The 115,343-nt window shown below is 50.6% G+C and carries 87 protein-coding genes (2 of these 87 cut by a window edge); 48 read left to right on the top strand and 39 right to left on the bottom strand.

All coding sequences use genetic code 11. The features are described 5' to 3' along the window. Positions 1-570, top strand: partial view of a DUF4394 domain-containing protein gene (locus BLQ88_RS28900; RefSeq protein WP_090156496.1) — the 3' end only. It extends 1,029 nt beyond the left edge of the window; only the last 570 of its 1,599 coding nucleotides appear in the window; its start codon lies off the left edge, out of view; the stop codon is at positions 568-570. Between the two features lie 103 nt (positions 571-673). Here BLQ88_RS28900 and BLQ88_RS28895 read toward each other — a convergent pair whose 3' ends face one another. From BLQ88_RS28895 to BLQ88_RS28845, 10 genes are all read right to left on the bottom strand, one after another. Beyond that, entirely contained in the window at positions 674-1,522 is an 849-nt protein-coding gene (locus tag BLQ88_RS28895; RefSeq protein WP_090156495.1) for an alpha/beta hydrolase family protein, read from the bottom strand. Positions 1,523-1,764: 242 nt separating this feature from the next. Continuing rightward, complete coding sequence (locus BLQ88_RS28890; protein WP_090156494.1) at positions 1,765-2,595, bottom strand: MOSC domain-containing protein; 831 nt, start codon at positions 2,593-2,595, stop codon at positions 1,765-1,767. Next, positions 2,589-4,337, bottom strand: coding sequence for an FAD/NAD(P)-binding protein (locus BLQ88_RS28885; protein ID WP_090156493.1), 1,749 nt, complete (start codon positions 4,335-4,337; stop codon positions 2,589-2,591). The genes BLQ88_RS28890 and BLQ88_RS28885 overlap by 7 nt, the downstream gene beginning before the upstream one ends. Before the next feature lie 439 nt (positions 4,338-4,776). After that, a complete protein-coding gene (locus tag BLQ88_RS28875; protein ID WP_090156491.1) occupies positions 4,777-5,418 on the bottom strand; it encodes a hypothetical protein in 642 nt (213 codons plus the stop codon). Between the two features lie 63 nt (positions 5,419-5,481). Then, on the bottom strand, positions 5,482-7,818 hold the full coding sequence (locus BLQ88_RS28870; RefSeq protein WP_090156490.1) for a TonB-dependent receptor: 2,337 nt from the start codon (positions 7,816-7,818) through the stop codon (positions 5,482-5,484). Next, positions 7,815-8,759 carry a DUF4249 domain-containing protein gene (locus BLQ88_RS28865; RefSeq protein WP_176885149.1) on the bottom strand — a complete coding sequence of 315 codons (945 nt, stop codon included), beginning with the start codon at positions 8,757-8,759 and terminating at the stop codon, positions 7,815-7,817. Before BLQ88_RS28865 ends, BLQ88_RS28870 begins: the two co-directional genes overlap by 4 nt. 423 nt (positions 8,760-9,182) lie before the next feature. Next, a complete protein-coding gene (locus tag BLQ88_RS28860; RefSeq protein WP_090156488.1) occupies positions 9,183-10,964 on the bottom strand; it encodes a RagB/SusD family nutrient uptake outer membrane protein in 1,782 nt (593 codons plus the stop codon). Between the two features lie 19 nt (positions 10,965-10,983). Next, the gene (locus BLQ88_RS28855; protein ID WP_218132962.1) at positions 10,984-14,319 is read right to left on the bottom strand and encodes a TonB-dependent receptor; all 3,336 of its coding nucleotides are present in this window, start codon (positions 14,317-14,319) and stop codon (positions 10,984-10,986) included. 165 nt (positions 14,320-14,484) lie between these two features. Next, positions 14,485-15,639 (bottom strand): FecR family protein, encoded by a 1,155-nt coding sequence (locus BLQ88_RS28850; protein ID WP_090156486.1) that lies wholly within the window; start codon positions 15,637-15,639, stop codon positions 14,485-14,487. Positions 15,640-15,726: 87 nt separating this feature from the next. Beyond that, complete coding sequence (locus tag BLQ88_RS28845) at positions 15,727-16,314, bottom strand: RNA polymerase sigma factor (protein ID WP_090156485.1); 588 nt, start codon at positions 16,312-16,314, stop codon at positions 15,727-15,729. A 284-nt stretch (positions 16,315-16,598) separates the two neighbouring features. Between BLQ88_RS28845 and BLQ88_RS28840 the strand changes: the two genes are divergently transcribed. Beyond that, a complete protein-coding gene (locus BLQ88_RS28840) occupies positions 16,599-17,807 on the top strand; it encodes a PQQ-dependent sugar dehydrogenase (RefSeq protein WP_090156484.1) in 1,209 nt (402 codons plus the stop codon). A 62-nt stretch (positions 17,808-17,869) separates the two neighbouring features. Further along, on the top strand, positions 17,870-20,683 hold the full coding sequence (locus tag BLQ88_RS28835) for a glycoside hydrolase family 2 TIM barrel-domain containing protein (protein ID WP_090156483.1): 2,814 nt from the start codon (positions 17,870-17,872) through the stop codon (positions 20,681-20,683). A gap of 145 nt (positions 20,684-20,828) precedes the next feature. Here the strand turns inward: BLQ88_RS28835 and BLQ88_RS28830 are convergent, their stop codons facing one another. From BLQ88_RS28830 to BLQ88_RS28815, 4 genes are all read right to left on the bottom strand, one after another. Next, complete coding sequence (locus tag BLQ88_RS28830) at positions 20,829-22,547, bottom strand: PQQ-dependent sugar dehydrogenase (protein ID WP_176885148.1); 1,719 nt, start codon at positions 22,545-22,547, stop codon at positions 20,829-20,831. A gap of 21 nt (positions 22,548-22,568) precedes the next feature. Then, complete coding sequence (locus BLQ88_RS28825) at positions 22,569-23,582, bottom strand: beta-propeller domain-containing protein (protein WP_090156482.1); 1,014 nt, start codon at positions 23,580-23,582, stop codon at positions 22,569-22,571. A 123-nt stretch (positions 23,583-23,705) separates the two neighbouring features. Continuing rightward, positions 23,706-25,670, bottom strand: a complete 1,965-nt coding sequence (locus tag BLQ88_RS28820; RefSeq protein ID WP_090156481.1) for a glycoside hydrolase family 97 protein — start codon at positions 25,668-25,670, stop codon at positions 23,706-23,708. A gap of 130 nt (positions 25,671-25,800) precedes the next feature. Further along, on the bottom strand, positions 25,801-26,571 hold the full coding sequence (locus BLQ88_RS28815; RefSeq protein ID WP_090156480.1) for an SDR family oxidoreductase: 771 nt from the start codon (positions 26,569-26,571) through the stop codon (positions 25,801-25,803). A 202-nt stretch (positions 26,572-26,773) separates the two neighbouring features. On the opposite strand from BLQ88_RS28815, the gene BLQ88_RS28810 reads away from it, so the two are divergent. From BLQ88_RS28810 to BLQ88_RS28795, 4 genes are all read left to right on the top strand, one after another. Next, complete coding sequence (locus BLQ88_RS28810; protein WP_090156479.1) at positions 26,774-27,220, top strand: nuclear transport factor 2 family protein; 447 nt, start codon at positions 26,774-26,776, stop codon at positions 27,218-27,220. Between the two features lie 39 nt (positions 27,221-27,259). Next, positions 27,260-27,781 carry a methyltransferase domain-containing protein gene (locus tag BLQ88_RS28805; RefSeq protein ID WP_090156478.1) on the top strand — a complete coding sequence of 174 codons (522 nt, stop codon included), beginning with the start codon at positions 27,260-27,262 and terminating at the stop codon, positions 27,779-27,781. Positions 27,782-27,984: 203 nt separating this feature from the next. Then, positions 27,985-28,344 (top strand): hypothetical protein, encoded by a 360-nt coding sequence (locus BLQ88_RS28800; RefSeq protein ID WP_090156477.1) that lies wholly within the window; start codon positions 27,985-27,987, stop codon positions 28,342-28,344. Between the two features lie 17 nt (positions 28,345-28,361). After that, positions 28,362-28,916 carry a helix-turn-helix domain-containing protein gene (locus BLQ88_RS28795; protein ID WP_218132961.1) on the top strand — a complete coding sequence of 185 codons (555 nt, stop codon included), beginning with the start codon at positions 28,362-28,364 and terminating at the stop codon, positions 28,914-28,916. Here the strand turns inward: BLQ88_RS28795 and BLQ88_RS28790 are convergent. The 6 genes from BLQ88_RS28790 to BLQ88_RS28765 all read right to left on the bottom strand — a co-directional run bounded on the left by BLQ88_RS28790 (position 28,906) and on the right by BLQ88_RS28765 (position 33,419). Next, complete coding sequence (locus BLQ88_RS28790; protein ID WP_090156475.1) at positions 28,906-29,379, bottom strand: DoxX family protein; 474 nt, start codon at positions 29,377-29,379, stop codon at positions 28,906-28,908. The two genes, BLQ88_RS28795 and BLQ88_RS28790, sit on opposite strands and share 11 nt — an antisense overlap. Positions 29,380-29,443: 64 nt before the next feature. Next, positions 29,444-30,028, bottom strand: coding sequence for a Crp/Fnr family transcriptional regulator (locus tag BLQ88_RS28785; protein WP_310590157.1), 585 nt, complete (start codon positions 30,026-30,028; stop codon positions 29,444-29,446). A 160-nt stretch (positions 30,029-30,188) separates the two neighbouring features. After that, positions 30,189-30,581, bottom strand: a complete 393-nt coding sequence (locus tag BLQ88_RS28780) for a hypothetical protein (protein WP_090156474.1) — start codon at positions 30,579-30,581, stop codon at positions 30,189-30,191. Positions 30,582-30,638: 57 nt separating this feature from the next. Continuing rightward, a complete protein-coding gene (locus BLQ88_RS28775; RefSeq protein ID WP_090156473.1) occupies positions 30,639-31,472 on the bottom strand; it encodes a helix-turn-helix domain-containing protein in 834 nt (277 codons plus the stop codon). A gap of 104 nt (positions 31,473-31,576) precedes the next feature. After that, positions 31,577-32,767: an MFS transporter gene (locus BLQ88_RS28770; protein WP_090156472.1), complete on the bottom strand. Its 1,191-nt coding sequence runs from the start codon at positions 32,765-32,767 to the stop codon at positions 31,577-31,579. 88 nt (positions 32,768-32,855) lie between these two features. Then, complete coding sequence (locus BLQ88_RS28765) at positions 32,856-33,419, bottom strand: Crp/Fnr family transcriptional regulator (RefSeq protein WP_090156471.1); 564 nt, start codon at positions 33,417-33,419, stop codon at positions 32,856-32,858. A gap of 235 nt (positions 33,420-33,654) precedes the next feature. Here BLQ88_RS28765 and BLQ88_RS28760 point away from each other — a divergent pair, with 235 nt between their 5' ends. Further along, the gene (locus BLQ88_RS28760) at positions 33,655-34,683 is read left to right on the top strand and encodes an SDR family oxidoreductase (protein WP_090156470.1); all 1,029 of its coding nucleotides are present in this window, start codon (positions 33,655-33,657) and stop codon (positions 34,681-34,683) included. 74 nt (positions 34,684-34,757) lie between these two features. On the opposite strand, the gene BLQ88_RS28755 is transcribed toward BLQ88_RS28760, so the two are convergent. The 3 genes from BLQ88_RS28755 to BLQ88_RS28745 all read right to left on the bottom strand — a co-directional run bounded on the left by BLQ88_RS28755 (position 34,758) and on the right by BLQ88_RS28745 (position 36,944). Continuing rightward, on the bottom strand, positions 34,758-35,657 hold the full coding sequence (locus BLQ88_RS28755; RefSeq protein WP_090156469.1) for an NAD(P)-dependent oxidoreductase: 900 nt from the start codon (positions 35,655-35,657) through the stop codon (positions 34,758-34,760). Between the two features lie 163 nt (positions 35,658-35,820). After that, entirely contained in the window at positions 35,821-36,309 is a 489-nt protein-coding gene (locus tag BLQ88_RS28750) for a GNAT family N-acetyltransferase (protein ID WP_090156468.1), read from the bottom strand. Between the two features lie 56 nt (positions 36,310-36,365). Continuing rightward, positions 36,366-36,944 carry a Crp/Fnr family transcriptional regulator gene (locus tag BLQ88_RS28745; RefSeq protein ID WP_090156467.1) on the bottom strand — a complete coding sequence of 193 codons (579 nt, stop codon included), beginning with the start codon at positions 36,942-36,944 and terminating at the stop codon, positions 36,366-36,368. 173 nt (positions 36,945-37,117) lie between these two features. Here BLQ88_RS28745 and BLQ88_RS28740 point away from each other — a divergent pair, with 173 nt between their 5' ends. The 11 genes from BLQ88_RS28740 to BLQ88_RS28690 all read left to right on the top strand — a co-directional run bounded on the left by BLQ88_RS28740 (position 37,118) and on the right by BLQ88_RS28690 (position 51,140). Next, entirely contained in the window at positions 37,118-37,936 is an 819-nt protein-coding gene (locus BLQ88_RS28740) for an APH(3'') family aminoglycoside O-phosphotransferase (RefSeq protein ID WP_374754780.1), read from the top strand. 54 nt (positions 37,937-37,990) lie between these two features. After that, on the top strand, positions 37,991-38,380 hold the full coding sequence (locus BLQ88_RS28735) for a tautomerase family protein (RefSeq protein ID WP_090156466.1): 390 nt from the start codon (positions 37,991-37,993) through the stop codon (positions 38,378-38,380). A 56-nt stretch (positions 38,381-38,436) separates the two neighbouring features. Then, a complete protein-coding gene (locus BLQ88_RS28730; protein WP_090156465.1) occupies positions 38,437-39,021 on the top strand; it encodes a DUF3995 domain-containing protein in 585 nt (194 codons plus the stop codon). Positions 39,022-39,154: 133 nt separating this feature from the next. Continuing rightward, positions 39,155-40,711: a beta-N-acetylhexosaminidase gene (locus BLQ88_RS28725; protein ID WP_090156464.1), complete on the top strand. Its 1,557-nt coding sequence runs from the start codon at positions 39,155-39,157 to the stop codon at positions 40,709-40,711. A 186-nt stretch (positions 40,712-40,897) separates the two neighbouring features. Continuing rightward, positions 40,898-44,107, top strand: a complete 3,210-nt coding sequence (locus BLQ88_RS28720; RefSeq protein WP_090156463.1) for a SusC/RagA family TonB-linked outer membrane protein — start codon at positions 40,898-40,900, stop codon at positions 44,105-44,107. 25 nt (positions 44,108-44,132) lie between these two features. After that, a complete protein-coding gene (locus BLQ88_RS28715) occupies positions 44,133-45,905 on the top strand; it encodes a RagB/SusD family nutrient uptake outer membrane protein (RefSeq protein WP_090156462.1) in 1,773 nt (590 codons plus the stop codon). Positions 45,906-45,958: 53 nt separating this feature from the next. Then, positions 45,959-46,732, top strand: a complete 774-nt coding sequence (locus tag BLQ88_RS28710) for a phytanoyl-CoA dioxygenase family protein (protein ID WP_090156461.1) — start codon at positions 45,959-45,961, stop codon at positions 46,730-46,732. Then, the gene (locus tag BLQ88_RS28705) at positions 46,716-48,050 is read left to right on the top strand and encodes a sugar MFS transporter (protein WP_090156460.1); all 1,335 of its coding nucleotides are present in this window, start codon (positions 46,716-46,718) and stop codon (positions 48,048-48,050) included. The genes BLQ88_RS28710 and BLQ88_RS28705 overlap by 17 nt, the downstream gene beginning before the upstream one ends. 11 nt (positions 48,051-48,061) lie before the next feature. Continuing rightward, entirely contained in the window at positions 48,062-49,408 is a 1,347-nt protein-coding gene (locus BLQ88_RS28700; RefSeq protein ID WP_176885147.1) for a glucosidase family protein, read from the top strand. A 15-nt stretch (positions 49,409-49,423) separates the two neighbouring features. Beyond that, entirely contained in the window at positions 49,424-50,245 is an 822-nt protein-coding gene (locus tag BLQ88_RS28695; protein ID WP_090156459.1) for a sugar phosphate isomerase/epimerase family protein, read from the top strand. Beyond that, positions 50,238-51,140, top strand: coding sequence for an AraC family transcriptional regulator (locus BLQ88_RS28690; RefSeq protein ID WP_176885146.1), 903 nt, complete (start codon positions 50,238-50,240; stop codon positions 51,138-51,140). The genes BLQ88_RS28695 and BLQ88_RS28690 overlap by 8 nt, the downstream gene beginning before the upstream one ends. 69 nt (positions 51,141-51,209) lie before the next feature. Here the strand turns inward: BLQ88_RS28690 and BLQ88_RS28685 are convergent, their stop codons facing one another. Genes BLQ88_RS28685 through BLQ88_RS28665 form a run of 5 tightly spaced genes read right to left on the bottom strand, consistent with a single transcriptional unit; the run spans position 51,210 to position 62,944 of the window. Continuing rightward, the gene (locus BLQ88_RS28685) at positions 51,210-52,271 is read right to left on the bottom strand and encodes a DUF5013 domain-containing protein (RefSeq protein WP_176885145.1); all 1,062 of its coding nucleotides are present in this window, start codon (positions 52,269-52,271) and stop codon (positions 51,210-51,212) included. Positions 52,272-52,285: 14 nt separating this feature from the next. Then, positions 52,286-54,100 carry a RagB/SusD family nutrient uptake outer membrane protein gene (locus tag BLQ88_RS28680; RefSeq protein WP_090156456.1) on the bottom strand — a complete coding sequence of 605 codons (1,815 nt, stop codon included), beginning with the start codon at positions 54,098-54,100 and terminating at the stop codon, positions 52,286-52,288. A 5-nt stretch (positions 54,101-54,105) separates the two neighbouring features. Beyond that, complete coding sequence (locus BLQ88_RS28675; RefSeq protein ID WP_090156455.1) at positions 54,106-57,264, bottom strand: SusC/RagA family TonB-linked outer membrane protein; 3,159 nt, start codon at positions 57,262-57,264, stop codon at positions 54,106-54,108. A 26-nt stretch (positions 57,265-57,290) separates the two neighbouring features. Beyond that, a complete protein-coding gene (locus BLQ88_RS28670; protein WP_090156454.1) occupies positions 57,291-60,251 on the bottom strand; it encodes a LamG-like jellyroll fold domain-containing protein in 2,961 nt (986 codons plus the stop codon). 32 nt (positions 60,252-60,283) lie between these two features. After that, entirely contained in the window at positions 60,284-62,944 is a 2,661-nt protein-coding gene (locus BLQ88_RS28665; protein WP_090156453.1) for a glycoside hydrolase family 2 TIM barrel-domain containing protein, read from the bottom strand. 185 nt (positions 62,945-63,129) lie between these two features. Between BLQ88_RS28665 and BLQ88_RS28660 the strand changes: the two genes are divergently transcribed. The 6 genes from BLQ88_RS28660 to BLQ88_RS28635 all read left to right on the top strand — a co-directional run bounded on the left by BLQ88_RS28660 (position 63,130) and on the right by BLQ88_RS28635 (position 76,282). Next, entirely contained in the window at positions 63,130-67,197 is a 4,068-nt protein-coding gene (locus BLQ88_RS28660; protein WP_090156452.1) for a hybrid sensor histidine kinase/response regulator transcription factor, read from the top strand. Positions 67,198-67,310: 113 nt separating this feature from the next. Beyond that, positions 67,311-67,916 (top strand): RNA polymerase sigma factor, encoded by a 606-nt coding sequence (locus BLQ88_RS28655; RefSeq protein ID WP_176885144.1) that lies wholly within the window; start codon positions 67,311-67,313, stop codon positions 67,914-67,916. A gap of 59 nt (positions 67,917-67,975) precedes the next feature. Then, the gene (locus tag BLQ88_RS28650; RefSeq protein WP_090156450.1) at positions 67,976-69,016 is read left to right on the top strand and encodes a FecR family protein; all 1,041 of its coding nucleotides are present in this window, start codon (positions 67,976-67,978) and stop codon (positions 69,014-69,016) included. Between the two features lie 215 nt (positions 69,017-69,231). Continuing rightward, positions 69,232-72,648 (top strand): TonB-dependent receptor, encoded by a 3,417-nt coding sequence (locus BLQ88_RS28645; RefSeq protein ID WP_090156449.1) that lies wholly within the window; start codon positions 69,232-69,234, stop codon positions 72,646-72,648. A gap of 21 nt (positions 72,649-72,669) precedes the next feature. Beyond that, positions 72,670-74,169 (top strand): RagB/SusD family nutrient uptake outer membrane protein, encoded by a 1,500-nt coding sequence (locus BLQ88_RS28640; RefSeq protein WP_090156448.1) that lies wholly within the window; start codon positions 72,670-72,672, stop codon positions 74,167-74,169. 13 nt (positions 74,170-74,182) lie between these two features. Then, on the top strand, positions 74,183-76,282 hold the full coding sequence (locus BLQ88_RS28635; RefSeq protein WP_090156447.1) for a sulfatase-like hydrolase/transferase: 2,100 nt from the start codon (positions 74,183-74,185) through the stop codon (positions 76,280-76,282). A gap of 103 nt (positions 76,283-76,385) precedes the next feature. Here the strand turns inward: BLQ88_RS28635 and BLQ88_RS28630 are convergent, their stop codons facing one another. Beyond that, positions 76,386-80,711, bottom strand: coding sequence for an FG-GAP-like repeat-containing protein (locus tag BLQ88_RS28630; RefSeq protein WP_090156446.1), 4,326 nt, complete (start codon positions 80,709-80,711; stop codon positions 76,386-76,388). Positions 80,712-81,109: 398 nt separating this feature from the next. Here BLQ88_RS28630 and BLQ88_RS28620 point away from each other — a divergent pair, with 398 nt between their 5' ends. Beyond that, complete coding sequence (locus tag BLQ88_RS28620) at positions 81,110-81,580, top strand: CinA family protein (RefSeq protein WP_090156444.1); 471 nt, start codon at positions 81,110-81,112, stop codon at positions 81,578-81,580. Positions 81,581-81,592: 12 nt separating this feature from the next. Beyond that, positions 81,593-82,558 (top strand): TIGR03885 family FMN-dependent LLM class oxidoreductase, encoded by a 966-nt coding sequence (locus tag BLQ88_RS28615; protein WP_090156443.1) that lies wholly within the window; start codon positions 81,593-81,595, stop codon positions 82,556-82,558. A 279-nt stretch (positions 82,559-82,837) separates the two neighbouring features. On the opposite strand, the gene BLQ88_RS28610 is transcribed toward BLQ88_RS28615, so the two are convergent. Continuing rightward, on the bottom strand, positions 82,838-83,089 hold the full coding sequence (locus tag BLQ88_RS28610; RefSeq protein ID WP_090156442.1) for a hypothetical protein: 252 nt from the start codon (positions 83,087-83,089) through the stop codon (positions 82,838-82,840). Positions 83,090-83,307: 218 nt separating this feature from the next. Between BLQ88_RS28610 and BLQ88_RS28605 the strand changes: the two genes are divergently transcribed. Together BLQ88_RS28605 and BLQ88_RS28600 are read left to right on the top strand one after the other, a co-directional pair. Next, positions 83,308-84,384: a glycosyltransferase gene (locus BLQ88_RS28605; RefSeq protein WP_229212910.1), complete on the top strand. Its 1,077-nt coding sequence runs from the start codon at positions 83,308-83,310 to the stop codon at positions 84,382-84,384. Positions 84,385-84,406: 22 nt separating this feature from the next. Next, the gene (locus BLQ88_RS28600) at positions 84,407-85,573 is read left to right on the top strand and encodes an amine oxidase (protein WP_229212909.1); all 1,167 of its coding nucleotides are present in this window, start codon (positions 84,407-84,409) and stop codon (positions 85,571-85,573) included. Between the two features lie 44 nt (positions 85,574-85,617). Here BLQ88_RS28600 and BLQ88_RS28595 read toward each other — a convergent pair whose 3' ends face one another. Continuing rightward, on the bottom strand, positions 85,618-86,127 hold the full coding sequence (locus BLQ88_RS28595) for a DUF892 family protein (RefSeq protein ID WP_176885143.1): 510 nt from the start codon (positions 86,125-86,127) through the stop codon (positions 85,618-85,620). 89 nt (positions 86,128-86,216) lie between these two features. Then, the gene (locus tag BLQ88_RS28590; RefSeq protein WP_090156439.1) at positions 86,217-87,464 is read right to left on the bottom strand and encodes a sensor histidine kinase; all 1,248 of its coding nucleotides are present in this window, start codon (positions 87,462-87,464) and stop codon (positions 86,217-86,219) included. Positions 87,465-87,636: 172 nt separating this feature from the next. Here BLQ88_RS28590 and BLQ88_RS28585 point away from each other — a divergent pair, with 172 nt between their 5' ends. Continuing rightward, complete coding sequence (locus tag BLQ88_RS28585; protein WP_090156438.1) at positions 87,637-88,620, top strand: response regulator; 984 nt, start codon at positions 87,637-87,639, stop codon at positions 88,618-88,620. A 408-nt stretch (positions 88,621-89,028) separates the two neighbouring features. Here BLQ88_RS28585 and BLQ88_RS28580 read toward each other — a convergent pair whose 3' ends face one another. Beyond that, positions 89,029-89,436, bottom strand: coding sequence for an SPW repeat domain-containing protein (locus tag BLQ88_RS28580; protein ID WP_090156516.1), 408 nt, complete (start codon positions 89,434-89,436; stop codon positions 89,029-89,031). Between the two features lie 206 nt (positions 89,437-89,642). Between BLQ88_RS28580 and BLQ88_RS28575 the strand changes: the two genes are divergently transcribed. The 8 genes from BLQ88_RS28575 to BLQ88_RS28545 all read left to right on the top strand — a co-directional run bounded on the left by BLQ88_RS28575 (position 89,643) and on the right by BLQ88_RS28545 (position 99,520). Further along, on the top strand, positions 89,643-90,047 hold the full coding sequence (locus BLQ88_RS28575) for a DUF4345 domain-containing protein (RefSeq protein WP_090156437.1): 405 nt from the start codon (positions 89,643-89,645) through the stop codon (positions 90,045-90,047). Positions 90,048-90,113: 66 nt separating this feature from the next. Further along, the gene (locus tag BLQ88_RS28570; protein WP_176885141.1) at positions 90,114-90,665 is read left to right on the top strand and encodes a DUF4142 domain-containing protein; all 552 of its coding nucleotides are present in this window, start codon (positions 90,114-90,116) and stop codon (positions 90,663-90,665) included. A gap of 51 nt (positions 90,666-90,716) precedes the next feature. Next, a complete protein-coding gene (locus BLQ88_RS28565; RefSeq protein ID WP_090156435.1) occupies positions 90,717-91,679 on the top strand; it encodes a manganese catalase family protein in 963 nt (320 codons plus the stop codon). After that, positions 91,669-92,385, top strand: a complete 717-nt coding sequence (locus BLQ88_RS28560) for a DsbA family protein (protein ID WP_090156434.1) — start codon at positions 91,669-91,671, stop codon at positions 92,383-92,385. Before BLQ88_RS28565 ends, BLQ88_RS28560 begins: the two co-directional genes overlap by 11 nt. A 102-nt stretch (positions 92,386-92,487) precedes the next feature. Continuing rightward, the gene (locus BLQ88_RS37415; protein WP_262485719.1) at positions 92,488-92,610 is read left to right on the top strand and encodes a hypothetical protein; all 123 of its coding nucleotides are present in this window, start codon (positions 92,488-92,490) and stop codon (positions 92,608-92,610) included. Positions 92,611-92,771: 161 nt separating this feature from the next. After that, positions 92,772-93,803, top strand: coding sequence for a chemotaxis protein CheB (locus BLQ88_RS28555; protein WP_090156433.1), 1,032 nt, complete (start codon positions 92,772-92,774; stop codon positions 93,801-93,803). Positions 93,804-93,844: 41 nt separating this feature from the next. Beyond that, a complete protein-coding gene (locus BLQ88_RS28550) occupies positions 93,845-99,070 on the top strand; it encodes a PAS domain S-box protein (protein ID WP_090156432.1) in 5,226 nt (1,741 codons plus the stop codon). A 33-nt stretch (positions 99,071-99,103) separates the two neighbouring features. Next, positions 99,104-99,520, top strand: coding sequence for a response regulator (locus BLQ88_RS28545; RefSeq protein WP_090156431.1), 417 nt, complete (start codon positions 99,104-99,106; stop codon positions 99,518-99,520). 60 nt (positions 99,521-99,580) lie between these two features. Here the strand turns inward: BLQ88_RS28545 and BLQ88_RS28540 are convergent, their stop codons facing one another. Together BLQ88_RS28540 and BLQ88_RS28535 are read right to left on the bottom strand one after the other, a co-directional pair. Beyond that, a complete protein-coding gene (locus BLQ88_RS28540; protein WP_090156430.1) occupies positions 99,581-100,060 on the bottom strand; it encodes a hypothetical protein in 480 nt (159 codons plus the stop codon). 5 nt (positions 100,061-100,065) lie between these two features. Beyond that, positions 100,066-101,223: a zinc-dependent alcohol dehydrogenase gene (locus BLQ88_RS28535; protein ID WP_090156429.1), complete on the bottom strand. Its 1,158-nt coding sequence runs from the start codon at positions 101,221-101,223 to the stop codon at positions 100,066-100,068. A gap of 482 nt (positions 101,224-101,705) precedes the next feature. Between BLQ88_RS28535 and BLQ88_RS28530 the strand changes: the two genes are divergently transcribed. From BLQ88_RS28530 to BLQ88_RS28515, 4 genes are all read left to right on the top strand, one after another. Next, positions 101,706-102,035 carry a PadR family transcriptional regulator gene (locus BLQ88_RS28530; RefSeq protein WP_090156428.1) on the top strand — a complete coding sequence of 110 codons (330 nt, stop codon included), beginning with the start codon at positions 101,706-101,708 and terminating at the stop codon, positions 102,033-102,035. Position 102,036: 1 nt separating this feature from the next. Continuing rightward, positions 102,037-104,676 (top strand): ABC transporter permease, encoded by a 2,640-nt coding sequence (locus tag BLQ88_RS28525; protein WP_090156427.1) that lies wholly within the window; start codon positions 102,037-102,039, stop codon positions 104,674-104,676. 362 nt (positions 104,677-105,038) lie between these two features. Further along, on the top strand, positions 105,039-105,479 hold the full coding sequence (locus tag BLQ88_RS28520; RefSeq protein ID WP_090156426.1) for a GNAT family N-acetyltransferase: 441 nt from the start codon (positions 105,039-105,041) through the stop codon (positions 105,477-105,479). An 81-nt stretch (positions 105,480-105,560) separates the two neighbouring features. After that, positions 105,561-106,253: a hypothetical protein gene (locus BLQ88_RS28515; RefSeq protein WP_143016952.1), complete on the top strand. Its 693-nt coding sequence runs from the start codon at positions 105,561-105,563 to the stop codon at positions 106,251-106,253. 232 nt (positions 106,254-106,485) lie between these two features. Here the strand turns inward: BLQ88_RS28515 and BLQ88_RS28510 are convergent, their stop codons facing one another. Then, entirely contained in the window at positions 106,486-106,884 is a 399-nt protein-coding gene (locus tag BLQ88_RS28510; protein ID WP_090156424.1) for a VOC family protein, read from the bottom strand. Positions 106,885-107,281: 397 nt separating this feature from the next. Between BLQ88_RS28510 and BLQ88_RS28505 the strand changes: the two genes are divergently transcribed. The 4 genes from BLQ88_RS28505 to BLQ88_RS36885 all read left to right on the top strand — a co-directional run bounded on the left by BLQ88_RS28505 (position 107,282) and on the right by BLQ88_RS36885 (position 110,176). Next, positions 107,282-108,775: a M57 family metalloprotease gene (locus tag BLQ88_RS28505; protein WP_090156423.1), complete on the top strand. Its 1,494-nt coding sequence runs from the start codon at positions 107,282-107,284 to the stop codon at positions 108,773-108,775. A 138-nt stretch (positions 108,776-108,913) separates the two neighbouring features. Beyond that, a complete protein-coding gene (locus BLQ88_RS28500) occupies positions 108,914-109,348 on the top strand; it encodes a hypothetical protein (protein ID WP_090156422.1) in 435 nt (144 codons plus the stop codon). A gap of 221 nt (positions 109,349-109,569) precedes the next feature. Beyond that, on the top strand, positions 109,570-110,031 hold the full coding sequence (locus BLQ88_RS28495) for a glycosyltransferase family 2 protein (RefSeq protein WP_176885140.1): 462 nt from the start codon (positions 109,570-109,572) through the stop codon (positions 110,029-110,031). After that, positions 110,021-110,176, top strand: a complete 156-nt coding sequence (locus BLQ88_RS36885; protein ID WP_176885139.1) for a hypothetical protein — start codon at positions 110,021-110,023, stop codon at positions 110,174-110,176. The genes BLQ88_RS28495 and BLQ88_RS36885 overlap by 11 nt, the downstream gene beginning before the upstream one ends. Before the next feature lie 352 nt (positions 110,177-110,528). On the opposite strand, the gene BLQ88_RS37410 is transcribed toward BLQ88_RS36885, so the two are convergent. From BLQ88_RS37410 to BLQ88_RS28475, 3 genes are all read right to left on the bottom strand, one after another. After that, positions 110,529-110,660, bottom strand: coding sequence for a hypothetical protein (locus BLQ88_RS37410; RefSeq protein ID WP_262485718.1), 132 nt, complete (start codon positions 110,658-110,660; stop codon positions 110,529-110,531). Positions 110,661-111,777: 1,117 nt separating this feature from the next. Further along, entirely contained in the window at positions 111,778-113,142 is a 1,365-nt protein-coding gene (locus BLQ88_RS28480) for an agmatine deiminase family protein (RefSeq protein WP_090156418.1), read from the bottom strand. Between the two features lie 50 nt (positions 113,143-113,192). Then, positions 113,193-113,582 (bottom strand): hypothetical protein, encoded by a 390-nt coding sequence (locus tag BLQ88_RS28475; RefSeq protein WP_090156417.1) that lies wholly within the window; start codon positions 113,580-113,582, stop codon positions 113,193-113,195. 308 nt (positions 113,583-113,890) lie between these two features. Here BLQ88_RS28475 and BLQ88_RS28470 point away from each other — a divergent pair, with 308 nt between their 5' ends. Beyond that, positions 113,891-114,661: a LytR/AlgR family response regulator transcription factor gene (locus BLQ88_RS28470; RefSeq protein WP_229212908.1), complete on the top strand. Its 771-nt coding sequence runs from the start codon at positions 113,891-113,893 to the stop codon at positions 114,659-114,661. Then, on the top strand, positions 114,646-115,343 hold the 5' portion of the coding sequence (locus tag BLQ88_RS28465; protein ID WP_090156416.1) for a sensor histidine kinase. 2,257 nt of this gene lie beyond the right edge of the window; the window shows 698 of its 2,955 coding nt (coding positions 1-698); the start codon lies at positions 114,646-114,648; the stop codon falls past the right edge of the window. Before BLQ88_RS28470 ends, BLQ88_RS28465 begins: the two co-directional genes overlap by 16 nt.

Genomic DNA, 115,343 nt, shown 5'->3' with positions numbered 1-115,343 from the left:
GACAGCAAAATCTACCAGCTCGATCCTGCAACAGGCAAAGCAATCTTCGCCAGAGACTTACCTGTAAAGCTAAATCTTGCTGCCACGGGTGCATTCGGCTTTGACATCGAGCCATTCAGCCAGCGTGCACATGTGGTAACAGGCATTTTTCAACGGTTTTATGCACGTCCGGATATATCTGAATTTCAATCTCTGAATGCGTTCATATATAACGGAAGAATGCAGGGAATAGATGGTCTGGCATATAGCAACAACCAATCAAACCTACCCCGGCAGACTGCCTCGACGCTTTACGGAATCGACAGCCAGTCGCGCAACCTGTTCAAACTGGACACTGTGTACAACGAGTTAAATTTGGTGGGCCAGCTGGATCTGGCGTTCGACAAATTCAACGGCTTTGACATCGGCGGCATGGCTGAGCTGGGTTACGGCGCATTCAAAGTAAACGGAAGAACGCGCATTTACGAGATCCTTCTTGACGATGGAATCATAGCCAGGGACGTTTCTGAGCTGCCTTATGACATCCGTGCCTTCGCATTGGGGCGATATTTATACAACAACATTCCATAATACATAAATAGGAAAGGCCACTATAAACCACGAAAAGCGGGACAATGCGTTGAGTGCGCATTGTCCTTTTGCATTTGATTTAAATTCTCCCCGGAAATCCTTGTTATTTCTCGATAATGGCCAGCAGTACGGGCCAGAGTTCTTCGCGGTATTTCTTCCGGAAAATCCCCGTGTGCCCCACCTTACCCCGTGTATGTTCCCGAACGGAGAGTTTGAGGATCTGGTGTGGTGAATTCGGGAAGAATCCCATCATGAGCGGGACGGTTTTATCGTTGGCGATGAAATCGTCGCTCATGTACACGGCGGTAATGGGCCTGGTAAAGCGCACAAACTGACCGGCATCGAGCAACTCTGTGAGGCTCTCCCGGAAGTACGAGCGGTTGAGGCACCAGGTGCGCCATTCAAGCAGCATGTTGCGGGGCAGGTTTTCGCCCCACCCTATTTTACTCATCACGCCATAACCGTACACTTTCACCATCAACGGCCCTACAAAATACCATAGCGCCCAGATCAGCCAACGCCACGGCAGCGGGAAATACCGCCAGTAACCCAGCGCGGAATTAACCGATACCACTTTGGCAATGTGCTCGGCATGGTCCACAAACCCCACGAGCTGCGCGCCTACACTGTGCCCCAGCCAGATAATTTCCTTCAAACCTTTCTCATGCACGAGGTAATCCACCACGGCGTTCATATCCTTGGTGCCCCACTCGTGCATGTAGGCGTCCATCGTGCGCAGGTCGACAGGTGCGGAGCCGCCGATGCCGCGGTAATCGAACAGCAGCACATGGTAGCCCTGCCCGATGAGGAAGCCGGCAAAATGGATGTAAAATTCTTTCTTGACACCAGTAGCGGAGCTGATCACGATGGACCCCCTGCTTTCCCGATCGGGTGAGGCGTACAATGCGCTGAGCTGATAGCCATCGGACGCTGTGATTGTAAGTTTTTCCATGACAATGTTTTTTCTAAATCGAATAAAAAACGGGTCACGAAAATAGGCTGGCAGCCCGGAAACGGGCTAATACAAATGTTACAAGAAAGGATAAGGATGTTCCATCCGGTTAATTTTTCGGGCCGGTGCAACACTCAAAGACCGCAAAATCACCGAAGGCACTTGAACAACTCGCGACTTACACCTCAATCAGTCATCCGGGGTATTTGGTAGGGGCTGTCTGTATATGGGCTCATGCGGTACTAATATATCAATACCCTGTCCATTTCGCGAACAGTCCCTTCACGGGTTGCGATCACATTTTGTCCGAAACTGATTTTACTGCCTTGCCGCCGGAATGATGCGAGTGTTTTTAGCGGCTGCCGCCCCCTTTCCCCAGACCGCGGATTGATGTTGACCACCACGCAGCGTTCGCAGCCAGAAATCGATGCAAACTGCGCCTCACCGATGCAAAACCTGCCAAGCTGATCCTCTTCAAAGGGCGACAGGCCAGCAATGACAAAGTTTGGCCGGAAGCGTTCAATAGTGACTTTCTCTTCCAGGCGCGTATTCAGATCGTCAACTGATGACTGGGAAATTAGGTGATAGGGAAAATCATCTGCAAAGCTCAAAGCCCCCGGCGGATACGGGCTCACATCATAAGCCCTGTTTGAAACGTCAGGTTGCATACCGACCAGTTTCAGCTGGTGGTGGAGCTGATCGCTGAGCCATTGGTTGGCCTGTTCGCCAGGCGCGGATGCATTGACCGTATCATCCCAAACTTTCACTTGTAATTGCGGTCCAATCTCGGTTGAGAACGGTACCAGTATGGTGTTGCCGGACTCGTGGATCAGCGAAATTTGCAAACCATGTGTGGTCACGCTGGCCCGCAGAAGTGCCATGCCAGGAATTTCGCGCTGGGTCAGGCAATGGCCGCGCGCGTCGGTGATCATCCAATGCCGATCATATTGCAATCCTGACCAGCCTGCCCGGGCCACGGGCACTCGGGTTCCGGCCAGTGATTTTACGGGATAAATCCATAATTGAGACAAATACGCTGTCTGCAAGGCCGTCTCGTTTTTATTGGTCAGCATTTTGCTTGAAGTGGTGGGTGCCCGGCCTGTATTACTTCCGCAAGTTTCTCAACAATACATCGCGAAGCCTGTTCGCAAAAGTCGAGGCCGGAATAATCGGGATTATAGCCGCCGATGTAAGGTACGGCCATCATATAAATCCGCTGGTTTGGAATGCCAAATTCATTTACAATCTGGAAGTGGTCGTTGATGGTAATGCCGGAAACTTTAAGGAAATAATCGCCATTGTCGTTGCTGACGACGAGCTTGTCCCCCGCTCTGACCAGTTTTTCGGCCGCTTCCCGCGATTTGAAACGTAGCACAGCCTGGCTTACCGATTTTCTTTGCAACAAGCCGGAAAAAGGAAGGTCTTCCATCCACAAATGTGGTTGCCCCGAGCAATCCACGTAGGTTTGGTAGCGTTTCGCATGCTTCTTGCCATCACTTTCATCGGTGTAATGATAGCGGATACCGCCTTCTTTAAGTGGCTCCACGCGCCCCTCCCGGCCCACGGACACGATGTCGAGCCGGCCCGCGTCATGCAGGGCGAACAGCTCGTCGCACGAGGATTGCGGCACGAATGCGATCACGATAGAAACCAGCGGCATAAGCACATTTTTCAGCCGGAGCATGTCCTCGGCAGAAAGGTATTTGGCAGGGTAGTTCATCGTAAAGCTCAGCTCCGCCAGCATTTCTTTCCAGAAAATCGATTTGCGGCGGTCAATCGACTCGGCGGCTTCCTCGTACTCTTCCCGGAACAATTGGAAAGGCGGCTTATTCTCGCGCATGGACATCACCAGCTCGACGAACGATTCGACATTCAGGTTCTTGATCCGCTTATACAATGCCGGATCGCTCTTCTGAAACCGCTTTTTGAAATTATGGTCAAAAACGAAGTCGAGCGACAGAAAACCGCCGTTTTCACGCTTGTTAGCTTCGATTTCGGCCTCAGTCAGCAGCGAATCCTGCGAAAGCTCCGGCTGGCGCAGATGGAACCGGATCGCCGGCAGCAGCCCGCTGCGGGAATGCATCACGATCCTGAATTTCGCGCTTCCTTCCGCCGCAATAAAACGCAGCTTGTCATCATCCCATTCAAAGGAACCATTATGCCGCGCCAAGGTGCGAATCGCGTCGATGGCCGTCAGCGAAGAGCCTTTCACTGCCACTGCATGGTTTACCTTTAAGGCGAGTTTAGCAGGCGGGTAAGGCGACAAAAAGTAACCTTTCCGACTGCTTTCCCCAGCCTGGGGCCAGCGGTGGCCCGAACAAACGACGGCATAATCAAACGCCATCTTTTTGCCGGAATGCAGCGTGAGTTCGACCTTTTCATCCTCGTGGCAATCAGTAAGGTCAATGATCTCTGTGTTGAGATGGACTTTGATGGACTTTCCGCCAGAGGCGGCCTTTTCTACCAGCAGCTTAAACTGGTCTGCAAGGTATTGACCAAAAAGCAGCCTGGGCACCACATGGTACTGCGTAAAATTATCCCGGTCGATCAAGAACTGCTGTGGCAAACGACCCGCCATATCGTCCAGCCAGTGGCCGAGCGTCACCACCAGTGGCGGTATTTCGTTTCCTGAAACATTGGTGATGTGCTCTGGGGTCGCCCCTTGCGCGCTATACGGCATTCCCGCACCGACAATGCCTGTTTTTTCAAAAATTTCGATCACCAGCTCCTTTTCGAGCGTTAACAGGTGTTTCAACAAATAAAGGCAACTAGGGCCCGCGCCTATGATGGCGATCTTTTTGGTGTGTTTACGCATATGAGGCAACTTTTGCCACCCATTTTTGGGGATAACCCTTCCGCTATAAAGCCCGTGCCAGCCATTTCATTTGATTAGACCAAGGATTTTCATCGCCAGTAGGGATTTTCTAAATAAATACACGGATGAATATCTCTTCGATAGCGTAAAAGTCAATAGTGACCATTCCATAAAAGTGAAATCCTCCCGTGTTTTGGCCAATGCTCAAAAAGTCTCATATGACGGCTCTGGCCAAATTGTCAACGCCACCCTGACAATAAGAATGATAGTAGATTATGATAATATGGGTAACGATTTTCCAACTATTATCAAGCTGACAAAGCAGAATTAGAATCGTAGCGAAGTTATTGTCGCAAAACACTCAGAGGCCACTCGGGATGGGCTTTGAAATACTGTATCACTACCGAATCGTATACATCAAGGCGAAATACGATAGTTTTCAATTTATTGACATTGATACGCCTAGTCTGTATTTGAGGAGCTCACTTGCATCAATGAGCTTCGAATTGTTGTCGAGACGGGTATTAAACAGGGCCTCTAAGCCAATACGTCGGCTAAGCCGTAAGTGCAATCCAAACGCACCGGATAAGGCAAAGTTCTTAGAATTTACGGTCGTGTGCATACCATCGGTGTACTCCTTTCCCCATTGGAAATTATAGCCGGAGGAGAGTTGCACAAATGGTTTTAGTCTGAACCTGAGAAGGTAATAGCGGGAATAGATTTCAGGGAGCGCAGCGTATAGTTGATATTCTGGGAACACGTAGGTAGCTGTTGCCCCTGACTTATTCTTCTGGAACCGTTTCCCCATTGAAAATTGTAACCCAACGACTAAGCGATCCGCTACAAGGTAACCGATCTGGGGCGTGAGCGACCAAGTCCTTATTAATTGCTGAATATCATTAGCCGCAGATGCCGAGGCATTTAACGTTGCAACGATGTGCCCTTTATTCAGTACCGCAGAAGAAGTATTCTCTGAATTATTGGTTGGCTCACTCAATGCTGAATTTTCTTGTGCATGCGTATGGCTAATTGATGCAAGGATAAAAAGCCCGACAATAAGGTTGTCCCGTACTTGTTTCATAGAAATATCGTCTGAGATGAACAGTAAAAAGAGCAAATTTCTTCCAATTTGCTACAAATGCAGCTAAAATTTCAAAGTGTAGCTTATATAAGGCAGTATTGGGAGAAAAGAAACTTGCTTGATTGAAATTCCTGTCGGCTTGAAATCAGTATTACTACGCTGAATTTTAAGGTCAAGGTATAAAGGATTTTTTCTGTTATAAACATTGTATAGCCCAATCCCCAGCTCAGCATTGCGTTTGCGGGCAGTGGTTAAAGATTTGACAGCACCAATATCCAATCTATGGAAACCCGGCACCCTTCCGTTATTCCGATAGTCGTATATAAATTTGGGGTCAGAATTATTTTCCGTCAATGTGGCGGCCACAGGTAATGTAACAGCATGTCCTGTTTGATAAATAAACGCGCTATTGAGCGTCCATTTATTTCCAATCGCATAGCCGGCGGTAAGCGAAACGTTGTGCCGCCTGTCATACTTCATTGGAAACCACGTATTATCATTTATGCCTGTAAACTTTCGCTCAGATTTGGACAAGGTGTAAGAAAGCGACCCCTTAAACTTACCGATGTTTTTGGCGACCATAAACTCCAATCCTTTTCCCCTACCTATCCCATTTTTAATAACAATTGAATCCCAGGAATCGGCCAGCAAACCGGTGAAATTGGTACCATCGGGATAGTCAATCAGATTTTTCTGCCTTTTAACATATGCTTCGAGCGATAGTTCCCAGCCTGAGTGTGGAAAAATTTTATACAATCCTAGTGATAATTGCCTGGCCCTGGAAGGCACCACCTTATCCGTAGAAGGAACCCACGCATCATAACCGAATCCGAAGCCGTTGTTGGTCAGTTGGTGGAGGTATTGATTCATCACCGAGAAACCCGCTTTCAGTTTCCAGTTGTTCGAAAGGGAATAGCTTGATCCGAGCCGTGGCTCCGGATTATGGAATGTACGTCCGCTTACTTTATAAATACTATAACGTAAGCCGGGATTAAGCCGGATGCCCGAAATTACAGCGATATCTGCGTCAACATATAAATCCATCTGATACGCGGGAAGCCGACCTTCTTTGGAATTGTCGAACAATCCGTTGTAATTGCTTTTCGTTACAAACGGGCTAAATGAATGTCGTGTGCCATCGACACCAAACTTCAAGCCAATTCGATTCATCGGAAAATAGTCAAACTGGATTTTAGCTCCCCAATCGCTTACACCAGCATTGGTATGCCTATAAAAATTTACAGGTTGTTCATCTATATTTTTGTCTTGGAAATCATTCGTGAATTCGCTGGTGTACTTCGAATACAGGACAGCAAATCTTGCGAAAAGTTTTTGAGAGAATACTTTGCTGTACCGGAGTGTCGCCGTCGTATTTCCCCAATTGTTCCCGATGGCTGTTTCCGTTTCTTTACCATTACCGCTGGCACTCCATTCGGTATATTTGAATCGATCAAAGCCATTGTAAAGACTAATATACACTTGATCCGTTTTATTGATCTGGTAATTGAACTTCGCATTTAGGTCATAAAAGCGATACACACGCTCCTCTCCTGTGCCAGACCTGGGCTTCTTACGTAAACTGAATAGAGAAGTAAGCCCTAATGTCGAAACGCGACCTGATATGATAAAGGATGCTTTATTTTTAATGAGAGGCCCTTCCAGCGTAAGTTTTTGGTTTAGCAGTCCTATCCCGACTTCCCCACCGAATTTCTGATTGTTCCCATCTTTCATCGTAAGATCGATAACGGAGGCAAGCCTGCCCCCGTACCTGGCTGGAAATGCACCTTTGTACAGATCTACTGATTTTAAAGAAGTCGGGTTGAATACTGAGAAAAACCCGCCTAAATGCATGACATTGTATACAGGTACTTCATCCAGTAGAATCAAATTTTGATCCGGGGTTCCACCGCGAATGTATAGTCCCGCACTTCCTTCTGTACCGGTGGAAACACCAGGGGTATAACTTAAAGCTTTTAGGACATCAACTTCACCAAGTAATGCCGGCAACGCCTTAATTCTGTGAATAGGAATTGACAAACTCCCGATAGGTGCACTGAAATTCTTGTTTTCCCTGATGCTTATCTCATTGAGGTTATTTTGCTGATACAACTTTACTTCCAAAGGAAAACCAAGGTCGGAAATGCTGGTTATTTGAGTTGGGGAATAACCTACATAGCTTACTTTAAGATGATGCCCAGTAGAAGGAACTTCAATACTAAAGAAGCCATAAGCATTAGTTTGCACTCCCGTTCCCGCAATGCTATCGCTAACAGAAGCTCCGATAAGCAATTCGCCGCTTGCAGCATCACGAACCGTTCCACTTACAGTAATTTTTTGCGCAAAAGCCTGCGCAATGGAAATAAACAGCAAAATGAAAATATATGTAAACGGCTGGTTCATAGTAGCTCTATGGTTTTTTCACTGGACGAAAAAATAAGTCCGTAGCCATTTTTGACATTGGTTAGTGCTCGCTGTGGAGGAAGTATCAAGTGGTCTACACCTTCCGGTTGCTTGTTTTCTATTTTCGCATATTCAAAGTATTCTTTTGAAACCACACCAATACGCGCAGTCACTTTTAACGCCCGGTCAGTATAATTGTAGCCAGTTGCCGTTTCAACATAAAATTTCAGTGGTATCGCCGGTACTGGCAAGCATTGGCCGGACATTAGGAAGACGCGGCTTTGTGGAAAAAGATATGCTTTTATAACCGCATTGTATTTGGGCTTCTCCGGTTCCGTTCCCCAAGTATGGCAATCCTCTTCATTGGCGGGTATATTATCAGCCGAAGCATAAGGATAACTGGAAAGTGTATCGCTTTTGTAGTAATTCATCAACTTGATGCTATAATACTTACCAGACATCGCATTTTCATTTGCAAGATATAGCGTAACCAAATCTTGTGGAGTTTGATGGTTTATTCGAGGAACAACATCATGTGTCCGTATTGCAGTCACCTCAGATATTTCGGTGGGGACAGTCACAACAGCCGATTCCGCCGTAGGTAACGAAGGTGCTGACACCTTGACAAAGTAGCTGGCACCCGCCTGAATCACGCTATCGGATGTATAGTACCCAGGCTCCTTACCGGAATGCGAAAGTGTCAGGTATATTTTTCCGTTTTTATACAATACAACGGTGGCATTATTCACCGTAACATCGTTCGGAATATTTCCAACCGGATTAAATGTCTTCGTGACTTGTAATTTGAATGAGGAATTGGCTTGAAGTTTCCCCCACAGAACAAGTTTGTCGCCCGAGTATGGAACACTCATTTCCAAGTCTTGTTCTTTACAGCCGACTAAGAATGTTAGTGAGAGAAAAAGAAAGCGCCTGATGTTCATAGTCATATATATACTTAAAGTCAAATCATTTACACACTGATCTCTTCCACGTTGTTGCCACTTCTTGATCCAGAAAAAGGAGATATTGAAATAAAGCCTGCCTCATTTTTTCGTAAGTACCTGAAGTTGTAAAAATAAGATGATTTAAAATACACTAGACATTTAATTTGCTCTCGATTTGCTCACCAAAATTTTGCAAAATTTGAATGTATTGATATGCCGGCAACTACATCAAAGCCCTGCAAATGAAGCATTTGCAGGGCTTTGATTATTGTTATTCAATCTAGTTCATCCTACGGTACAAAAGTAGAATCTTTTGCTGGATGATTTGAAGAAATTGGCGGCGCTGTTTGAACGTCATTAAAGTCCGAATTGAACACAACGTCCTATTGTTTTGGTGTTGGGGATTTTAATTTAAGATAATTACCAGCCAGGATTCTGGATCAGATTTTTATTTCTGTCAATCTCCGATTGAGGCAACGGAAAAAAGTAGTAAGCTTTTTTGAAAATACGGGTTTCAAAAACCTTTCTCTGATAAAATTCCGGATCATTCACACTTTTTCCCCCGTCCACATTCATACCATAGAACGGACCGGCGTCAGTCCGCTCAGCAATTTTCCAGCGACGTGTATCAAAGTACCGATGGTATTCGAAGGCAAGTTCAACCTGGCGCTCATTTCGGATCTCTTCTCTCATTTGAGACTGCGTTAGTCCGGTGGCCAGCTTGGGAATGCCCGCTCTTTCCCTGATCAGATTTAGATATTTTGCAATGTCAGGGTTTGAGGGCTCGATTTCATTCAATGCTTCCGCATAATTGAGATAAAACTCCCCCAACCTGAACATAACCAAAGGGCGGCGGGAATAGCGGTTGATACGCGGATTGGAATTGGGATCCACATTCTTGCGAACCAGATAGCCCGTAGCCGAATGATCGTAGGAGCCAGCCTTGCCGGTATTACCGGTATTGAACATCTCCACCACTTTGATACCATCAGATGTGTTCATCCATTGACTACCATTGTAAACCACCGATACATAGAATCTTGGCTCCCGCTTTGTCCACATGTTGTATGTACCTGCTTTGGTGTATTTTTCATCTGCCGTTGAAAAGCCGTCTTCAACATATCCAGATCCCGCTTCTTTAATATTTTTACCGTTAGCCATATGGTAGGCATCTACCATATTTTGCGTCACCCCGATACCGCTCCATCCTCCTCCAAAACGCGGAGCCGCATGTCGTTCCCAATCCTGAAGGCCGTTGTCAACTCTGGCAAATATGATTTCACTGTTCCAAGGTGTAAGCAAGACATTTTGACAAGATAAATAAGGATCAACAACCCCGGACTCATTATTTTGCTTGAAGAGCGTAAAACGATTCAGGTCTATAATCGCCCGTGAAGCATCAGCAGCCAGCTTCCATTTTGTTGCATCATACTGCTGACTTATCAACTGCTTGCCATCAATATTCTTCATGCCGGCCAGTTCGGCGTTACCATTATACAACGGGCTGGCAGCGTACAAAAGTAACCTCGCCTTCACTGCGCTGGTAAAAGTTTTTGTCATCCTGCCATACTCCCGATCCTGTCCATACCATTCAGGCAGATCATTTGCCGCTTTATCCAACTCGGAAACAATAAAGTTGACACACTCATCGAATGAACTTCTTGCAATCTGTACGTCGTCCAAAGGCTGATCAGGAGGAATAACTTCGTCACTATTCAAAATCACTACCGGACCGTATTGCCGCAGCAAACAAAAATAGTAGTATGCCCTTAACGCTCTGGCTTCGGCCGTATATTGTGTAATCAGTTGCTTCCCCTCGGGCAGTCGGAGAATCTCTGCATTCTCTCCCACCCGCTGCATGAAATAGGTTGCCGTACGTATCCCCTGATAATAATGCGTCCAGAAATTATAGAAATTAGAAGTAGCGTCCCAACTGCCGATATTCGCAAAATAAGTATCAAAACCGCTTCTTGCCCAAGTCATATCAGCTTCGTCAGACATACCTGTCCAAGGATTATTGGCCCACTGATTTGCTTCGTCCCTTATGTAGGAATATGCTCCGTACAGATAACGTTCAGTTTCAGTGCGACGCTGAAAAACCTGGTCGATTGACAGTCTGTCGTCGGGTACCTGGTTAAGGAAATCTTCACTGCACGAAGTCAACCATGTAATAAGCAAGAAACTGTATATGAATTTTTTCATGATATATCTCCTTTTAAAATCAGAAATTGAAATCGATACCCACATTATAGCTTACAAGGTTAGGGTATCTGGCCCCTCTTCCATCCCCTAATTCTACATCCCACAATTTGAATTTGCTGAAAGTCATTACATTATACCCAAGCAAATAAATTCTCGAATTTTTCACGCCGATTGCGTTAAACCACTTTGACGGAAACTTGTAAGCCAGTTCCAGGTTTTTCAGCCTTAAATAACGACCGTTTTGTACCCACCGAGAGCTTGTTCTGTAATTCATATTCTCATCTCCAAAAGTGAGTCGGGGATAAAAAGCATCGGGGTTTGGATTTTCAGGTGTCCACCTGTCGGTAATTTCAGATAAAAGGTTACCGCGGTTACCACCCTGCTGAAAAGGAACAAATCCTTCTCCACTTAACAGGATATCTACATTACCGATGCCCTGGAAGAAGCCGGCAAGAGAGAAATTCTTATAACCTAATGTCAGTCCAAATCCGTAAACGATTTCGGGAATTGAACCATATCCGATCGGCATCTCATCGAATGCATCTATCTTTCCATCGCCGTTGATGTCCCTGAATTTGACATCACCGGGCAATACTTTCCCTACCTGTGTCGCATGCGTTTTAATCTCATCCTCCGTCTCAAACAGCCCATCCGCGATAAGACCGAACCGCTGACCTATCTTCTGGCCTTTCCGTTCCAGCCACGGGTATTTCCATGGCGGCAGGTCGTCCTGGATCACCTTGTTTTTCGCGTAGGTAAATGTGCCTCTCACTCCAAGATCCACTTTACCGATTCGTTTGTTGTACTCAATCGTGCCGTCGAATCCTTTATTTTCTGTAACTCCTAAATTCCCATAGGGATTATTTCTCAAACCTAGCGTGGCCGGCAATGACGACCTCCGAAGAAATATGCCATCCCGCTGCTCTTTGAAGTAATCCAATTGCAGATATAAGGCATTATTCAACATGCGTATGTCTAAGCCAAAATTTGTTTTGGTTGAAACTTCCCAGGTCACACTGGCTGCGTATTCAGCGATATCCAAACCGTCCAATTTATCGTCATAGGATTTACCAAACGTATACGAGCTGTTATTGTTCACCGTAGAAATAAAGCCAAATCGCCTTGTATTGTCCGGATCGATATTGCTATTTCCCGACTGGCCGTGGGAGAACCTGAATTTGAAGAGCTGAAATGCGTTGGCAAGCGGCTTGAAAAACTTCTCATCGGAAGCTACCCATCCCAACCCTATTGAAGGGAAGAAACCATACCTTCTGGAAGGTTCAAAATTCTCCGATCCATTATAACCGAAATTGAATTCCATCAGATACCTGTCTGCGAAGGAATAGGTACCGCGACCCGCTATACCTCTGTTTCGGAAAGGAAGAGACAGAATAAAATCGTCTGCGAAGCCTGGCACCTTGTCTGTCTGGTTATAAAGCAACATCAGACCCAATCCGTGCTTCTCCCAATTCTTGTTATAATTCAGAGAGCTTTCCGTGTAGAATTGCCGGTCACCGCTGTTCGTTCTTGAATAACCCAAATATTCGCTCCCGATTCTCGTCTGATTGTAAACGAGATCTCCTGCCTCATTTCTTCCTGTCGCCAGCCAGTTATCGGACGTTTTTGTGCGCCGGAGTGTGTGCTGATTGTAGGCGTCAAACGAAAACATGGATGTAAAGCTTAGTCCCTTTAACCAAAAACCTAAATCCTGATTAACCCGGATGTTGGACAAAAGCTGATTGCGCCACTCAGTTACATAGCCGGATTGCGTCAGTTGATCGTAAGGATTCTGGACAGAAGAACCGGCTTGAAGGCCTGCGATTTTTCCATCAGGATATTTGACCGGATAAATGACCGGTGGTGCCTGCATGGCTGACCCGAATATGTCATTGGTACCCGTTCCCGGAAAATTACCATTCATGACATACCCTTGTATCCCCAGACTCAGCTTTGTAGTTTTAGTCAGATTCAGGTTCACATTGGAAGTGAAATTATATCTGTCTGTTTTGATAGCCGAGTTGTAACTGGACAATCCATCGGTTTTAAACAAACCTGCCTCGCTGAAATAGGATGTTGAGATATAGTAGTCGGCATTCTCGGAGCCTCCGGTGATGTTGAAATTCACCCGGCTGTTCTTGCCGTATTTTTTAAAAATTTCATCAAACCAATTGACATTCGGATACAGATAGGGATCTTCCCCGCTCCTGGTTTTATCGATGGCATCCTGTGAATAGGAAACGGGATTCCCTCTGGTAGACTTGGCTTCGTTAACCATCTCCATATACGTTGCGCCATCAACAAACTTGGGCAGTTTTGTAAATGAGGTTACACCCTGACTCAAACCGACATTGATTTGCGGCCGGCCGGCCTTTCCTTTTTTTGTGTTGATAAGAATCACCCCATTGGCACCCCTGACGCCATACACGGCAGTCGCGGATGCATCTTTCAGTATCGAAAAACTTTCAATATCCTCAGGGTTGATATTAGCGAAATCACGTTGGACACCGTCGACCAGTACGAGCGGACTTGTGCCGGTAAAAGTTGAAACGCCGCGAACCCAAAGGGATGCGTTGTCGTATCCGGGCTCCCCGCTTCGCTGGACGGAAATAACACCGGAAATGCGTCCGGCCAGTACCGTCGTCAAGTTGCGGACGGGCTGCTTCAAATCTGCAACAGAGACCGTGGACTGGGCACCGATCGTTGTGATTTTCCTTTGTGTCCCAAAACCTACTACGACTACTTCCTCCAATCCCGCTGCATCTTCGGCCAGTTCTATTTCGTAGGTAGTTTTATCCCCTACGATTTCCTCCTTGCCGAGATAACCTATGAATGAAAAAACCAGAATTTCCCCTTTCTCCGCATTAAGTTTAAAAGCCCCATTCGCATCTGTTGTTGTCCCTTTCGTGGATCCTTTGATCGTTATGGTAGCGCCGGCCAATGCAGTTCCTTTTTGATCTCTGACCACACCTGTGATCTCAAAAAGCAGGATGCTTTTTTGTTCAACCAGCCCAGTCTTCTCCGGTAAGCCTCGGAAGTTTTCATTTTCAGGTTCTCTTTCGACAATCGATATTTGTCTGCCGTTTACTTTGTAATCCAGCCGGCTTCCTTTTAATGCCTGGTCAAGTGCCGTGGTCGCTTCCACATTCTCCAGATCCAGATTTACTTTCAGTTCAGCAGCCTTATTGAGAAGATTATCCTTGTAGAAAATTCTGTAATCGGTGTCCTTCTGAATCTTGTTAAAAAGAGTTGTTAAAGTTCCGTTTTTTATTTTGACGCTTATCTTTCCTTTTTGGGAGTATCCGGTAGCGTGCACACCCATCATTCCGATCCATAACAGCAACACTGTCAGCTTCATAATCCTGATTAATTTTTGTGGGTCGAATTCTCCCAAAGGGCAATACCCCGACTGGTCAAATTTTTTCATAAATTTGAATGGACATTTGTTGAACACAATTGTTTAAAAATCACTTGCTTGCCTGCAAGTGCATTCTAACGGGAGACGTAGCCGCGTCTTCCGTTTTTATTCAGGTGATATATCTTTCTTTTCGAATATTAACCTCCTTTCTGATTTGTGATATTTCAATGATGTAGCGTCAGCCAGGCTGATGACCATCTGGTCTATATCCTCATGAAGATCCAGATAGCCCGAAAATGTTTCCAAACCTACTTCCGCGTCCCGTATGGTGAAATCGTATTTGTAGTAGCGGGATAATTTCTTGAAGACCTCGTTCAACGTTTGATGATGGGCAATCAGGTAGCCGTCTTTCCAGGAGATACATTCGTCGACATTCACTTTGTCAATTTGCGCCCGTCTGGAAATTTCGTCGTAAACGGCGCGGGTACCGGGCACCATCTTGGATCTTTGTCCACCCCAGAATGAATCCTTTTGAGTAAGCAATTCTATACTTCCTTTCGCCAATACGGCAGATACCTTGTTATCATCTCCGTAAGAGCTGATGTCAAACTCCGTCCCAAGTACCTTGATGTCCATATGGTCGGTCTGAACATAAAATGGGCGATCTGTGTCATGCGCTACCGCAAAATAGGCCTGACCATCCAGGTAAACTTCCCGGTTTCCTTCTGCAAATTCAGATGGGTATACAAGTCTGGAGCCGGAGTTGAGCCAGATCTTTGTCCCGTCAGATAAGGTAATTCTTGATCTCTTGCCGTAAGGAACAACCAGTGTGTTCAAACCATGTTTTTGAGCAGGGCTTACATTTTTTTCGACACCGGAAGAGTCGATTCTGATTAGGTCATGTTGATAAACAACATCAGAATTTTCACCCTTCAAATTAATAGTTCTGGAATCTGCCAGCATGAGACGGGTCTCTGTGGATTCGATAGAGACTGATGCTGCGGCTTGTTTCATTACATCGCTAGCCGGACGTTTCAATAGCTTATACCCTACTCCTGCTAACAAAACCAGGGTAACGACGGCAGCTACGCGATACCAGCTTGCAAGCCTGAAAAGCCTTTTCCCGGTATCCGCTTTCGGTATCTGAGCATACGCTATTACCCGGTTCCAGATCCGGTCTTTCTCGCCCGCAGGCAATTTTTCCTGGGGGGCCGATTCGAACAGCATTCTCGTGTTATCCGCAATTACGCTTTCCGGACCCGTCAGATCGGGGTCATTTTCTGAATGATTTTGTAAGTCGTCGTAATCTTCCTCTTCCATGGAAACCAAAATTTATTGAAAGAGAAAGAAGACCGCAAAATATAGACTTCAAATATGATTTTTTTTAACAAAAAGAATAAAACAATTCTATAAAGTCCACAAAATCAGCAGTATGGCACTAATTTCCAGCTTGCCGCGAAGTTCCTTAATCGCACGATAAACAAACGTTCTGCACGTGGGAACAGAGATTTGCATCATCGAGGCTATTTCCTCGTAATCCAGGTTGTGTGTAAATTTCAGGTACAGTATCTCCTTCTGTCTTTCGGGAAGTTTGTTAATTTCCACTGCCAGGGCTTGCAGCATTTCCAGCTGTCTTTCATCACCGATTATATCTTGTTCAGCGCTGAACGAAAACCTGGATACCACCTTGTCATCCAGATCCCATTCGTTCAGACTAAAAATGGCAGCCTTCTTACTCGCTGTGTACAATTTCCTTTTAAAACTTTTTAGAAGGTAGTAGCGTACATTCACATCCTTAGCCAGTTCGTCTCTGTAATGAAGAAGATCGATGAAAAGATCCTGAATGCAGTCTTTCACCATATCCGTATCTGACGTGTAACGCAGTCCAAATGCATATAACAGATCTGCATACTTATCGTATAGCCGGCCGAATGCGGTCTGGCTTCCGGAGGTAAATAGCTCCCACAGTTCGATATCGGATTTGTCTGCAATCATTCGACCAGAGCTGCACTTAAGCAATTATTCTTTGTCAGGTTTAAAATAGAATGCCATGTAGAGGATGGCATGTGGAGATTTTCGTTTTTAGCAATCAAAATATGCCGAAGGTATACATTAAACCTGAATAACTATCATTTATACATTGTTCGCCTTTTTAGAAAACCGGCCGATTTCCAACTATGTGAAAAAACTGTACGTTTCGGAAAAAAGTATGGACGTTTACGTCACGCGCCATTCGGATGAAAGCAGGTTATTTGTAGCCTTTTTCAAATTGGTACAAAATGATTCTTTACATTAAGCCTGTTGCCTCACTCCTGTTTGCCGGTCTGTTAATTGCTTCGCCGACGAAACAATCAACACCCGAAAGTCCGGTCGGTATTAACCTGAAACTAATCACCGACGAGCTCTCTCATCCCACGGTTTTTGCCGTTGAACCCGGCGGGAAATCCCAACGAATATTCATATGCGAACAAGAAGGCCGGATACGTATAATTGATAACGGTAAACTGCGGCCGGAACCTTTTCTGGATATTTCCAGGGAAGTCGTCAAAAATTCAGGCTACGACGAAAGAGGCTTGCTGGGCCTGGCATTCCACCCTGACTTTGCCATTAATGGTAAGTTTTATGTGTATTGCAGCGCGCCGGTTCCGCGAACGGAGGGCGTCAATAATCAACAACAAATCAGGGAATACACGGTTTCGAAAAATACCGGCCAGGTCGACCCCGCGACAATGCGTATAGTGCTTAAAGTTGACGATCCTGATCCCAGCCACAACGGAGGGGATTTGAAATTCGGTCCGGATGGGTACTTGTATATCCCCATTGGTGACGGTGGCGGGCAGCACGACTTGCATGGACAGATCGGTAATGGACAAGATTTAAGTTCACTAATGGGAAAAATTCTGCGGATCGACGTGAACCAGCAACCCTATGGGATCCCGAAAGACAATCCCTTTGCTGGAAAGAAAACCGCCGACGGTCGCCCGGCAATGCCGGAAATATTTGCTTACGGCTTCCGCAACCCATGGAGGATCTCCTTTGATCGCAAGACAGGCCAGCTCTTTGCGGGCGAAGTAGGCCAGGACAAGTTCGAAGAAATCAATTTGATCAAAAAGGGTGCTAATTACGGTTGGCGGATACGGGAAGGTATGCACATTCACAACGCAACCGACCCCGCGCCTGGTAACCTGGTAGACCCGATCAGTGAATACTCCCACAGCGAGGGCCTTAGTGTGACGGGTGGTTATGTCTACCGCGGAAAGGCCATTCCCGGACTGGTGGGCAAATACATCTTCGCCGACTGGACCGGCCCGGTATGGCAACTGACCAACTCGGGAGAAAAAACCTGGAACCGCAAGAAGCTGCCGATCTCGCGCGAAGTCGGCTACTGGCACGTGTACAGCTTTGGCGAGGACCAGCATGGCGAGCTTTATATGCTCACCGTTCATCTGGAAAGCGGCAAAGGAGCTGTTTACAAAATAGTCCCGTAACCATTCATTTTGCATTCTGACACCATTACAACAACTTTTCCCATCCCTTCAATTTCCCTTATATGTTCAAAATCAAGCAGCTTCGTATGCTAAAATTGTGCAGCTTGCTGCTGCTCGGAATGGCTAATGCAGGTTTGGCCCAGCAAAGTCAGAGAGTCTATCTTTCCGGAACCGATAAGGATCAAACCGTTTTATGGGATTTCTTTTGCAGCAAAGGCCAGAACAGCGGCAAATGGACGAAGATTGCCGTACCATCAAACTGGGAATTTCAGGGCTTCGGTAAATATACCTATGGCGTGGAAAACCGGAAAGACAGCACCAAGGCAGACGAAGTTGGCATGTACCGGCACTCATTTCAGGTCCCCAACGACTGGAAATCCAAACGGGTAATGATCGTCTTTCAGGGTTCGATGACCGATACCGACGTAAAAATTAACGGTAAATCCGTGGGAAACACTCACCAGGGCGGCTTTACCCAGTTTGAATACGAGATCACCCCGTTCATCAAAAAAGGCAGCAACCTGCTGGAAGTGACGGTTCACAAGGAGTCGGCCAACCGGTCGGTCGATGTTGCCGAGCGTCACGGCGACTTCTGGGCATTCGGGGGGATTTACCGGCCTGTATACCTGGAAATTAAGCCCAGGCAATTCATTGACCGTATTGCAGTTGACGCGAAGGCAAACGGGCATTTCTCGTTGGATGTATTTACAACAGCTCATGCGGGGCAGCAACTGATGGCACAGGTCCAGACACTGAACGGGCATAATGTCGGTGAGCCGTTCTTAGCAAAAATAAATCGCCCGGACACGGCGGTAAACTTGAAGCAGGTGTTTCACGACGTCAAACTGTGGAATGCAGAAACCCCGAATCTGTACCAGGTCCGGGTTTCGCTAACAGATCAGCAGGGGAAGCTGCTGCATACGCTTACCCAACGGTTCGGCTTCCGCACCGTCGAAGTGGTCAAGAATGACGGATTATATGTCAATGGCAAGAAGGTCGTGCTTCGGGGAGTCAACCGGCACACATTTGTGCCAGAAACCGGTCGGACGACAAGTAAAGCAGTTAGCATCAAGGATGTGCAGCTCATGCAAGCTATGAATATGAATGCGGTTCGGATGTCCCATTATCCGCCCGATATCCATTTTCTGGATGTATGCGACTCGCTGGGCATGTACGTGCTGGACGAGCTGACGGGCTGGCAAAACAAATATGACACGATCGCCGGGCGAAAACTTTTGAAGGAACTGGTCATCCGCGATGTAAACCACCCGTCCATTCTATTTTGGGACAATGGCAACGAGGGTGGATGGAATCGCGCGCTGGACGGCGATTACGCGTTATATGATCCCCAAAAACGTACCGTGCTACATCCCTGGGAACGCTTCAACGGATTTGACACAAAGCATTACCCCGATTACGGCTATATGGCCAACTCGGTGCTCTACGACCGGGACATTCTAATGCCTACCGAATTCATGCACGGTTTGTTCGACGGCGGGCACGGGGCCGGTCTGGATGATTTTTGGGATCTAATGCTCAAACATCCGCATGGTGCCGGCGGCTTTTTATGGGTGTTCATGGATGAAGGCGTAGTTAGAACTGACAAACAGCTGCCGGGTCAACCCAAGGTCATCGACGTGTTCGGCAACTACGCCCCGGACGGCATAGTAGGGCCGCATTACGAAAAAGAGGCGAGTTTTTACACGATCAAGGAAATCTGGTCGCCCGTCCGCATTACCCGCAAGCAGCTTTCACCTAATTTCGACGGCAATATCACCGTTGAAAACCACTATTCCTTCACGGATTTAAGTCAATGCAAGTTTTCGTGGCAATTGGTCTCGTTCCCGAACTCTGCCGACACCACCGCGCAGGCCATTGTCAATCATACAGGGCAGCCGCAGCCCATATCCCTCCCGGCGGGCCAAACCGGAAACCTGAACCTGAACCTCCCCCGTGACTGGCGCAAAAGCGAGGCGCTCTATCTCACCGCAACGGATCCCAATGGTAAAGAGCTGTTTACATGGTCCTGGACTATCCCGACTCAATCTGAAAATCCCGATCATACGCTGTCAACACAAATGCAGGCAGAAACCCTTCAGCCCAGCGAAACAGCTGCGGCGCTGGCATTGAAAGCCGGCAGCATAACCTATACTTTTGATAAAACGACAGGCTATCTGGCAAAGGTGAGCAGACCTGCCGGCGACATATCCCTGACGGGTGGCCCCCGTTTGGCCGGAAAACAATTACCTCTGAAATCGTTCAGACATTTTGCCGGATCACGGGGTTACGAAGTCGAGGCGCATTACCAAGGCGACGGCAATTCATTTACAGCGCATTGGCTTTTTGCATCCGGCCAGCCCGCAGAACTAACGTACGAGTACTCGCAGCGGGGCGCGGCCGATTTTATGGGTGTAACTTTCGATTATCCACAAGAGAATGTCACCGGCATGAAATGGCTGGGCAGAGGACCCTACCGGGTTTGGAAAAACAGGCTGAGAGGCCTTAAATACGGCGTTTGGCATAAAGCCTACAACGACGCTGTCACAGGCGAAAACTTCATTTCACCGGAGTTCAAAGGATTTCATTCCGAGGTGAAGTGGGTAGTTATCGAAACCAGAGAGGGTAATATCACGGTGTACAGTGACGAGCCTGTCTTCTTGCAAATGATGAGCCCCAGCAAACCTAAGGCAGCCGGTAATGATAAGACGAGCCCGCCATTTCCTGAATCTACATTCGGATTCCTCGACAACATCAGTGCCATCGGTACCAAGTTTCAGGATGCCGACCAAATGGGGCCACAGAGCCAGAAAAATACGATGCTGAATGGCACACCGGTAAAAAGAATTTTAAGATTCGATTTTTCAAAGACCCACTGAAATGGAACTGCAAAAGGTAATGCAGGCGCCATACCCTTTCACAAACTGACCAGATAGCAATGGGCACTCGACAACCATGTTTGGTCAATAGCCCACTCCGTTACGGCTGCCTGTGCTTTTTCTGCCCGGAAACATCGGTCAGCCGTCATTCGTGTGTTTTGCGAGCAGTCGTTACCTCGGCAGGGGTAACGGCGCTGGCCTTATTGCCGAAACTATTGCGCACATAGGTCAACACATCGGCGATCTGCTTGTCGGTCAGAAAGCTGTGTGAAGGCATTACATTGGTATATCTTTCGTCATTCACGTCCACGCCCCCCATTCCGTCTAATATGACCCGGATCAACCGGTTCTTATTTCCCAGCACATAATCGGTTCTGACCAGCGGCGCATTCAGGTTCTGGACCCCGCCGCCATCCGCCTGGTGACATACCAGGCAATGCTTGCTGTAAATCGCCTGTCCGGCCTGATAGGACGACCTGATCGCAGCTGGCACGCTTTGCGGAGGCGATTTCTTACCGGGCTTTCGGGAAGGAACGCTTGCAGATGCAGTTGCAACGGGCTTGCCTGAATGCGTTTTGCTGTATGTAATTTTATAGATCGCCCCCTTCGAATCATCGCTCACATAAAGCGAACCATCCGGCCCTTGTGCCAGTCCGCAAGGGCGATGATCAGCCCTGCCCGAAGCCGTCTTTTCCGGCGATCCTGAAAAACCGTCCGCGAAAACCTCCCATTTGCCAAACGGCTTGCCATTTTTAAACGGTTGGAATACTACGAAATAACCGGCCTGTGGTTCCGGGCTTCGGTTCCAGGAGCCATGAAAGGCAATGAAAGCGCCATTTTTATACCTGGACGGAAATTGATTGCCCGTATAAAAAAGAATGTCGTTAGGGGCCATGTGCGCGGGAAATGCCGCTACCGGGTCGATATATTCGGAGCTCCCCTCCTTTTTGCCGTCACCGCCGTACTCGGGCGCAAGTATTTTTTTCTGTTTGACGGGATCATAATAAATAAAAGGCCAGCCCGCATTATCGCCGCTTTTGAGCGCGTACATACATTCAGCAGGTAGTTCCGCATTGTCTTTGCTGTTGTACAAGTTGGGAAAAAGATTGTCGAGCTGGTCGCGCCCGTGCTGCATCACATAGAGCTGGTTGGTCTGGTTATTCCAGTCAACGGCTACCACATTCCGCAGTCCCGTGGCGTAGCGCACTCCGTCTGCATAAGTTTGGTTGAGCTTGTTGGGACTAAATTTCCAAACCCCGCCGGAGGTTTCCAGCAAAGGACAGCCCGGCTGTCCCATCGATCCTTTCTTTCTGTCTTCAATCTGGCACGAGTTAGAGGGGCAACCGATTGGAATATACATATTTCCGCTATTGTCCATCATGATCGACTTGGTTTCATGGGTTCCTTTATCCACCAGCCCGGTAACGATCACTTCCGGCTCGTCGGGATTGATCACCTGTTCATTTTCATCCACCTTATAGCGGAATATCTCTGAATTGGATGAAGTATACAGATAGCCGTTATAAAGATGAACGCCCGTTCCGCCGTAGTTGCCAAAACCTGCTTTTACGATCGCTTTCCCATCGCTTTCGCTTAAAACCAATGTTCCCTGCCCGTTAATCGGTCGCGCGAGGCGTGCATAAATATGTCCTTTCGGCGTGACGATCAAGTGCCTGACTTTGCCGATCCCTTCAATAAGTTTAATCGCTGAAAAGCCTTGCGGTGTTGTCAGGCCGGAATTCGGCAATTCGCTGGGCTTTTCCGCACGACGATCAAATGATGTGAGTGCTGTTGTTGAAAGAAGCAATGTTACGAGCAATGCAGTAAAGCATCGGTTCTTCGTCTGACTATTGTAGATTGGCATTGAGGTTGGAATACTAAATTTTTACTTGATATCACCGAAATGAACAGTCTCGTAGGTATTGTTCGGATCGTCGAGCAGCTGAATGGTTGTGGAAGGGCCCAAGTCCGGGGCGGACCATGAGCGGAGCGCCCAAACGATCTTTTTGTCGGGCGTCACTTCAATGGCCTGCACCGGCGCATTACTCACATCGAGCTTGCCACTCCATTGGTTAAACCAATTATTGATCAGCGTGTTACCATTCGGTAGCCGGACGGCGATCTGCGGGTTGGTGATTTTATAGGCATCAACGCCCGCTAGCGGGTAGTCCCACACTACCTTGCCCGTACGGGTGATTTCCCTCACCACATTTTCATTGCTCGCCGTCAGCAGATTCCCGTTTTTGAGGGGAACCGCCGACCAGACGCTCGGCACGTCGATGGAAGAAAGCAGCTTTCCATTCAGATCGTATTCATTGACCTTGCCCAAATCCATGTGCGCGACTAGCAACGTGCCCTCTGCCGTAAGGCGGGCGTGCCTGATCTGCCCATGCGTACCGCTTTTGAAAGGCAATTCAAACTCCTTTACCGCCTTGTTTGACTTGATATTATACACAAAGACTTTGGCAGGCTTGCCGTTCTGTACCAGTACCACATGATCCTTCCCTACCGGCTGCGCCGTGTGCGTCTCAAATCCTTCCGGCGCTTCGTATTTCCAAAGCACTTTTTTATCCTTGTTGATAAGAGTCACACCATACTGATGGGCAAATAAAATGTCCCCGTTCCGCATCAATATCGCATCGCTGATCTCCCCTCTCCCCGTCGTGTCGATGTACGACCATGTGATCTGCCCACCTTTAATGATGTACATATTCCGCGATTTTGCTTCGCCCGCATAAAAGAAGTCAAACCGTTTGAGGCCATTGCCAGGCAGGCTGGCCGGCGCGACGGGCGCTTTGTTGTTTGTTGTCTGCGCCGTTGCCTGACTGCCCAAACAAGTCAGGATTGAAATAACCAGGATTCGCAAGGCGGCAACACGCCGGGTAAGCAGGATTTTCATGATTAAAGCCTATTTAAATGTGATAGCACTGTTTCTGGATATGCTTGCATTACCAGAATAACGGCCTTTCCGTAGTTCCTCCCGCAAGACGGCAATCTGCGCAATCAGGTGGGGCGAGGATGGTCATTCAAGAACCGCAGCCCAGCCGCCGTTACGCACCATTTTGATCGTTATCTTATCGGCAGCTTTCACCTGTTTCACATTCCGGCGGTAATCCATTGCCTGCTTCCCGGCGTTGATCCCATCCTCGAAAGAGGTCATCGAATAGGTTCTACTTTTGTCGAGAAAGCCCAGATCCAGCTCAATCGCCCGCTGCTTTTCTTTGCCGTTTGTAATACCTCCGATGAACCACTTATCTCCTTTACGTTTGGCAACCACTGCCACCTCTCCGACCGTCGCTGCCAGCGCCTTGGTTTCGTCCCAGGTGGTTGGCACACGGGTGATAAACTCGGTGCATTCCTGATTGCGGTAGTAAAGGGTTGGATTGTCTGCCAGCATTTGAACGCCGCTTTCAAACACCACATACAATGCAAGTTGATAGGCCCTGGTGCCAATGCCGGTTGCATTCGGACGGGTTCCACGGTTAACGTCCGGCTGCATGTTCAGCATCGCGCCCGGCGTGAAATCCATGGGCCCGACGGCATTGCGCATAAACGGAAGATAAATGCTGTTGTCCGGCGTACAACCACCCATTTGCTCCAATCCCCTTACCCCTTCGTAAGAGATCACGTTCGGGTACTTATATTCCAGGCCGGCAGGTTTGAACGAGCCGTGGAAATCCACCATGATCTGATATTTAGCCGCTTCCCTGGCTACATTCTCGTAATAGTTGACCATCCACTGGTCGCTGCGATCCATGAAGTCGATCTTAACCGCCTTTATCCCCCATTCCTGGAATGTCTTGAAAAGATCCATATGGTTATGGACGGTCAGCCAGGTGAGCCACAGGATGATATCCACGTTTTTGGTCTTGCCGTAGCGAATCAATTCCTTCACGTCTACCTTAGGATTGGGCGTGTACGGATCGGTCGTGCTTTTTGCCCACCCTTCGTCCATGACGATGTATTTGATCCCGAACTTTGAGGCGAAATCGATGTAGTATTTGTAGGTATCGAGGTTATAACCGGATTCGAAATTAACATCCGGGCCGTAAGGCGTCGCGTCGTTCCACCATTCCCAGCTCGCCTGACCGGGCTTAATCCATGTCGGATCGGCAATTTCACTTTTTGCGGCCAGTTTTAAAGTCATGGTATTTTCCAGCAGCTGCTTATCGTCGGAGGTTATGACAAAATAGCGCCAAGGGAAATTTCGGGTACCGGAAGTTTTTGCGATGTAGTCTGCTGATTTTAATATTTTCTGACTGCGGTCTCCATCCGGACCAAATTCCAGCGGGACTTTCGGAAAAGCGCCGGCCATTCCATTGTTTCCCGTTCCTTTGAAAAAAAGCGCGGGATAGTCCGACAGGTCGGATTCACTGACCAAAATTTTGTGCTTCTTTTTCGTATCAATCAGCACGGGCAGGTTAGCCATCGGATCGGTAGATTTCCAGGACGTCGACTCGATATGCTGGTATGGCTCTTCGTAAGCTGTTTTAAATCCCTTGTTCTGCTGTAAATGCAGGGTATACTCGGATGGAAAATTAACAGCAACCTGCTCATCGGTAACTTCAATCTCCCCTTTTTTTGAAGTGATAAACCGGTAGCCGACACCTTCATCAAAAGCCCGGAATTCCACTGAGAAATCATGTTTGAATTTCAGGACCAAACCGTTGTACGCATTCCTGACCGACGAATACTTCAAAGCGACGAAGGGCTTTATCAGATCTTCGCCTTTCGTTTTTTTAGCATTGACAAGCTGCGGATTATTGCCCAGAACTTCGTCTCTGAGCGAAAGGGACAATTCATTATTCCGAAGTATCGGCTCGTCCTGGTCGGAAATCGTAAAAAGTATTTTATCCTCGATAACGATGGAAACTTTAAGCTTCCCATCGGGAGATTTTAGTTCAAACGTTTCCTGCTTTCCATAAACAGGCGCAAAAAGACATAGAGAGATGCTGATACAAACAGCAATGCGGGTAAACAGATGCATATTTAAGATGATTACAATACCCTTCAAAAACTTAAAGGAATAGTGCAAATCTCAGGCTTGAAAAGGTATTCCGGGCGACGCAAACGTGCATTCTTTTTGGCAAAACGTCCACTTTAATGCGCCGCCGATCTTAAATGCCTTTCACCTCCCCTCCATCAATGCGAATCGCGGTGCCGGTAATGAACCTGGCTTGCCGAGAAAGCAGGAAAGCGATCAGCTCAGCGACTTCCAACGGCTCACCATATCTTGCTATTCCGAACTGGGCCAGCAATTTTTGTGAAACTTCTTCCTGATCAGCGCCGGAAGCGGCTGCCGATTTTTCAAGAAAAGCTTTTCTTCTGTCCGTCCAGATAGGCCCGGGAAGGACTGCATTCACCCGAACCCCATCCTGAATCCCCTGCTCGGCAAATGCCTTGGCTAATGCATTGATGGCCGCATTGATCGAAGCGATCGCCGCCGAATTGGGTTTGGGATTTTCGGCCGCGGTCCCCGACACAAATATCACCGAGCCGCTGGTTTGCATCAGGAGTGGCCATGCATGGACCGCAAGCCTTCTGGCGCTATGGAATTTAACCTGCATGCTGTCGTCCCACTGCTGGTCGGTCATTTGAAGTACATTCATTTGCGGTACAGCCCCGGCGATATTGACCAAAGCATCGATCCGGCCAAACCGGTCGATAGTCTGGCGGACAATGTCTTCTGCAGCCTCCGGCTGATGAAGATCGGCGACAATCGTGTGTACCGTCACTCCCTTGCCCTGAACTTCGCCAGCAGTCTGTTCCAGTAGCTCGCTGCGCCTTGCCACGAGAACAATGCCGGTAAAGTCATTGGCAAGTCTGATGGCCGTTTGAGCACCTATGCCGCTGCTGGCGCCGGTTACTATCGCTATCCCGCTTTTCATATTTTAAGTTTCTGCAAGAAAGTCGCTGTAACCCATTCCATACTATTACTTAATCTGATTCTATAAGTTGAAATGATTGTACGAACCTCTAAGACAAATCAGTTTGTTCCTTGGACGGTCGCCGACATGAAATCTGATGTGACAATCGCATTTTTCATAAGTATATTGTCTGGCACGAAACGAAAAGCAAACTACTCTTCAAATGAACAAGCAGGAAATTATAAGACAAATTGAGCGCCTATTTTCAGGCACTGACGCCCGTGATTGGCGGGTGGTTGAGGCAACATTTAGTGAAAAAGTCTTGCTAGACTATTCGTCAATGACCGGTCTGCCCGCTGCGGTATTGACCCGTGAGGAGATTATCAGACAGTGGTCGGCTTTTTTGCCGGGGTTTGACAGCACAAAACACCAGTTGGGTGGATTTCAGATGGAATTCGGAGAAAATTCTGCCATAGTCCACCTGGACGGTAAAGCGGACCATTACTTGAATGACCGAATCTGGTCTGTGGAAGGCACGTATGACGTGAAAGTTGAATTTATGAATGGTGATTGGTTGATTTGTGAATTCAAGTTTAACTTTCTTAACCAAAGTGGCGATACGGACTTGCCCAGTCAGGCAATCAAACGCCTGGAAGACAAACTCGTTTAACAATGTAGTTTATTTCAATGATCTATTTTTCAGTTACAAATGACCAATAGCGAGGCGATCGGACTTATTCAATTTGAAGTAGACAATGAAAATCCTGAGCGGTGGATGGACTTAGGATGTTGTAATGGTACATTTACAACCGCTTTGGCGACCATGTTGGCGCCCGGTAGCCATATCATTGGCGTTGACAAACAGGCGCAGCAGTTCGAGAAAACAATCGGCAATCAGGTTACCGTTGAATTTTTACAAGCCGACTTCGAATCAATCTCTTGTGATAGGTTCGCACTCGACGGCATCCTGCTAGCCAATTCACTTCACTACGTCAGGGACAAAGAAAGTTTGATAAAGCGTCTGGAAAAATGTTTTGCGACGCATAAGAGGTTTCTAATCGTAGAATATGATACGCTCAGCTCAAACCCCTGGGTGCCCTATCCTATCGATTTTATCAGCCTAAGGGCAATGTTTAGCGGTTTAGGGTACGATGCATGGAAGTTAGGTGAACGCCCATCGCTGTACGGAGCCAGAAAGCTATACGGAGCTATTGCAACAGGTGAGCGCTAATCTGTCAAACTATCAGTGAGAATTGACGAAACTGGTTTCGATGCAAGAAGATTAGTACGTGGTATCCGGTAAATACGAAGAGAAATTCAGTGGACTGCTTCCTGAAAATTTGGACCGCTGAATAAAGTAAAATTGGACTGTACACGATTCTGGCTGCCGTAGATTCCATGATCCAACACAACCTCATCTAAATCGATTTCGTTATGACTATTAAAATCATCAGTGGCATCCTGATCCTGGTTACCGTCTATTTCGGTATCACCCACGGCTCGCGCGCTTTTCAAAAGCCCTCGCCCCAATACCTGGAAATGATGACCTCCCTGGGCATCACAGACACGATGCGGCTGGTTATCGGTGCCGTCTCCATCGGGTCGGCGATACTCATTCTTTTTCCCCAAACGTTCTTTGTCGGAAATACGATCAGGGCGCTTATGTTGGTTCTGATGATGGCATTCGCTTTAAAAGCGGGAAACTATAAATTCGCATTAATTGAAATCCCTTTCGTGATGATGCCGCTGGCGCTGATCTATTTAGGCCACCCATTGGCGCGTGAAGTTCAGTAATTTAAACAATCAGCATCGTGAGGGCCATTATCGATAATCCCGGCGCGAATATCCTGAGCGAGCAGTTTATTCCAGACCATCTTTTTATTTTCATCTCACAGGGGGCACTTCGTGTGTTTGACGGCGCCCGCAACTACGTTTTCAGGGCCGGGGATGCTTTCATAGCCCGTAAAAACAGGCTGGCAAGGTACGAGCTACTGCCGGGTGAAGGCTCCTTCGAACCCGTGCTGTTTTGCTTTGATGAGCCCTTCCTGAAAGAATTTCAAAAGAAGCATCAATCTCAAAAATCAAATGTGACTAAGCCCGACTCATTTATTGAAATAAGGGAAGACCGCCTGATCACCAGCTTTATTGAGCGTGATTTTAAGGAAATCTTCCACGACGCGCCCGGCAAATGGCTGGTCAAGAAACGATTACAGGAAGCCTACCTGCTACTCGAAAAAAAGGGCCACAAGCCAGCCGACATTTATCTGGACCTGGGATTCAAAAGCCTGTCGCACTTCTCGGTCGCTTTCAAAAAGCAGTTCAACCGCTCGCCGGCTGAAATAGCCAGGCAAGTACCTAAGCATTAGCAAGTTTGTCGTTCCTGGTGAGCGCCGAGAAATATACACAGGCGATAAAGAAGAGCTGTAACGGAAGCCGGTACCACAGGTACTCCGGCCCAGGCCCACCGTATGTTCCCTTTTGCAGGTTAACGTGGTGCAACGCGGCGTAAATATTTGCCGGGGTGATCAGGATGAAAAAAGCGATTACGGTCCAGGCGGTGACGGTTCTGTAACGATCCGTAAGCAAACCTGCGGCGGCCGAAAATTCAGCGATGCCGGTCAGGTAAACGATTAGCTCCTTGCCTGGCAGGAATGCGGGTAACATCATAGTCATGCCTTTGGTGAAAAGGAAATGTCCGATCCCTGTCAGGATAAGCATTGCGGCCATGCCGGTGCGCGCAGCGTAGGCGGGTTCATATGTACCCTTGCGCAATTTGTTGATCACCAATGTGATCAGCGTCGCTGCAATTAGAATTATTTCCGGTTTCATAGTCGTTGTGGTTTTGTTTGATACAAAATTCGGGATTATGTATTTGCCGGAAAATGAACCCAGGTTAACTAATGCGCTTGCGGATGCGGCTCAATGCCTGTGGCGTGACGCCGATGTAGGACGCCAGATATTTCAAAGGGATTTGGCGGATCAGTTGCGGCTGGCCGGTAAGCAAATGCAGATAACGCTCCTCAGCCGATTCGGCCAGAAACGACAGTTCCCTTTTCGCCTTTTCCAGAAATAGTTGCTCGGCCGCGTATCGCCCGATACGGTTGCCGACCTGAGTATGTGCGTAAACTTCTTGCAGATCTTCAAAACTGATACGCCAGAGCGTCACCGGCGTAAGCGACTCGACAAAGAATGGCGCCGGCAATTGGGTAACCAAAGAGCTGTACCCACTTGCAAACTCGCCCGCGAAGGAAAAATCGTAGGTAATCTCTTCGAGCTCTTCCTTACCGCGACGCAAGAAATACCGCAACATCCCGCTTTCGGCGAAGGAAAGGTATTTTTCGACTTCCCCGGCTTTGAGGATCATTACCTTTTTAGGGAACGATTGCCGGACGAGCCTGGAAGAAAAGAAATCCCACTCCTGGTCGGACATCGGTGTAATGCGTTCGAAATAATCGCGGATCTGCTGCATGATGGACATTGGGTAGCTAATTTACAATCTTGGGAGTTACCGCCATAACTTGGAAGAAATGGATTGATAGGACCCTGTCATCTTTTAGCCCAATCCGTTCAACTACTTGTCCATATGATGCCGGCAGGCTGATTCCTACCGGCATATGGCGGCTGCTGGTCAACTATTTTTATTCTACAAAATGCCTTGCGACATAGGCGCAAGGAATGCCGATCGCAATGATCAGAATAAGCATGTTGATGATGGCCAGCGGGAGCGAGAATGGCCTGCGCTCCGCCTTCGAAAGCGGAAGTATGACAAGATTCATGACCAACCAGATAATGATCCCATAACTGACCGCATTTAATACAATCGGAGTTTGATCCGGCAGCACCGGCGTAAAAATTTGAAAGTACAACGCGGTCCATATAAGAGCGATCAGGAAATGAAACCCGATCCCCCAAATCACCATCCTGCGTCCGCCGCGAAACGCTTTGGGCCCGAAAGCGGCGCTGGCAATATACAGAAAGAGCGCCGCCGGTTTCTGTTTGGTGAATGAAGTAAAAAGCAGCAGTGCCGCCATACAATCCAGGCTACCGCAAATGAGCCCCGTCAGGAAAATAGTCATATCTTTTTTTGGTCAAAAATACTGACCTGCTGATATCCGGGTTTTGTAAAAATGCGACAATTCGGAAGGAAGCACCCCGGCATATTTCTTGAATTCGTGGGTCAAATGGGCGTGGTCGTAATACCCAAGCTCAAATGCGATTCCCAGAAGGCTTTCATTGACGTTTATGGACGAATCATTTTGGGCCGCAACGGCATGTAAATGTGTGAGAACCTGCTGAAAGCGAACTATACGCAGAAAATCTTTGGGCGGAATACCGACATTTTTCTTGAACAGGCGCTGCAAAGTCCTGATGCTCATATTCACTTGCCGGGCAAGCTGCTGCACCGACACCTGGCCTTGTGATTCATACATCAATTTTCGAAGCAACAAAAAATCACAAGCTCGTTTATCCTGCCCGGTTGTCTTATCCAAAAACCATGTGTTCAATTTAGCTTCCAGGCTGGATTCATCAACCATTACAGCACGCAGCATCTGTTCGGGAAATTCCAAAACCGAATCAACCGCCTGCGCTACACCGTTTCCAAACCATGCATAAAAGCCGCCGGGCAGGAATCGGATGCCGGTCAAAACGCAGCCTTCCTCACTGGTTAATACTCCGTAGCTGGTCATGGTGCCACCCAGATACAACTGCCCTGGCATTAGCGCAATCCTCTTGCCCTGACCCGCCATTGGATAAAAGTATGCCGTTGACTGACCTGCGTTGCAAATCAAGTCAGTACAGCCATCCGCATAAACTCTTCTGCCGGAAACTGCACCAGCTGTATTCGGAGCGGTGTTTGCCACCCAGTAAGCAGCAATGTGATCTTGCAAATCCGGCGCTGGTTGATATTCGACAAAGCTCATACTCGATGAACGCCATTTGCAATGATTTGGTTAAATAGCTTGCCGTGAAAAATAAAGGTTAAGGGATTTATTTATGAGCAGGTTGCATCAGGTTTGGCAGGCATCTAGTGAACGGTAGATTTGATGCTTTTCAAATTCCATAACGCCAAGCCCACTGCAAGTATCACAAACATGGCACCAACCCAGGGCGTTGCCCCTATCGTCAGCGGGCTATCCACTACCAGTCCCCCAAAGTATGAGCCCGCCGCTGCGCCCACATTGAAAGCCGATACATTTAGTGCCGAGGCGACAGCTGAACTTCCCGGCAGATAGCGTTCGGAAAGCTCAACGACCAGCAATTGCAATGCTGAAACATTGGCGAAGGCAAAAAAACCAAAAACGAGAAGGCTAACAATTACAACGATCTTAGCTGTCAGAACCATCGCAAGAATAAGTAAAATCAAGGCATGAAAAATGAAAATAAAAACCAAAACCTTTCCTGGGTTGACGTTGGAGATTCGACCACCCACAATATTTCCCAGCGCCACACCAATGCCGTAAACCAATAGAATCAGGTTTGTTTCACCTATCGAAAATCCCATTTGGCTTAAAAGCGGTGTCAAGAATGTGAAAACAATAAATGTGCCCGTATAGGCGCAGACATTTGCAAAAAGTACAACCAGTACCTGCCTGCCGCGCAACACCGTTGGTAGATCATTCAGACTTAAAGCTTTCGAGGATATTTGTTGACGCGTAAGCAGAACATTTAATAATAAAAATCCAAGCGCTCCCCATATTGCGACCGCTAAAAAGGTCATGCGCCAACCATACATTATGCCAACATAGGTCCCTAATGGCACGCCGGTTGCTGTCGAGATCAGAAGGCCGGCAAAAACCAATGAGATCGCTGTTGCTTTCTTATCACTACCAACCGAATTGCCAGCGTAGATTACCGCATTGGCAAAAAATACCCCATGCGTTACGCCGGTTATAACGCGGCTAAGCTGGACAATAAATAACGAATTGCCAAGAAAAGCGATCAAATTACCTATCGCGAAGACCAGCACGGTAGCAAGCAGTAGCTTTTTCCGTTCGACGCCGCCGGTTATTGCTGTAAATAAAGGGCCGCCTATTGCAACGCCTAGTGCGAAAAGCGTGACAAGTACGCCGGCCGATGAAATCGATGTGGCAAAATCCTGGGCGATAGTCGGCAACAGGCCGACGATGACAAATTCGGTGGTGCCGATACCGAAAGCGCAAAATGATAATCCCCAGATGGCGGATGGAATCTTTGTCGATGAAATTTGTGCTCGCATTGCTATGAATTTTTTATGCAAAACTCAGGCAAAGGAGCCCTGTCTCGAAGGACATACCTCACAGATTGTCCGTGATAAAAATCACGACCTAGGTGCTTAACCTACTCAATGTTTCCCTGGTAACTCCGAGGTAGGAAGCGATCACACTTTTGGGCACTCGCTGTAACAATCCTGGATATTGAAGCAGCATGAACTGATAACGTTCCCTGGCGTTGGCGCTGATAAGCATTAAAATTCGTTTTTGAGATGCGATATAGCCTGCTGTTGTTTTTCGAAGAAAAAAATATTCGAGCTTTCTCAGTTCCCTGCAAAGTTTCTCTCTGTTTTCAAGAGAAATGTATCCCGTCTCGGTTTCCTCGACGCAGTCTATGTCCACTGTTGCCGGAGTTTGATTGTGGTAAGCTTCCGGATCAGAAACCCACCAATTTTCTGAGGCAATAAATACAACATGGCTTTTGCCTATCTGATCAGTCGAACAAGACTTAACCAGCCCGCTGAGTATAAAAAAGTCGTTACGGACATAATCACCCTGCTGGATCAGGTATTGCCTTTTTTTAAACTTCCGAAATGAAAAGTGTGAAAGCACGTACTGAAACTCCTGATCAGTCAGTGGGACGATTTCCTCTATGTGCTGCCGTAATTTGTTGCTCATCAGTTTGCCTCACGCTGGTTGCCAGCAATAATTTTTGTCATGAATCTGGATGTGGGTATAACAAAAACAATCGCCTTACTACTCCTGCTTATTTCTCTTTTTTTGCAAAAACATGCTCGATGAAAACGACCGGTCACCAACATTTGCAGATAGGAAAAACAAAGCCTATTTCATTTCTTAACATATGGTAATGGTGGCCTGATGTGGAATCCCAAATTTTGCTCAAAAAAAGATCATGAGCGAAAAAAAGGTATTGTTGACTGGAATTAGCGGCTTTTTGGGCTCCCATACAGCCATTAAGCTATTGGATGCTGGCTACAAGGTGACCGGCACATTACGGGCAATTGAAAGGGCGAGCGCTATCAGGGCAATTATTGGCAGGCACACCGAAAATATCGGTAACCTTGAGCTGGTCGAAGCAGACCTTAGCAACGCTGCAATCTGGAAAGAGCTCACCAGCCAGAAAGACTATGTCCAGCATATCGCTTCCCCATTTCCAAGGACATTGCCTGAAAGTGAAAGCGAATTAATCCAAACAGCCAAGTCAGGGACACTAAACATCTTGCAGGCGGCGGCAGAAAATAATGTCAAGCGTGTCGTGTTGACTTCCTCAGTGGCCGCAGTTGTTTACGGCAAAACCAGGCATGAGCTCAATAAGATTTTTAGCGAAGACGATTGGAGCAATCAGGACCATACAAGCGACAACACCCCTTATTTCAGAAGTAAAACAGTCGCAGAAAAGGCTGCATGGAACTTTATCGCAAGCTCGGGCTCACGAATGGAGTTGACTTCTGTGCTGCCAGGCGCGATACTGGGGCCTGTTCTGGAAGATGACTTTGGCACTTCCGCCAATATGGTCATCAAACTTTTAGATGGCAGCTCTCCGGCGCTGCCTAACATTGGTTTTGACATCGTCGATGTACGTTCGGTGGCAGACTTGCTGGTCAAGGCCATGGAAGCGCCACATGCAGCGGGTGAGCGTTACATCGCCTCAGCAGGGTATCTGACTTTCAAAGAAATTGCTGTGATCCTCAAAGAGCATTTTCCGAATAGAAAGGTGCCTGACAAGCAACTTCCGAATCTGTTGGTGAGGTTGCTTGCTCATTTTGATGCTTCAATTAAACCTATCCTGGTTGACCTGGGTGTTAAACGAAAGCTGGACATCTCAAAGGCGAGAAGAGAATTACAATGGAATCCGGGTTCCACCCCCGAGGCGGTGATTGCTTGCGCTGAAAGCCTGATCGAGTTGCAAATTGTAAAGTAATCAGAGGTTTTTGATCACCGCAGGTACCGGCATCTATGAAGATGCCGGTACCTGCCAGACTTTACCAAATAGTACTAAAAGGCCGGTTTTCGCATGACCTTTATGATCGCAGCGTGCTCCTGTTTGCCATACCCTGCATCGATTGCCTGCTGGAAAATGTTTGCGGCAAAAGCAGGTAGCGCGCTACTGATACCTGTTTCCATCGATAACTGGACCAGCAGATGCAAGTCCAGCCCTGTGGTCTGGATGGTGCTTTCAGGATTGTTAAACTCGCTGTACTGAATTACCCTTCCCATGTGTTCGGACTCCTCGCCAAGCATCGGTGCGATGCTTTGGATCAGCTTACCGAATTCTTCTGCCCTTAGTCCCTGGTTTTCACAGATCAACGCCCCATGGCAAAACCCTATCCAACTGCCTGCCAGATAGGACAATACCGCTGAGAAAAGGGCTGCCGAAGCACCGGGCTCACTGCCCATGAGATTAATGTTGCCCGCAAGTGCGGACAGGATGGCCTGGTGCTCGGTGAATCTTTGCTGGTCTCCACTGATCGAAATCGTAGCCTGGCTGCTGCCGATCTGCTTTGGCCAGGCCAGGATATCGCCATTCAGGCAGAAGGCGCCATTGGCTCTGCTCCATTTGTCGAGCTCGCGCGCTTCGCCGGGCGTGCCCGTGCTGAGTTGCACGATGGTGCGGCCGGATATTGCTTGCTCAACTTCCCGATTGCCGATTAAACTGTTCGTCGTTTTATAATCGGAGACGCATATAACCGTTACCGGGCTGGCCTCTATCGCCGCAGCGAGGCTTGTAGCCAGCGCTGCACCTTTCTGAACCAGGGGCTCTGCTTTCGCGGGATTTCTGTTCCACACAGTTACCTGAAAACCGTTTTCGATGAGTGCTCCGGCAAGGGCAGCGCCCATCGAGCCAAGGCCGACTACGGTAACATTTTCTTTTGCATTGATGAATGCTGTTGCCATTTGATCTTATGGGTTTCTTGCAAATACAGACGCAAATTAGGTCTGCCAGCTGGCCCGGATCAATGACGGATAAAAGATTCAGGTAGGGGAAAAATTTAACCCTGCCCCTCAGGACAGGGTATCAAAATGGTAAAAGACACGGCAATCAAATAATGTCCGCTTGTTACTTCCAGGCGTTATTAGCTAATACGACAGAGGTTTCTTTTTGACGCTCAGGAATGATCCAATACTTGCTTAACAACTGGTTCTTTTCCTGTTCGCCTAACAGTCTAAACCCATGTTTCTCGTAAAACTTAATAGCCCAGCTGGCTTGCGCCCAGGTCCCGATCAGTATAGGGGTCTGTGTCATCTTGATCAGATGTTCAAGCAAGATACCTCCCACTCCTTTTCCCCTTTCTGCTGATCTGACATAAGCATGCCTGATCAGTGTGACACCATCCAGAGGTTGAATGCCCATCACGCCCAGTACATCGCCTTGATCGGTGTACTTCCAAAACTGCACGCCTTGCTCGATCTGGACCCGCAATTCGTCTTTTGGCATGTAGGGATCCTGCCATCTGTCGGCCGGAATGACTCCTTTATAAGCGGATGCCGAATCATTGATGATCTGGTAGATAATGTCAAAATCGTTGTCTGTGGCTATGGTGATCATAAAATTAGTTTGTTGAGTTATGGAGATGTGAATATCGGTTTTGACACAATTTGGGCTCACGCCTGCTTTTGCAGGTTCTTCCTGATCCTGCTCAGGGATTGGGCAGTTATTTTCAGATAGGAAGCGATGTACTGCTGCGGGATCTGCTGGGCCAGCGACGGGTATCGTTTGATGAATTCGAGATATTTCGTTTTAGCATCCCCGAAATTCAAAAAGTCATTGTCGTTGATCTTGCTCAATAGCTGCGCCTCGGTAATGCATTTGAGAAAAATATAAAAGGTGGGGAGCTGCTCGCAAAGCCTTTCAACAGCGCTTTTGTGAATGACAAAAATCTGAGTGTTTACGATTGCCTGAAACGCATCCTCAGACGGGCGCTGGGAATAATAACTTTTCAAATCGACCGTAAACTGGTTTTCTCTCACAAAATATTTCGTTACTTCATTCCCCGATGCGTCCAGGGCATATATCCGAAGCCCGCCCTGTGAAACGAAGCACATTTCATTGGCAACTTTACCAAAACGGTGAAAGTACTCGCCCGGCTTTAGTGTATGGCCCTTGAAATCCCTTAAGACTGTCTCGATTTCCTGTTTGCCAAGTATGCCCGCGAACCCAAGCGCTGAACGCAAATTTTCCATAGTCGTTCTGATTTGTATACAAAAGTATCCCGCCAGGTGCCGAATCAAATTAACATTTGGTAAGAAATCACAATAACGTGCAGGATAACCTCAGATTCTGTACTATCCTATCATCCATTTTGGAAGACATCGATTATCATTGCCGGGTTGATTTAAATCTTTAAGCAGTCGATATGGCATTACAAGTGCAAGTCCAGGAATTACTTCCAAAATTACCTGGCAATTTAGAATGGCAGATGGTGAATGACGGAGAGTCGGGCGATATGGTATTTCGCCGCAGTGACGGGGCCGCATTTGCCAAGTTGGCTCGTGCATCGCGCATCCCGGCTTTGGAAGGCGAGTATCTGCGTACCGACTGGCTATCCGGCCAGCAGATCGGCTCAGCCCAGGTACAGGATTGGTCAAAAACAGATCAGTATGCCTGTTTAGTTACCAGCTGCGTATCTGGGGTTTCTGCCAGTGCGCTCTCGCCTGCCGATTTATTGAAGGCATGGCCCTCGATTGCTGAGAAATTCTGGCAGTTGCACCAGCTTCCTTCGGAAAGCTGCCCGTTTGAAAGACGGCTATTACAGGTAGTTGCAACAGCCGAAGATGTCATAAGTCGCAATGCGGTCAACAGGGATTTCCTTGACGATGCCGACAAGGACACACCGGCTGAAAAGCTGCTTGACCCAATCCGGCCGCAGATTCCGCTCCGCATCGAACAGGAAACCGCGGACCTGGTGGTTTGTCACGGTGATGCGTGTATGCCTAATATCATGGTAGATCCAAAGACACTAGTTTGCACGGGAATCATCGACCTGGGCCGCCTGGGACTTGCTGACCGCTACCAGGACCTGGCCTTGATGACAGGTAACACCCGTGAAACGTGGCAGGACGAGCGCCAGGCCGAAAAAGCGCTGCAAATCCTTTTTAAGACCCAGAATATCCCGATCCCTGACCTTGAACGTCTGGCGTTCTATCTGAAACTGGATCCGCTTACCTGGGGATAGCGCTGGAAAGCCACTGGTATAGACATTGAAAATTTAAAACAGCAACAACCGATCATGTCACAAATCAAGATTTATGGGTTAAAGCAACGGCTGGCCCCTATCAGTCAGCTAATGTCAGAGACGATTCATGCCTGCATCGTAGAAGCATTCCACTACCCGCAAAACAAGCGATTCCATAGGTTCATCTACCTGGATGAAGGCGATTTCTTCTACCCCGAAGACCGAAGCGACCGCTACACGATTATCGAAATTGCACTGTTTGAGGGCCGGTCTATTGAAATGAAAAAGCATTTATACCAGCTCATCTTCCAAAGATTTGAAGAAAAACTGGGCATTGGCCCAAATGATGTCGAAATCACCCTTACCGAGACACCTGCTCATAACTGGGGAATTCGTGGGATGCCTGGCGATGAGCTAACATTGAATTATAAAATATCGATTTGATTGCCCGAATCTGGTTCGCTTGCTAGTCATAATGGACATTTTGTAAAAAAACGTGAATGTTTCGACAAGCTGTTTCTGTCGATAAGTCCGGTTATTTGCAGAGATTTGTTTTGAATAAGAATTCATCAAATCACATTATTCCTGCGGACGATTCCGGGGCCACTTTTACCTGGATAGTACTGTTCGGCCCCGGATTCGCAGGATTCTCAAAAAAAAAAACGCGCATGCTAGCTTATTTACTTTTCTCAATCTTCCTATTTCTCTCTGCAATGCACATCTACTGGGGAATGGGCGGTCGCTGGGCCTCAAAGGGTGTATTTCCCGCGCTGGATGATAATGCGCCACCTCAAATGCCAGGAATTATTCCATGCATGATTGTTGCCCTTGCATTGCTGGCGATGGGGATATTAGTTCTGTCAAAAGGCGGGAATTTTAACCTGCAACTTCCGTCATGGATCGATAATTACGGCCTCTGGTGTATCTCTGCGATATTTATCGCGCGAGCCATCGGTGAATTTAAATATGTAGGCTTTTTCAGAAAGGTTCGTCATACAAAATTCGCGAAAAACGATCAGCGACTTTACTCGCCACTTTGTTTGGCCATCGGCATAATGGTAGCAATCCTGGAACGGATAAGCTAGTTTATCATGTCCATTACTCTTGCAAACAAATGAAGGTAACTGGCACGTACAAGATTGTATCAAGCGACAATTTCATAAAACATTCGATCAATATTTTCCCAATTTCGTTCGAAAATTATATCGTTCGAAAATTATGTGGAAAACTTGTGTCTCCCTTATCCTCCTCACCGTCGTTCAACTGGCCCAGGCGCAGTCCATCATTCCGTTACCACAATCGCTCAGCAAGCAAACAGGCACTTTTCTGTTCGATAAAACAACGACCATTGTCGTAGGCACTGAATTCAGAAATGAAGTAAATGATTTCATAAGCACTGTTGCAAAAAGAAGCGGTTTTCGACTCTCGATAGAAAAAGGCCCTAAATCGCACCACGTAATCGAGCTTGTCAGGGACACATCCGGGCTGGCGGAGGGATACTACTCCCTCAACGTCACACCTTCGAAAATATCCGTACGCGCCCATGACCCGGCGGGTGCTTATTACGCCATGATGACCTTGCTGCAACTCATCCAGTTTCAAGAGAACGCAACAAACGTTCCTCTCTCATATCCGATTCAGGCTGTGTCGATCACTGATTATCCGCGGTTTAAATGGCGAGGGCTTATGCTGGATTGTTCCCGTACATTCATACCGCCTGATTACATCAAGCGAACGCTGGACCGTATGGCATTCTATAAATTAAATGTCCTTCATTTGCATTTGATCGATGATCAGGGATGGCGCCTGGAAATGAAATCGCGGCCTTTGCTTACACAAAAATCATCCACTTTCCCGGAGAAATACCACGAGCCATCCGAGTTTCAAGGCTTTTACACGCAGAAAGATATTGCCGGGCTGCTGGCTTACGCAGCCAGCAAGCATATCGAGATTATCCCCGAGATCGAAGGACCAGGTCATAATCAGGCAGCGCTCTACGCCTATCCGAACTTATCCTGCACAAACAACATTAAGCCGCTTTTCCCGCTCTTCCATGGTGACATCATCACTGCCGAGGTATTTTGCGTGGGCAATCCGGATGTTTATCCATTCTTCGATGATGTCATTACCGAAACCGCCTCGCTATTCCCCACAAAATACCTCCACCTGGGCGGTGATGAGGTGCCGCGAACGCACTGGGCGAAATGCCCGAAGTGTCAGCAATTGGTTAAAACCGGTGTGGTAAAAGACACGGAAGCCCTGCAAGGATATTTCATGAAAAAAATAGCAGAATCTGTCAGGAAAGCCGGGAAACGGCCTTTGGCGTGGGACGAAATCCTGGAAGATAAGAATGGCTACATTTCGTCCGACTGGGTCGTGATGAGCTGGCGCGACTTCACCGGTAAAAATCCCGCCATTGAAGCGATCAGACGTGGTCACGATATAGTACTCTCTCCTACTTCCCATTTGTACTTCGACTACCCGTATGAAACCACCGACACAAAACGGGTATTCAACTACTCGCCGTTTGCGGACATCCCCGACAAGGCCGATCAACAGCACGTCCTGGGCATTCAGGCGAACTTCTGGTCCCATATCGACCGCACCCAGAGCCGGATCGACTACCAGCTTTATCCAAGGACGCTTGCATTGGCGGAACGTGCATGGTCTTCTGCTGAGAATACCGACTTCGAGAATTTCAAAGCAAGAAAAGCGCAGCACCTGCCCTGGCTCGACTACATGCAGGTGATTTATAACAAAATATCGGACCGTTGATAACGATCCGCGTTGAAGCGCGCCAAAGTAAGACGTATATAAATTAACGTCACTTGCATTTTCGGTGAATTTAGAATGCATTATTGCCGGGGACCAACTGTGCCCTGGCAGTAATGTCCAAATTGCGTACGTCCTTTCCTACCCACTTTAAGCTTAAACTATTCCAAACCCTTAAACTTTTATCGAATGAAATGTAAAACTACATTACTTAAAACAAGGGCCTGGCTGGCGGGTCTTCTCATGATGCTTTGGATAAGCGCCTCGGCCCAGAGGATTATCAGCGGCACGGTCCACGACAAAAGCGGGCCGGTTGCCGGCGCATCCATCGTGATCAAAGGCTCATTGACGGGCACCACCTCCGCGACCGACGGCTCATTCACGATCAATGCTGCGAACGGCGATATCTTAACCGTGTCCTACATTGGTTTTGAAACCGTCGAGCTGAAAGTTCACGCGCAGCAGAAATACGAAATCGTTTTGAAGGAGGCGGATAACCTGTTGTCCGACGTCGTGGTGACGGGTTACGCTACCCAGAAGAAGGAAAACCTTACCGGAGCGGTAGCTGCAATATCCGGGAAAGACCTCCAAAACAGGCCCATTACCAATATCGCGCAGGCCTTGCAGGGGCAAATGGCAAACCTGAATGTAACGACAGGCTCGTCCGGGGGCGCGCCGGATGCCCGGCCCAATATCAACATCAGAGGTTACACGGGCCTGGGAAACAAGTCGGGCGGTGGCATAAGCGGTGCGCCGCTAATCGTGCTGGACGGAATTCCGGGTGGCGACCTGACTACCATCAATCCCAGCGATATCGAAAGCATTTCCATTCTCAAAGACGCTGCGGCATCGGCCATTTACGGTTCCAGCGCGCCCTACGGTGTAATGCTGGTAACGACCAAACAGGGAAAGAAAGGCGCCCGCCCATCGATCACGTACAGCAACAATCTTTCGTGGAGCCAACCGATCGGCCTTCCGAAAATGATTAACTCAGTCGACTTTGCTAACATTTTTAACGAAGCTTTTATCAATTCGGGACGCACTGCATGGTATGATGACGAAACATTGCAGCGGATCAGGGACTACAAGGAAGGCCGGATGAAAGACGAGACGATCAACGACCCCACGCCGGGCGTCGATGACTGGTATGGGTCCGGAAACGGTTACTCGCACGGAGCGGGCCCTAACCGGGGAAACGGTAACAACGACTGGTTCAAGATCTTTTTCAAAGATTGGTCGGCCAGCCAGCAGCACAACCTGGGGGTTTCGGGAGGCGGAGAGTCCAGCCGCTACTACCTCGGCCTGGGCTATCTCGAAAAGAACGGGATGTATAATTTCACGGATGAAAAATACAAGCGCATCACCATCAGGACCAATGTGTCGAGCGACCTGGCGAAATGGCTGACACTTAACATCAGAAGTTCCCTGTCGAGAGGGCTGAACAGCACGCCGGCGACTTATCCGGATGCCACCGGGGGGAATCTGATGCACCAGATCGGACGCAAGCTGCCCACCACGCCCTTCCGGAACCCGGACGGACATTATTCCGACTACTCGAACATCGGCCTTTTTACCGAAGGCGGTAAGCAGAAATACACCACCGACCAGGTTCAGGTCACTGCGGAAACGGTGGTCAAGCCGCTGCCGGGCTGGAATATCACTGCCAATTACACGTTGTTCGGCACGAGCAAGAATACCGAAAACTTCAACAAGACCGTGTACTCCTACCTTCCCAGCGGGAATAAGGTGGTGATGTTCCAGACGGCACCCATTAATTCGCTCACGAAGAGTAACGAAGTACAGGATAAGCACGTCATCAACCTGTTCTCGACCTATGAGAAAAGCGTCGGCGGGCACAACTTCCAGGTGCTGGGCGGCTACATCCGCGACCTCACCAATTTCAAATACCAGTATGCTACCAACTCGTATTTGTATTCCAACGACCTGCCGGCATTGAACCTGACTTATAACAGTACCCCGTCGATCGGCGATAACATGCGTGTGCTGGCCGTGGAAGGCGTTTTCGGAAGGCTTAACTATAATTTCAAGGAAAAGTACCTGGTTGAGGTGAACGGGCGTTACGATGCGTCCTCGCGGTTTCTGAAAAGTGCGAGATGGAAGCTATATCCGGCCGTTTCGGTGGGTTACAGCATTTCAAAAGAAGATTTCTGGAAACCTTTGTCCCATTATGTAAATACACTGAAAATCAGGGGATCTTACGGCGCATTGGGCGATCAGTGGGGCGACAACCCCAATCAGGACAATTATTATCCGTTTTATCCAAGCCTGGGCACCAACGCCCCAAACAGCTCCACCTGGATTTTTGGAAACGGCAGGCAAGCATATGTGACATCCCCCGCGCTGATCAATTCCAGCCTCACCTGGGCGAGCATCAAAACCTTTGACCTGGGGATCGACGCCACGTTTTTCAAGGACCGGCTGGCTGCATCTTTCGACTGGTACAACCGCCGGGCCGACGATTTCGTAGGTCCCGCGCAGGCCCTCCCGGCGGTACTGGGAGCCGCGGTACCCCAGGCAAACAATGCGTCCATGCAGACAAAAGGGTTTGAACTGACTGTCGACTGGCGCGATAAGGCCGGGGAGGTTAACTATTTCGTGAAAGGGGTGTTGAGCAATTCGAACGCCAGGGTGATCCGTTATCCCAACCCCACCAAACTGCTCTCCAACTGGTATGAAGGCCAGCAAATCGGCGAAATATGGGGATATGAAACGGCCGGATTGTTTCAGACCAAAGAGCAGGTGAATGCCGCTCCCAGCCAAAACGCCATCGACGCTGTCGGATGGACGCCCGGTGATGTGCAGTACAAGGATTTGAACGGCGACGGGGTCATCACGCCCGGAAGCAGCACGGTGGGCGATCCGGGCGACAGGAAAGTGATCGGTAACAGCACACCAAGGTTCTTGTACGGTCTTTCAATCGGTGCAGACTGGAAGGGGTTCGACTTTTCCCTGTTTGTCCAGGGCGTAGCCAGGCGAGATTCATGGATCAGCTCCAATTACTTCTGGGGGATCATCGGCGGGGAATGGCAGAGCACATTGCTGACGCCCAACCTCGACCGGTACACGCCGGAAACCCCGAACGGCTATTTCCCGAAATACTACATGACCTCCCAGATGAACAAGAACATGCAAGTGCAAACGCGCTACCTGCAAAACAGCGCCTACATGCGTGTAAAGAACCTGCAAATCGGGTACAGCATCCCCAATTCATCGGCAAAAAAGCTGGGCTTGCAACGGGTGCGGCTGTATGTCAGCATGGACAACCTCGCCACTTTCACCAGGCTGCAAAAAACGATCGACCCCGAGCTCTCGATCGGTGACAGCAAAATATATCCATTGCAACGCACCTATTCATTCGGTATAAACCTGACCCTGTAACCGCGGCGATAAGCTGTTACCCATCATGAAATTCTCACTCAAAATATCCCTTGTCTTCGGCGCCGTCTCATTCCTGACTTGCTGCAAAGACGACTTCCTGGACCGAACCCCACTCGCCAACATCAGCGACGCGCAATATTGGAAGTCGGCCAACGATCTGAAACTTTATACCAATGGCTATTACAATGATATCCGGCTGCTCCCCAGCCTGGCCGACTGGTTTCAAACAGGCATTTACGGTCTGGACGCCGACCTGGGCAGCGATAACATGATCAAATCGACTTACAATTCGGATCTTAACGGAGAGAGCGTGCTGCCCGCCTCCAATACCAATGGTAAATGGGACTGGACTACATTGAGGGGCATTAACTATTTTATGGACAACTACCGGAAGGTTACCGATAATGCTACCCTGGTAAATCCTTACGTAGGTGAAACCCTCTTTTTCCGCGCATTATTTTATTTCGATAAGCTGAAAACTTTCGGCGACCTGCCGTGGATCAATGCGCCGCTGACCACCACCGATTCACTCATTTTACAGGCGCCGCGGTTGTCGAGGAGCGTCATTGCCGATTCCATCATTCACGATCTGGACCGTGCCATTGCATTGCTTCCCGGAAAAGCGGCAGCGGAGCCTTCGCGGATTAACAAGGAAATTGCCATGCTCTTACAATCCAGGGTAGCACTTTATGAAGGCTCCTGGGAAAAATACCATCAAAACACGCCGTTCGGGGTGAACGGGCAGGATGGTACCCGGTTTTTCCAGAAAGCTGCCAACGCTGCGGAAGGATTGATGAAATTGAATACCTACGCCATTGAAAACACTGGCGCCGCGAATGGCTACCAGCGGTTGTTCAACCAGGTCGATTACAGTAACAGCAGCGAAGTGATGTTCTGGCGCAAATTTGATTTATCCGCCGGCATAACGCATCACTGGTACCTGTTTATACCGCTGGCACTGGATCGGGGCGTCACCAAGAGCCTGGTGGATGACTACCTGTGTACGGACGGGAAGCCCGCATCTGTAAGCGCTTTATACAAAGGCGATAATACGCTCAATGATCTCAAAGCGAACCGCGATCCCAGACTCGCGCAGACCGTCTATTTTCCCGGCGACGCCATTACGACAAATAGGCCCAACGGACAGCCTGACGCCATCTTTCAGTTCCCCGACCTTACTTCTTCCGCGAACGTGCCCACGGGTTATGTACTGCGCAAGGGAACCAACACGGAGTATTTTCAGCAAAGCGGGATGGGCAACAGCACTTCCACCCAGGCATTGATCTATTTCAGGTATGCCGAAGCCCTGCTCAACTTCGCAGAAGCCAAAGCAGAGCTCGGCACGCTGACGCAGGGTGATCTGGACCAAAGTATTAATGTGCTTCGCAAAAGGGTGCAAATGCCTGATTTACGCTTGTCGTCGATCGTCACCGATCCGAAATGGCTGTTTCCGGACCTGTCGCCGCTGCTGAATGAAATCAGAAGGGAGCGGAGGGTGGAGCTGGCTTGCGAAGGGTTCCGTCACGACGACATTTTCCGCTGGGCCGCCGCCGGCAAGCTGATAAGGGGCTGGCAGCCGAAAGGTGCCAGGCTGGCGCAATGGGGGAGTCTGTTCAGTCCGGAAACGCTGGGTAAGTATCCCGTTGACGCCAATGGCTACATTACGCCGTACCAGAAAGTCGCTGCGCTCAGCAATGGATTTCAGTTCAAGGTAAACCGGGATTATCTCTCCCCGATCCCGACGGATCAACTCGTGCTGAACCCGAACCTCAAACCGAACAATCCGAACTGGGATTAATCCTGGCCAGCTCAAAATCAGTAATTCATCATTTTCTTTAAATTAGTACTTCAATGAAAGCAACACCGCTCACGGAGCAACAAATTGAATTTTACAATACAAACGGATATCTGGTAGTGGAAGACCTTATTTCGCCGGAAGAAGTACAACAGTACAAGGCATTGTATGACGATTTCCTTGCCGGAAAAATCAATGTAGGGACTAACCGGTCGGACCTCGGCGCGGATCTGGGTAACAGCGAAAAGGTTGAAAACATCACCCAGATCATGTGGCCCAGCGATTTCATTCCCGAATTGCTCGTGATGCCCTATCATCTGCGCGCCCTGGCTATCAGCAAGCAGCTGATGGGTGAAGATTCCGAAATGGATTTCGATATGCTGATCAACAAATCGCCGTTTACCAACACGATCACCCCATGGCACCAGGACGAGGCGTACTGGCTGAATGTACCCGATAAACGCGCGACAAGCTGCTGGCTTTCGCTGGATTACGCTACTTTGGACAGCGGCTGCATGTGGTTTGTGCCGGGGTCTAATTTGAGAGAGGTCAGACAACATGCATTTGCGGCTAAAAAAGGAGGGGCATTGAGCTGCAATGCTTCGGAAGATGAAGGGGTGAGTGTGGAGCTGAAACCCGGAAGCTGCACATTTCACCACGGAAGGACGCTGCATTACAGCAGAGGCAACTCCACAGGCGGTAACAGGCGGGCATTTATCATTAATTTCCGCCCGGCCGACATGATCCGGTACGAAAGGGAGCACGGGTTTGATCATGGGAAACAAAACGCAGGTAACCGCCAATTGCAGAACGATGAATTCGCAAAGTAAAGACACCGGCATATTGGAGCCTGCCAACGCAAGCCCGGTGAAAGTGATCCAAAGAGACGGGCAGGTGAAGCATATCGTCATTATCGGCGTTCTTTTTTTCATCTTCGGGTTTATCAGTTGGTTGAATGCCGTTCTGATCCCCTATTTCCAGCTGGCTTGCCAATTAACGACACAGCAGGCCATGCTGGTCACCTTCGCCTTTTACATTTCATACCTGATTATGGCATTCCCGTCGTCGTGGGTGATTGGCAAAACGGGCTATAAAAACGGCATTGTGCTGGGCTTGTGGGTCATGGCATTGGGTGCATTGGTCTTCATTCCGGCGGCAATGCGCCGGGAGTACGGTATGTTCCTGCTGGGATTGTTTGTCCAGGCCACCGGCCTCACCATTCTGCAAACTGCGGCCAACCCGTATGTCACCATACTCGGGCCTCTTGAGAGCGCCGCCATGCGGATGAGCGTGATGGGCGTATGCAATAAATTGGCGGGAGCCATCGCGCCATTGCTGTTTCTCGGGATGGTTTCGAAAGATGCCGGCGAGGTAGACAGGCTCACGGCCCTTTTGCCAGGCCTGTCCACAGCCAGCGCGGAGCAATTGCTGAATGAGCTGTCGGCAAGGCTGATTACGCCCTATGTTACGCTGGCCATCGCATTGGCCGGACTGGGCATATTGATCCGCTTCGCCAGCTTGCCGGATATTTCGGACGAGGCGCGGCCGGGACCGACTGCCGATAGCCTTGACAGTAAGAAAAGCCTGCTCGATTTTCCGCATTTGATCCTGGGAGCCGTCGCCGTGTTTTGCAGTGTGAGCGTCGAAGTGATTGCGGTGGACACCATCATCAATTACAGCCAGTTTCAGGGCGCTGCGTTCAAGGATGCCCGGTTTTTCTCAACTTACATCCTCCTGATCATGATTTTCAGTTACATAGTCGGGATCATAGTCATACCTAAACGCGTCACACAGCGGCAAGCTTTACTTGGGTCATCGGTAATCGGGGCTGTGTTTTCCGTGCTGGCCATTTTATGGAATGGCCAGCAATCTGTTTGGATGATCGCGTGCCTGGGCTTTGGCAATGCATTGATATGGCCGTCCATCTGGCCCCTCGCCCTCGATGGCCTGGGGAAGTTCACCCGGCGAGCGTCCGCCCTACTGATCACCGGCATCGTGGGAGGTGCATTGTCGCCCTTGCTGTACGGCACGCTAAGCGACAGGCTAGATCCCCGAATCGCCTATGTAATCATGGTTCCTTTGTATATTTTTCTGTTCTTTTACGCCATTGCAGGCTACAAGGCAGGCAAGCAAAAAATGGTATACTAAGCCCAACCCTTATGATGACACCGATTTCAAACCACCCGTTAATCCTGCCATCGGCAGAACACCCTCTGCTAACCTGCACAAAACACATTGCCGGCATATTGCTCTTCCTGCTCGCATTCGGTCATGAAGGAAAAGCCCAAACCGAAAAATACAGGGCCGGGAAAGTCGATTCCACGCTGCAAATCGTAAAACAGAAAGCGCTGGACGTCGTCAGGACGGGCTTCAATGCCGGTGACGGGTACGGAGAAGTGTGGATCAGGGATTACAACACATTCATTACCCTATCGTCCCAGGTCCATCCTGCCGGGACATTGAAAGAAAACCTGCGCGTTTTTTTCAGACTTCAGGGCGATGACGGCAACGTCGTGGACGGTTTTATTCCGTCTGAAAATGCACGCAAGTCCAGCGGAGGGTACGATTACATCTATTCGCAACTGGAACCCAGGTATGCAGGTCATAAAAATACGGTTGAGACCGACCAGGAAAGTTCGCTGGTGCAGGCCGTGTTCAGGTATATTCAGGCAACGCACGATACGGCGTTTCTCACAGAAAGCATCGGCGGGGTCACCGTTGCGGACAGGCTCGAACGTTCCATGGATTTCCTGATGAAAAAACGCTACAACCGGAAATATGGCCTGATCTTCGGCGCTACCACCGCTGACTGGGGCGACGTGCAGCCGGAACATGATTGGGGCGTGTACCTGACGAAAGACAGCCATTACGCGATCGACATTTACGATAATGCCATGATGCTCATCGCACTCGATAATCTGATGCAGCTCGTATCTTCGAAGAAAGCCCGCTGGATGCCCGTTCGTAAACAGATCGCCCAAAATGCCATGAAGTACCTTTGGGATAAAAAACAGCAAAAGTTTATCCCGCATATCTATCTGAATGGTTCTCCGTTCCCGGCCAGTTTAGACGAGAACAAGATTTTCTATCATGGCGGTACGGCCGTTGCAATCGAAGCCAATCTTTTATCCAAAAATCAGATCCTCGTTTCTCTCAACAAAATGATTGAAAATGTAAAGTCCTCCGGTGCGGCGACCATCGGCCTTACGCTGTACCCTACTTATCCGGAAGGAAGTTTTAAAAACAAGAGCATGCATCCTTATGGTTATCAGAATGGCGGCGACTGGGGCTGGTTTGGCGGCAGGATGATCCAGCAGCTGATCCGTGCGGGATTCAAAAAGGAAGCCACCGAGCAACTGATGCCCATGCTCCAACGGGTGATCGACAACAACGGGTTTTACGAATGGTACACCGTGGACAATAAACCCAAAGGTTCGGGCACGTTCCGGGGAGAGGCCGGCGTGCTTTATGATGCAATTACAATGCTTGAAGAAGCAAAACAATGACCCATTAACAGAACAATGAATATCCGATTTTATGCCCCTCTGTGGGGAAATACCCTACCTTTTGATACATTCTGCCGTAATGTAAAACAAGCCGGCTATCAAGGCGTGGAAATGGATTTTCCGTTCGATCAGAACGAAAAAGCGAAGTTGCTGGCTGTTCTGGCACATCACGATCTTGAAATGATCGGGCAATACTGGCAGTCCGCGGAAAAGTACATCGATGAACATCTCGTAAATTTTGAGAAATTCATCAGAAACCTGGGCAGTGCCAATCCTGTTTTCATTAATAGCCAGACGGGCAAGGATTACTTTACTTTTGAAGAAAACAAACGCCTTTTCGATATGGCCAGCAAGCTCTCCGAGGAATTGGGTATAAGGATAGTCCATGAAACACATCGTGGGAAATGCCTTTATGCGGCCCACATTACCAGGCATTATCTGACCCTAATTCCGGAATTGCGCCTAACCCTGGACATATCGCATTGGTATGCCGTGCACGAATCGTTGCTTTCCGACCAGCAGGACGCGGTACAACTGGCCATTGGCCATACGGATCACATTCACAGCCGGGTCGGCCACTCCCAAGGCCCGCAAGTCAGCGATCCGCGCGCTCCCGAATGGAAAGAGGCCATGGAGTCACACCTGCATTGGTGGGACATGGTGGTGAAAGCGCATGAGGCCAAGGACACCACGCTCACCGTCACTACCGAATTCGGTCCGCCTTCTTACATGCCGGTAACGCCCTACACGCAGATGCCGCTGGCAGATCAGTGGGCTATCAACGTGCATATGATGAACTTGTTGAAAGACCGCTATGGCATCCAAAACTATGGCTAATCTGATAAATCGCTCGGAACCGGGTCGAAGCATCCTGCATTTTCAGGAGTTGGGGATAGACGACGCCTTTATGCTCGGCAAGTATTCCTACCTGGGAACGCGTACTAAACTCGATGAGCATGTGCACGAGGATATGATTGAGATCGTGTATTGCGACAGCGGCCAGCAGATTTACCAGGTACATAACGAGCAATTTCTAATCAGGGGAGGCGATGTTTTTGTCACATTTCCGAATGAACCACATAGCACTGCCGATCATCCGGAAGAAAAAGGTGCCCTATATTGGCTGCAAATCAAGATTCCGAAAGATAAAACCAGCTTTCTCGGACATAGTCACGAAAACGCAGCCTGCCTGATCGACGCTTTAACAGGCTTAAAAAGAAGGCATTTCAAAGGTTCAGCGACGATCAAACCGATTTTGGACAGAATATTCGGTCTGTGCAGCCAGGACATATCCCCCTACTCGAAACTTGCGATCTCACACCAGCTTACGAGCGTGCTGCTGACAGTCATCGACGATTGTTCTGATTTTCAGCCAAATGCCAGTAATGTATTACGGGTGGAAAAAGTACTCACCTACATCGAAGAAAACCTTGGCAACAGCTTTTCTGTTTCAATGCTCGCCGACCATCATCATATCTCGGAATCGCATTTTAAAAGATGGTTTAAAAAGGAAGTGGGCGTTGCACCGATGGATTATATTCAAAGAAGGAAAATTGAGCGTGCCAAGTTAGAGTTGGCCAATAATAGCAGTATCAATATCACCGATATTGCGTTTCAGCTTAGCTTTTCGTCAGCGCAATATTTCTCCACAGTGTTCAAAAAATATGCAGGAACAACGCCCTTTGAATACCGCTGTAACAACCGTGTTCTACGAAATAGCGCTGACAGCTAACCTGTCCGCTGTCGACGCTATTTCGTAGCATACGCCTCTTTCGATCAAAATCAAGGTTCGATATACTTTTTAATCAAACAGACCTCGTATCGAGAAAAGCCTGATCTGATTCGCTTGAATAATCTTCTCGACACCCTTGTCGATATTGATCAGAAACCCGAGCGAAACAGGTTCCGCACTGGCAATGTCAAATGCGGTAACCATCACCGCATTGTTCCGGCTGTTGTCAATCGCCGTAGTGGCAATGGCACCTGCAATTCCCGACGCATCGGGCAGGCCCGCCCCCGACGCCACAACAAAATAAGAGTCTTTATCGGCAGCGACTTTCTTCATTGAAACTTCCGCCACATAATGGCCGGGCGCTAACTGTATCGTCTGGTAAATTTTGCCATTGATGATCGGGCTGTCATAGCTTCCCCAGCGCTCGATCCCGAGATAACCCACATTGGCATCGAAACCCGCGCCGGTGGGACGTGATTTAGCCATGGCGTCATTGGTGATCCAGTCGGCCAGGTTGGCGAAACGCGCGGTGGTGCCCGGCTCGCGCGCGAAACTGGCGTTTTTGATGTATTGGTCGGTCACGTCGATTTTACGCGAGCCGAAGTCAGGCATATTAATGCTGATCAGCGCGCTGGCGTTCTGTTCATTAATCATATACTTACTGGAATGCGCGATCTTCAATGTCACTGCCGTCGGCTTGCCCCTATGCGCCTCGATCGCGGCGCGGGTGATGTTCAGGTAAAATGCCTGTTGGCTTCTTCCCGCTGGCACCATCACTTGCGTAATGCTTTCACCACGGGCAGTGCTGTCGCTTAGATAGCATTCGGCAGGGCTAAATTTCTCCGCACCGTCGGGCACGGTATTGAAATCCAGGCTTACATCGATGGTGAAGCCCGCATTCCCGGCCAGCCCGGACAATGCGATCCCCAACGGCTTACGCAGCACATTGTTTTGTTTGTCGATAACCACATTAGTCGGGTTCAGGTCCACCCGCCCGCCTGCCACCTGCACCAGGCTTACCTTCTGTTGCAGATCACGGACACTTTTGAGGGTGTCGACCTTACAAGCGGGCAGCATCATTGCCGTCACCGCCATCATCATTACCGAGATACTTCGATTTATTGTTTTCATGTGCTTTATTTCAATTACCAGCCGGGGTTTTGGATACATGCTTTATTTCTCACGATGTCGTATTGCGGAATGGGCCACAGATAGTAATTCCGCGGGAAGGCGCGCTGCTCCACGACGGTGCGCTTATAGAATTCCGTGTCTGTCAGGCTCTTGCCCGCATTTACATTCATACCCATCAAAGGTGCACCGTCCACCTGCTCGGCGATCTTCCAACGGCGTGTATCCCAGGCCCGGAAGCCTTCAAAAGCCAGTTCCACACGGCGCTCGTCACGAATAGCAGTACGCATAGCGGCCTGTGAGGCTTTTTTGTCTGATTCAAGGGCCGGTATGCCAGCACGCTCGCGGATTTTGTCAATGTAAATGGCCGCTTCGGCCCTGCTCGCCTGATCGTCCCTCGCCTCGTTGAGGGCTTCGGCGTAGTTAAGGTAAATTTCAGCGAGGCGGATCAGCACGAGGGAGCGCAATGCGCCGGTCCACTCCTGCAAGTTGGAATTTGGGCTGATGTTCTTACTGCACAAGTAGCCTGTGGCCGAATGGTCGTGCGAGCCCTGTTTTCCACAGTTACCAGTAAAGAAAAGCTCAACGGTACGGTTCGGTTTGCCATCTTCTTTATAAATCCAATCCGCACCATTATAAATGACCGACGCATAAAAGCGCGGCTCGCGGTTGACGTACATATTGGCCGTATTTGCTTTGGTATATTTACCCGTAGCGGCAGAAAAGCCAGTTTCAACATACTGGGAACCCGCTTCATTGATCTTTTTACCATTACTCATAAAATAGGCGTCCACCATCTGTTGCGATATGCCGACACCATTCCAGCCATTCACAAATCTGGGCGCGCAATGCCGCTCCCAGCCCACATCGGCAGCCGACGACGCCATTTGCGGCCGCGCGTAGATGACCTCCTGGTTCCAGCGGTCGAGGAACACATCGCGATACGAAGTGTAAGGGTCGAATTGGGATTGGCCATCGGGGGTCTTTTTATATAAACCGGACGGGTATTTGTCGATCAACGCTTTGGCGGCTTGCGCAGCCTTGTCCCATTTACCTGCATCGTAGGTCGGATTCACCAGCGCGGTACCGTCCGGGTTTCGGAAATTCCCGTAGTCGGTGTTACCGTTCCAGAGCGGGCTGGCGGCCATAAGCAATGCGCGCGATTTGAAACCCATGACCGTGTTCTTATCGATACGGCCCTTGTCGTTCGCATTGACAAAACGGTCGGGCAGGTCGGGGCTGGCGATCACAGCGTCGAACTCACCGACGATGTAGTCCAGGCATTCGTCGAAGGGCTTGCGGGCCAGTTGCAGGTCTTCGTTGGGCGCATTCACATCAATGGTCTCTTCCGGCAGGATCACCAGGGGACCATATTGGCGCAACAAAAAGAAGTAATACATCGCCCGCAAAGCACGCGCTTCCTGCTTCCAGCTCGCCCGCACCTGCGGTTCGAGCGTCGGATCCTGGCATTCGTCAACGCGGTTGATGAAAATGGACGCCGAGCGGATGCCCTTGTAAAATGCGGCCCATTTGTCGTAGTAGCCGCTGGTGGGGTTCCAGTTGCCGTTGTTGATCTGTCCGGCCCAGGAGGCTGCCCAGATGAAATCACCTTCGTCGCAGATTCCCAGCATATTGTAGTTGTTCTGCATGGAAAGGACGTCGGGAATGAAGGAGTACACGCTGCTCAGATAAGCCTGCGTTTGCGTACGCACGGCAAAAACCTTGTCGATGGTCAGCATATCGTCGGGCTGTTTGTCCAGATAATTTTTGCAGGAAGTGGCCGACAGCAGGCCGATCAGGCAAGCGACGGTTCGGAATAGGGTTTTACGCATGGTTTTCAAAAATTAATATTGGCACCAACAATGAATGAGCGCTGCAAGGGATAAGCGGCCCCGTTGCCGTTTCCAAGCTCGGGGTCCCAGAATTTGAACTTACTGAATGTGTGCAGGTTGAGTCCTGAAACATAAATCCTGAACCCGTTTACTTTCACTTTTTGCATGATCCTCTTGGGAACGGTGTAGCCGATCTCGGCCGTTTTTAGCCGCAGGTAATCGGCTTTACGCTGCCACCAGGTGGAGTTTCGGTAATTGTTGGGGTTCGAGCCCGAACTCAGGCGCGGGAACAAGGCATCCTGCCGCGGGTTTTCCGGCATCCAGCGATCGGTGGCATAGTACGTGACATTACCCTGCGTCTCGCCGCGGGTGAACGGAAAGAAACCGTCGCCGCCCAGCATAAAATCCATATTACCCGCACCCTGGAAGAAAACGGAGGCATCGAAACCCTTGTAAGCGAGGGAAGTACCAAATCCGTACACCACTTCTGGCACGTCGGGATTGCCTATCGCTACCTCGTCATAAGTATCCACCTGGCCGTCGCCATTCACGTCTTTGTACTTGATATCCCCTACCCTTACAGTCCCGAAAGTTTGCCGAGGCGAGCTTGCGATCTCTTCCTCGGAGCGGAAAAGGCCGTCGGCAATGAGGCCAAAGGGCTGGCTTAGGCGTTTGCCCCGTGTGTTCTGATAAGTATAGGTGTAATCGGGCTCGTCGTTATCGAGCAGGTTGTTGCGGGCGAAAGTGTAATTTCCTCTCAAAGAAACGGTTACATCTCCGAAGCGGTGGTTGTATTCGAGCGTGGTTTCCATCCCGTGGTTCTTAAACTCCCCGATATTGCCCCACGGCCGGTTATTAAGCCCCGAAACCTGCGGAATGGAGTTGCGCTGCATGAAAATCCCCGTGCGGTGGCGGGTAAAAAAGTCGGTTTGCAAATAAAAATCTTTCAGGAACCGTATTTCAAAACCCGCATTGACCTCCCGCTCCTTCTCCCAGGTGAGGTTGGCGCCCCACTGGTCCTCGCCTACGCTGCCCCAGCCGGTATTCACGTCTTGTCCCAGGGTATATTGTCCATAACCCGAGCCCACCGTCGTCAGGTAAGCGAACCGGCGTCCGCCTAGCTTGTCGTTACCTTTCATGCCCACAGATCCCCTGAATTTGAGGTAACTGACCGCATTCTGGTTCACATGGTCGGCAAAAAACGGCTCGTCCGAGGCCACCCAGCCAAGCCCCACCGACGGGAACAAACCGAAGCGATGCCCCTTCTCGAAGTTCTCGGACCCATTATACCCCGCATTGGCCTCTATGTAGTACCGACCGAGGTAGTTGTAAGTCACCCGGCCCACCACGCCCTGGAACCGGAACGGCAAACCGTCGATAGAATTGGCCGCCGTACCGTCCTGGTAATCCTGCTGGTTATAGAGCAGCATCGCGCCGATACCGTGGTCGCCAAACTGGCGGTCGTAGTTGACATTCGCCTGAAAATAAATGCGCCGGTTGCCGCCTGCCGACTTACCGTAGGATAATGCCTGTGAACCAGTGTAGGTCTTTTGCAGCACGAGGTTACCAGTTTTCGGGTCGCGTCCGGGCGGGATTACCGTCCAGGCATCCCCGCTGCGGAGCCGCGAAATGTTGTTGAAAGAATAGGCATCATAGGAAAACTTCATGGAAGCCTTCAAACCTTTCGTAATGGCCGTCGCATCGTAGTTTAGCGTGAGATCGGTTTGTAATGTATTGGCCCATTGGTTGGTAAAACCCCTGTCCACCAGGTATTGGTAAGGGTTAAAATTTCCAGAGCCGCCGCTGTTGAGGTACACGACTTTGGAAGGATCTTCGGGGTCTGGCGCGGTAGGCGCATATTTGGCCGGGGTAGCGAGCATCATATTGTACCAGATCCCGCCGGAATTACCGTCGCCGGGATAATTGTTCAGCATCAGGTAGCCGCCCAGCCCGAGGCTCAGTTCGAGGTCTTTTCGCAATGCCAGGTCGGTATTCGACCGAAATGTGATCCGCTGCAATTTGCTTTGCGAATTGTAGTTTTTGAGCGCATCCGTGCCCCATATACCCGACTCGCCGTAATAGCTGCCCGAAATGTAATACTTAGCCTTTTCGGTCCCGCCCGTGACGTTAAGCGTCGCGCGCTGGTTGGAAGAAAAGTTTTTGAGCATGAGCTTCATCCAGTCCACATTCGGGTACAGGTACGGGTCCTCGCCGGAGCGGTACTTTTCGATCACTTCGGGCGTATAGGGTGTTACGTAGCTGGGGTTCGTGGCCAGGTTCGCCTCGTTCAGCAGGGTAAGGTAGGTAGGTGCATCTACAAACTTCGGCTTGGAAGTCGCATGGAGCATTCCGCGCTCGAACTTCATGCTCAGCACGGGCTTAGCCTCCTTGCCACGCCTTGTCGTGATCAGGATCACCCCGTTCGCCCCGCGGATACCGTATACTGCTGTGGCCGACGCGTCTTTCAGTACCGAAAAATTCTCAATATCCTCCGGCTCGACATTGTTCATCGCACGCTCCACGCCGTCCACCAGCACCAGCGGCTCACGGCCTGCACCGAAAGTACTGATCCCCCTGATCCAGAATTGCGCATCGTCTTTGCCCGGCTCGCCGCTGCGCTGCACGGAAATGACACCGGCCACTTTCCCAGCCATGGCATTGGCCAGCGAGCGCGGCGCGGCCACTTTCACATCGGAAACCTTGACGGTCGAGATCGCTCCGACGAGCGAGCCCTTTTTCTGGGTGCCGTAGCCAACCACTACCACGTCGTTCAGGGTGGTGGCGTCTTCCTGCAACACCACGTCGATCACCGCCTTGTTGTCGATGTCGATTTGCTGCGAAACGAACCCGATAAAGGAGAAAACGATCGCTTTGACGTCATCCTCCACGTTCAGCACATAGTTGCCGTCCAGATCGGTAAGTGTGCCGACATTGGTACCTTTCACTTTCACGGTCACTTGCGGCAGGCCCGCGCCTTTGGCGTCGGTCACTTTACCGCGCACCACTTTAATGGATTCTTCGATGCCGTAGCCGCTTTTTGCATGCAATGGCGCGGTTGCATTTACTTCGCCGCCACCGAGTAACGCCGGCGCGAGCCAGGTCATCAGAAAGACTTTCATGGGAAACCGCCCGCCGGGGGCTTTTTCGGGTAACTTTACTTGCATAGGATATGGTTGGGTTTAAAGGGTGTCTACCGCGCAATGGCCAGTTTCTGGGTGGTTGTCCGGCCGCTTACGTCCGTAATGCAAATGGTATACATGCCTGCGGGCAGCTTGCGGATGTCCACCGTCCCGTCCGATTTCCGGGAAGTTTCGAGGCATAGTTTGCCGGCCTGGCTGTAAATGCGGACCTGTTTAATGCTTCCCGGCTCCATATCGATCGAAAGCAGGTCCGATGCGGGATTAGGGCTTATGGCGTGCGCCTTGCCATTTATCTGAACATTCCGCACGCTGCTGTAAGCGAAACTTCCGTCCCGGTCCAGCATTTTCAGGCGGTAGTAATGGGAGCCTGACGGCACCATCTGGTGATCGAACCGGTAGTCCTGCACGGCAGCTGACTCTCCCTGCGCATTCATCGTTCCTAGCGCATTCCAGTGGCGGGCGTCGGTACTGTGTTGTATTTCAAAACGGTCGCTATTGGTTTCGGCGGTCGTCTGCCAGAATAGCTTGACTATTTTCGAGCCGGTTTCGATGTCCAGCGCCGCCCTGAAAGCCGCCAGCGTGACGGGCAGCGTGTTATTGCGGATAAAAATCCCCCCGCGTAGCTCGGTAAGGCCTGTGACATTCGTAATGTCTTTGAGCAATGTAAGCCCCTGGTTCACCACTTCATTGGAATCGAGGGTCACATGGGCGGCATTTTCCAGCACGACTACCGCTTGTTGGTTGATACCATAAGCCTGGCCTGTGGGGTTAGGCGTAGACATACCGGTATTTTTGAAGATATTCTCTTTAATAACTACCTCTTCGGACGAGCTGACCAGGATATTGGCCCCGGAAATGTCGTCGAACTGGTTCTTTTCTATTAAAATATTCTTGAATGCCCCCGCAGGCGAAAGCACGCTGCCGTTGCCGTCGGCAATCGAAATAGCGCCGACCTGGTTGCTCCAAGGTGCGGGCATGAAATGGCCGGTCCCTTTGATGATGTTGTTCCGGATAATCAAATGGCTGATCCCGGTGGCGCCCGGCGCGATCTCGGTATTCACCGTTACACCACTATGCGCCTGCTCGAACGTGTTGCCTTCGATGAGCCCGTTTCCGGCTTTGACCAGCACCCTGCCCGAGCTGTAAAAATGGTTGTTGCGCAAAACGAAATTCTCGCAGCGGCGGTCGGGCGAGTAAAGCTTCGTACCCACCGGCCATGGACTGATGGTATTGAGTTGAAGGGTGGAATCTGTCTTGCCGATAATATAGACAACCTGCGACCCCAGCGAAGTACGGAGCGAATCACCCACGACCAGATTATCCGGCGAAACCTGGATGAATGTTCCGTTCACCGCCTTGATGTTATACGCCCCGTCCCAGGTCACGCTCCACGAATCGTCCCCCGCCGCTTCCACGACGCAGTTTTCAACGACAGGTCCTCTGCGGGTGAGTTTATGCTGAATAGCGTCCCAGGAAGAAGACAATAACCGTGCTTGCGTCGCACCGGCCGGTTTGGGGCCGGGTACCACCTTGAAGCCCGTCAGTTCCGTGCCGCCTTCACCGCCTACTTCGATCAGGCCGAATCCCGGTGCGCTATATACGTTCATATGGATGAGCTTGATCCCGCCCCGGCAATTCATCAGCTGAACCGCGTGCGGAATGCCGTCGTCAGCCCCGGTGCTCATGCTCGCGAGGTCCCCTACGACGGCCACGCCGGGCAGGTCTGGCTGCGAGACGCGCACGATATCGGCACCGATGACCGAGGCCGTCGAGCCCCATACGAAAATGCTGCCGCGTTTGCGGTGGCGGGTCAGCGGGTCGATGATATCGATACGGCTGTACGGCACAACGTCGTAGCCCGCGTGGATTTTCACATCCACGTAACCGGCGCCGACGGCCACAATATCGCCCTGGGTGAATGTGAGCGGATCGTAGTCGATGGTAAGGCCCCGTACCGTTACATTTTTACAGTTCGAAAGCTCGAAAGCCCGCGTTTTCTTCTCGCAGATCATCGTGACACTATCCGCGATAATGCGAAAATCGGAGACATTTTGTAAATAAATAAACCCGTTTTCCTGGGTAGTACCGCGGTAAATGCCGGGCGGTATCACCACTTCCGAAGCGCCTTCCGCGATGGCGGTTTTAATGAGCTGGTTCAAATGGGCGATGGTAAAAAGATCCCCGGGTGCCGTGTTGTCCGGGCAGAGCACGCGGATGTCGGCGGCTGTCAATGCGCGGCTGTAAACGCGGAGGTCGGCTACGGACATCCGGTTCATGTAAGTACCGATCTCGGGTGCGTATTGTAAAAAGGTGTTGATCGAAAGGTCCGAATCGTCGGCTACGACGGGAAAAGCGACCTTCCTGCCATTCAAATACAATGCAATGCCCGTTTTACGGTTGCCTGCGCCGTCGTACACCAATGCGAGGTGAAACCATTCGCCCTGAGGGTATTCGCTATCGCTGATATTGAGCACATTGCGGTTTTTCCAGCCGTTACCTGCCGTATTGGCGGCATTTTCAAATTCAATCGCGTGCCCTTTCAGGTCGATCTCGAAGCGGCCGCCAGGCTGGTTATCGTTGCCATAGGCATAGAGAATTTGCCCCGCGTAATCATTTGCCCCCGGATCGATTTTGACCCACGCACTGAACGTCCGCGCCTGCGAGCCCGCGACGCCGGCCCAGGCATTGCCCGCTGCATTGGAAAGGACTACATCCCCGTCCCGGCCGGCCGGGAAATGGACAAAACGCCGTAACTGCCCGCCCATCGAATCGGCACCCCATTGAAAATTAGCGTCGAACGCACGCGCCGCGCCGAATCTGACCGGCGCGATATGCCTGCCATTGCCCGAATGGTCCGCGATCCGGACATCACCGGTTTCGTAATCGAATTGGTAATTTACTTCCAGCCCGGTCGTAATGTCCTGGGCTGCGGCCGCACCGCCGATGGCCAGCGCGACGCCAAAGATCAAGAATAGCCGCTGCAAACCCGCAGCGATGCGGTTACCTGTCATACGTTCGTGTTTAGTGGTTATTGGAAAAATGCCTAATTGCCCGCATTGCGCACTTTGCTGCGCAGCTCCATAATATCCTGGTCCCGGCTGGTGACTTCCAGTTCCAGGCGCTTCACTTTTTCTTCCAGCACGCGGATATCGGCCTTCGCTTCCTGCCTGTTCGATGTGGGTGTAATCATTCCGCCCGCACCCGTACTGCCTACCGTCGAGGCGGTTTCCTGTTTAAAAAGCAGCGGATAAGCTGGCTCCGTGGAATTCAAAATGATCTCGCCCGGCGTCAGGCCATTGGCATGCGCCTTTACTTTGATCACCCCGGCACGGGTATCCGCACGGATCAGCGCCGTGGCTGTACCGAACTGGGTTTTCATCGGGTTGGCATAGTTCGCGGCACCGCCGACAATACCCGCGGGGCCTTCCACTTCAAAATGAATGTTTTCGACCGCCATCACTTTCACATTTCCTTCATTGTCCACGATGGACGCGCGAACGGGAATAAAATCCGACCCGTCGGCTTGGAGGCCGGTACCGGCACTGTCGATTTCTAGCCGGATGCCCGTTGTGCGCTGCGGGTATCTTTTAACCTGACGCGTCACCACTTTTCCGCCGATCAACCCTTCCGCCACCAGCTCGATTTCCTGCGTACGGTTGCGCCAATGCGCGGATATTTCATGGTAATCGAATACATCCTTGAAAATGAATGGCGGATGCGGCATTTCGTGCAGCGCGGTATCGGGGCTGGCCGCACCCACCACCTTTCCTAGCCAGGTAAGCCGTACCTGCTCGCAATTGCTGAAAACCACCACATCTTTGCCTGACGCCTGTGTGATCTCATGCGCCACATACACCATCGGACCGGACTGAATGCCTTTCAATTTGAAGTCGGCATTGTATTGACTTTTGAACAAATAATAACTGTAACGGGGCATCCGGTACACATCCAGCAGCCCGCCCCAGAAAGGATCGGGATGGTAACCCCGCTGATGGTCGATGCCGCACCATACGGATGCGCCGATGCGTTTGGGAGGGGTTGGGTAAATCTCCGTGAGCCCTTTTGCACGGATCATGGCCTGCTGCAACATTGCCGCCTCGCCCCACTCGCGCTTGACACGGCTCATCGCATTTTGCGAATAGAAATTATCGACCTCCCCGCCATCGCCATACTCCCTGGTAAAGGAGTTTTTTGACTCCTGCATGCCGCCGTGGTAGTAGAAATCGAACCCGGCCTTTTTGGCCTCGTCCACATCGGCGACGGTAAACACCCCTGGAAACGGAAGCTCCTCGTGTACGATGCCGTGTAATTTCTTCATGACCGACACCGGCTGCCAGGGCGTTTCGTTAATGGCCGTTTCCCATAGCAGCACGGCGGGGTGGTTCCGGTCGCGGCGCACGAGGTTTCGGGTATCTTCGCACAGGCGGTCGGCAAAGCGCGGGTCTTTGTCGTTGTAAAATTGCCAGCCGGGTACCGCCGTCGTAACCAGCAAACCCAGTTCGTCGCAAGCGTCCATGAAGGCAGGGTCGAGCGGGTAATGCGCAGCCCTGACCACGTTGGAACCGCCCTCCCGCAACAACTGCGCGTCGCGCCATTGGCCGGAGTTGGGTAATGCATTGCCGACGTACACGTAATCCTGGTGCCGGTTCACACCCGAAAGTTTTTCGCCGATAAAGCGGTTATTGACATAAAAACCCTTGTCGCCGCGCATCTCGAACGTCCTGATACCAAAGCGCGTGCGGAAACTGTCGGCCACCTTGCCGCCGACGATCACTTCGGTGCGGATAAAATGCAGGTAAGGGTCGTTGGGGTGCCATAGGTGGACGTTTTTAGCTGATAACCTCTGCTTAAACTGGAAACCGGCGCCCGCTTTCAGGTTCAATGTGGTGTCTTTTACCAGTATTTCTTTGCCCTCTTCATTTTCCAGGATGGTGCGCAGGGTGATTTTCCGGTTAACAACCTCGGTATTTTCCACCTCCGACCGCACTTCGATCTCCGCATTATTCCCGCTGATCTTTTCCACCGCCACCATCACTCCCCCACCGGCAATGGTCTTGCTCAATTCAGGTAATGTAATGTGTACCGGTGAAGTTTCGATCAGGTACACGTCGCGGTAGATGCCGCCGAGGTAGGTGAAGTCGAGATTGTCCTGGGGTTTGCCCGGCGGGTAGCTGGCGTCGTTGGAATTGTCCGCCCAAACGGCGATGACATTTTCCTGACCGGCTTTCAGCCGCGCATTGTCCACTTCCACGGCAAACGGCAGATAGCCGCCCAAATGCTCGGCCACCGGCTGGCCATTAAGCCATACCTTCGACTTACCCATCACCGCCTCGAAGTAGATCACCGTTTTACCCGCGCCCCCCGCCGATGGCGACCGGAAGCGCTTACGATACCAGGCCGGCCCCTGGTAGTTACGCATGCCGCTGGCATTCTCGGGCAGGGTTTCCAATCCGTGCGGCAATGCTACCTGTTCCCAGCGGGTATCGTCGAAGCCGGGCTGCTCCGCGCCGGGGATATTTCCTTTGGTAAACTTCCAGCCGGGATTAAAATTAAAGACTTTCCGGGGGCTGTTGGCGACCGGGTAAAAGCCGGCTGCCGAGTATGCGGGTTTCCCGGCGGGCTGCCCCATCGTTACGGAAGCGATGCCCAGCAAAAGGCAACAACCCGCCAGGCCGCGCTTTCGGAGCGCAGATAAAATTGTCATGGAAAAACGCGATTTAGATGAACCGGTCAGTGCCGGATTGATGGTGCAATGTTATGCCCTTTATTTGTCACAAGCCGGAAGCCTTGTAACAGAAACCCGCCCATTTGTAACAATACACACCCGTATCTTTCTAAATAAACATTAAATAGTTACAATTGTCGCCATTTTGAAACATTGATCACGGTATGAGGGCCCTCTTTTTTACATTGCTGCTGGTGGCGGCTGCGGACATTGCCAGGTGTTGCGACATCGGTTCCGTACATAACTATTCCTTCCGACAAATCTCGGTCAACAACGGCCTTTCCCAGAATTCCGTCACCTCCGTTTTCCAGGACCGGCAGGGTTTCATATGGATCGGTACTTACGACGGCCTCAACCGTTTCGACGGCTTCAATATCCAGGTGAAACGCCACCGCTCCGACGGCCCGAAGAGCCTTTCCGATAACCGCATTCTCTGTCTGCAGGAAGATGCGCAAGGGCATTTATTGGTCGGTACTGACGGCGGCGGGATCGATCTGTACGATCCGGCGCAGGATTCTTTCCGGCGGGTGTCCGTACAGCAGGGCAACTTGGGCAGCAATATCGTACAAGGGCTCGCCACCGATCCGAACGGCCAAGTATGGGCGGCAACCAATAAGGGGCTGGTCATTTTGAAAACCAATGGAAAGGTTGTGGAACGGCATTACCCGGCCGCGCTCCGCGGTGTGAACATTAAATGCCTGCTGCGCGACGGTAACGGCAACATCTGGATCGGCAGCGCGCGGGGTTTGTGGATGTACCCCGGCAACGGAACCGAACCATGGAACGAAAAGGCGCTTACCCTGATGCCGGGAACGGCGCATTGGCAGGTAACGGCAATCCGCCATGATAAAAATCATCGCATCTGGGTCGGTACCAGTGAAGGATTGTACCGGATAGACCCGTCCGGAAAAGGAAATGTGCCGAGCCGCATCACCCCGGCACCAGCGGGGCAAATGGCCGGTATCAGTGCATTGGCCACCGATTACCAGGGCAATATTTGGGTCAGCACACGCGGACAAGGCATTTACCGGTTGAAAGCGGATACTCGCGGGCTAATTACCGAACAGGAACAATTCCACACCCGGCGGCCATTCTGCAACATTTCTGAAAACGTGGTTAATACCCTTTTCATAGACCGTTCCAATACGCTTTGGCTCGGTACCGATCAGAAAGGCACCGATTACTGCGACCTTTCCGCCGGCAGGTTCAGTACCTTTTACCCCTTGCTGAGCGACAAGCCCGGCGCGACGGGTTATGAAGGGAAGTACATCTCCTCGGTACTCGAAACGCCGACCGATCTATGGATCGGGGCGGCTACGGAAGGTTTATATCAATACGACAAATGCCGGAACGAACTGATTTCCTACAAGGCCGATATCCAGGCAGAATCCATCTGTGCAGTTTTTCAAAGCAAGGACCGGACGATCTGGATCGGTGCGAGTAACGGGCTGTACCGGCTGGGCGACGCCCGGGGGGCCAAGCGCCCCGTCAGCCTCGTAAAAGGCAAATTTGTCGCCCGCTCCATTTGCGAGGACCGGTTCGGGAACCTCTGGATCGCTACCTGGGACGGTGTCGTGCGCTTCGAACCCGGCAGCGGGCGCATGACGCAGATCACCACCGCAACGGGGCTTTCCGCCAATTCCAACTACGTCGTCTATGCCGACCCTTACGCGCCTGTGGTATGGGCGGGCACGATCGGCGGCGGCCTCAACCGGATCGCCTACGATGCGGGTGGCATTTCGGAAATCCGCATTTACCAACAAAATGAAAAGGACAGGCGCGGACTGAGCAGCAACCACGTATGGAGCATTCACCGCGACGGGCGGAGCAATCTCTGGATCGGCACCGACGCCGGACTGAACCGGTTGACGCTTTCGGCGGCCTCGACGGTGACGGGCTATGAAGTGATCAGCGAGCCACAGCTCAAAGACCGCAAGATCGTGAGCATCCTCGAAGCGCGCGACGGCGTGCTATGGCTCGCCGGAAGTCAGGGGCTTTTTCAATACAACCCCCAAAATCGCCAGACACATCAGTACACCTACCGCGACGGCCTGCAAAGCACCACCATGACCGAAGCCGCATTTCAGACCGCCGATGGCATGATGTATTTCGGCACTATCAACGGCCTCAACTACCTGCGGCCCGGCGCCAAACCGGCCAGGAGCTTCCCTACCCTTACCGCTTTCACCGATTTCAGGATCTCCAACCGGCCCGTCGGGATCGGACAGGCGATAAACGGGGCAGTACTGCTGCCCGAGGACATTAACAGCACCCGGGAAATCACGCTGTCGCACCGGCAGAAGGATTTTACCATTGCCTTCGCCTCCCTGCATTACGCCACGCCGGAGAACAACCGGTTCAGGTACAAGCTCGAAGGCTATGACCAACATTGGACCACGACGGATTTTACCCAGAGAACAGCCAGCTATTCCAACCTCGATCCGGGCCATTACCGTTTCCTGGTTTCCTCGGCAAGCGGCGACGATTTCAAAGGTAACCCGGTGAAAAGCATCCGTATCGTCGTTAAACCGGCACCCTGGGCTACCTGGTGGGCCAAAACGCTCTACGCGTTACTGGTTGCGGTCGCGGGATTGATGCTGTTTAATTATTTCAGGACGAGACAAAAACTTAAAACCGAGTTGTTCAAAGAGAAGCTGGAAAAGCAGAAGCAGCAGGAGCTCAACGAGATCAAACTCCGTTTTTTCACCAATATCACCCACGAAATACGCACCCCGCTCGGTCTGATCCTGAACCCGCTGCAAGACTTGCTCGCCGCAGCTGCCCAGCACGACAATTTCACGAACCTCCGGCTGAAAATCATCCACCGCAATGCATTCAAACTCTATTCGCTGATCAACCAGATCCTGGATTTGAGAAAAATCTCGTCCAATGCCGAAAAACTGCACGTGAGCGAGGGCGACCTGGTCCAGTCGCTGTTGGGTGTGCGGGAGTCTTTCAACTGGATGGCCGGGCAAAAGAACATCCGGTTCGAGTTCAAAAGTCCGGCGCATCTGGCGGGCTGGTTCGATCGGGACAAGATCGAAAAGATCGCCTTCAATCTCGTATCCAATGCATTTAAATACACACCATCGGGCGGGACCGTAACGTTGTCCGTTTCGCGGGAGGAATGCGACGGGCCTGCCTATGCGTGTGTGGCCGTTCGCGACAATGGCCCCGGCATCGGCGCCGACGAGCAGGGGAAGATTTTTGAAATGTATTACCAGAGCGAAGGCCACCACAGCCAGGGCACGGGTATCGGCCTGTCCCTTTCGAAAAGCCTGGTCGAAATGCACGGCGGGTGGATCGATCTGGACAGCTCGCCGGGCAAAGGATCGGAATTCCGGGTGACGTTCCCGATCGACCGCGCGCATTTCGCCGCGGAGAGCATCGCCGCTGCCGAACAAAGCGACGTCCCCGCGCCCGCAACGGGAACCGCGCAGCGCAGGAAGAAAAACAGCATTGATTTTTCACGCAAGTCGGTTCTGCTCATCGAGGACAACGACGACCAGCGCGAATACCTGCGCGATTGCCTCGCGCCGCATTTCCACGTGCTCGACTCAGCGGGCGGGCAGGAGGGCATCGAAATTGCCCGGAAATACCAGCCCGACATCGTCATCACCGACCTGATGATGCCTGTCATCGACGGTATGGGCGTATGCCGGGAGCTGAAAAGTCATGCCAAAACAAGCCATATACCGGTGATCGTCCACAGCATCCGTAACTCGGCCCAAACCATCCGGGAAGCATTGCAGGCCGGTGCCGACGACTTTATCGCTAAACCTTTCGATTACTCGGTACTGGTCCTGAAAATCCACAACATCCTGCGGTCGAGTAACCAGTTGATGCTGAATGTCAAAAATGAAGAGATCAGCGGCCCGACAAGTATCGTGGTGCCCTCACTGGATCAGGAGCTGCTCAAAAAGATCGTCGCGATCGTGGAAAAAAACATGGCTGAAAGCGACTTCACCGTAGAAAAACTGTGCGACGAGATCGGTATGAGCCGCATGAACCTGCACCGGCGGCTGCATGGCCTGATCGGTAAAAGCGCGTCGGAGTTCATCCGCGAAATCCGCATCAAGCGCGCCGCACAGCTGCTGGCGTCCGGCTCGATGCGTATTTCGGAAGTGATGGACGAGGTAGGGATTTCCAGCAACTCGCATTTCAATAAATACTTCAGGGAGGTTTATAACATATCACCCAAAGAGTTCGGGCAGAATGCGCGCCTGAATTGAGCGTCGGACCTCAAAACGTTAAACGGACCTTGCACAAACGATAGTTTTTGTCAGATCCATATGATTATTTTGCGATAATCATGCCCATTTCCAACACCCTTTATCCCGAATCAATGGAATTTCGTCCCAGGCAGTCAGAAGAAGCGCTTTGGAGATCTTTCATTTCCGGCGATACGGAGGCGTTCGAGCAATTGGTCAGCTGCATTTACCCTTCCCTGTTCCACTACGGCACCAAATTCAGCAGGGACAAGGAAATGGTGAAAGATTGCATTCAGGATGTATTCGTGAAAGTTTGGGAAAGCAGGGCCAACCTGAATGGGTCGATACCGCCCGTACCCTACCTTTTCGCGTCGCTCAGGCGACGCATCCATCGCCAGACGGAACACCAGGCCGCACGCGAGCAGGCCGGTACGGAGGCGGAGCTTTTCGAAGCGGTTTTCAGCATCGAGCAGGATTTGATCCGCTCGGAGGCCAGCCAGGAATTGGGCGACAGGTTTGCCGCGCTGCTGAACCAGTTACCTGCCCGGCAGAAGGAAATCGTGCTGCTCAAATATTTCGAAAATCTCTCGCGCGAAGAGATCGCCTCCATTATGCAGATTACCCCACAATCGGTTTCGAACACTTTACAGAAATCGTTGAACTGGCTGAGAAACAACTGGTCCCCCGCCCTTCCGACGGCGGCATTTCTCTTTTGTAAATATTTTAATAAAAATTTTTAATTCCGGAGGGTATCCGGTGCGCCGTTCCCGCTATAGTGCACCAGAAGTAAAGCTATCCCATGGAAGAATTCTACGATTTAACGGTCGGGGAACTGCTCGTCAACGAAGCATTCCGCGACCTTGTACTACATCCGACTCCCCGGCAGGAATCCGAATTCCGGCAATGGATGGAACAGCATCCGGCCGAGCGCGGCAAGTTTCTGATCGCGGCCGATACGATCAGGGCGGTTGGCGTGGCACATATACCGCTATCGGAAGCGGAGCAGTCGCTGGCTGTCGGGCAAATATTCGAACGCACCACCCGCAAACAACGCCGGCCGGTCGTGCGCACGCTCTACCGTTGGGGGCTGGCGGCGGCGGCCGTAGTTGCCGTGATCATCGGGTTTTATCTACGCCCGGCCGACAATGACCGGCGCATAACCGCACAATTACCCGCGCAGGGATCGCAGGGTTGGAAAAAGAATAGCGGGCAGCACGCAGCGCTTGTGCAACTCGGCGACGGCAGCAGCATTTTCCTCCAACCCGGCAGCGCCGTCCGCATCCCCGACCGTTTCGCGGCCGATAGCCGGCAAGTGGAATTGCAGGGAGAAGCTTTTTTTGAAGTCGCGCCCGATCGCTCACGGCCATTTTTCGTGTATGCCAATGAAACGGTGACCAAAGTATTGGGTACGAGTTTCAGCGTAAGCACAAACGGTGAAAACGGGCATACTGTCGTGGGCGTTCGCACGGGGAAGGTGGAAGTGTCTGTGCCCGAAGGCGGCGAAAAAGGCAAATCCGCCGAGATCGTACCGGGCCAGCAGGCGAGCCTGGGCCAGGACGGCATCGCATTGTCGCTGCTCGGGCAGGACGACCCTATGAGCCGGTTTCTCAGCTCGACCGGCAACGGGGATGCCATCGATGTGGCCGGTTATCTCGCGGCGGCGCGGCTGGCATTCGGGGTGAACATCACCTTCGACGCGGCGCAATTGAAATCCTGCAAGGTCAGGGCCAATTTCGAGGGAATGCATCTCGTCGAACAGATAGAAGCCATTTGCAAGGCGATCAATGCTACTTATAAAGTCAGCGACGGACAAATCCTGATCGTCTCGCCCGGATGCTGAAACGGCCTTGTGCCACGGCCCGCATTTTCAATCTTTTTTTCCATATAACTCTTCAACCCACGCGCATTTGGATCTACTGTTTTAACCCGACACAAAAAAACCGGCGGTATGGGGATACCACCGGTTTGGAGCTCTCCGGTCCTGCATTTTCGACGATACTGACCGGATAGAGCGGCTTTAATCTTTTTCCAAGTCTTAAAAACCATTTTAAAAGTATGAAAAAAAACATACTCGGCTACTACTATTTTGTCTGGCTTATGAAAATCAGCGCCTTACCCTTCCTGATGATACTGTCCTGTACGGTCAGTGCCATCGCGCTGGATGCGCATGCGCAGGACCTGCTGGGGAAGCGCGTCAGCATCGACTCGAAAAATCTATCCATCCAGTCCCTGCTGATCGAAATAGAACGGCAGGCCAATGTGCGGTTCGTATTCAGCCCGGCATTGATCGAATCCGGGCGACAGGTTTCGGTGAATGTCCGTAACCAGACTATCTCGCAGGTTTTGGACAAATACCTGAAACCCATTGGCATCGGCTACGACGCCACCGACAAGGTGATCGTGCTGCGATCGGACAAGACACTCACCCGGCCGGTGCCGGATACCCCCGCTCCCGCTGTGCAGACCGAACAGAAAAAAGTATCGGGCAGCGTCACCGACGAAAAAGGCGGCGCATTACCGGGCGTCAGTGTGCTGGTGAAAGGGACTACCACCGGTACCACTACGGACGTGGAAGGGAATTTCACACTCGACAACCTCGACGATTCCGCCGTTCTGATTTTTTCCTTCGTAGGGTACATCGCCCAGGAGGTCGCGGTTGGCGCGCAGTCGGTCCTTCGGATTTCGCTCAAACAGGATATGAAGGAACTGGAAGAGCTGGTGGTAGTAGGATATGGTACTATAAAGAAAGCTAACCTGACCGGCGCCGTGTCCAGCATCGATTCCAAAGCGATCGAAAACCGCCCGATCACCAACGCTTCGCAGGCATTGCAGGGGCTTCCGGGCGTGTACGTGAATATGAACCAGGGCAGGCCCGGCGCGGACGGCGCCAGTATCACGATCCGCGGCGCGAGTTCCTATAACACGGAAACCGGCACCGGGCCATTGGTACTGGTTGATGGCGTGGAGTTCTCGCTCAGGGACGTCAACCCGAATGATATAGAGAAAGTTACCGTCCTGAAAGATGCCGCATCGGCGGCCATTTACGGAAGCCGCGCCCAAAACGGCGTGGTGCTGGTGACCACCAAAACCGGGCAGAAAAACACGAAAGTAAGGGTAGATTACTCGGGTTATCTCGGTGTACAGCAGGCGACCAGGCTACCCGGTAATGTGGTCACCAATACTTTGGAATACATGGAAGGAAAAAACCGCGCGCTCGCCAATGAGGGCCGTGCGGCGGAGTACTCCCAGGCATTGATGGACGAATACCGCAACGGGAAAGACCCTTACGTTTATCCCAATACGGACTGGTTCAAACTGATGTTCCGCAATGCGGCGATCCAGGAGCATAATGTACGGCTTTCTGGCGGCTCGGACCGGTCTACCTACTCCGTTTCGCTAGGCTATCTGAACCAGAAGGGCATTCTGCCTGGCAGCGGCGCGCAGAAATATTCGTTCAGCACCAATATCAATTCCGACGTTACGCCCTGGCTCACCATCGGAAGCAATGTGATCGCCACCTGGTGGGATAACAACGAAGGCGCTTACACGGCGAACGACGCCAACGGCGAGGGCGGGATCATGGGGCTGATTTACCGAGGCCTGCCGATGCAGACCAACCTGGCCCAGGACGGTACTTATGCCGACCAGTGGATCAGGGTTCCCGGCCATAACTTTTTCCGCAACCCCTACGCGCTTTCCCTCGAGGGACGGCACCTTAACAAGAGCTTGCGGGGGATCGCTAACCTGTATGCGCAGGTTAACCTGCCATTCGGCGTCAAATACAAGATCACCGTCGCACCGAATATGTACTTCGAGAACGAGAAATACAATTACCCGGTAATCCCGCTCACCAATACCAAAACCGGCGAGGTGACCAACATGGGCAACATTCCGCCGCGCGGGGTTTCGCAGGCGAGCGGGCTGAACTTCTCATTCACCAACTTCCACACCCTGAACTGGGAAAAGAATTTCAAGGAAAACCATTACCTCAATGTACTGGGCGGGTTCAGTCTCGAACATTTTTCAATTGGCAGGTTCACGGCGCAGAACCAGGGTTACCTCGGCAACGAAATCACCGAGCTGAACGGCGGCAGCCTTAACCCGGTCGTGAGCGGCACATCCACGAAGTCGCGCATTATGTCCACATTCGGGCGTGTGAATTATGTTTTCAAGGACAAATACCTCTTTGAAACCAATTTCCGGGTCGATGGCTCCTCGCGTTTCGAGCAGTCGCGCCGGTGGGGCTTCTTTCCTTCGTTCTCGGCCGGTTGGCGGATCAGCGAGGAGAATTTCCTGAAAGACATCCGCACGATCAGCAACCTGAAACTCAGGGCGTCCTGGGGCCAGCTCGGAAACCAGAACATTCCATTGTTCAGCTATGTCAATGCGGTGGAGCTGAATTCGCCGGTTTTCACGACCAACTATTCTTTCAATAATGTGGTGTCGAGCGGGGCGGCTGTGCGGACGCTGGCCGACCCGACGGTAGGCTGGGAATCGACAACCGCAAGCAACGTCGGGATAGACGGCGGGCTGTTCAACAATAAACTGACATTCGAATTCGACCTTTTCCGGAAGTATACCGACGGCATTCTGGCGCGTGTAAACCTGCCTGCGCAGGTGGGGAATTTGCAGGGGCCGCTGAGCAATATCGGCTCGGTTTCCAACAAAGGCTATGAACTGACGGTGGGTTACCGCGACCGTGCGGCCGGGATCAACTACAACCTGGCAGCCAACATCACCCATTTGATCAACAAAGTCGAAAACACCGACGGGGCGATCCTGTACAATACCAACAGGATCATCCAGGAAGGCTCGCCGATCAACTCGTTCTTCGGATTGCAGTCACTGGGGCTTTTCCAGTCCAAATCGGAAATAGACGCGTCGCCGTTCCAGAACAATGTAACCAACCCGGGCGATATCAAATACAAGGACCAGAATGGCGACGGGAAGATCGACAGCGGCGACCGCGTGGTGATCGGGCAGTCGAATCCGGGCTACACCTACACTTTCACGGCTGGCGCGGATTACAAGGGTTTCGATTTCGCGATGTTCTGGCAGGGTACTTTCAAGCTGGATACCTACGTGACCGCCAACCTGGCGCAACCTTACAAAAACGGCGCGGGCGTCACCCGGGAATGGCTTACCGATTCGTGGACGCCCGAAAACCCCAATGCGTCGCTGCCCAGGCTGACCACCGCGAACGGCTACCCGCAGAATTTCCAGGTGTCCGACTTCTGGCTTCAGAGCATTGCTTACCTCCGGTTGAAAAACGTCCAGCTGGGCTATACGATCCCCGCCGACCTCGTGAAAAAACTGGGACTTTCCCGGGTGAGATTGTACCTGAACGGTCAGAACCTGATCACCGTCTCCAAGTTCCGGCTGGGCGACCCCGAGCGTGACCCGGCAGCGGCGGGCGTCGTCGCCTACCCGATCGCCAAAGTCGCCTCTTTCGGCCTGAACGTTTCATTCTAACCCATTGACCGCATTAACCCAATGAAAATATACAAACTCATCCTTCCGGCATTGCTGCTCACCGGCTGCTCGGATTACCTTGAACTGAACCCGACAGACCGTTTCACGGAAGCGACCTTCTGGAAAACCGAGGAGCACGCCAATGCGGGCCTTACTGCCACTTACAGCTCGCTGATGAACGTCTACGGCAGCAATATCCCGGCCAGCCTGGATGCGGTGACCTCCAATTTTTATACTTACGACAACCAGCTCGGTGCCGGTAATATCGCCAGGGGCATTCACGATGCGGCCAATACCGCCATCATCAACACCCGCTGGGGCAATGCTTACCAGGGCATAGGCCGTGCCAATTCGGTGATCAGCCGTGTGCCCGGCATTACCATGGACGAAGGGCGTAAAAAGCAGGTGGTCGCCGAAGCGCAGTTCCTCCGCGCCTTTTTCTATTTCAGCCTGTGGTCTGTTTATGGCGGCGTTCCGCTGATTACCGATCCGCCGGCCAGGGAGCAGGGAGAATTGCCCCGCAACAACGCCGCCGACATCGAGCGGCAAATGCTGGCCGACCTCGACGCCGCCATACCGGTATTGCCGGCTACCATTTCGGCCGCCAATAAGGGCCGCGCAGGTAAGGCCACCGCGCTGGCATTGAAGGCGCGTATCCAGTTGTATCTCAATAACTGGGCCGCCGCGGCTGAAACGTCGAAGGCATTGATCGACTTGAAATCCAATGCGCTGTTCCCCGACTACCGGGCGCTTTTTATGCCGGAAAACGAGGGTAATACCGAAATCCTGATGGACGTGCAATATAAGCAGCCGGAGTTCACGCATTCCAACGATATCCAGTTCGACCAGTTCAATTCGTTTGCGCCGACGCAGAACCTGATCGACCAATACGAAGCCATCGACGGAAAGCCTATCACCGAGTCGGCGCTTTACGATGCCGCCAAACCCTACGAAAATCGCGATCCCCGGTTGAAAAGCACCGTGATCACCATCGGCAGCTTGTTTAAAGGCAAACCGGTCGTGGCTACGACCTATCCCCAAACCGGATACGGTCTAAAAAAAGGTACTACCTACCGGGACGGTGAGGCGCCGCCCGCCGGGAAGGTCGATAACATTTCGGACCTGAATGTAGTCCTGATCCGGTATGCCGAGGTGCTGCTTACCTACGCCGAGGCCCAGAATGAAGTCGCCGGCCCGGATGCTTCCGTATATGCGGCCGTGAACGAGGTGCGCAAACGGGCCGGTATGCCCGCGTTGCCCGCCGGGCTCTCGCAAGCAGCGATGCGCGAACGCCTCCGCCACGAGCGCCGGATCGAGTTTGTCGGCGAGGGCCTTTATTACTTCGATTTGAAAAGATGGAAAACCGCCGAAGCGGAGTTGAATACCGATGTGACGAATTACCTTGGCAAAGTAGTCGATAAGCGCTCGTTCAACCCGCAGCGCGACTATCTCTGGCCGGTCCCAACCACGGCATTGCAAACCAACCCGAACCTCAACCAGAACCCCAATTACAACCGGTAACCCATTGCGTATAATGAAGGTTTTCAAAATCAGACTATTGGTAAGTATTTGCATTTTGCTGACCGCCGCTCCCGCCGCCTTTCCGGCGGGGGCGCAGCAGCAGAAACCCGCCAGGCCGAATATCATTTTCATCCTCGTCGACGATATGGGCTGGGGCGACGTGGGTGCTTTCTGGCAAAACCAACGGATGCGAAAAGGCGACCGCAGCGAGCCCTGGCAGCGTACCCCGCACCTGGACGCGATGGCGAAGGGCGGCGCCATGCTGACCAACCACTATTGCGCGGCACCGGTATGTGCGCCGTCGCGTGCGTCGATCCTGCTCGGGGTGAGCCAGGGACATGCCAATGTGCGCGACAACCAGTTCGATAAGGAGCTGCAAAACACATTCACAATCGGGAATGTACTGCAAAAAGCGGGTTACAAAACCGGCCTGGTCGGCAAATGGGGCCTGCAAGGACTGAATGCAACCGAACCGGAATGGCCCGCCCACCCGCTGAACCGCGGTTTCGATTACTCGTATGCCTATATCAAGCACGTGGACGGGCATGAGCATTACCCGAAGGAAGGCATTTACCGGGGCAAAAAGAATGTCTGGGAAAACAAAACCAATGTATCCGACGGGCTGGACAAATGCTTTACCACCGACTTGTGGACAGCCGCCGCAAAAAAATGGATCACGGCGCAAAGCAAGTCTGCGGTAAAGGAAGAGCCGTTTTTCCTGTACCTGGCCTATGATGTACCCCACGCGGTGCTCGAATTACCCACTCAGGCATACCCGTCCGGCGGCGGCTTGAAAGGCGGTCTGCAATGGCTGGGAACGCCGGGAAAGATGATCAACACCGCCAGCGGAGAGCCTGATTCCTACATTCACCCGGATTATGCCAATGCAACCTACGACGATGACAAAAACCCGTCAACCCCGGAAAAACCCTGGCCGGACACCTACAAACGTTATGCGACGCTTTGCCGCCGGATCGATGACGGCATAGGCGATATTTTCAAATTGTTGAAGGACCTGAAAATCGATGAGAATACGATGGTCGTGTTTACTTCCGACAACGGCCCGTCCATCGAATCTTATCTCCCGAAACAATACGTGAATTACACGCCCGAGTTTTTCAACAGCTTCGGTCCGTTCGATGGGATCAAGCGCGATGTATGGGAAGGCGGCGTTCGGGTGCCCGCAATCGTCAGCTGGCCGGGGGCTATTCCTGCCAGTCAGGTGATCGACTCGCCGAATGCTTCGCATGACTGGCTCGCCACCTTCGCCGACGCGGCCCGCATTGCTGCACCTGCCCGTACCGATGGCGTATCGCTTCTGCCTCACCTGACGGGCAAAGGAAAGAAAAGAGAAAGTCTGATATACATAGAATACGATCAGAACGGCGCTACACCGGATTTCGCCGAATTCTCGCCCAATCACCGCGCGAGACAGCGTAACCAGATGCAGAAAGTCCGCAAAGGTGACTATGTGGGAGTCCGGTACAACATCCGCTCCGCCGACGATGACTTTGAGATCTACGATGTTGTCAAAGACCCACAGGAAGCGCACAATCTAGCCTCCGGCAATGCATTGAGAACAATGCAACAAGATTTCAAGGATTATGTTTTGCGGGTAAGACGCCCGGATGCGGAGGCACCCAGACCGTATGACAGCGCACTAATTCCACCAATCAAAACCAATGGCACAAAAGCTGGCTTAAAATATAAGGTCTTTAAAGGCGACTACCCGTGGATTTCCGATATACGGAACATGAGCCCCGTAGAAAAAGGAGTCCTGAATGGTCTTGATCTTTCTAAAATAAAAACCACTGAGGGGCTGCTGGTGATCGAAGGGATGATACACGCGGAAAAGGATGGTAAATATTATTTATCTATGTCGGGAAGCGGTGGCTTTTTACTGAAAATGCATCATGCAAATTTGCTTGACGGTAGTTTTAATTATCAAAATGGGCAGAAAATAGATGGTGCCGTCAATCTGAAAGCCGGCGAACATCCGATCAGAATTATTTACCAACCAGAAAAAGGACAGACACCAAAACTTACCTTTGATTGGAAATTTGAAAAAAACGAATCGTCGTCACCAGGAAGCTCGCCATTTGTATACGAATAAATTGCCTAACTGACCTTCCATATTCTTGTCAATCGTATAACTTGTAGTTGTTAAGCAGGAAGTCGTGCAAGCCGTAGGAATGACTACGGCCTGCACGACATTTTTATTGTTTGATAAACTGCAATGCCTGTTTTTCCTCACCGGTTTGTAAATACAAAAAGTAGCTGCCCGTGCTCAAACTGGCAACCGGGATTTTAATCGATTGGTTAGCGTCGGAGTTGACTACAAGTTGCTTAACAACCCGTCCCGCGCTGCTTACTATCTGTATGCGGACATTATCATACGCCTTATTAAGTTGCAATTGCAATAAATCGGCGGTCGGGTTAGGAAAAACTAGTATTTCCGTCACCGCTTTATCTTGCAGTAAGACAATCCTGCTGTAATCGGTCTCACCGGTGGCATGGATGGTTTTCAACCGGTAGTATTGCTTTTTGGCGACCGCACGCAGATCGATAAAATTGTAGGTGTGCAGTTCAGCGGCATTTCTGGCATCCAGATGGCCAATAACATTGAAATGAAACCCATTGTCGCTTTTCTCAATCTCGTAGCAACAAATCTCGCTTTCATTCTCGGTAACAAATTTGACTCGTGCAGTTTTTCCCTCTTCTTGCCAGGCAACTTTGAATGAGATCAGGTCGACGGGCAATGCACCGCCGGAAGTACCTGCTGTCTGGGAAGGTACGTAGCGCCAAGGGCCGTACATTTGCCCGGTGATGGCCGTAACCGGATCGTACTGGACCCTGGCCCTTATTTTAGTGTATTTTCCTGCTTGCTTAGCCACCAGGCTTTTAAGTTCGGTGCCCGTTATCGTCAGGTCCGTAAAGATGGGTTGCAGGGAGGTGTACAGGACACTGTTGGTAATAGGGGTGCCGCTGTAAGGCTCGTAGCTGACCTTGGTTTCCCAAACCAGCTTGCCTTTCGCCTTTCCCAGGAACGATTTGGCATACAGGCCTGTGCCGAAGTTGGCAAGCGGGAAATTGCTGCTGCTCATCGGGGTAGCAAGGTCGACATTGTACAGGTTCAGGTTATTACGGCCGCTGGCAGTTGCTTCATTGCCATAATAAACAAAAGCGGCCCCTTCACCGGTCTGGCCGTTATCGTATTGAAATGCTCCCACGACGACATCGCTATACCCATCCCCATTAACGTCGCCCGCACCGGCGACAGAACCGCCCATGAGTGCGGCGGACTGGTTACTTTCCACCATAGTAACTGTCATATCGATCCCTGTGGCCGAGCCATGGTAGATAAAGGCAGCTCCTTCAGTGCCTTGGCCATTGCTGTAAGTATAGGCTCCTACAATGACATCGCTATACCCATCCCCGTTGACATCACCCGCGCTAGCAACTGACTGGCCCATGAGTGCATCTGCCTTGTTGCTTTCAATCATAGCCACGGCGGTGGTATTAATCCCTGCTGGCGAGCCGTGATAGATAAAGCAGGCTCCTTCATTTGCCAACTGGCGGCCGTTGTCGTAACCGGGGGCCCCGACAATGACATCACTGTAACCGTCCCCGTTCACATCTCCTGCGCCGGCAACAGCAAAGCCCATTCGTGCACCTGGCTGGTTGTTATCTACCGCAGCGGCGAAGGTAGTAATGATCCCGGTGGCTGAGCCGTGATAGATAAAGGCGGCTCCTTCACTGTTTTGCCCCATGTCGTAATATGGAGCCCCTACGATGACATCGCTGTACCCGTCCCCGTTCACATCTGCTTCGCCGGCAACAGAATAGCCCAATCGTGCATCTTCCTGGTTGCTTTCTATGACGGCGGCGGCAGTATTATCGATCCCCGATGCTGAACCGTGATAGATAAAAATGGCCCCTTCTCTTTCTTGTCCATTGCTGTAAAAGTGGGCTCCTACAATGACATCGCTATACCCGTCGCCGTTTACATCCCCCGCACTAGCTACGGACTCCCCCAGTTGGGCATTTGCCTGGTTGCTTTCCAGCATGGCAGCAGCCATGGTACTGATGCCTGTCGCCGAACCATAGTATACGAAGGCGGCTCCTTCATTGGTCTCACCATTGTCGTAGAAAACAGCCCCCACGATCACATCACTATACCCGTCCCCGTTTACATCCCCGGCGCTGGCAACGGAAATACCCAACTGTGCACCTGCCTGGTTACTTTCCACAATGGCAGCCGCTGTGGTACTGATGCCTGTCGCCGAACCGTGGTAAATGAAGGCAACCCCTTCATCGGTTTCACCATTGTCGTAGTAAACAGCCCCCACGATCACATCACTGTACCCGTCCCCGTTTACATCACCGGCGCTGGCAACGGAAACACCCAACTGTGCACTTACCTGGTTACTTTCCACAATGGCAGCCGCTGTGGTACTGATGCCTGTCGCCCCGCCATGGTAAACAAAAGCCGCACCTTCATCGGTTTCCCCGTTGTCGTAGTTTGAAGCGCTTACAATGATGTCGCTATACCCATCCCCGTTTACATCTCCCGCACTCGCTACCGAAACGCCCACGTCTGCATTCACCTGGTTAAGTTCCAGCATGGCAGAAGCTGTTGTTCTAATCCCCGTGGCTGAGCCTTGATAGATAAATGCGGCACCCTCGTAGTCCTCACCGTTGCTATATTGATTTGCACCTACGATTACATCGCTGTATCCATCACCGTTAATGTCGCCTGCGCTGGCTACGGAATTGCCCATTTTTGAAAATGTCTGATTGCTTTCCAGCGTTACGGCCGCCGTGCTACTGATCCCAACCGCTGAGCCATGATAAACAAAGGCAGCGCCTTCTTCGGATTCGCCGTTGCTGTAAGAATTAGCACCTACAATCACATCGCTGTAACCGTCGCCATTCACATCGCCGGCACTGGCTACTGACTGCCCGATTCTTCCATATATCTGGTTGCATTCGAGCATTACGGCCGCCGTGGTACTGATCCCCGTGGCCGAGCCATGATAGACAAAGGCAGCGCCTTCTTCGAATTCCCCATTGGTATACCGCCAGGCGCCGACAACCACATCGCTGTACCCATCCCCGTTTACATCCCCCGCACCGGCTACCGAACGCCCCATCCATGCCTCCGCCTGGTTGCTTTCGAGGACCGTCACTGCCGTGGTACCGATTCCCGTGGCGGAGCCGTGATAGATAAATGCGGCCCCCTGTTCAGCATCGCCATAGCCGTGCGCCCCGACTATTACATCGCTGTATCCATCCCCGTTTACATCCCCCGCAGTAGCTACGGACTCCCCCAGTTGGGCATTTGCCTGGTTGCTTTCGATCATAGCCGCTGCGGTGGTATTGACCCCTGTCGCTGAGCCGTGATGAATAAAGACGGCACCCTCATTGTTTTCGCCGTTGTTGTATCTGGAAGCTCCGGCAATCACATCGCTATACCCGTCACCGTTTACATCGCCCGCAGTCGCTACGGAAGAGCCCATCATGGCACCTTCCATATTGCCTTCGATGATAGTGGCGGCAATGCTGTTAATCCCGGTGGCTGAACCATGGTAAATAAAGACAACACCTTCTTCATATTCGCCATTATCGTAATCTTCTGCACCTACGATCACATCGCTATATCCATCCCCATTTACATCCCCTGCGCTCGCAACCGCCTCCAAATGGGCCTCTCTCTGGTTACTTTCTACCATGGCCGCAGCAGTAGTGCTGATCGGGTCAATGGTAATCGGGTATGCCGCATCAGCGGTATTGACCCGGATGGCGTAGCTGTCGTTCTCTTTTTCGAAGTTTGCGGCCAGTATTTTTCCATTGGCATCCCAGACCTTTAATTGCTCATAGTTCAAAACCACGCCGCTTTGCTCATGTACAAATTGCAGCCGGTCACTACTTAGGCGCTGCTCCAGCGTCGTTTCTACACTGAAATTCAGTTTCAGGTCTTCATCGTCCGACAAGGGATTCTGCACAATAAAATTTTGCCGCATACCTTCCATGTTGTTGATATACTGCACAGTGATATTGTCTGTCTGATATTCGGCCTTGCTTCCATTAATCTGCCAGGTGCCTTTGCCTACTTGCTTTTTATCCAGGTTGAAAGCTACTTTCCAATCTGAAAGGGTTTTGTATTCGATCTGATCAGGTGGGGTGGTGATATCGTAGTCGCTAACCGGTACCTGGGTCGTGCGTGGCTGGACGGTGAACCCCTTTTCGTCGTAGTAAAAACGAAGGTTGTTTTTTCGGTTCGGCGTGCTGTAACTGTCACCGACTTTCTTGAAGTGGTATTCCCCCTCCCGCATGTTTTTCATGGCAGCAGCATACCAATCGCTCTGTTTTAACTTTTCGACGCCAGTTGTTTTTTCTGGTTGGCGTGCCAACGGTTTGCGGGAAGCCACAGGCAACAGATGCAGCCTTTCGGGCAGATGGTTGACTGCTTGCGGATCTGTGCGCAGGGGCAATGATGGCATCAAAGCCAGCGTCAATAAGAGTAAAGGTTTCAGATTCATACTTTTTCGGTCATTTTTGAGGTCGCTGACAACCGGACATTGCGCCCGAACTGCGACTTTTTTACAACCGGAAAAGGTAGGGTAGACGTAAATCGCGGTTAGTACGATTAATTATGAAACTTTTGTCGAAAATACGCGACATGAGATATACCAAAATAACTTTTGTAAACAATGCATTATTGAAAAACCACGTCGATAGGTTTGTTGCATACGGCTTACACATTTGCTTCGCTTACCGTACCGCTCCCGGTTAGCCTGGTCCGGTTTGAAGCTTTCGCCGAAGGACACACTGCGCTGCTCACATGGGCTACCACCGAGGAAACCAACCATGGCATCATTTTTTTTGCAGGTGGCGCACATTATAAGATACAAGCTTTGCTAACCACAGATAGACAGACATGCCATCAAATCTAATTGCCAGTTGCGCCAGGGCTTTGCAAGAACGTGGCCTGACTATTGCATTTGCAGAAAGCGTTACGGCTGGTCGGCTTGCGGCCGAATTCTCCATGACAGAGTTCTCGGGGGCTATCCTGAAAGGCGGCCTTGTTTGCTACGACGCCGAAGTAAAAAAGCAACTATTGGGCATTGACCGGACAGTCATCAAAAGGTTTACGCCGGAAAGCGAAGAAGTAACCAGGGAGCTTACCTCGCGTTTGAAAGGGCTAATCAATTCTGATATCCAGGTGGGCATTACAGGCCTGGCAACGCCCGGTGGAAGTGAAACGGCCCAAAAGCCGGTCGGCACCATTTTCCTGCACCTATTGATTATGGGTAAATCCATCGCTGTCAGCGAGGTGTTTGAAGGCACTCCGGAGCAAATCGTCCTGCTGGCAGCGGACCTCGCAGCAAAACCATTACCGACGAACTAAATAGATAGCAGTATGACCAAGATCGACGTAGGATATCACGCTTCTCACGAACAATTTAAACCCAGCGAGCTTATGAAGTATGTGGGTCTTGCCCAAAACGCGGGGTTTACGAGCGTCCTTAATTCCGACCATTTCTTTCCCTGGGGCGAAACGCAGGGTGAAAGTGGCTTTGCATGGAGCTGGCTTGGCGCCGCCATGCAGGCGACCAATCTGCAATTCGGCATCGTCAACGCTCCCGGTCAACGCTACCATCCTGCCATCATTGCGCAGGCCGTCGCCACCCTTTGCGAAATGTTTCCGGAGCGCTTCTGGATCGCGGTGGGGAGCGGTCAGTTTCTCAATGAGCATATTACCGCCGAGCGGTGGCCGTCCAAAGACGAGCGTAACCAACGTTTAATTGAATGCGTCCAGATCATGCGGGCGCTGTGGGCAGGCGAATCGGTTACCCATGACGGGCTTGTGCAGGTATATGACGCGAAACTATATACGCTCCCCGGATACATGCCTACGGTCGTCGGCGCAGCGCTCACCGAAAAAACAGCACGGTGGGCCGGAAGCTGGGCCGACGCGATGATTACCACTTCCCGGCCTCCGGACGAGTTAAAAAGAATGATCAATGCTTTTCGGGAAGGCGGCGGTGAAGGGAAACCTGTTTACCTGAAAGTACAATTGTCATTCGATACCAGCATGGCAAAAGCTGTGCAAGGTGCCCACCAGCAGTGGCGCAATAACATCTTCGCTTCATCACTACTATCAGATATCCGCTCGCCGGCAGGGTTTGATGCTGCCGGAACGGTGGTCCGGCCAGAGGACATGAGCGCCGCCGTCAGAATCTCGGATAGCCCGGACCAGCATCTGGAATGGCTGTCGGCAGATATCGAAGCGGGAATTACCAAATTGTATCTGCACAATGTCAATCTCGATCAACAACAATTTATCGAAGCCTTCGGTGAGAAAGTGGTCCCCCATTTGATTTGAGGTTTTCAAAAGCAACAACTGGCTCATTAGTCCAGCTGTTGCTTTGATACCTTTTCAGCTATTCTGATCACTTTTTTTATACTTATATTTTAAGATAAGCATCGCCACGTTCAGTCATATCGTAAAGAGATTGGTCGAGACAATCGGAACGTCCTGTTGTACATATGCCCGCCACCAAGCCAAGTATTTCAATAAAATCCATTTGTTACATTTTTGGGTTCTGTCCTATCAGTGCGGTTTCTATTGTTTCCCGAAGGTTATGTGACAGCATGATCTCACTCATTCATCTTCCTGATCGTGGCCCTGCGTTTTGACGATCTTGTTGTAAACACCCAGTAACAAAAAAGGCGCTGCCCACTGCCCGACAAATAACGCGTCATGCTTCTGACCCATTATTTTCAGCGCTAGAGACACGCCCATAGCCCCGAGCGAAGCCCAGAGGAAAATGTCTGAGGGCAATTTGGCGGTTTGCTGTTCGATTGCCTCTGCAACTTTACCTTCGCCATGCGTGGCGTCTGCTAGATTTTTCATATGAATTGATTTTAGTGTCGCTCCGGTATATAAAAATCATTCCTACTGTGCTGGGCAAGGCGTGGCGAGCGCGCGCCAAAAAACGCTGGCACAATTATTAGCTAGACCGGCCATCTCTTCATCTGACACTTATCGGCATGACCATCAACTTACAAAAAGACCTGCTTTGCTTTTCGCATCTAAGGTCGGATTTCGTGTTTCAACGCCCTCAGCATCTGATGACACGCTTCGCAGAAATTGCGCATGTGTATTTCCTCGAAGAACCGATCTTCGACTGTCCGGGGCAACCCTTTCTTCAAATGGAAGAAAAGCAGGAAAATCTGTGGATTTGTGTGCCGCATTTACCCCGCGGAAGCAGTCCCGAAGCAACTGTGACAATGATCGGTGAAATCCTGGAATCATTCTTCGAAAAACGGGATTGCGGAAATTTTATCTTCTGGTACTACACGCCAATGGCCCTGCCGTTCTCGGAGACATTCAAACCTGCGATGACTGTCTACGACTGCATGGACGAATTGTCCGGATTCAAATTTGCACCTGAAGGCATCAGGCAGAATGAACGGCAGTTGCTCGAACGAGCGGATGTAGTTTTCACGGGAGGAACAAGCCTTTACGAAGCTAAGAAAAGCAGTCACAACAACATCCATCCATTTCCGAGTAGTATCGACAAGGCACATTTTGGAACTGCGCGCGGCGGTCAGGCCGAGCCGCAGGACCAGGCAGCCATCACCGGTATCAAGCTGGGCTTCTACGGCGTACTGGACGAACGTTTGGACCAGGAACTGATCAGGGATATTGCCACACGAAGGCCAGACTGGCATATTGTGCTGATAGGCCCGGTTGTCAAGATCGATCCTGCCGAGCTGCCGCAGGCCGACAACATTCACTATATGGGCCCGCGAAGTTATCAGCTTCTGCCCGCCTATCTGTCGGGCTGGGACGTGGCGCTCATTCCATTTCTTCTGAATGAATCCACCCGATTTATCAGTCCTACCAAAACACCCGAATACCTGGCAGCCGGAAAGCCGGTCGTCTCTTCGCCGATCCGGGATGTTGTTTATCCATACGAAGAAATAGGCCTTTTCAGCATCGCCAACGACGCTGATACATTCATTACAGCCATCGAAAAAGAGCTCACGCACGCCGCCGACCCGCATTGGATGCACGCGGTTGATGAATTCCTGTCGGACAAATCCTGGGAACATACTTTCAGCGCCATGGTAAAACTGATGATGAAGGTTCAGAAGCCGGAACGTCCGGTTGTGCCGGTCACCAAACTGAAAAATGCAAGTTAACAATGGCCATCGACGGCAAAATATGGATACGACCTTCAATACATTCTGGATGGCAGGTTTTGAATCGGCCGATCTGCTTAATAGCAGTGGCGACCGGATTGATATGCTTCGGATTACAGGCCATGAGGAGCTTGTCAGAGAAGACTACGCGCGCGTTTGCTCGGTAGGCATCCGGACTGTCAGAGAAGGCATCAGATGGAGCGTGGTGGAATTCTTACCCTATCGCTATAATTTCGACACTGTACTGAATATGCTGAATGCCGCCAAAGAATACGGGGTGCAGCAGATCTGGGACATTTGTCATTTCGGTTACCCGTCGGATTTGAGCCCGCTCCATCCCCATTTCACATCCCGTTTTGTGGCGCTTTGTGAGGCTTTCGTTAATTTCTGCCTACTGCATCGTCCAATGCGCATATTGTATGTGACGCCCATCAATGAAGTGAGCTTCCTTTCCTGGCTGGGCGGTGAGGTAGGTTCAACTGCTCCCTATTGTATCAAGAATGGCTGGGAAGTGAAGTACGCTTTGATGCGCGCGTATATTGCTGGTGCGAAAGCCATGAAACAAATCAGCGACCTGGTGCGCATCGTCACCACTGAGCCGCTGGTCAACATGGTGCCCGAGCTGGACACTGGCTTAGATGACCTGGCCTTGGCTGCCACCGAAAATGAATTGCAGTTCCAGTCCGTCGATATGCTTTGCGGGCGTATCTGCCCTGAATTGGGAGGGAGCGAAGATCTGCCGGACATATTGGGGTTCAACTATTACTATAATAACCAATGGATTATCGGCAAGTTTCAGTTCCTGGGGTGGAATGACCCCATACCCGATCCCAGGTGGCGGCCGCTCGCCGAATTGCTCGAAAATGCCTGGCGCCGGTATGACAGGCCCATCATACTGTCCGAAACGAGCCACCCCAAAGAGGACAGGCCGGTCTGGATAGCCATGGTAGCCGCTGAATGTGCAAAACTGATTGACCGCGAAGTACCGCTTCTGGGTGTTTGTCTTTACCCGATTATCGACCGACCCGACTGGGATCAGCCCGACATCTGGCACCAATCGGGTTTGTGGGACGAAGGTTTCAACGGCCGTCACCGCCGGGTACTTCACTTTCCATCGGCTATGGCCCTTTCAGCCGGTCAGCAGCTTATAGCCCGGCACTTGGGGCGGAAACATCAAACCCAGGATTGACGCGTTTTTGCTGCGCTCACTGCTTCTTGATCATTCGCCAGGTGTCAAGCCATCGATGCGTGCCCGGGGAACTGCCTCAAAAATAGCCGCTCGGCAAGCTCTTCCAGAAAAAGGGCGGTAGCTGCTTCGTCCGACAACGCAGCACCCAGCACACGCTGGGGATCCGCCAGATTCTTTTGTTCACTGATCTCCAATGCCTGCTCGTAACAGCTCATTTTATATTGTATGACCTTTGTGATCAAAAATGTGTAGGTTAAATCGTTGACGCAGCCTCTTTGATGGTTACCGGCAACTGCGCAAATTTGCTTTTCCAGCTCGTCGGCGATACTGTCTGTAAAGCTTCCAGCTGACGCTTCGTAGTTTTTGGCAAGTCGCCGCTGGTGGTGTTCTGATATTGCCAGCGCCCGGCGAAGGGTGCGCGACAGCTCCGACGAACTGACTGAAAGCAACACTTGTGGGATGATCCTTGTAAGTTGCTGCTCTACATGGATCGCGCGACCTACGCCTGCATTGACCTGCTTTGTACCGGTGCTGAATGTTGAAATGCTTTCCATTGAATCAGGTTGATGTGAAAGCACCACCGCATATAAAAACTGTACCCGATAAAGCATTTTATCTAGAAGGCTGCATCCCAATTGCTAAGTCACACACCCCAACGTGCAACGAACCTTATTTGAAATGTTGTACCGAGGCCTGGCTGGCTGCTAATTGTCAGATCAGCCCGTAACAGCTCGCATAACCGTTTGACGATCGAAAGGCCAATGCCTTCTCCTTTGTGAGCGAAAGCGGAAACTGTCGTCGTACCTAGGGCCATTTGCCGCAATTGATGATCGTCCGCACTACAAGGCGTAGGTAACTGCTCAGCAACTTGATCGTCAACCTTCGGCAATCCGGGTCCGGTGTCCTGCACGGTAACTGTCCAGTCGCCTTCGGCGGTCATTGCCCAGCAGACCGAGACCCAGCCCGAAGTCGTGTGTTTGAGCGCATTCAGCACCAGGTTTTGAATAATGCGCTGTAACAATAGCGGGTCGCAATCGACCAATAGACTGGCCGGGCCGTCTGACTTAAATTCCAGGCCACGCTCTGCGGCCAAGGGGAGGTAAGTTGATGTAAGCGCTGTCAACAAATCCCCCACATCAACAAGCCGTATCTGTGCAGTCTCCTTCCCGGCTTCAAGCCTTGCCAAGTCCATAAGCTGAGTTACCATTGTATGGCAACTGCCCAGGTTTCTTCGCAAAATTTCAAGAACATGACGCCGTTCCTGGTCTGAGCCGATTACCAGCTCCAATAGTGCAGCAGCCCCTTGCAAGGTGCCAAAACTTCCCCGCAAATCGTGCGAAGAGTTGCGCAAAAGATCGCTGCGCTGCTTGCCAATTTCGTTCAGTTCGGTCAGAGCCTTTTCCAGCGCTTCAACGCGCGAAGCTGCCGCCTGCCGTTGCAGGTCAGCATATTGTGAGATGCTACCGGTATTGATCTGATTACCAAACTCGAAGAGCTGCTCATAACGGGTTGAAATCTCGCTGGAACTAGTTGAAGGGTACAACTGCCAGAAAGCGCGAAGCTCGCCCAGAAGCAAACGGCCCAGGTGCTGCATTTCAGCGGACAAGCTAGCCAAAGAGTAGCCCCTCTCCCACCGGTGCAGTCCATGCTGGGAAGCGAGTGAATTGATTTCCGGGTCTTTTTTACCACCATCGAGCCTGGCACCAAGCATATCCAGCATAACTGGCACCTGATTGATAAACTGTTTCTTGGTCAGGGTGGCCGCGCCTTTCAGTGAAAAGTCATGCTCACAGGCGGCACGCCAGTCGTTGAGCAGGTCCTGCCGCCGGCCGGCAAGAAATGTGGTAAGGTGCCCGGCAGATACTCCGTCAGCACGATCGGAAATTACCATTGCATTTTCGATTAAAAGCCTACGTCCGGCAGGAGCGGTGTTCCGGAGGTTTTTTCCCAATTAGGCGACCAGGCGGTTGATTGATACTCAGAGGTTGGGATTGCTATAAAGGTAGTAGTTCTCACGGATTTATGGGTATTGATGACCCTCAGTTTTAAAAGTAATTTCAAAAATGCGGCGCACTAGTTGTGCGCAGCATTTGGCACAGCTTTTGAATGTATGCCGGACGTTCGAAAAAATCCGCCTTGGTAATTCGCAGAAAGTGAAAGAACTACAATCAAACATGGCACAGGCAAAGACAATTTTTCTGGTCGATGACGATGAAGACGACTTCGAGTTTATGCATGATGCGTTAACAGAGGCTATTGAGGATGTTAGGGTCGTACAGGTACAAAATCCTTTCCATTTAACACAGGCACTCGAAGCCAACCGCGACGGTTCAGCAAAGCTTATATTACTGGATGTGAACATGCCAGCAATGAATGGTTTCGAATTGCTTGCCAGTATCAAGCACCAGGAGCATTACAGACCAATCCCGGTAGTGATGGTTTCGACAACCACTAACCAACAGCAGGTAAATAAGGCATACAGTATGGGCGCAAATGCCTTTATTGTCAAACCGGTTACCATGGAAGAATACAGGAGTATGGCCCGCGGGGTAGGCCTTTGCTTTCTGAACAGTTACGGACCAGCATGCGAGACACCTCCGGGCCATAAATTGAAAATTAAAACGATTGTGGTCGTCGAAGACAACGACGATTACTGGTACCTGATGAACGCCGCGCTAAAAAGCTGCATGCAACAGTACAATATCATCCGGATCGTCGACACTGACCGGATGAACACTTTCTTAAACCATGAATTGCACAGCATTCTGCCGCCGGTGGATTTGATCCTGGTTGACCTTTACCTTCCTGACCGCCAGCAAGGCCTGGACCTGATCAGGCAGATACGCAGCTTACCGGGGATGGGAGGACTTGAAAATATCCCGGTGATCGTTTTCAGCTACTCCGATGACCCCCACGATATTGACGACGCTTACAGCAGCCATGCCAGTGCCTACCTGATTAAGCCGGTAGATCTGTCAGGCTGGTCATTTTATTTTGAAAATTTGCTCCACTTTTGGTCGGATACTGTCCGGCCGCCGCGTCCTTAACAGTAGATATGTGCAAGTGAGCTATAACCTCGAACATTTCCAATGAAACGCTATCCCAGCGCCATACCAACCACCGGCATATCCGCTTCGGCACCCGGTGACAGCGAACGAATCCAGGAAATGTATTCGCGGCTTGTCGAGCGTTTCGACCAGGACATAAACAGGGCGTCTTGAAGCTGCTCAACCCAGCCAACATAATATCCAGGTCCTTGCAGGAAGCGAACTGGCAGCCATCATGGATAGTTGCGCCGAAATTATTAAAATCAGGTCTGAGCCGGACTACCATCAAGATATGCACGATTTCCGGAGCCACGTGTAGCATCGGTTATTTCTTGGGCTCGTCAGTATTGGTCGAATCCCTTCCCGGCAGCGTCATTTTTTGCTCATCGCTATTCTCGATGAGACTGCCTAATAAGTCGAGCCATTCACCCCATCTGCTTGTGGATCGACCACCGCATCAGTGTTCTGGCCGCGCGCCTGCTCACTTGTCAGTAGGCCGACCGACACCTCAAAGAGTCCCATGACAAGGTGGGGTAAATAAACCTGCTCGGCAAACCCAAATAGCCAGGGCGAAGCGGCTAGTAGCGCGCCTGAAACCAAATCCACAATTAAATGGGCCCACATAGGGATGCTCCTGACGATGCCTCCTTCATAATCGGTAAAAAGGGACATCGTAAGTGCTGTGGCGGCGACCGCAATCACCGTCCAGGTCGCGGGTACCGACTCGGTAAACCCAAAGATCCACGGGGATGCGAAAAAAATAATCCCGGCGATATAGTCAATCTTGGCATGCATGCTTGTGCTGAGTACTTTCATTATCATCAGAATTTATGGTGGGTCTATCACCGGGAGCGGCTAACACCCGCCGGCGAGAGCAGCGCCCTTGTAAAAATCTATTCCAACGATAAATCCGCTCGCCAGCGACCGGAATGGTTTTTATGATTCACCGACGCCTTTTGAAAATCTTAACCGGCGTTATCAGGTAGGCGCCTGGCTTTATTGCAAACTGTCCAGAACATATTATGAAAAAACGCCACAGCAGAAAGCTCTTGCAGGTCTCGCTAGGAATCTGCGCCCTGGTACCGATTTTTTCAGGCCTGTTAGGGATGGCCGGAAACAACAATCCTATTTATTCGGACTTAGAAAAGCCAGTGGGCCTGCTGCTGGATAGCAATCTCCGCTTTTTGAACGGGCTTTCAGTAGGCATTGGAGTTTGCACCCTGTCGATCATTGGGGATATCAAACACAGGTCTGCGGAGCTAAGAATTATCTGCTTTGTCATCTTTCTGGGAGCGATCGGTAGACTGCTGTCGGCCGCTAATTACGGTTTCGCCCCCTTCCCCTACAACATATTTCCGTTTTTGGAGGCGGCACTTCCGCCCCTCTTTGTTTTTTGGCAGTCCAAAGTAGCGGCCAGCGCCACGTGACGGTTTAACACCAGCGGTTCTGGCACACATTTAATAGGCACGCCGGCCAGATCAAAACAAATGTTTATGAAAAAGCTAAGTGTAATTTTTATCCTTTTATGCGGCATGGCCGCAGTAGTTTCATGCGACGATGACGACGACCAGCCAATGACCACGATCCCGGAAAGTGACCGGATGTTTGTCAGCAGTGCCGCAGACGGAGGAATGTTTGAGGTCAAAGCCGGGGAAATGGCCGTTTCGAAAGGTGATTCCAGCAAAACAGGAGTGGTAATGGCCGGCGACTCGATGAGTATCAGGTCTTTTGGGCAAATGATGGTAACAGACCATACCAAGGCAAACAATGAACTAAAAACGATCGCCGACAGGAAAGAAGTTGCTATCCCTGCCACGCTCTCGGACGCTAAACAAAAGATGCTCGACAGCCTTTCGGCAGCATCTGGCGCCGCTTTCAACGGCATGTATACCAGAATGATGGTAAGCTCACACCGGGAAACGGTCGCTTTGTTTGAAAAAGAATCCAGTTCAGGCCAGGATCAAGACCTAAAATCATGGGCAGGCGCTACACTGCCGACCCTGAAACATCACTTGGAGATGGCTGAAATGATGCACGATCAGTAAACGACGCTCCCAGTAATTGACCGAATTTCTCAACTTCTAAAACTGATCATTATGTTTCACCATGTAAAGGAATTGCAATTCAATGCCAGGGTCTCGCGGCCCGATCCGAAATTCGCCCGATTGCTACTGGAACAATTTGGAGGTAGCAACGGGGAGCTGAAAGCTGCCATGCAATATTTTGTACAGGCGTTCAGTTGCCGCTATCCGTACCCTGATAAGTACGATCTGCTGATGGATATCGCCACCGAGGAATTCAGCCACTTGGAAATTGTCGGCGCGACAATCCAGATGCTGCTCAGCGGCGTCAACGGAGAGCTCAAAGATACGGCAGATGAATCCGAGATCATGAAACTGCTCGACGGGAAAGCGGCCAAGGAAGAGTTTATCCATGAAGCCATTGTCAACCCGCATTTTGGGGTGCTTTCCGGCGGCGGTCCGATGCTGACTGACAGCAACGGTATTCCCTGGACGGCCGCCTATGTAAATGCCAATGGTGATTTAACCGTTGATCTTCGGTCAAATATTGCTGCTGAATCGCGGGCGAAGATTGTCTATGAATACCTGATGAAATTCACCGACGACGAAGCGGTGAAAGAAACACTACGCTTTCTGATGACAAGGGAGGTTGCCCATTACCAGATGTTTGAAGCTGCGCTGGCTACTATCCAGCCCAATTTCCCACCTGGCGTGCTGCAAGGCGACCCACGGTTTAGCAACCTGTACTTCAACATGTCCAGCGGTGCGGATGCGCGCGGGCCATGGAATGACGGGACCAGCACGCAGCTTGGCGAGGCCTGGCAGTTCATTGAAGACCCTTTACAGCATGTGCTTGATACCAATGGTCTAAGCGAGGCCTCACCGACCGGTGCCTCACGCACACCGCAGGAGGTGAGCCAGCTCAACGCGCAGCTTGGCAGGCAGCGCAGCGAAGAGATTGCTGCTGCCACCAGCGAAATTGACATGCAATGGAGCACTTACACCAAAAGTGGCGGAAAGATTGAGGATGAATATTGATGAGCCGACTATAGAAAACTTTGCTCCGCAGCACGGGGATCGGGTTGACATTGTTTTTTATACCGATCCACTGTGTTGTTGGAGTTGGGCTTTCCAACCAATATGGCACCGATTTCTCCAGAGCTATGGCGACAGCGTCAGATTCCAGCTATGTATGGGAGGGATGATCCCGGATTGGGAAACGTTCAATGACCCGTTCAACTCCATTGACCGGCCGGCCCAAATGGGCCCTTTGTGGATGCATGTGGCAGAGATGACGGGCGCCCAGATCGATGAGCAGGTGTGGACCCGCGACGCACCGTCATCCTCCTACCCTGCTTGCCTTGCCGTCAAATCGGCGGGGTTGCAATCAGAACGGGCAGGGCACTTGTACCTTTATGTAGCACAAGAAGCAGTAATGAAAGATGCTTTGAACATCTCAAAACGGGAAGTGCTGATCCAGATCGCCGCAAGGTTATCAGAAAAATATCCCAATCTCTTCTCCTGCGAAACGTTTATTAACGACTTCAATAACCAGGCTGGGATACAGGCTTTAAAGGCTGACCTGGAAAAAGTGCGCTATCATAAAATCGGGCGTTTCCCGACGGTAACGATGACTATAAAGGGACAAGGGTTGATTTTAACTGGCTACCGGCCATTCGATGTTTTGGAGCAGGCCTTCATTCATGTTGCTCGGTCATTTACTGCTGCATCCGCAGCGCGCTAAAAAGGTTTTCGATGTTTTTCGTAAAAAGGGCAAAAGCATTTACAGAGCATTTGCCTTTTTTGTCCCTGCCTGAGTAGCGGTCGAACTACTTGCCTTTTTTTGATGCCCGGTCCCTTCACCTGTCCGGCGCTCACCTTGCGTAACGTGCAGGCTCCCGGCGACAGCGCGCCTGCAAAGGAAGCAGTCCTGGAAGCCGGAGCAGACCTGATAGGCAACCACAGTTGACCGATACTAACTAGCCCGAAGCATAGCTTGATTGCAAAGAGCTACCTTGGCTTGGTTTTTTAGCACAATCCACCAACAATTTTAAGCACCCGTTTACTGAATTTACCTGGCCAACTGCCGGAAGGTATCAATAGCAATGGGCTTATACTAGGTAACCGATCATGGAGAAACGAAACATCATTGTTATAGGGGCTTCCATGGGCGGCTTCGACGCGCTTAAAAAGATCGCCACAGACCTTCCGGCAGACTTGGACGCGGCTATTTTTATAGTTTGGCATATGTCCCCTTATGTAAGGGGCGTATTACCCCAGGCGTTGAACAAGGTATGCGGTATCCCTGCCGCACACGCCTTCGACGGCGAGCGCATTACCATGAACCGGATCTATGTCGCCCCGCCCGATCACCATATGATCCTGGAAGACGGTATAATAAGGGTAACGCATGGTCCGAAGGAAAACCGGTTCCGGCCAGCGGTCGATCCCCTTTTCCGCTCGGCCGCTTACATTTATGGCAACCGTGTGATCGGGGTAATCCTTTCCGGCGCGCTCGATGACGGTACCGCAGGTCTTTGGACAGTAAAATATCTGGGCGGACTGGCTTTGGTTCAGGACCCAGCCGATGCCGAAGTGCCGTCGATGCCTGAAAGTGCAATCAGGCAGGTAACAACCGATCACATTACTCCCTTAATAGAGATCGCACAAACGCTAGTTGGTCTTGCCTCTGAGTCAGTCGGTGAAAAAAAACAGGTAGCAATGAAGGAAAAAGAAAAAACGAAGGCCGAAATTCGCATGGCGACAGAGGTGGATCCGGTCGAAGTAGATATCACAAAATACGGACAGTTGAGCCCTTATGCCTGCCCGGAGTGCCACGGCGTGCTTACCTTGATCAGGGACGGGGATATCACCCGTTTCCGTTGTCATACAGGTCACGCTTACTCATCAGGATCACTGTTAAGCGCATTAACTGAAAAGGTAGAAGAAGACATTTATGGAACCCTGCGCGGCCTGGATGAGACGATCTTGCTGCTCAATCAGTTAGGAGATCATTTTGCGGAAGCAAACCATGCTCGCCTGGCCGCAGTATATTTTCAGCAGGCCGAGCACACCACAGGGCGAGCGGCGCTGATCCGTCAAGCTGCGACATTGCAGGCTTCATTCGAACCGGTACAAAACGAAGATCAGTTGCCCGAGTAAGTGATGGCGGCGCCTGATCGAAAACTAAATCCTGAAAGGAAGTGAGTAAAAAGGCAAAAAACGAAGCGAATGCGCCAGCTACCAACCCAATGGTAGTGGTCGGTATCGGCGCATCGGCCGGCGGGGTGGAAGCGCTGCAGGCCTTTTTTGAGCAGGTATTTCCTGAATCCGGAATGGCCTATGTGGTGATCCTGCATCTGTCGCCGGATTACGATAGTCAACTCACTAGTATCTTACGGCAGGTAGCGCAAATACCGGTCATCAAAGTCGAAGAAGACATTTCGATTCAGCCGGATCACATTTACGTGGTATCACCCAACCAGCATTTGCGGATGCTGGACGGAACGATTCTTGTTTCAGATAATAAAAAGGTTGAGGACCGCAGGGCACCGGTTGACATTTTCTTTCGGACCCTGGCAGAGTCGCACGGCCCGCATGCGATCGCAGTCATACTTTCCGGTACCGGCGCGAACGGATCGATGGGTGTCAAGCGGGTCAAGGAAAACGGAGGGGCCATTTTTGTTCAAAGCCCAAAGGAGGCGCTATACAATGAAATGCCCCGCCATACAATCGCTACCGATCTGGTAGACGGCATCCTTGTGGCAGCTGAGATCCCGGCCCGATTGCGGGAATACCGTGACAGTCTTCAAACGGTTTCCATTCCCACAGAGGCACGCATGCGCCCCGAAGATCAGCAGCAAGCCCTGCGCGAAATCTTCACCCACCTGCGCCTGCGCACAGGACATGATTTTTCCAATTACAAAAGGCCAACGCTTATGCGAAGGCTTGAACGCAGGATCAGTGTCAGAAACCTGGACGGCCTACCTGCATATGCGGCCTACCTGCGGGAGAACCCCGAAGAAAGCAGGGCGTTATTAAAAGACCTGCTGATTTCTGTCACCAATTTTTTCCGTGATGGGAAAGTATTTTCAGCTCTTGAAGAAGATATTTTGCCGCGCCTGATCCGCGAGCGGGCAGCTGGCGAATCGGTCCGGATCTGGGTAACTGCCTGCGCAACAGGAGAAGAAGCCTACTCGATCGCCATGCTGATGGCTGAGCTGACCTTCGGCGTAATAGATGCCCCAAAAGTGCAGATCTTCGCCACCGACATTGATGAATCGGCCATCGTCACAGCGCGCGAAGGCAGGTATACCATCAACGATGCCGCCGATATATCTACCGAACGGCTGCAACGTTTCTTTGTCCTGGAAGGGGATGATTACCGCGTGCGTCAGGAGATACGCGAAATGATATTGTTTGCCCACCAGAACGTGCTTAAAGACCCACCGTTCTCGCGCCTTGACCTGGTCACCTGCCGGAATCTTTTAATTTACCTGAACCAGGCCGCACAGGAGAGGGTGATGGAGACTTTCCACTTTGCATTAAAACCTGGCGGCTATCTGATGCTGGGCCTTTCTGAAACCACCGACAGCGCAGGCGACCTATTTGCCAACATCAGCCGGGAACATCATATCTACCAAAGCCGGCCAGTTGCCATACGCCCCTACCCGGTCCCGGAAAACGTGCCGCTGGCCATTCCTGAAAAGCGGCACGAGCCGGCGGTAGTTTCCAGCGGCGAAAGCCGCAACCTGAGCGAACGGGTTAATTTTGGGGATTTGCACCACCAATTGATCGAGCAGTACGCCCCGCCATCGATCATCGTCAACGAAGAATATGATATCCTGCACCTGTCCGGAAAGGCAGGCAGGTTTGTACATATCTTCGGAGAACCTTCCAAAAACCTTTTGAAACTGGTCAGGCCTGAATTGCGCCTGGAATTGCGGACTGCATTGTATCAGGCTGTGCAAAGGCAAACAAATGTGGAAGCCCGGAATTTAAGGGTCCAGATCGAAGACAAAACCGAAATCATAAACCTGCATGTCCGCCCGGTGATAGAACCGGGAAATCAGTCGCGCAGTAACCCCGCGCAAGGCCTTATTGTAATCCTTTTCGAACCGACCGATGAGCCGGACGGGTCCGTAAAAAGTTTACTCACCTCCGAAGAGCCGATGGCCCAGCAGCTGGAAGCAGAACTGATGCATGTCAGGGGCCAACTCCGTTCATCGGTAGAGCAGCACGAAACGCAGGCAGAAGAGCTGAAAGCCTCCAACGAGGAACTGCAAGCAATGAACGAAGAGCTTCGTTCGGCTGCCGAAGAGCTCGAAACCAGCAAGGAAGAGTTGCAGTCGATCAACGAGGAGCTGACAACGGTTAATCAGGAGTTGAAGGTCAAAGTGGAAGAAATTTCCATGACCAGCAATAACTTTCAGAACCTGATTAACTCCACGGATCTGGCGACCTTGTTTTTGGACCGGAGCCTTCGCGTAAATTTGTTTACCCCTGCGGCAAGATCAATTTTCAACCTGATCCCCTCGGATAGCGGCCGGCCTCTGAGCGATATAACCAACTCGCTGGATTATACCGGGCTGCAAGAAGACGCGCGCAAAGTGCTGGAAAGCCTCTTACCCGTCGAGCGGGAAGTACAAACGCATGACCATCGCGTCTTTCTCACGCGTATTCTTCCCTACCGGACAGCGGAAGATCGTATCAATGGCATCGTTCTCACATTTGTTGATATTACACGGCGTAAAGCGGCAGAAGAGGCCGTGAGACAATCCGAGGAGCGGATGCGCCTTGTATTTGAAAGCGCTAAGGACTACGCTATCCTTACCCTTGACCTTAAAAGACAGGTGACTAGTTGGAGCCCTGGCGCGCAGGCCATGACCGGCTTTTCGGAGGCTGAAATTATGGGGCAGCCAGGTGACATTCTTTTCACGCCCGAAGACCGTGATACCGGCCAGCCAGCCCTGGAAGAAAAGACGGCACGCGAAAATGGGCATGCTGAAAATGAGCGCTGGCACCTGCGCAAGGACGGCAGCCGGTTTTGGGGTTCCGGCTCGATGTCGCCTTTAAAGGATTCCAGCGGAAAACTTCTGGGATTAGTTAAGATCATGCGGGATTTGACCGAGCGCCGTGCGGCAGAAGAAGCGCGCTCATTCCTGGCCGCCATTGTCGAATCATCGCAAGACTCGATTATGACCGTAAACTTTGAAGGTGTCATCACCAGCTGGAACAAGGCTGCCGAAGATTTGTATGGTTATTCGGCTGCCCAGGCAGTGGGAAAACCATTAACCATGCTTACGCTTCCCGAAGACCTGGCCCGTGTGCTCAGTGACACAGACAAAATCAAGCATTCACAGCGCGTTGAAATATTTGATACGATCCGCGTTAACAAAGACGGGCGCGAAATGCACCTGGAAGTGGTGATGTCGCCAGTTAAAGATGGGAACGGTAGGCCCATCGGGGTCTCCACGATTGCCCGGGATATCACCATGCGCAAGCGTGCTGAACATGAGCAGGCCCTTAAAACCCTGACCTTGCAGCAACAGACCGAATCCATGGCGCGCACCGGTAGCTGGGAGTATGACCGGGTGACTGGCCATTTCAGCTGGTCGGAAGGAATGTACCATCTTTTTGGCTTGCCGACAGGTAAGCAGGTACATCCGGATATATACCTTCAGACGACAATATCAGCTGATCTGGCTATTGCCCAAGAGTTTACAGATTGGCTCAAAAATGGCGAGCACACATTCGAGCAGGTACTGCGTATCCACAGTCAGGATACGGTAAAATACCTGAAAGTGAAAGGCGCTCCCCTACCCTCACAGGATCAAATATCTAAAAAAATGCTGGGTATCGATTGGGACATTACCGACCATATCCTTGCCCAGGAGCAGCTCAGGCAAAGCGAAGCCCAGCTTAGAACGCTGGTCGAAAACACACCGGATGTGATCACGCGCTGGGACAGTGAGCTCAGGCTCATTTTCGCCAATCACGCCTTTGTGATCAAGACCGGGCAGCAGCTCGAAGACCTGCTGGGCAAAAACAATGTGCAGATGGGCCAGCCCGACGACATTGCAGGCCCCTATATGGCTAGTTTGCAAAAGGTTTTCCGCACCGGCCAGCCGCAGGAGCACTATAATACTTTCCCCACGCCAGATGGCGAATCCGCCTTTTACTCGCGGATGGTGCCCGAACGTGGTGTGGACGACTCCGTTCAGACGGTGCTCGCAATAGCCCGCGACATCACAGACATGCAAAATGCCCAGGTGCAAATACGTCAGCTTGCCGAAAATCTGCAAGCAGTGCTGGACGCGTCTCCGGCTTTCATCGGTTTGTTAAAAGCCGTGCACAGCAAGCAAGCGCCGGATCAAATCAATGATTTCATGTTGGCCGTAGGCAACCAAAAACTATCCGTCTTCTTAGGCCACTCGCTTAGCGAGCTGCTCGGGAGCCATTCCAGAGAGTTTGAGCCACTGCTATGGGGAGGTGATACATTAGATTTTCTACGAGATGTATATTTATCGCACCAAGCCAGGTATGACGAGAAGCTAATAAACCATATGGGCCAAGAGCGGTGGTTAGGTGTCTCGGTCAGCAGACAGGACGACGGTGTGGTACTGACAGGACTGGATATCACCGAGCTCAAAGAAGCCCAGTCGCAACAGCAAGTCTGGCTGGCAGAACTGGAAAAGTCCAGCCAAAGCGCAGAAAACCTGGAACAACTTCGCAATGCATTGAAGGAGCGCGGGGAATTGCTAAGGTCCGCATCCCATGATCTCAGAGGCCAGGTCGGGGTGATAGCCTCTGCCACGCAGCTTCTGGGAATGGCGGGAAAGGAATCGGACAGCAATGTGCTGATCCAGATGATCCAGCGCAACATCGGACAGATGACCCACTTGATGAGCAGCTTACTCGACTACGCCAGACTGGAATCGGGGCAAGAGGTAATCCGGATCAGCAGATTTGATGTGGCCGAGCTTTTACAAGGACTTATTGATGGAACCGAGGCTTTTGCGACTGAACGTAAGTTATGGCTCAGGAGCAACGGCCCGGGTACACTTGAAATCGATAGTGACCCGGTCCAGATCCGGCGAATCGCCCAAAACCTGATGCTCAACGCGCTGAAATATACCAGCTCGGGAGGCGTGACAGTCAGTTGGCAATCTTTGGATGGCGGTGATGGCTGGCAACTGAGTGTTGCCGACACAGGACCGGGCCTTTCAGACCAGCAAATTGCCCGTCTCACCCACCAGAACAGCAAAGACACCGATTTACAGGCAAACCCAATCAGAATGCCCGGCAGCGAAGGCATTGGTCTGTCGATCGTCGCTCAGTTATGTAAAATGCTCGGCGGCGAACTGCAGGTCGAAAGTGAAACAGCAAAAGGAACAATCTTTGTGATACGCTTCACGAATATCAAATAGCGCTCGTTTTAATATAAACTTACCGATAGGCGTATGAGTGGATCTTGCTTAGTTTACCTGGTGGATGATGACGCAGATTACCAGTACCTGGTCGGCCAGGTATTTAACATTTTTCTGCCCCAGCACCGTATCCGGTTTTTTGCCAATGGGGCCGACCTGGTCAACGCAATCCATTCAACCTCGCCGACCGCGACTGAACTCCCGGCAGCGATCTTGCTTGACGTAGATATGCCGCACATGGACGGGTTTCAAACCTTGGCTGCGATTAAACAACAGCCCGGCTGGCAGCAAATCAACGTGATTATGATGACCAATCGCGACCAGGCAGAATACCGTGAAGAATCCGAGCGATTAGGGGCATTTGCATTTCTTTTAAAGCCAATCAGCTTGCCTGAAATACAAAAAGAAATGACCCAAATATGTGAAACAGGCGGTAATTTCCCGGGATAAAGTCGGGATATGTACGAAGCCTACAAGAATGCCAGTTTGAATACGCATAACGTTGCGTATTTACCTACGCCTGAGTAATGCAACTACCAGCGTAACTGCGGCAAGTCCTATGAATGCCTTTTTTGCTAAGCCTTTTGCATTGTGCTTTATTTCCGCCCGACCACCCATTTCCGAAAACACATCCGGAATATGGCCAGATTTGAAATCCTCGGCAACCCCTTCGAACATGTTGATGCGGTCGGCAACGAGCAGGGCGATCCAATGCATCACATGCGACTCGCTGTACTTAAAAGCAAAACGGCGGAGCTTACCACTCAGTCCGCTTGGCGGGTTGGGAGATCCGAAAACGGCTGATACGCCCGGGCGCTCATTGGAATGCAAAATTTCAACACGCTCGGGCTGCTGTGCCGGCCTTTCCCAGATCATACCCTTATTGTCGTTTTCGGTCCGGCGCTTCATAGGATAGGCCGGAACATCGAGAGGGTCCTGGTCTATCCCCCAACCATTGATGTGACTGTAATCTTCAAGTGTCTTTTTCATAATGTTTATTTTCTGGCTGATGGCGGGATCAGGATTGTTTTAATACAATTATCAAGCTTGCCCGAAAAAATATGGTACGCATCCGAAACTTCTTCCAGCGGAACGCGGTGGGTTATGATCCCTTTGGGGTCAATGCGGCCTGCCCGGACATGCTCAATCAACCTCGGGAGAAGCCGTTTGACAGACGCCTGGTTAGCCCTGATAGTAATGCCTTTATTGACCACATTCCCAATGGGGATAATATTCCCTGTTGGCCCATACACACCTACTATCGACACGACCCCACCCTTTTTCACGGCATTGATCGCCCAATGGAGTGCAGTTGCTGCGCCAGCCTGCAACATGAGTTTCCGGCCGGTAATGGTATGAAAAGCGCTTCCCGCCGCCTCGCAGCCGACAGCGTCAATGCACACATCGGCCCCGATCCAGTCGGTGGTTTTCTTGATAAAGAGCACAGGATCTTCCAGCGACCGAAAATTGTAGGCTTCACATTGCGCATACTGCTTCACAAAATCCAGGCGGTATTCGATATGATCGATCACGATCACGCGTCCGGCACCAAAAAGCCAGGCGCATTTGGCTGCCATGATCCCAATCGGCCCAGCGCCGAAAACTACCACCGTATCGCCCGGTTTGATCCCGGCCATTTCGGCTGCCTGATATCCTGTCGGAACCACATCGGTGAGCAGTACCGCGTCGTCATGGTCCATTCCTTCCGGGATCAGGATCGGGCCTACGTCCGCATAGGGAACCCGTACATATTCGGCCTGTCCGCCATCGTATCCCCCGGCGGTATGCGAGTAGCCAAATATGCCGCCCACAGCAGTGGCTTCGGGGTTGGATTCATGGCAGTTTCCAAAAAGTTCCTGTTCGCAGAAAACACATTTTCCACAAGATACATTGAACGGGACAAGCACGTTATCTCCGACCTTAAGGTTTCTTACATCCGAGCCGATCTCTTCCACCACTCCGATAAACTCGTGGCCAAATGTTGTCCCCACGCGGGTGTCAGGCACCATTCCATGATACAAATGCAGGTCGGAGCCGCAAATGCAGGATCGGGTAACCCTTACAATGGCATCGCCTGAATGCTCGATCTGCGGCAAAGGTTTATTGTAATCGGCCCGTATCCGGTACGGGCCCCGGTAATTCATTGCTAACATATGTTCAGTTTTAGAATGTTGATGAAGAAAACACGACAGCGAATTTTATAAAGCATGGTTAACAATGACCTTCATGATCTACCCGTTGCACCCCAATGGTCTTTCAAATTTTACCGCTATCATCGCGGGTTAGGATGCGTTGCCCACACCGCTTATCTAGTATTTTGAGCAACTTTTCCCCTATTTTCACGGGTTTCGCAAGCATTGTTAAAAACCATGCCAGAAGCTTGTCTTCTAACAGGCTGGTTGAGCGCTTACCATATGATTTACATTAGTGTCGCACGCAGTGCCATGTACCTGGCAACCTACTGACCATCGTATGTTCAGTTTTGAACAGTACTCCACTCAAAAACGAACGCCCCTTACGCCACCTATTGGTTTAAAAATCTCATTACTAGGCAATCAAGGCATATTTGGATCTCTGGCTCGCCATTTGCTATGCAAAGTGAAAAGATATTATTTCTGGTCTGATCCGTGCGCATATGAAAGGTACCCAATTGGGCGAATTTGAAGAAGTGGTGCTGCTGACAGTAGCATTGTTATACGATAATGCTTACAGCGTAGGGGTTCTGGAAGCGCTCGACGAGCACTTGGGACGCCCCATGAGCCTGGGTGTCGTGCACAGGACACTGCAACGCCTGGAAGAGAAGAAGCTGGTGGTTTCCAGGTTCGGGGAAGCATCTGCCGAGCGGGGCGGGCGGAGCAAGCGTCTGTTTACAGTCACCTGTGAAGGCGAGCTAGCCCTGCGTGAGGCAAGGCGCATCCGTAATATGCTTTGGGAGGGCATCTCAGAAACAGCATTCGGGCACTGATATGAAACCCAAAACCTTCCAACCGCCACGCTGGGCCGAACGGCTCATCGGGCGCATTGCCGCAAGCGATTTGCAAGAAGAGATTCTGGGCGATCTTTATGAGCTGTTTCAAAAACGAATCAGGCGGTTTGGGCTCCTTGCCGCGCAACTGTTTTACATGCTGGACATCGTCCTGCTGATACATCCCAGGCTCTGGCGGCGCGCGCCTGAGAAGGTGCAACCAAGCCTCTACCTTGCCGATTCTTCTACACCCAATCCCATAGCCATGCTTAGTAATTATATTAAAGTCGCATTCAGAAAATTAAACCGCCAAAAATCCTACACGGCCATCAACGCCGTGAGCCTCACCATGGGCATTGCATGTGCAGTGCTTATTTTTTCTTTGGTAAAATACCACCTGAGCTTCGAGGATTTTCACACCGGCAAAGACCGGATCTTCCGCATCTACTCCGAACTCCATGGCGAAAAGATCGCCTATAACACTGGCGTTCCGAATCCGATGGGTCAGGCATTCCGCTCCGAATATGCGGTTGCAGAAACAGTCGGACGCATCGCATATTTGCCTAAACGGGTAGTATCTCTGCCATCCGGTAACCGGTTTGAAGAAGATATTGCATTCGCCGATCCGGAGTTCTTCTCTATTTTCAACTTTCCGCTCATTGAAGGTAGCGCCTCGCACGCATTGCAGGGACAAAACGCAGCACTGATCACCGAGCAACTTGCCAGAAAATACTTTGGAGACTCAGATGCTGTCGGTCAGACGCTCCGGATCGACGATTCGCTCATGGTGCGGGTTACCGGTGTGCTTGCCAATCTCCCCGATAACACCGACTTCCGTTCACAGATATTTGTGCCGTTCGGCAACCTGCAACGCCATAGCCCGTGGATGGTCGAAAAAGACTGGTGGATGAGTGTGAATAAGGAAATGCAGTGCTTCGTCCGGCTGAAACCAGGTATTTCGGCCGCGTCGGTCAATACGACTGTTTTTCCCGCAATTTCCAATAGGCACTATGACAAAGAAGCTTCAAAATACTTCCGCTTCAAGCTCCAACAGCTGGCCGATGTGCATTTCAATATGGAATTGCGCGGCAAAACGGATAAGAAAAATCTGTACACCTTTGCCTGGATTGGCTTTTTTCTCGTGCTAACCGCCTGTGTCAACTTCGTGAACCTCGCTACGGCGCAGGCAGTAGCCCGCTCGCGGGAAATAGGCGTTCGTAAGGCGCTGGGCAGTCAACGCGGCGCATTGTTCTGGCAATTCATGACCGAAACGGCGGTGATCGCAACGGGTGCCCTGGTAGTTGCAGTCGGATTGGCCTATCTTTCTGTCCCGATGGTAAACCAGCTTTTTGAAATTAACCTATCCATTAACCCATTTAAGGATATTCACCTGCTTGCATTCCTGGTCACTTTGCTAGTGGTCGTCGTATTCTGCTCTGGCGCGTATCCGGGCTTGATACTTGCCCGCTTCCAACCGGTGGTAGCCTTAAAAGGCAAACTTACGCAAAGCTCGCCTCATGGGTTTTCGCTCCGTAAAGGGTTGGTTGTAGGCCAGTTTGCAATCTCCCAGCTACTGATCATAGGAACGCTGGTGATGACAAACCAACTACGCTATTCGCAGCAGGCCAATTTGGGTTTTGAAAAAAATGCAATAGTAATTCTGCCGGTGCCTGACAATCAAACGTCTAAAATCACTTCATTAAAAAGCGAATTAAACAGGCTTGTAGACATCGAAAATGTCACATTTTTCGATACCCCGCCCGCATCCGACGCAATTGGCCGCAGCAATATGCAGTTCGATAGCCGTCCCGAACACGAGCAATTCATGATTTCCATCAAAGCCGCGGATGACCAATATGTACCGATGTTTAAAATACCTGTGCTTGCTGGCCGCAACCTAAATCCGTCCGATACGATACGCGAGTACTTGCTCAACGAAACGGCCATTAAAGCACTGGGGTTAAAAACAATGGATGACGCCATCGGCAAAGCAGCAACCATCAACGGCCGGCGGGGTACCGTTGTCGGCGTGGTAAAAGACTTCCACTTCCGGTCTCTGCGCACGGCCATCGAACCCCTTTGCATGACTACTCGTGGCGAGGCTTACGGCAGTTGCGGGCTAAAAATCAATCTATCCAACATGTCATCGACCATTGCCAGACTGGAAACCGAGTGGGCGAAAATTTACCCGTCATCCATTTTCACCTACCGGTTTATGGACGAAGACGTCGAGCGGCTCTACAAACTCGACAATGTGCTGCTGCGCCTTTTTCAGGCATTTGCTGCGGTGGCTATCTTCGTTGGATGTCTTGGGTTATACGGTCTGGTTTCCTTCATGGCTAATCAAAAGACCAAGGAAATAGGTGTTCGAAAAGTGCTGGGCGCGAAAACTTCGGATGTCCTGTGGCTTTTTGGAAAAGAATTTTTGCAACTGTTACTAATCGCATTTCTGGTAGCTTCACCGCTAGGATGGTGGTTTACGAACAATTGGCTCCGCGATTTTGCGTACCATATCGAACCTGGCCCCGGGATTTTCGTACTGGCCATCATGATTACCATGCTTGTTGCATTTTTTACCGTCGGGTTCCGCAGCATCAAAGCTTCGTTGGCTAACCCGATCAAAACGCTGCGATCCGAATAGTAGGCATTAAGAAGTTTGCGCTCGATATGTGGTTGAGAATACCTCGTAATCTATGTTCATCATAAGCCCAGATCTTTGCCCAACACAAATTATTCTTTATCAGTTGATACAGCAAAAGTGAATGTTCAGGTTGAAAAAGTTACGATACAACTACTTTTCGCTCGCAGCTGCGAAGTAAGATTGTCAATTTGCAGTCCCAAAACGCTTTCTCATTTACTCAATCAATGCGAATGCAATTGTAATCGCCTGTTTTTGCTTTGTTGTTCTGCATGTTTTTGCAAACTTATTCATCTGAGGTTAAGGCAAGCAACGTTCGTTTTATCAAAACTAAGTAGGAAGCTGTTTCAACACCAAGTTTAATCATGCAATTCCAGATTTGCCCCTTATCGCACGAAGACTTCACCGACGTCACCTCTGTTTGGGAAGACTCCGTGCGCGCTACTCACTATTTCCTTTCAGAAGCCGATATTCGGTTTTACAAACCATTAATTATCAAAGAATATTTACCCACGTTGATGTTATTTGGCATTCGTCACGATTCCGGCGGACTTGCCGGGTTTGTCGGAGTTGTGGACCGTAAGATTGAAATGCTCTTTGTTAGGCCGGAAGATTTTGGAAAAGGCATTGGTAAAGCGCTATGTAGGTTTGCGATTCAGGATCTGCAAGCCTGTGAAGTGGATGTCAATGAGCATAATATGCAAGCTTTGAAGTTTTATGTTAAACTCGGCTTTCAGCTCTCCGGCCGTTCTGCGCTTGACCCCAGCGGAAAACCTTTTCCCATACTGCATCTGAAAGTAATTTGAAACAGTGGCCCGGTTGAAGGCAAGCATTAGTAAAAAAATAAAAAGATTCAGGTGAGAAGCATGTTGTCAAAACGATCGGCTTTGCGTGCCGGATTAATCAGGCGGGCTGCCATCAACAATGCGAAATGGTGTAGCATTGTCTGTCAGGCTAATGGCGCCCTAGGAGTCTTTAAAGATCAGGCATGGTATTCTGTTGCGGATGTGCCGATGTATTATCCAAACATCGTTACACTTAAAGCCAGTTGCAATTGGCATCTGGTGGAGTCGATAGCCAAAAAAATCCAGGGTAAAGCTTCGCTCAAAGACAGTTTCGATACGCTTCAACTTCCCGCGTCAAAATATGAGAAACTGTTTGGCGGCAAATGGTTTGTGGCCAAGTCGATCAAACTGAGGCGTTCACGTTATGAGATCGTCAGGTCGGTGGGCACTCTGAAAGATTGGGAGGAAGCGATTAGCGATAAGCCTACAGTGTCAAAATTCAATTACAAGGTTCTGTCCCATCCGGCAGTACGAATTATCGCGGTGAAAAAGGGCGATAAGATTACAGGCGGATGTGTGCTAACCAGAAGCAACGAGGTCGTCGGGCTGACAAACTTTTTCTATCCGGAAGGCATGCAGGACGATTATTGGTTAATATGCCTTTCGGCAGCGCGGATCTTTGCCGGCAAGGCGTCCGTCGTCGGATACATGCGTGATGATTTATTACATGCAATAATGCCCGCCAGCACGATGGAATTAGGCCCTCTATCCGTGTGGAGCCGGAAAGAATCGTAGTCTAGCGAGGAATACAGTCGATGACATAGCCTGAACGGCAATGCCCAGCAATCAGGTATTCCTAAATTTAATACCTCATACACCGGGTTAGGATAAACAAATTCTCCACGCCCGCCCCCATTTGTAACGCTTCTGATCCTGCTGTACGAAAAGGTCCGTCTAAATCGATCATTCTTAGCCGGTACAAGTTCTCACCTACCTCTGGATAGCGACCGTCATCCGTTTGAACCGTTTACTGACGTTCTGTCGCTTCCGGAGTGACAGGGGTGAAGAAATTAACTAGGTTGCCATCAGGATCGCGAAAAAGCAGCGACCGGTTGCCCCATGGCATTGTGGTCGGTTCCTGCACAAGCGCTTGCCCAAGGTAGCCCGCAAGTCGTTTGAAATGCGAATCCACATCATCGACGCGAAATTCAAGAATCAGCGAACGGTTTGTGGCAGGTGAAGCGACGCTATCGCCACCAAACAACTGCAGAGTCCGCGTGCTTCCTATCGCAAGTACGGCCAATGGTGTGCGAAGTTCTGCAAAATCGTCCGTGTAACGGACAGCAGAGTAACCGGTAATCTGCTCATAAAAATCGACAAGGGCGCCTACGTTGGCGGTGATGATACGGGTCGAAACAAATGTCATAAGGGGAGTCGTTCAGTTTTTGAATTCCCAAAGAAATACCCACCGCTTGACAGCCGTATGTCAGTAGCTGAAAAAAAATACACCATATAATAAACCCCAGCAGGACCATCATCAGCATCATGGCCAGCGTGCAAGCATCTCGGCCGGTTTTCTTTGAGAAAATTCCCGGGCAATTGGTTCCCGGTTTCCATTTAAGCGCTATCAATGAAGACTTGAGTGAACGGTTGGTGGGCTGTTTGACCACGGCTCAGTCGGTTTCTGATGCGTCTTAGAAGATTTAAATATATGGAAAGGGGGACGCCGGCCTAGTTTTGCCCCCGGTTTTGAGGAATGACCGGTACCAGTTGCTTCCATTTCCAATCATTTACTAAGATTCAAATTATCTAATTGTCAAGTCATGAAAACAGCAATCAAACAGTTTTTTATTCAAATGAAGTATGGGTCGGTGTTGTTGCTAACCATTGCAGCGGCCACGCAGGGATGTAAGGAGCCTCAGGAACTTGTAGCGCCGCCTGTGACAAACGAGCAGTCGGCCGTTTTTCCCGTTGAAAGCCTGAAAGCATTTTTAGCCTCTGAAACCGGGACATCACCAAAGGAAGTGCAATACGATTCGACCAGTGAGGAGTTTATTATTCACAACGAAATCATCGTTTCGAAAAAGGACGCTGCAAACCGTCTGAACGTTTCTAAAACAGCGCAACGACGGGGCCCGTTTCTGCTTCGCGATGATGTTGCCAGACAAATCAAGATCGATATAGTCCCCGACCACACCTCGGAATGGCGGATTGCGCTCTCCGAAGCGGTGAAGGAATGGAATGCTCTTGGAGGAAAAATCCAGTTCAAGATCGTGACCACAGGTTCGCATATCACCATGGATTTTTCCCGGAAGGCAAACGGAGATATTACCTGGAAAGTCCGCGAGCCGATGCCTACCTACGAAGGATACTTTGACAAAAACCTGACAACAAATCCATCGGCCAATTACCTGTCAGCCAACCAGAAAAAAGGTGTGCTCGTCCATGCGCTTGGCCACATGATAGGCCTCTCGCACACCGGCACAACCAATGAATGGGTTCCAAGCCAAATTAATGGTACCAACCGGCTCGATCCAAAATCAGTCATGCAGCCCTATTACATGAATTGGGAAGGTTTCACTATCGACGACCGACGTGCAGCCGACTACCTATATCCAAGCAGCGGCTGGAAGCAAATGCCGGGTGAAGCACGGGATGTGGCCGCTGCTTATGGTGGGAAACTTTGGGCGATAGGCAACACTCCTGTTTCCGGCGGCTATTCGGTCCACTATTATGATGTGACCTACAAGGTTTGGAAACAGGTACCAGGCGGTGGCGTAAGGATTGCCGCCGGCGGGGCCGACAAAGCCCCATGGATTGTCAATAATGAAGGTAAAATTTTCAAACGCCTGGAAAGTGGGGCGTGGCAGCCCTATCTTGGACAGGCAACTGATATCGGGGTTGGTAAAGGCGGCGAGGCCTGGATTATCGGCAAAACTCCCGTCTCAGGCGGCTATACAATTTACAAATGGGAGAACGGTAGCTGGGCCTTAAAACCGGGCGGAGCAGTACGTATCACCGTTTTGCCTGGCGGAGATGCCATGATTGTCAATAACGTAGGCCAGATTTTTACATTTAACGGACATAATTTCGTCCAGATTCCGGGCCTTGCTTATGATATCGCCTCCGGCCCGGATTCGTATTTCTATATCATCGGCCGCACGCCGATGCCGTCGGGAGGTTACTCGATCCACCGCTGGCAGGGCAACCTGTGGACGCAGCTTCCGGGAGGCGGCACAAACATCACCGCATTCGAAGAACCCCGTGGCCCGGTTGTGACTAACAACCTTTTAAAGATCAGCCAGTGGGATGTTTAATGTAAATGCATCGCTCATAAAAACGCTTCCGGCGTAGTTAGCCACGCTTCACAAGCGGGTTGGCTACGCTTGATGCACAAAAAATTCTCCTATCAATCGAGCGCATCTATTTTTAGTCGCATTATTTAAACTGTCTCTATGAAAATCAAAATCTCCCTGCTGTCTCCATTCCTGTTGCTGCTATTGTTATCGGCCTGCACAGACCACGTCACCCCAGACAAAATTGCCCCCACAATCGTTACGCTACGATACAGCGACGATCCGGACGAACAGGTGCCTCACCGATATTACAAGGTGAGTTTTACAGAGCTCGGCAACCGGCCTGTCACCGAGTATGGAGTTGTGCTGCGTGCTTCGCCCGAGAATGACAGCTCCGAACCAACTGTGAATGATGTCAAAAAGCCGTTTTCAAGCCCGGTAGCGCAATCGACAACACTTACTCAGTTCATTTTGCTGGCTGATGAGCCGGAATTGTCAGGGGTATTCCGGTATTCCTACCGTGCTTATGCCATCACGGACGATGGCGCAGTCGTTTACGGGAGCACTTTTTCAACGGTTTACGCTCCGCTCTAACTCCCACACGCAAAAGACAGTAAAAAGGGAAGTGTCCCAGTGGATACTTCCCTTTTTACTGTCTTTTGCTGGTTTGCACGGTAGAACACGACGGGGTTTACCGCGCCTGATCATAGAATAGCAATAGCTGATATCAACTACGTTCACGATCCTATACTGAATTAATTTTAAAGACTGCTGATTTGACTACCGGTGGGCATCATCCAATTCCGCCAGAACTTGTGGTGGTAATTCCGGTTTACAACGAACAGGATTCTATTCAGAAAGTGATCCTTGAATGGATACCGGCGCTGGAAAAATGGTCCCCGAATTTTGTTATACTGGCTATCGACGACGGTTCGCGGGACAACTCGCTGGCCATTTTATATCAGTTGCAAGCTCAATATGGGCAGCGAATGATGATCATCAGCCGACCGAACCGGGGGCATGGACAAACATGCCTGGAAGGATATCACCGCGCGGGCGAGCTAGGCGCGCGTTTTGTTTTTCAAATCGATTCGGACTGGCAATGCGATCTCCGCTATTTCCAGGCTTTCTGGCAGCTTCGCAACCAGGCATTGGTGGTTTCCGGAATCAGAACAAGCCGGGATGATGGCTGGAAACGCATTATCGTCACCAAAACGCTGCGACTGATGTTGCTCCTGGCATTCAGGGTGGATTGCCCGGATGCCAATGTCCCTTAACCGGGCGCTGTTCGAGCGATATGCGCGGCTTGCAACGCAGGAACCAAACACCCTTATTTGCGGACGGCTCGGCGAATACCGGTATTATGACATGGACCAGGCCATCAGCAGGGCAAGAATGCTCGCAGCAAAAATCCTTTTGTAATGAAAAAGTTCTCTCTAAGTGATCCCCGATCAATTATTTGCCTATGCCTCATTGGTGCTTCGCTGCTCATAGGTGTTTTATTTCTGGCCATCCAACTCCGCCTACTGCGCATAGACGTGCTGCGGGATTATGGCGAGGGGCATACGCTTTGGATGTCGCAGCAAATCACCAACCTGGCAATCGCCTATAAGCCGCTCGACGGACTTCCCTATGTCATTTTCCCTTATCCGCCGCTATACCTGATTATTTCAAAAATAGTCGGTTTCGCAACCGGTGATTTGCTGCTCGCTGGCAGGAGCGTTTCCCTGGTGAGCACGCTGGGGCTGGCCGCATTAATTGGATTGCTGGCTTTTCAGGGCATCCCGAGATCATACCCAAGAATGTGGCGCCGGGCGATCGGTGCTTTGGGAGCGGCAATGGTGTTTACCACGGGAAGCGTGATTGGCTGGGCGAGTCTCATGCGGGTAGATATGCTCGGGCTCATGCTGATGTATGGCGGCCTGGCCGTGTATATTAGCTCAGGCAAAAGCGAGTCGGGACAGTATTGTGCGGCTATCCTGTTTGTCCTGGCTGTTTTCGCGAAGCAAACGCTCCTTAGCGCACCCTTTGCCTGTGCAGCTTTTGGTTTTTTTGCATACCCCAAAACTACGGCCCGGGTATACGGCTTTGCGGTATTGCTTGGCCTTGCCGGACTTTCCATTTGTTACTGGTTGACAGACGGCGGCTTTCTGAAAAACATTCTCAACTACAACCTCAACCCGTTTTCCTGGAACATCGTATTTGCCCAATTCGCGAGTCACCTGCGGCTGAACATCACGCTGAAACTTATACTTTCCGCAGCTGCATTAATGGCTTTGTACAACAGAAACGGCATTCGCCGCATGGATTGGAGGTATTTTGCTTCTTTAAAATCGGGCAATACCTACGGCCGGACGATCGTGATAGGCAGCATCAATGCATTCTTTGCCGGCCTGCTCGCGATATCTATCGGCAAGATGGGGTCGATTTACAATTTCTTTCTTGCGTTGAATTTGTCGCTTTGCCTGCTTACCACACTCTTTTTGTTTCGTTTGCTGGCCACCTGGCGTATGCATTGCAGGCCCACAAAAAGCCGTCCGTTTGTCCTTTTAGCACTGGCCATGCTTTTATTCGTTCCCAGTCGTTGGATAATTTCAATAGTCACGGAGGATTTTAGCCGCCAATTAAAGGAAGAGGCACAACTCGTAGCATTGATTAAGGCGACACCGGGACCCGTGTTGTCCGACAATATGCTGGCCATTACGAAAGCGGGCCGCACTATTGAGGCCGAACCAGCGACCCTTAGCTTTCTGACAATGGCAGGAGGCTGGAAAGAAAGGCCTTACTTGCAGCTTTTAGAGCGCGGCTATTACAGCTTGATTGTGACCATGCCACTTCATAGTGCCGATCGATATAGTCCTGCGGCAGTGGCCCTGATCGATAAAAATTATCACCAGGCAGGCAAAATCGGCAGCTATCTCATTTACCGACCGAGATTCTCCGTCGGAAGGCCGCCAATGAAGACCCCTGAGGTAAATAATTTAAATGCTCCGACGTGCCCAAACCTTTTAAACGTTACCGCTCTACTGAATCCTGGGCATTTGGCGCGTAATGCAGTGAATGCCGCCTCCGCCTACATTGATCGATCGCACGTCAATCCCGATCACGGTCTTGCCTGGGAATGCCTGTTGGAGCTTCTGAATGGCTTCCGAATCGTGGGTGGCCATATCAGCGGACAATCCCGCGTATTGCGCGACCAGCACTACCCCATTGATCACCAGGCAATTCAGGTAACTCGCGGCCAGTACGCCTTTGAAGCTGCCATTCTCGTCGATGTTCTGCTTCCCAACCGAGGCAAAATTGAGCGTACTCATGAGGATAAACATCTCATCGCTTCCGTCCAGGTCTACGTACAAGGGCTTTACTTCCGGAAAGTCGATAATGGTGATCGGGCTGCCGTCCTGATCGGTGGAACTGGTCAGTATCTGCCTTGTTTCAAGAATGGCCTTGCGGCTCTGCGCGGCGACCGGGTTATGAGCTGCTTCCTGCTCTGACGGCGGCTCGGCAAGCAGTACCGTGCTGGAATTGATGAACCGGACGAATTCATCGGTGTGACCGTTCGTAGTCAGCAGCGTGTAAACGTTTTGTGTCGTATTTCCAAAAGGCACCGCAAATGGCGCGTTGATCACCGGATGGGCATCGTTGCCCAGGTAACCTTTGAGCCAGATCACCTTTTTAGTCCCCAAAACCCTGCTGAATTCGGCTTCCACCTGCGATTTGGTCCAGGTAGGGTTGCGCTGAAATACCACATCTTCCGAGACAAGCACTGTCCCTTTTCCGTTGAACTCCAGCGCCCCGCCCTCCATAATCAGCTCGGAAGAAGTGAACGGCACATTGACCTTCTGTGAAATCTGCTTGTCGAGCGTTTCGTCCAATAAGATTCCATCGTGATATGCCTGATCCTGAATAAACGATAGCCCCCAGCCCCAGCCGTCAAATTTGAAATCCACGGTTTCGGTGTGCCCGTTTTTCTCGATGAAAATGGGCCCCGTGTCCCGGAGCCAGATGTCGGCGTATTCCGTTACATGAAACCGGATCTTGTCGGCCAATGCCGACTGCGGCACCCCGTTGCTTCCGAGGTAAGCCTTGGCTTCGGCCGCGGTTGCCTCATCGGGCACGCACAGATCGACATTTGAGGCACCGACCAAACCCTTGATAATCTGAGCATATGCCGCCTGGGCGGACCAGTCATGCTTGTTGTCGTAAGTAGGCCAGGCCATCCACACCGACTCTTGTTCTTCCCACTCAGCCGGCACGCGGATTTGTTCGACCCCCGGTGTTCCGACACCCGGTGTCACGACGTGGTCTTTGACACACGATAACAAGAATTCGGATGCGGAAAGGCACACGGCAATGCATAGCACCAGCCTGGTAAAGTTATTTTTCATGGCATTGATAGATTAGTTGTGTTAAACCTTCTTTTTAGTCGGGTAACTGCTTATTCCGTCCAGTTAATCGGCGTGCATTTTCCGTCGTTGATCGTCTCTGTTTCCTCGTTCCATTCACCCACATTTTCACCGTTTTTGTATTGGATAGCATAAACTTTGTGCGTTCCGACGGACAGTTCAATGCTTGTTACGCTGGCGGATGCTGCTGCACCGCAGGTTGGTTTCACTGCAAAAGGCTTGGTAAGTGTTCCGGCAACCTTTCCATCCACGATGATATCAATGCGGTCGAAACTGCGATCGTTGATGTTGGTGTAGGTCAGCAAAGTTCCCTTTGGAGCCGGAGCCGGAGCAGGATCTTTATCTTTACTGCAACCGGCAAAAATGAATGCAAAAGCCAGTACGAGGCAAAATTTGTTCAGAAGCTGAAATGAATTTCTCATGGATTTGTCGTTTTGTTTTCTGGCACAAACCTAGTCCAGCCAGCACCGACGGGCTAAATTTATTCTTTTCAAACAGGGCAGAAATCCATTGAGACGGGGCGAAATTACCCGCGAACCGTTAACTCAATTCATCGCCGGATGACATACTGTTTTTCAACGCCTGGACTCGATCTGAGTACGTTCCAGCAGGTTTTTGGTATGTTTTAGTAATTAAAAATTGTCAGTTAATAATCATTCGACCACTTTTGATAAGACATAAAGCAGCATAATTGCAGTCTCCATTACTTTACTATAAAAACGATGTTAAAATGATCAAGGCCATAATCCTGGAAGATGAGCTGCTGGTAGCCAAACAATTGGAAAGGAAAATACAGCTGGTGGCCAGCGATATCGAAATCATCCACATTCTGCCGAGCTTGAAGACGGCACGCAAATGGTTTATGGAAAACGCCGAGCCCGATTTGATTTTTATGGATGTGCAGCTGGGCGACGGGACGAGTTTTGAGCTATTTGATTACTACCAGCTATCGAGCCCGGTCATATTTACAACAGCTTATGATGAATACGCAATCCGCGCCTTCAAAGTCAACGGAATCGACTACCTGCTGAAACCCGTTGGCGAAACAGAATTGCAGAAGGCAATCGATAAATGCCGGAAGCTGCTGGAATCCAGCATCCAAAGTCAGTTGGATATTCAAAACCTGCTGCATTCGATTTCCAACAGACAGGGGCAGGCCACGTATAAGGAAAAATTCATTATTAATGCCAGAAACCGGTGGGTACCCGTAGACACCGCCGATGTGGCCTATTTTGTAAAAGACAATATTTATTACCTGTATACATTTCAGGGCGAGAAGTATCCGCTGGAATACGACTCGATGGATGAGCTGGAAGAGATCCTGGACCCGAGGACCTTTTACCGCGCAAACCGGCAGTTTATCGTCAATATCAATGGAATCGCATCGGTGCAGCTCCATGAAAATCAGAAATTGACCGTGTTTATGAAAAAACCGTTAAAGGCTGAAATCGATGTAAGCAGGGAAAAAGCACCGTCCTTCAAAAAATGGTTCGACCGCTAAACCTCTGTCTGCTTCTGTTGTGGTTTGTACTCTCAATGAGGGTGCAGCATGTGCATGCCCAGCTGGCAGACTACAATGTTCAGCTGCTCGATGAAGGAGACCAGATCCGAACTTCCAATATATTAAAGATGGTCAAGGACATCCATGGTTTTCTGTGGATGCTTTCGCCGCGGTATATACAGCGTTTCGACGGCCAGAACCTGAAAAGGTTTGACATCGATGGTGAAGATTTGCTGGATATAGTCGCGGATCACGACGGGAAAATCTGGGTAAGTACACAGTCGACGATCAGGCGCTTTGTCAGCGACAGCCGGGGATTTCAGCGGCTGCGTATCAATGGCCCTTTACCGACCAAGTTTAATGTAATGCAGGTGAGCACGCAAAACCAGGTGTGGATTATCAGTGGAAAAGGGCTGTTCGCTTACGACAAGCCCACCGACACATTTGTTCACCAGCCGATTCCGGGGCTTGCCGATACGCAGTTTTATAGAAAAATATTCCAGAAATCAGGAGACGAGTTCTTCATAGGCAACACCCACATCCTATTTGCATACAATACCAATACCAGGAAGGTCCGAAGCATTCCATTCAATGCCGTAAGCGCGATAGCCCCGTTTTCAGGAGATATTCTCTGGGTTACCGACGCGCGTTTGCAGACATTCGAGCTCGATTTCAGGACCGG

The sequence above is a fragment of the Dyadobacter soli genome (assembly GCF_900101885.1).
Lineage (GTDB): Bacteria > Bacteroidota > Bacteroidia > Cytophagales > Spirosomataceae > Dyadobacter > Dyadobacter soli.
The sequence above is the reverse complement of the archived record's forward strand: the minus strand, read 5'-3'. Positions and strand labels throughout refer to the sequence as shown.

Coding starts and splice junctions, on each gene's coding strand:
- BLQ88_RS28895 (WP_090156495.1), bottom strand. CDS start 1,522: ATGGAAAAACTTACAATCACAGCGTCCGATGGCTATCAGCTCAGCGCA.
- BLQ88_RS28890 (WP_090156494.1), bottom strand. CDS start 2,595: ATGCTGACCAATAAAAACGAGACGGCCTTGCAGACAGCGTATTTGTCT.
- BLQ88_RS28885 (WP_090156493.1), bottom strand. CDS start 4,337: ATGCGTAAACACACCAAAAAGATCGCCATCATAGGCGCGGGCCCTAGT.
- BLQ88_RS28875 (WP_090156491.1), bottom strand. CDS start 5,418: ATGAAACAAGTACGGGACAACCTTATTGTCGGGCTTTTTATCCTTGCA.
- BLQ88_RS28870 (WP_090156490.1), bottom strand. CDS start 7,818: ATGAACCAGCCGTTTACATATATTTTCATTTTGCTGTTTATTTCCATT.
- BLQ88_RS28865 (WP_176885149.1), bottom strand. CDS start 8,759: ATGAACATCAGGCGCTTTCTTTTTCTCTCACTAACATTCTTAGTCGGC.
- BLQ88_RS28860 (WP_090156488.1), bottom strand. CDS start 10,964: ATGAAAAAATTCATATACAGTTTCTTGCTTATTACATGGTTGACTTCG.
- BLQ88_RS28855 (WP_218132962.1), bottom strand. CDS start 14,319: ATGAAGCTGACAGTGTTGCTGTTATGGATCGGAATGATGGGTGTGCAC.
- BLQ88_RS28850 (WP_090156486.1), bottom strand. CDS start 15,639: ATGGAAGAGGAAGATTACGACGACTTACAAAATCATTCAGAAAATGAC.
- BLQ88_RS28845 (WP_090156485.1), bottom strand. CDS start 16,314: ATGATTGCAGACAAATCCGATATCGAACTGTGGGAGCTATTTACCTCC.
- BLQ88_RS28840 (WP_090156484.1), top strand. CDS start 16,599: ATGATTCTTTACATTAAGCCTGTTGCCTCACTCCTGTTTGCCGGTCTG.
- BLQ88_RS28835 (WP_090156483.1), top strand. CDS start 17,870: ATGTTCAAAATCAAGCAGCTTCGTATGCTAAAATTGTGCAGCTTGCTG.
- BLQ88_RS28830 (WP_176885148.1), bottom strand. CDS start 22,547: ATGCCAATCTACAATAGTCAGACGAAGAACCGATGCTTTACTGCATTG.
- BLQ88_RS28825 (WP_090156482.1), bottom strand. CDS start 23,582: ATGAAAATCCTGCTTACCCGGCGTGTTGCCGCCTTGCGAATCCTGGTT.
- BLQ88_RS28820 (WP_090156481.1), bottom strand. CDS start 25,670: ATGCATCTGTTTACCCGCATTGCTGTTTGTATCAGCATCTCTCTATGT.
- BLQ88_RS28815 (WP_090156480.1), bottom strand. CDS start 26,571: ATGAAAAGCGGGATAGCGATAGTAACCGGCGCCAGCAGCGGCATAGGT.
- BLQ88_RS28810 (WP_090156479.1), top strand. CDS start 26,774: ATGAACAAGCAGGAAATTATAAGACAAATTGAGCGCCTATTTTCAGGC.
- BLQ88_RS28805 (WP_090156478.1), top strand. CDS start 27,260: ATGACCAATAGCGAGGCGATCGGACTTATTCAATTTGAAGTAGACAAT.
- BLQ88_RS28800 (WP_090156477.1), top strand. CDS start 27,985: ATGACTATTAAAATCATCAGTGGCATCCTGATCCTGGTTACCGTCTAT.
- BLQ88_RS28790 (WP_090156475.1), bottom strand. CDS start 29,379: ATGAAACCGGAAATAATTCTAATTGCAGCGACGCTGATCACATTGGTG.
- BLQ88_RS28785 (WP_310590157.1), bottom strand. CDS start 30,028: ATGTCCATCATGCAGCAGATCCGCGATTATTTCGAACGCATTACACCG.
- BLQ88_RS28780 (WP_090156474.1), bottom strand. CDS start 30,581: ATGGCGGCACTGCTGCTTTTTACTTCATTCACCAAACAGAAACCGGCG.
- BLQ88_RS28775 (WP_090156473.1), bottom strand. CDS start 31,472: ATGAGCTTTGTCGAATATCAACCAGCGCCGGATTTGCAAGATCACATT.
- BLQ88_RS28770 (WP_090156472.1), bottom strand. CDS start 32,767: ATGCGAGCACAAATTTCATCGACAAAGATTCCATCCGCCATCTGGGGA.
- BLQ88_RS28765 (WP_090156471.1), bottom strand. CDS start 33,419: ATGAGCAACAAATTACGGCAGCACATAGAGGAAATCGTCCCACTGACT.
- BLQ88_RS28760 (WP_090156470.1), top strand. CDS start 33,655: ATGAGCGAAAAAAAGGTATTGTTGACTGGAATTAGCGGCTTTTTGGGC.
- BLQ88_RS28755 (WP_090156469.1), bottom strand. CDS start 35,657: ATGGCAACAGCATTCATCAATGCAAAAGAAAATGTTACCGTAGTCGGC.
- BLQ88_RS28750 (WP_090156468.1), bottom strand. CDS start 36,309: ATGATCACCATAGCCACAGACAACGATTTTGACATTATCTACCAGATC.
- BLQ88_RS28745 (WP_090156467.1), bottom strand. CDS start 36,944: ATGGAAAATTTGCGTTCAGCGCTTGGGTTCGCGGGCATACTTGGCAAA.
- BLQ88_RS28740 (WP_374754780.1), top strand. CDS start 37,118: ATGGCATTACAAGTGCAAGTCCAGGAATTACTTCCAAAATTACCTGGC.
- BLQ88_RS28735 (WP_090156466.1), top strand. CDS start 37,991: ATGTCACAAATCAAGATTTATGGGTTAAAGCAACGGCTGGCCCCTATC.
- BLQ88_RS28730 (WP_090156465.1), top strand. CDS start 38,437: ATGTTTCGACAAGCTGTTTCTGTCGATAAGTCCGGTTATTTGCAGAGA.
- BLQ88_RS28725 (WP_090156464.1), top strand. CDS start 39,155: ATGTGGAAAACTTGTGTCTCCCTTATCCTCCTCACCGTCGTTCAACTG.
- BLQ88_RS28720 (WP_090156463.1), top strand. CDS start 40,898: ATGAAATGTAAAACTACATTACTTAAAACAAGGGCCTGGCTGGCGGGT.
- BLQ88_RS28715 (WP_090156462.1), top strand. CDS start 44,133: ATGAAATTCTCACTCAAAATATCCCTTGTCTTCGGCGCCGTCTCATTC.
- BLQ88_RS28710 (WP_090156461.1), top strand. CDS start 45,959: ATGAAAGCAACACCGCTCACGGAGCAACAAATTGAATTTTACAATACA.
- BLQ88_RS28705 (WP_090156460.1), top strand. CDS start 46,716: ATGAATTCGCAAAGTAAAGACACCGGCATATTGGAGCCTGCCAACGCA.
- BLQ88_RS28700 (WP_176885147.1), top strand. CDS start 48,062: ATGATGACACCGATTTCAAACCACCCGTTAATCCTGCCATCGGCAGAA.
- BLQ88_RS28695 (WP_090156459.1), top strand. CDS start 49,424: ATGAATATCCGATTTTATGCCCCTCTGTGGGGAAATACCCTACCTTTT.
- BLQ88_RS28690 (WP_176885146.1), top strand. CDS start 50,238: ATGGCTAATCTGATAAATCGCTCGGAACCGGGTCGAAGCATCCTGCAT.
- BLQ88_RS28685 (WP_176885145.1), bottom strand. CDS start 52,271: ATGAAAACAATAAATCGAAGTATCTCGGTAATGATGATGGCGGTGACG.
- BLQ88_RS28680 (WP_090156456.1), bottom strand. CDS start 54,100: ATGCGTAAAACCCTATTCCGAACCGTCGCTTGCCTGATCGGCCTGCTG.
- BLQ88_RS28675 (WP_090156455.1), bottom strand. CDS start 57,264: ATGCAAGTAAAGTTACCCGAAAAAGCCCCCGGCGGGCGGTTTCCCATG.
- BLQ88_RS28670 (WP_090156454.1), bottom strand. CDS start 60,251: ATGACAGGTAACCGCATCGCTGCGGGTTTGCAGCGGCTATTCTTGATC.
- BLQ88_RS28665 (WP_090156453.1), bottom strand. CDS start 62,944: ATGACAATTTTATCTGCGCTCCGAAAGCGCGGCCTGGCGGGTTGTTGC.
- BLQ88_RS28660 (WP_090156452.1), top strand. CDS start 63,130: ATGAGGGCCCTCTTTTTTACATTGCTGCTGGTGGCGGCTGCGGACATT.
- BLQ88_RS28655 (WP_176885144.1), top strand. CDS start 67,311: ATGGAATTTCGTCCCAGGCAGTCAGAAGAAGCGCTTTGGAGATCTTTC.
- BLQ88_RS28650 (WP_090156450.1), top strand. CDS start 67,976: ATGGAAGAATTCTACGATTTAACGGTCGGGGAACTGCTCGTCAACGAA.
- BLQ88_RS28645 (WP_090156449.1), top strand. CDS start 69,232: ATGAAAAAAAACATACTCGGCTACTACTATTTTGTCTGGCTTATGAAA.
- BLQ88_RS28640 (WP_090156448.1), top strand. CDS start 72,670: ATGAAAATATACAAACTCATCCTTCCGGCATTGCTGCTCACCGGCTGC.
- BLQ88_RS28635 (WP_090156447.1), top strand. CDS start 74,183: ATGAAGGTTTTCAAAATCAGACTATTGGTAAGTATTTGCATTTTGCTG.
- BLQ88_RS28630 (WP_090156446.1), bottom strand. CDS start 80,711: ATGAATCTGAAACCTTTACTCTTATTGACGCTGGCTTTGATGCCATCA.
- BLQ88_RS28620 (WP_090156444.1), top strand. CDS start 81,110: ATGCCATCAAATCTAATTGCCAGTTGCGCCAGGGCTTTGCAAGAACGT.
- BLQ88_RS28615 (WP_090156443.1), top strand. CDS start 81,593: ATGACCAAGATCGACGTAGGATATCACGCTTCTCACGAACAATTTAAA.
- BLQ88_RS28610 (WP_090156442.1), bottom strand. CDS start 83,089: ATGAAAAATCTAGCAGACGCCACGCATGGCGAAGGTAAAGTTGCAGAG.
- BLQ88_RS28605 (WP_229212910.1), top strand. CDS start 83,308: ATGACACGCTTCGCAGAAATTGCGCATGTGTATTTCCTCGAAGAACCG.
- BLQ88_RS28600 (WP_229212909.1), top strand. CDS start 84,407: ATGGATACGACCTTCAATACATTCTGGATGGCAGGTTTTGAATCGGCC.
- BLQ88_RS28595 (WP_176885143.1), bottom strand. CDS start 86,127: ATGGAAAGCATTTCAACATTCAGCACCGGTACAAAGCAGGTCAATGCA.
- BLQ88_RS28590 (WP_090156439.1), bottom strand. CDS start 87,464: ATGGTAATTTCCGATCGTGCTGACGGAGTATCTGCCGGGCACCTTACC.
- BLQ88_RS28585 (WP_090156438.1), top strand. CDS start 87,637: ATGCGGCGCACTAGTTGTGCGCAGCATTTGGCACAGCTTTTGAATGTA.
- BLQ88_RS28580 (WP_090156516.1), bottom strand. CDS start 89,436: ATGAAAGTACTCAGCACAAGCATGCATGCCAAGATTGACTATATCGCC.
- BLQ88_RS28575 (WP_090156437.1), top strand. CDS start 89,643: ATGAAAAAACGCCACAGCAGAAAGCTCTTGCAGGTCTCGCTAGGAATC.
- BLQ88_RS28570 (WP_176885141.1), top strand. CDS start 90,114: ATGAAAAAGCTAAGTGTAATTTTTATCCTTTTATGCGGCATGGCCGCA.
- BLQ88_RS28565 (WP_090156435.1), top strand. CDS start 90,717: ATGTTTCACCATGTAAAGGAATTGCAATTCAATGCCAGGGTCTCGCGG.
- BLQ88_RS28560 (WP_090156434.1), top strand. CDS start 91,669: ATGAATATTGATGAGCCGACTATAGAAAACTTTGCTCCGCAGCACGGG.
- BLQ88_RS37415 (WP_262485719.1), top strand. CDS start 92,488: ATGCCCGGTCCCTTCACCTGTCCGGCGCTCACCTTGCGTAACGTGCAG.
- BLQ88_RS28555 (WP_090156433.1), top strand. CDS start 92,772: ATGGAGAAACGAAACATCATTGTTATAGGGGCTTCCATGGGCGGCTTC.
- BLQ88_RS28545 (WP_090156431.1), top strand. CDS start 99,104: ATGAGTGGATCTTGCTTAGTTTACCTGGTGGATGATGACGCAGATTAC.
- BLQ88_RS28540 (WP_090156430.1), bottom strand. CDS start 100,060: ATGAAAAAGACACTTGAAGATTACAGTCACATCAATGGTTGGGGGATA.
- BLQ88_RS28535 (WP_090156429.1), bottom strand. CDS start 101,223: ATGTTAGCAATGAATTACCGGGGCCCGTACCGGATACGGGCCGATTAC.
- BLQ88_RS28530 (WP_090156428.1), top strand. CDS start 101,706: ATGAAAGGTACCCAATTGGGCGAATTTGAAGAAGTGGTGCTGCTGACA.
- BLQ88_RS28525 (WP_090156427.1), top strand. CDS start 102,037: ATGAAACCCAAAACCTTCCAACCGCCACGCTGGGCCGAACGGCTCATC.
- BLQ88_RS28520 (WP_090156426.1), top strand. CDS start 105,039: ATGCAATTCCAGATTTGCCCCTTATCGCACGAAGACTTCACCGACGTC.
- BLQ88_RS28510 (WP_090156424.1), bottom strand. CDS start 106,884: ATGACATTTGTTTCGACCCGTATCATCACCGCCAACGTAGGCGCCCTT.
- BLQ88_RS28505 (WP_090156423.1), top strand. CDS start 107,282: ATGAAAACAGCAATCAAACAGTTTTTTATTCAAATGAAGTATGGGTCG.
- BLQ88_RS28500 (WP_090156422.1), top strand. CDS start 108,914: ATGAAAATCAAAATCTCCCTGCTGTCTCCATTCCTGTTGCTGCTATTG.
- BLQ88_RS36885 (WP_176885139.1), top strand. CDS start 110,021: ATGTCCCTTAACCGGGCGCTGTTCGAGCGATATGCGCGGCTTGCAACG.
- BLQ88_RS37410 (WP_262485718.1), bottom strand. CDS start 110,660: ATGAGCCCGAGCATATCTACCCGCATGAGACTCGCCCAGCCAATCACG.
- BLQ88_RS28480 (WP_090156418.1), bottom strand. CDS start 113,142: ATGAAAAATAACTTTACCAGGCTGGTGCTATGCATTGCCGTGTGCCTT.
- BLQ88_RS28475 (WP_090156417.1), bottom strand. CDS start 113,582: ATGAGAAATTCATTTCAGCTTCTGAACAAATTTTGCCTCGTACTGGCT.
- BLQ88_RS28470 (WP_229212908.1), top strand. CDS start 113,891: ATGATCAAGGCCATAATCCTGGAAGATGAGCTGCTGGTAGCCAAACAA.